This window comes from Bacteroides sp. MSK.18.37, assembly GCF_019129155.2.
GTDB lineage: Bacteria > Bacteroidota > Bacteroidia > Bacteroidales > Bacteroidaceae > Bacteroides > Bacteroides ovatus.
In genome coordinates this window covers 2,883,575-2,998,917 of the sequence record NZ_JAHOIB020000001.1, presented here as the reverse complement: position 1 = coordinate 2,998,917, position 115,343 = coordinate 2,883,575, and the positions used below count along the sequence as shown (strand labels likewise).

General features: G+C 41.3%; 63 protein-coding genes and 1 pseudogene (2 of these 64 running past the window's edge). 40 read left to right on the top strand and 24 right to left on the bottom strand.

The window, feature by feature from the left end:
- Nucleotides 1-2,836: the 5' portion of a TonB-dependent receptor gene (locus KSX81_RS12155; RefSeq protein ID WP_074556628.1), read on the bottom strand. It extends 545 nt beyond the left edge of the window; 2,836 of the gene's 3,381 nt are visible here — the first part of the coding sequence; it begins with the start codon at nucleotides 2,834-2,836; its stop codon lies beyond the left edge, outside the window.
- Between the two features lie 243 nt (nucleotides 2,837-3,079).
- Between KSX81_RS12155 and KSX81_RS12150 the strand changes: the two genes are divergently transcribed.
- The 10 genes from KSX81_RS12150 (at nucleotide 3,080) to lgt (ending at nucleotide 15,822) form a co-directional block, all read left to right on the top strand.
- Nucleotides 3,080-4,954, top strand: a complete 1,875-nt coding sequence (locus KSX81_RS12150; RefSeq protein WP_008646849.1) for a fimbrillin family protein — start codon at nucleotides 3,080-3,082, stop codon at nucleotides 4,952-4,954.
- A 22-nt stretch (nucleotides 4,955-4,976) separates the two neighbouring features.
- Complete coding sequence (locus tag KSX81_RS12145; protein ID WP_055235708.1) at nucleotides 4,977-5,849, top strand: fimbrillin family protein; 873 nt, start codon at nucleotides 4,977-4,979, stop codon at nucleotides 5,847-5,849.
- 107 nt (nucleotides 5,850-5,956) lie between these two features.
- Nucleotides 5,957-6,517 (top strand): RNA polymerase sigma-70 factor, encoded by a 561-nt coding sequence (locus KSX81_RS12140; RefSeq protein WP_008646851.1) that lies wholly within the window; start codon nucleotides 5,957-5,959, stop codon nucleotides 6,515-6,517.
- A 40-nt stretch (nucleotides 6,518-6,557) separates the two neighbouring features.
- The gene (locus tag KSX81_RS12135; protein WP_008646853.1) at nucleotides 6,558-7,583 is read left to right on the top strand and encodes a FecR family protein; all 1,026 of its coding nucleotides are present in this window, start codon (nucleotides 6,558-6,560) and stop codon (nucleotides 7,581-7,583) included.
- Between the two features lie 6 nt (nucleotides 7,584-7,589).
- Nucleotides 7,590-9,596, top strand: a complete 2,007-nt coding sequence (locus tag KSX81_RS12130; RefSeq protein WP_032852431.1) for a glycoside hydrolase family 97 protein — start codon at nucleotides 7,590-7,592, stop codon at nucleotides 9,594-9,596.
- Nucleotides 9,597-9,982: 386 nt separating this feature from the next.
- Nucleotides 9,983-11,389, top strand: coding sequence for an alpha/beta hydrolase family protein (locus tag KSX81_RS12125; RefSeq protein WP_074908678.1), 1,407 nt, complete (start codon nucleotides 9,983-9,985; stop codon nucleotides 11,387-11,389).
- A gap of 301 nt (nucleotides 11,390-11,690) precedes the next feature.
- A complete protein-coding gene (araJ, locus tag KSX81_RS12120) occupies nucleotides 11,691-12,833 on the top strand; it encodes an MFS transporter AraJ (RefSeq protein WP_008646862.1) in 1,143 nt (380 codons plus the stop codon).
- Between the two features lie 66 nt (nucleotides 12,834-12,899).
- On the top strand, nucleotides 12,900-14,003 hold the full coding sequence (ychF, locus tag KSX81_RS12115) for a redox-regulated ATPase YchF (RefSeq protein ID WP_004298673.1): 1,104 nt from the start codon (nucleotides 12,900-12,902) through the stop codon (nucleotides 14,001-14,003).
- A 47-nt stretch (nucleotides 14,004-14,050) separates the two neighbouring features.
- The gene (locus KSX81_RS12110; protein WP_217725725.1) at nucleotides 14,051-14,968 is read left to right on the top strand and encodes a ketopantoate reductase family protein; all 918 of its coding nucleotides are present in this window, start codon (nucleotides 14,051-14,053) and stop codon (nucleotides 14,966-14,968) included.
- Nucleotides 14,969-14,985: 17 nt separating this feature from the next.
- Nucleotides 14,986-15,822, top strand: a complete 837-nt coding sequence (gene lgt / locus KSX81_RS12105) for a prolipoprotein diacylglyceryl transferase (protein ID WP_217725724.1) — start codon at nucleotides 14,986-14,988, stop codon at nucleotides 15,820-15,822.
- Nucleotides 15,823-15,952: 130 nt separating this feature from the next.
- On the opposite strand, the gene mutS is transcribed toward lgt, so the two are convergent.
- Nucleotides 15,953-18,541: a DNA mismatch repair protein MutS gene (gene mutS / locus KSX81_RS12100; protein ID WP_044919156.1), complete on the bottom strand. Its 2,589-nt coding sequence runs from the start codon at nucleotides 18,539-18,541 to the stop codon at nucleotides 15,953-15,955.
- Nucleotides 18,542-19,857: 1,316 nt separating this feature from the next.
- On the opposite strand from mutS, the gene KSX81_RS12095 reads away from it, so the two are divergent.
- The 3 genes from KSX81_RS12095 (at nucleotide 19,858) to KSX81_RS12085 (ending at nucleotide 26,091) form a co-directional block, all read left to right on the top strand.
- Entirely contained in the window at nucleotides 19,858-23,169 is a 3,312-nt protein-coding gene (locus KSX81_RS12095; RefSeq protein ID WP_004322662.1) for a SusC/RagA family TonB-linked outer membrane protein, read from the top strand.
- A 12-nt stretch (nucleotides 23,170-23,181) separates the two neighbouring features.
- Nucleotides 23,182-24,567, top strand: coding sequence for a RagB/SusD family nutrient uptake outer membrane protein (locus KSX81_RS12090; RefSeq protein ID WP_217725723.1), 1,386 nt, complete (start codon nucleotides 23,182-23,184; stop codon nucleotides 24,565-24,567).
- A 246-nt stretch (nucleotides 24,568-24,813) separates the two neighbouring features.
- Nucleotides 24,814-26,091: a hypothetical protein gene (locus tag KSX81_RS12085; protein WP_004322659.1), complete on the top strand. Its 1,278-nt coding sequence runs from the start codon at nucleotides 24,814-24,816 to the stop codon at nucleotides 26,089-26,091.
- Nucleotides 26,092-26,163: 72 nt separating this feature from the next.
- Here the strand turns inward: KSX81_RS12085 and KSX81_RS12080 are convergent, their stop codons facing one another.
- The 4 genes from KSX81_RS12080 to KSX81_RS12065 form a co-directional block, all read right to left on the bottom strand.
- A complete protein-coding gene (locus KSX81_RS12080) occupies nucleotides 26,164-28,656 on the bottom strand; it encodes a zinc-dependent metalloprotease (RefSeq protein WP_149939139.1) in 2,493 nt (830 codons plus the stop codon).
- Nucleotides 28,653-31,235, bottom strand: coding sequence for a zinc-dependent metalloprotease (locus tag KSX81_RS12075; RefSeq protein WP_004322657.1), 2,583 nt, complete (start codon nucleotides 31,233-31,235; stop codon nucleotides 28,653-28,655). The genes KSX81_RS12080 and KSX81_RS12075 overlap by 4 nt, the downstream gene beginning before the upstream one ends.
- A 536-nt stretch (nucleotides 31,236-31,771) precedes the next feature.
- Nucleotides 31,772-32,647, bottom strand: coding sequence for a DMT family transporter (locus KSX81_RS12070; protein WP_004302799.1), 876 nt, complete (start codon nucleotides 32,645-32,647; stop codon nucleotides 31,772-31,774).
- A 191-nt stretch (nucleotides 32,648-32,838) separates the two neighbouring features.
- Entirely contained in the window at nucleotides 32,839-35,409 is a 2,571-nt protein-coding gene (locus tag KSX81_RS12065) for a family 78 glycoside hydrolase catalytic domain (protein ID WP_004322656.1), read from the bottom strand.
- A 735-nt stretch (nucleotides 35,410-36,144) separates the two neighbouring features.
- On the opposite strand from KSX81_RS12065, the gene leuS reads away from it, so the two are divergent.
- The 4 genes from leuS (at nucleotide 36,145) to KSX81_RS12045 (ending at nucleotide 41,519) form a co-directional block, all read left to right on the top strand.
- On the top strand, nucleotides 36,145-38,979 hold the full coding sequence (gene leuS, locus KSX81_RS12060) for a leucine--tRNA ligase (RefSeq protein WP_118418419.1): 2,835 nt from the start codon (nucleotides 36,145-36,147) through the stop codon (nucleotides 38,977-38,979).
- A gap of 116 nt (nucleotides 38,980-39,095) precedes the next feature.
- The gene (locus tag KSX81_RS12055) at nucleotides 39,096-40,013 is read left to right on the top strand and encodes a YitT family protein (RefSeq protein ID WP_004302802.1); all 918 of its coding nucleotides are present in this window, start codon (nucleotides 39,096-39,098) and stop codon (nucleotides 40,011-40,013) included.
- Nucleotides 40,014-40,063: 50 nt separating this feature from the next.
- On the top strand, nucleotides 40,064-40,645 hold the full coding sequence (locus tag KSX81_RS12050; protein ID WP_032851877.1) for a non-canonical purine NTP diphosphatase: 582 nt from the start codon (nucleotides 40,064-40,066) through the stop codon (nucleotides 40,643-40,645).
- A gap of 31 nt (nucleotides 40,646-40,676) precedes the next feature.
- Nucleotides 40,677-41,519 carry a flagellar motor protein MotB gene (locus KSX81_RS12045; protein WP_118418420.1) on the top strand — a complete coding sequence of 281 codons (843 nt, stop codon included), beginning with the start codon at nucleotides 40,677-40,679 and terminating at the stop codon, nucleotides 41,517-41,519.
- 96 nt (nucleotides 41,520-41,615) lie between these two features.
- Here KSX81_RS12045 and KSX81_RS12040 read toward each other — a convergent pair whose 3' ends face one another.
- The 6 genes from KSX81_RS12040 to KSX81_RS12015 form a co-directional block, all read right to left on the bottom strand.
- Complete coding sequence (locus KSX81_RS12040) at nucleotides 41,616-43,802, bottom strand: alpha-galactosidase (RefSeq protein WP_374937550.1); 2,187 nt, start codon at nucleotides 43,800-43,802, stop codon at nucleotides 41,616-41,618.
- Nucleotides 43,803-43,805: 3 nt separating this feature from the next.
- Complete coding sequence (locus KSX81_RS12035) at nucleotides 43,806-45,740, bottom strand: sialate O-acetylesterase (RefSeq protein ID WP_118418421.1); 1,935 nt, start codon at nucleotides 45,738-45,740, stop codon at nucleotides 43,806-43,808.
- Between the two features lie 29 nt (nucleotides 45,741-45,769).
- Nucleotides 45,770-47,782: an alpha-galactosidase gene (locus tag KSX81_RS12030; protein WP_181990053.1), complete on the bottom strand. Its 2,013-nt coding sequence runs from the start codon at nucleotides 47,780-47,782 to the stop codon at nucleotides 45,770-45,772.
- 144 nt (nucleotides 47,783-47,926) lie between these two features.
- Nucleotides 47,927-51,982, bottom strand: coding sequence for a hybrid sensor histidine kinase/response regulator transcription factor (locus KSX81_RS12025; protein ID WP_118418423.1), 4,056 nt, complete (start codon nucleotides 51,980-51,982; stop codon nucleotides 47,927-47,929).
- Between the two features lie 132 nt (nucleotides 51,983-52,114).
- Entirely contained in the window at nucleotides 52,115-53,776 is a 1,662-nt protein-coding gene (locus KSX81_RS12020; RefSeq protein ID WP_118418424.1) for a RagB/SusD family nutrient uptake outer membrane protein, read from the bottom strand.
- A 21-nt stretch (nucleotides 53,777-53,797) separates the two neighbouring features.
- Entirely contained in the window at nucleotides 53,798-56,800 is a 3,003-nt protein-coding gene (locus KSX81_RS12015; protein ID WP_118418492.1) for a SusC/RagA family TonB-linked outer membrane protein, read from the bottom strand.
- Nucleotides 56,801-57,100: 300 nt separating this feature from the next.
- Here KSX81_RS12015 and KSX81_RS12010 point away from each other — a divergent pair, with 300 nt between their 5' ends.
- On the top strand, nucleotides 57,101-59,500 hold the full coding sequence (locus tag KSX81_RS12010; protein WP_118418425.1) for a glycosyl hydrolase family 95 catalytic domain-containing protein: 2,400 nt from the start codon (nucleotides 57,101-57,103) through the stop codon (nucleotides 59,498-59,500).
- Between the two features lie 8 nt (nucleotides 59,501-59,508).
- Nucleotides 59,509-61,185, top strand: coding sequence for a right-handed parallel beta-helix repeat-containing protein (locus KSX81_RS12005; protein WP_118418426.1), 1,677 nt, complete (start codon nucleotides 59,509-59,511; stop codon nucleotides 61,183-61,185).
- Between the two features lie 138 nt (nucleotides 61,186-61,323).
- On the opposite strand, the gene nadA is transcribed toward KSX81_RS12005, so the two are convergent.
- Nucleotides 61,324-62,262 (bottom strand): quinolinate synthase NadA, encoded by a 939-nt coding sequence (gene nadA, locus KSX81_RS12000; protein WP_032845840.1) that lies wholly within the window; start codon nucleotides 62,260-62,262, stop codon nucleotides 61,324-61,326.
- Nucleotides 62,263-62,763: 501 nt separating this feature from the next.
- Between nadA and KSX81_RS11995 the strand changes: the two genes are divergently transcribed.
- A complete protein-coding gene (locus KSX81_RS11995; RefSeq protein WP_118418427.1) occupies nucleotides 62,764-63,291 on the top strand; it encodes an RNA methyltransferase in 528 nt (175 codons plus the stop codon).
- 360 nt (nucleotides 63,292-63,651) lie between these two features.
- On the opposite strand, the gene KSX81_RS11990 is transcribed toward KSX81_RS11995, so the two are convergent.
- Complete coding sequence (locus KSX81_RS11990; protein ID WP_004302817.1) at nucleotides 63,652-64,230, bottom strand: DUF4294 domain-containing protein; 579 nt, start codon at nucleotides 64,228-64,230, stop codon at nucleotides 63,652-63,654.
- Nucleotides 64,231-64,374: 144 nt separating this feature from the next.
- Between KSX81_RS11990 and KSX81_RS11985 the strand changes: the two genes are divergently transcribed.
- The 15 genes from KSX81_RS11985 (at nucleotide 64,375) to KSX81_RS11915 (ending at nucleotide 88,676) form a co-directional block, all read left to right on the top strand.
- Nucleotides 64,375-66,423, top strand: coding sequence for a helix-hairpin-helix domain-containing protein (locus KSX81_RS11985; RefSeq protein ID WP_118418428.1), 2,049 nt, complete (start codon nucleotides 64,375-64,377; stop codon nucleotides 66,421-66,423).
- Nucleotides 66,424-66,466: 43 nt separating this feature from the next.
- A complete protein-coding gene (locus KSX81_RS11980) occupies nucleotides 66,467-66,970 on the top strand; it encodes a sigma-70 family RNA polymerase sigma factor (RefSeq protein ID WP_004324147.1) in 504 nt (167 codons plus the stop codon).
- A gap of 37 nt (nucleotides 66,971-67,007) precedes the next feature.
- A complete protein-coding gene (locus tag KSX81_RS11975; protein ID WP_004324148.1) occupies nucleotides 67,008-68,183 on the top strand; it encodes a FecR family protein in 1,176 nt (391 codons plus the stop codon).
- A 132-nt stretch (nucleotides 68,184-68,315) separates the two neighbouring features.
- Complete coding sequence (locus KSX81_RS11970; RefSeq protein WP_118418429.1) at nucleotides 68,316-71,666, top strand: SusC/RagA family TonB-linked outer membrane protein; 3,351 nt, start codon at nucleotides 68,316-68,318, stop codon at nucleotides 71,664-71,666.
- A 16-nt stretch (nucleotides 71,667-71,682) separates the two neighbouring features.
- A complete protein-coding gene (locus KSX81_RS11965; RefSeq protein WP_217725722.1) occupies nucleotides 71,683-73,212 on the top strand; it encodes a RagB/SusD family nutrient uptake outer membrane protein in 1,530 nt (509 codons plus the stop codon).
- A gap of 9 nt (nucleotides 73,213-73,221) precedes the next feature.
- A complete protein-coding gene (locus KSX81_RS11960) occupies nucleotides 73,222-73,899 on the top strand; it encodes a DUF4843 domain-containing protein (RefSeq protein WP_118418431.1) in 678 nt (225 codons plus the stop codon).
- Nucleotides 73,900-73,915: 16 nt separating this feature from the next.
- Complete coding sequence (locus tag KSX81_RS11955; protein WP_217725721.1) at nucleotides 73,916-75,574, top strand: PKD-like family lipoprotein; 1,659 nt, start codon at nucleotides 73,916-73,918, stop codon at nucleotides 75,572-75,574.
- Between the two features lie 15 nt (nucleotides 75,575-75,589).
- Nucleotides 75,590-77,938, top strand: coding sequence for a zinc-dependent metalloprotease (locus tag KSX81_RS11950; protein ID WP_118418432.1), 2,349 nt, complete (start codon nucleotides 75,590-75,592; stop codon nucleotides 77,936-77,938).
- Nucleotides 77,939-77,964: 26 nt separating this feature from the next.
- Nucleotides 77,965-80,022, top strand: a complete 2,058-nt coding sequence (locus KSX81_RS11945; RefSeq protein WP_118418433.1) for a DUF5117 domain-containing protein — start codon at nucleotides 77,965-77,967, stop codon at nucleotides 80,020-80,022.
- Nucleotides 80,023-80,157: 135 nt separating this feature from the next.
- Nucleotides 80,158-80,931, top strand: a complete 774-nt coding sequence (locus KSX81_RS11940; protein WP_118418434.1) for a radical SAM protein — start codon at nucleotides 80,158-80,160, stop codon at nucleotides 80,929-80,931.
- A 336-nt stretch (nucleotides 80,932-81,267) separates the two neighbouring features.
- Nucleotides 81,268-82,563, top strand: a complete 1,296-nt coding sequence (locus tag KSX81_RS11935; protein WP_118418435.1) for a TolC family protein — start codon at nucleotides 81,268-81,270, stop codon at nucleotides 82,561-82,563.
- A gap of 21 nt (nucleotides 82,564-82,584) precedes the next feature.
- A complete protein-coding gene (locus KSX81_RS11930) occupies nucleotides 82,585-83,625 on the top strand; it encodes an efflux RND transporter periplasmic adaptor subunit (RefSeq protein ID WP_118418436.1) in 1,041 nt (346 codons plus the stop codon).
- On the top strand, nucleotides 83,622-86,678 hold the full coding sequence (locus tag KSX81_RS11925) for an efflux RND transporter permease subunit (protein ID WP_217725720.1): 3,057 nt from the start codon (nucleotides 83,622-83,624) through the stop codon (nucleotides 86,676-86,678). Before KSX81_RS11930 ends, KSX81_RS11925 begins: the two co-directional genes overlap by 4 nt.
- Nucleotides 86,679-86,816: 138 nt before the next feature.
- Nucleotides 86,817-87,905, top strand: a complete 1,089-nt coding sequence (locus tag KSX81_RS11920) for a sensor histidine kinase (protein ID WP_118418438.1) — start codon at nucleotides 86,817-86,819, stop codon at nucleotides 87,903-87,905.
- A gap of 3 nt (nucleotides 87,906-87,908) precedes the next feature.
- On the top strand, nucleotides 87,909-88,676 hold the full coding sequence (locus KSX81_RS11915; RefSeq protein WP_118418439.1) for a LytR/AlgR family response regulator transcription factor: 768 nt from the start codon (nucleotides 87,909-87,911) through the stop codon (nucleotides 88,674-88,676).
- 7 nt (nucleotides 88,677-88,683) lie between these two features.
- Here KSX81_RS11915 and KSX81_RS11910 read toward each other — a convergent pair whose 3' ends face one another.
- The 7 genes from KSX81_RS11910 to KSX81_RS11880 all read right to left on the bottom strand — a co-directional run bounded on the left by KSX81_RS11910 (nucleotide 88,684) and on the right by KSX81_RS11880 (nucleotide 102,126).
- Nucleotides 88,684-91,470, bottom strand: a complete 2,787-nt coding sequence (locus KSX81_RS11910) for a triple tyrosine motif-containing protein (RefSeq protein ID WP_118418440.1) — start codon at nucleotides 91,468-91,470, stop codon at nucleotides 88,684-88,686.
- A gap of 186 nt (nucleotides 91,471-91,656) precedes the next feature.
- Nucleotides 91,657-92,874, bottom strand: a complete 1,218-nt coding sequence (locus KSX81_RS11905; RefSeq protein ID WP_118418441.1) for a BACON domain-containing protein — start codon at nucleotides 92,872-92,874, stop codon at nucleotides 91,657-91,659.
- A gap of 104 nt (nucleotides 92,875-92,978) precedes the next feature.
- The gene (locus tag KSX81_RS11900) at nucleotides 92,979-94,673 is read right to left on the bottom strand and encodes a DUF5597 domain-containing protein (protein ID WP_181990054.1); all 1,695 of its coding nucleotides are present in this window, start codon (nucleotides 94,671-94,673) and stop codon (nucleotides 92,979-92,981) included.
- A 9-nt stretch (nucleotides 94,674-94,682) separates the two neighbouring features.
- A complete protein-coding gene (locus tag KSX81_RS11895; RefSeq protein ID WP_118418443.1) occupies nucleotides 94,683-96,311 on the bottom strand; it encodes a glucoamylase family protein in 1,629 nt (542 codons plus the stop codon).
- 25 nt (nucleotides 96,312-96,336) lie between these two features.
- On the bottom strand, nucleotides 96,337-97,818 hold the full coding sequence (locus tag KSX81_RS11890; RefSeq protein ID WP_118418444.1) for a RagB/SusD family nutrient uptake outer membrane protein: 1,482 nt from the start codon (nucleotides 97,816-97,818) through the stop codon (nucleotides 96,337-96,339).
- Between the two features lie 129 nt (nucleotides 97,819-97,947).
- Nucleotides 97,948-100,989 (bottom strand): SusC/RagA family TonB-linked outer membrane protein, encoded by a 3,042-nt coding sequence (locus KSX81_RS11885; protein WP_118418445.1) that lies wholly within the window; start codon nucleotides 100,987-100,989, stop codon nucleotides 97,948-97,950.
- Nucleotides 100,990-101,397: 408 nt separating this feature from the next.
- Entirely contained in the window at nucleotides 101,398-102,126 is a 729-nt protein-coding gene (locus KSX81_RS11880) for a TetR/AcrR family transcriptional regulator (protein WP_181990055.1), read from the bottom strand.
- Nucleotides 102,127-102,391: 265 nt separating this feature from the next.
- Here KSX81_RS11880 and KSX81_RS11875 point away from each other — a divergent pair, with 265 nt between their 5' ends.
- Nucleotides 102,392-102,586, top strand: a complete 195-nt coding sequence (locus tag KSX81_RS11875; RefSeq protein WP_118418447.1) for a hypothetical protein — start codon at nucleotides 102,392-102,394, stop codon at nucleotides 102,584-102,586.
- A gap of 36 nt (nucleotides 102,587-102,622) precedes the next feature.
- The gene (locus tag KSX81_RS11870) at nucleotides 102,623-103,258 is read left to right on the top strand and encodes a hypothetical protein (protein ID WP_118418448.1); all 636 of its coding nucleotides are present in this window, start codon (nucleotides 102,623-102,625) and stop codon (nucleotides 103,256-103,258) included.
- Between the two features lie 204 nt (nucleotides 103,259-103,462).
- On the opposite strand, the pseudogene KSX81_RS29110 reads toward KSX81_RS11870, so the two are convergent.
- Nucleotides 103,463-103,582 (bottom strand): annotated as a pseudogene (locus tag KSX81_RS29110) (helix-turn-helix domain-containing protein); the annotation flags it as partial.
- Nucleotides 103,583-103,758: 176 nt separating this feature from the next.
- Between KSX81_RS29110 and KSX81_RS11865 the strand changes: the two are divergent.
- The gene (locus KSX81_RS11865; protein WP_008641466.1) at nucleotides 103,759-105,036 is read left to right on the top strand and encodes an ATP-binding protein; all 1,278 of its coding nucleotides are present in this window, start codon (nucleotides 103,759-103,761) and stop codon (nucleotides 105,034-105,036) included.
- Here the strand turns inward: KSX81_RS11865 and KSX81_RS11860 are convergent.
- Together KSX81_RS11860 and KSX81_RS11855 are read right to left on the bottom strand one after the other, a co-directional pair.
- A complete protein-coding gene (locus KSX81_RS11860; RefSeq protein ID WP_149939134.1) occupies nucleotides 104,976-108,986 on the bottom strand; it encodes a hybrid sensor histidine kinase/response regulator transcription factor in 4,011 nt (1,336 codons plus the stop codon). The two genes, KSX81_RS11865 and KSX81_RS11860, sit on opposite strands and share 61 nt — an antisense overlap.
- Nucleotides 108,987-109,336: 350 nt before the next feature.
- Nucleotides 109,337-110,770: a sialate O-acetylesterase gene (locus KSX81_RS11855; protein WP_004298766.1), complete on the bottom strand. Its 1,434-nt coding sequence runs from the start codon at nucleotides 110,768-110,770 to the stop codon at nucleotides 109,337-109,339.
- Nucleotides 110,771-111,037: 267 nt separating this feature from the next.
- Between KSX81_RS11855 and KSX81_RS11850 the strand changes: the two genes are divergently transcribed.
- Nucleotides 111,038-114,310, top strand: coding sequence for a SusC/RagA family TonB-linked outer membrane protein (locus KSX81_RS11850; protein WP_149939132.1), 3,273 nt, complete (start codon nucleotides 111,038-111,040; stop codon nucleotides 114,308-114,310).
- Nucleotides 114,311-114,340: 30 nt separating this feature from the next.
- Nucleotides 114,341-115,343: the 5' portion of a RagB/SusD family nutrient uptake outer membrane protein gene (locus KSX81_RS11845; protein WP_004298770.1), read on the top strand. It continues 809 nt past the right edge of the window; the window shows 1,003 of its 1,812 coding nt (coding positions 1-1,003); the start codon lies at nucleotides 114,341-114,343; its stop codon lies beyond the right edge, outside the window.

The following is a 115,343-nucleotide window of genomic DNA, read 5'->3' as shown; positions in this document are numbered from 1 at the left end:
CCGGAGAGATCGGTGAATTATCGGTTGGATCGGCTTTCAGATACTTGATATCACCCGGTTTCACATTATTATTCATCACTGGAGTATTCGCAATTTCTTCCGATGTTTGGAAAATACCATCTGTACGATATCCGTACCATTCGTTGAAATAGCTACCCATTCTCTTTATTCGGTCTCCTAAAAATTGATTTCCCCCAAGGTAACCCATTTTAGAACGATAATCGCTTAGATTGGCAGATATTCCGTAATGAAAGTCATTGATATGATCATTCCAGCTCATTTCAATTTCAAAACCAGTTGTTTTCATCTTGCCGGTATTCTGTTGAGGGTTGTCATATCCTACATAATCCGGTATGTCTACATCCAAAATCATATCCTTAGTTATCTTGTAGTAATAGTCTGCAGTCAACCGCAAACGTCCGTCCAATAAGGCTACATCAAGTCCTAGCCCAAATGTTTTTGTTGTTTCCCATGATATATTGCGGATGGCGTATTGCCACTGTGCGGCAGTAAGATAGGAAGTAACATTATTACCTTCATAAAATAATTGGTCACTATAAGCCAGTAAAGGCAAATAAGGGTATTCTCCGACACGGTCATTACCCAACAAGCCATAAGACGCACGGAATTTCAGAAAAGACAGCGGTTTGATATGGAGATCCTTAAAGAATGGTTCTTCGCTGATGACCCACCCGCCGGATATGGAAGGAAAATATCCGATACGATGTTTCTTGTCGAAGCGGGAGGAACTGTCACTACGCAGGTTAGCCTGAAGCAAATACCGATTGTTATAATTATACATAATTCTACCGAAAGCAGATCGGTAAGCAGTGTGCTTGGCATTGCCATTATTGAACTGATAGTCACTTGAACCTCTGTCAAGATAGGGGTATTGTGTCAATTCAAAATGATCGCGGGAAGCCTTGAGGTCTTCCGTTTTATAGGTATTGTCTTCATACCCCAGAAGTAAAGTTAATGTGTGATTACCAAGCGTACAGTCATAATTGGCGAACAACTGTTTGGTAATGCTTTGCTTATTGCCTCTTGATTCACTTAGCTGTGTAGAACCATAGTCTGTAATGGCGCCAATCAGTTCATCCGGATTCTCTGCACTAAAGTATTCGATACGCTTTCTGAACTCCTTTGTACGTGAATCGTTATAAATGGGAGATAACACGGCTGATAATTTCAATCCCTTGACCGGAGTCAGATACAAAGCTATTTTCCCACTGACCTGATTGTAATACTCTTTTTTGTTACCGCCATAATGTAACTTTGCATAGGGATTATCTCCTGATTTTCCATCGGCTATACGTCCGTCGCTCCAAGTAGCGGCATAAACCTGAGGGAACAAGTTACTGGCATCCATAGGATCGTATGTTGGCTTGGTATAGCTGGACCTCTTTACACTGATATCAAATGCCGCAGAAATATATTTGTTGATTTTTATATCATTATTCATACGAACAGTGAAACGCTCATAATCACGGTTGTTGTACAAACCGTCAGCATAGTCATATCCGAAAGTGGCTTTGGTTCGTATATGTTCCGTTCCTCCTGCGATGCTGAAAGAGTGTGTCTGTTTGGTAGCTTTGTTCTTTAGCAAGACGTTTCTCCAATTCGTATTGGGATATTTGTCTGGATTTTCGCGGTTATACTCCATGTAATTATCTATCGTTGTAGCAGCGTATGTAGGATACTCGTCGCTTCCATTACCAGCATCGTTCCAACGTAGCTCATTAGTCATTTCCATGAAGCGTTGTACATCTACAAAATCCGGTCTGGCGGTAGGTTTGTCTATCCCGAATTCATAAGAATATTCCAAAGAGAGTTGGTTAGTCTTGGCTCGTTTGGTTGTTACAATAATAACGCCTGCTGCAGCTCTGGAGCCATAAATAGCAGCTGAAGCAGCATCTTTCAGTGCAGTGATACTTTCCACGTCGTTGGGATTGATATCATTAATGTTATCGGCAGGCACACCATCCACTATCACCAATGGGCTGCTTTCGCCAATCGTAGTGATACCACGAATGCGTATCGCACTTTGTGCTCCAGGAGCATTGTTGGTACGAGTAACAGTGACTCCCGACATGGCACCTTGCAGTGCTGTAGACAACTGTGCAACCTTTCGATCGGTGATCCTGCTACCCATGACAGAACTTACAGAACCGGTCAAGTCCTTTTTCTGTGCTGTGCCGTACCCGATAACGACCACCTCGTCTAATCCTTGGGCTGCCTCTATCAAAATGACATCAATAACATTCTTATAATCATCCACTTTAACTTCCGTCGTCTCATATCCGATGAACTGATAAGATAGAACACTTCCGGCCGAAACTGTTATCATATAGTTTCCGTCCATGTCGGAGATCACTCCAGTCTTTCCGTCTTTATCGGTTATGGTTGCTCCAGCCATGGGTTCACCGTGTTTATCAGTGATACGTCCTTTGACAGTCTTTCTACTAACGGTCTTTTTGACTTTTTTCAAAATAACATAGTTTCGGTCAAACTCATACGTAATGTTGCTATGGGCAAAGAGCTTATTTAAAGTTTCTTTCATCGAAGCTTTCTTTAATGAGAGAGTAACAGTCTTGCTTACGTCAACTTCATTCTTGTTGTACAAGAAGCTATATTGGCTTTGCTTTTCAACCATGTTCAATACTTCCGAAATGGATGTGTCTTTCACTTGTAATGTGATTGTTTGCTTCTCCTGTGCCAATGCCGGCAGAGAAAAGCAGAGCAACATGATAACTGGAAAACAAAAAGTCGCCCACCACTGCTGAGCAGTTTTCTTCAGTTTATTCCAGTTTTTGCTGTTTAATAATTCTTTTGACATGTTTCTTTAAAGATTTAATTGTTAGCAAATTCTAATAATAAGATTAGTTTATTTTATACAGTTTGCCAATGTATTTATAAGGCGATTCCAAATTGTAATCACACACGTTGATAATCATATTTTTTTTAAATCTAAAAAACAATATAAGAATGATGTGGAATTTTCTTTTTAAATCGCCCTTTAAACAAGAATAGTTTATTTTATGCCTTAAGAGCCTTTGCATATTACTTAAAAAAACAATGTATGAAAAAAATTTGCTATTATTGTATAGGAATTCTTTCCTTGTTTTCCTGTCAGCAGGAAACAGAACTCGCAGAGACCTCTCCTTCAGGCGGGGAGCAGATACAATTTGTTTTGGCTGTAGACAATGACAAAAACACACGTGTGACTACTGACGACAGCTTTAAGACCTTTTTTAATGAAGGAGATGCGGTTGGTGTCTTTGCGGTATCGCATTTACCGGGTAATTCAACAGCGCTTCAATCTCAAGGTAATTACATAGACAATCGAAAATTAACACTTAAAGACGGAGAATGGATAATGGAAGGAACTCCTGTCTATTTTCCGAAGAATGGAGAAGTTCTCGATTTTTATGCTTATTATCCTTACTCCAAAAACATTAATCCTACAGCAATCAACTATGATGCTTCCAAATCCATGTATGACTTGATGCTGGCAAAAACAGTAGACTTGGCCTCATCTTCCGGAACAGTGCAATTATTATTTAAACATCAACTGACGTTGGTGGACGTCAAGCTGACTTCGGGCGGTGGGAAAAATATAGAGATGAAAAATGTAATACCCGCCTGTACGTTTAATCTCGCTCAAATTGGTACACCTGATAAAATGAAGCTTGCAGATGAAGAGACATCTATGGGAAATATAGATTTCGATGAAGAACGGAAAAAGAATTTCAGAGCTTACATACCTTCTCAGCCTCTACAGGAACTGTCTTTTATTATAAAAGCCGGAAATTCGGAACATGAATATTCTCCCGCTAATAAACAGTTTGAACCTGGTAAAGCTTACAGTTATCAGATTGCTTCAAAACTTGTAGATTTGCCTTCATTGCCCAACTGCTATATGGTGAAGCCTGGTGGAGAAATTACTTTTCCCGTATTGAAAGCGTACGAAGTCTGGCGGCAGGAATCCTACTGCGGGAATCCGGATTTGTCCGGGACTTTGAGCGTATCATTGTTGTGGATGGACACAGAAGACCTTATTCCTGAGCAAGGTGTAATCTTAAGTAAAGACGGACAACAGGCAGATAAAAGTACGATTACTGTGAGAACATCTGCCGGCAAGCAAGGAAATGCTGTCATTGCAGTAAAAATCGGTAATGATACCCGTTGGGTATGGCATATTTGGGTAACAGATTACAATCCGGATGAACACACTTATGCCTATGACAACAATGGAGACGGGGTGACAGATTACTACTTTATGGACCGCAATTTAGGCGCCTTGACTGATGATGCAAACAATCCTAATTCCGTCGGTTGCTTTTATCAGGGAGGTAGAAATACCCCATTTCCCACTAGTTCTGTCACATTTCCCGGAGAAGGAGCATCCGTCGCGGATATCCAGTTGTTCGGACACAACGGAAATAAGCCGAAGATTAAAGTAGAAGCTATTTGGGGAGACGACCAAGGACAGTCTATTCGTCGTGTATTGAAAGATCCTCTGCTATTTATCTCTGCTAAAGGCGAGCCCTATAGTTGGGTGACTACTAATCCAAATGCCTCTAACGACCTTGCCGCTGACTTTTGGCCTAACAGTAAGACAAAGGAAAAGACTATTTATGACCCGTCGCCTGCGGGCTGGATGCTTCCCATCTACAAAAACGGGAAATCGCCTTGGGAGAATCTGCCGACTACGTATACTGAATATCTAGCTTCGGCAGGAACTGCATTCGGTAACTATCCTTTGGCAGGAAGATTAAAATTCGATGGCACTTTCCAATGGGCAACAAAGTCGGCAATGATTTATTGCGGAGAGTCTTCCTCCAATCTAAAGACTTATATGGTAATGCTTGCAAAAGACCAAAACAAAATAGATAATAATTATTATAGTCGTGCCAACGCTATGCCGGTACGCTGTGTGAAAATTGCAAAATAAACCGAATTAATTATATGGAATTATGAAAATAAAACAATTGATAATATTGTCATTTTGCCTGTGCGGCTTGGCAGCTTGTGAAGACATCTATAAAGGCGGTGAAAACCATCAGCAAACAGAAGTTGCCGTTTTGTTCAAGCCATCTATCACTTCTTATGACAAAGATGAAGTCGAAAAGTGGAAAGAAGGTGAAACGGTAGGTGTTTATATGATACGGAATAAAGCCGATTTTTCATTAGAGAATTCGATCAACCAAATTTTCAATAAAAAAATGCAAGTTCAGGCGGATGGCATGTTAAAGGTCTCCGGAGAAGAGCCTGCTTTTTTGTATCCGACAGATGCGACAAAGGTGGATTTTATTCTCTATGCACCATGGAATCCAAGTCTGGAAGAGAATGTACTACAACTTGACGTCCGGAATCAAGCAAAATCAGATTTTTGCGATTATCTTTACAGCAATAATGCTAAAAACAAGTATCGTACAACCACACCGGTAAAAGTGGTATTCAAACATGTTTTTGCGAAAATGATCTTTCATATTAGAAACGGTGAAGGTATTAGTGCGGAAGACCTGAAAGTGTTGAGACTGACTTGTTCTGATTTGCCGGCAATAGGGAAATTTTCTTTGGGAACTGCCGAAATGACAGAAATGGAAGCGGGAGATATCCCTGTTTCTGTTTCATCAGAAGGTTCTTATGGAGAATGTGTCTTACTTCCAAGTACGGGAAACGGGCTTCTACTATTTGATGTTGCCGGAAATCAGTATAGAAAAAAAATAGGGAACATGACATTTGAAATGGGAAAACAATATACCTTTGACATTGTGGTTTCTCTGCCCGGCATTGAAGTTAATTTAAAAGAGATTGAAGATTGGGATGTAGAAACTTTTTTATGATTAAAGAATATTTCTGAAAAACATTTTCGGGGGATAATACTTGTTAATAAATTATCCCCCAATGACCATGGCAATAAGGACAGTATATATAATACCTTAAATAACAAATGAAAGAAAAACATGTCATAGATGATTTTGAATTAGTCAATCGGATGCGGAAAAACGATCAACATGCCTTTTCCACTCTTTTTATTAAGTACCATTCTGACCTGTTGTTATACTGTGGGACCTTTATTGCAGACAGAAACGAATGCGAAGATATTATTCAAAGCATATTTTTGGAACTTTGGGAGAAAAGAACAGAATTGAGTATTGATACTTCTTTGAGAAGTTTTTTACTGAGAGCTGTACGGCATGACTGCTATGATGCAATCAAGCATCGTAGAATAGTTGAAAGTCATATAGCTTATGTACTTGAATGTTCTACTGCAACCAATTGGGATGTAGATCATTATGTAAGCTATTCTGAGCTAGAGACACAAATAAATACATTGTTGGAACAATTTGATAAAAAGTCTGTCGATGTGTTTCGTATGAGTCGTTTCCAATCTATTAAATATGATGATATCGCAAGAGAAATGAACGTATCAAGAAGAACCGTTGAGGTACGCGTTGGAAATGTATTGAAATACCTTAGAGATAACCTGAAAGACTTATGGCCTTTGTGACTTATTTTATTAATTATCTAACAATATAATAGATTAAATAATGGATCAACAAGAATACATAGATGAACTGATTATAAAGTGTTTGTCAGGCGAAGCGGGAGTTGATGAATCTAAAGAGTTGTCTCGTTGGATGGATGCGGACAAGGAGCATTTGGCTTATTTCCTGAAGATGAAGAATATCTGGGATATCTCTCATCCTGCTTTTGATATTGAAAGCATTCAACCTCAGTACCGGCTGGAACAACTCTTAGAGAAAATAAAAGGAAGGCAAAGAAGAAATCGGCTTGAAATTTTCGTCAGAACTTGGCAACGGATAGCTGCTTTCATAGCTGTTCCATTGCTTCTTTCGACTTTCTATTTGGGATATCTTCAGAAGAAAGAATCGACAAATCACGTCTGGCAAGAACTGAATGCCTTATATGGCACACGAACTAAAGCAGTGTTACCTGATGGTAGTGTAGTTTGGATGAACGGTGGTAGTACATTGCGTTATCCGCTTCCTTTCGAAGGTAAAAAGCGCGATGTCGAGTTGAAAGGTGAGGGCTATTTTCAAATAGCTCCTGATAAAAAACGTCCATTCATTGTACATACGCCTCGTCTTGATATTGAAGCTTTGGGAACGGAATTTAATGTCTATAGTTATGATAGTGACAGTTTGACGCAAGTTACATTGGTCACAGGCAGTGTATGTGTTTCGTCCAAAGAACGTCGAATTCTTATGAATCCGAATGAACGTATCGTTTACAATCACCGCAACAAAGATTATCAATTATATTTGGGTAATCCTGAAAAATGGTGTTCATGGAAGCAGGGAGAATTAGTTTTCCGCAATGAACCGTTGCAGGATATTTTTAAACGGTTAAGTCAAATGTATAACATCAGTTTCCAATTGGATGAAATGAGTAAAAATCTGATCTGTCATGCAACTTTTAAAGATGAATCATTGGATAGGATTTTGCACTTATTGGAAAAAACTATGTCAATAGAGTGTCAATATCTTAAGAATGGAAGTAGCGATCATACTGAAAAACAATATGTTAAAATCAGCTGTAAAAAAAGAAATTAATAAATTATGAAGAAATATTATCTGTTGTGCGTCATGACATTTACTGCGATAAGTTCAATTTTCGCTCAGAAACAATACACTCTTACATCTCCTGACGAAAATCTGCAGACAAATGTGTATGTAGGAGAAAAAATTGAGTACCAAATTCAAAATAAAGGAAAAATTTTATTGGAAAATTCTCCGATAGCACTGACACTCGTTAATGGAAACACATGGGGAGAACAACCCAAAGTCATTAAAGCGAATCATTATGAGAAAAAAGGCAATATTGTTTCTCCTTTTTACCGTGCAGATTCAATAACCGAAAACTATAAGTCGCTTGTGCTTCGCTTTAAAGGAGATTTCAGTATCGAGTTTAGAGCCTACAACGATGGAATAGCGTATCGCTTCATTAATCACTCCAAACAACCTTTCTGCATCAAAAATGAGACGGTAGAGTACCATTTTCCTGATAATTATCAAGTCACAGTTCCTTATGTTAGGGAAAATGAAGGAAATATAGAAGCACAATTCTTTAATTCATTTGAAAATGTGTATGAAACCACATCGCTTACAGGCTATAACCCTAAACGTCTGAGTTTTCTGCCACTATTGGTCGATACGGGCACCGGAGTAAAAATGTGCATTACTGAGACCAATCTGGAGAATTATCCGGGACTCTATATGAATATTTCCCAAATACATCCACATACAATGGTGGGAGTCTTTGCCCGTTATCCAAAGTACGTAAAGCAAGGTGGTCATAATAATCTGCAATTACTCGTTACGGAACGTGAACAGTATATAGCAGAGGTGAATGGAGCGCGAACCTTTCCTTGGCGAATTATTGCTATAGCTCAAAAGGATACAGATTTAGCTGCATCAGACTTGAGTTTCTTATTGGCAGAGCCGTCCCGTATTTCAGATATCTCATGGATAAAACCGGGAAAGGTGGCTTGGGAGTGGTGGAATGCGCTTAATTTGGCTGATGTAGAATTTCGTGCTTGGAAAAATACGGATACGTACAAATACTATATTGATTTTGCCGCATCAAAAAATATAGAATATATAATATTAGATGAAGGATGGGCCGAAAACGGTAAAGCGAATTTAATGTGCGTTGTTCCTGAAATTGATTTGAAAGCTTTAATAGATTATGCAGCTACAAAGAAAGTTGGCATTATACTCTGGGCGGGTTATTATGCTTTTCATCGGGATATGGAACAAGTGTGCAAGTACTATTCCAAGTTGGGAGTAAAGGGCTTTAAAGTGGACTTTATGGACCGGGATGACCAAAAAATGACAGCCTTTAATTATCAGGCAGCTCAAGTAACTGCCAAATACAAACTATTACTTGATTTACATGGGACACATAAACCTGCGGGGCTAAACCGAACCTACCCTAATGTACTGAATTTTGAAGGTGTACATGGATTGGAGCAGATGAAATGGAACGATATCAGTAAGGACCAGATGAAATATGATGTTACCATTCCTTTCATTCGCCAGTTAGCCGGTCCCATGGACTACACGCAGGGAGCTATGCTGAATGCAACCAAAAAAGATTTTTACCCTTGCTATTTCAAACCTATGAGTCAAGGAACCAGATGCCACCAGTTGGCTCTTTATATGATTTTAGACTCACCGTTGAACATGCTTTGCGATTCTCCTACTCATTACAACAAAGAAATAGAATGTACAGAATTTATCGCTTCCATTCCTACAGTATGGAATGAAACAAGAATTATTGACGGAGAAGTAGGTGAATGGATTATAACTGCCCGGCGTAATAATTCCATATGGTATGTAGGAGGAATCACAAACTGGACATCGCGTGATGTAAAATTAGATCTCTCTTTTTTACCGCAAGGAAAATATAAAATAGAAATCTTCAAAGATGGAATCAATGCAGACCGCAATGCAACGGACTATAAGAAAGATTTTTTTGTAACAGAGGATATTACAAAAATACATAAGCTTCATTTAGCACCAGGAGGTGGATTTGCGATGAAGATAGAGGGCTACTTACCTTAATTTGATATAGATAACTCAAGCAATTATAATTCCACTTTTTAATGACAATAGTTCGTTAAGTTTTGAATTAACAATAAAATATTAAGTCAAGTCGAACCGATTCATTATATTAAGGGTTCCTACATCCTGAAAAAAATGAATCTGAACGAACTTGACCAATATAGTGAGATAATCATCGGCTTGCTGAATAAATCGGCGGTAAAGATAAACAATAGTTCGTTAAATTTTAAATTAACATTTAACGAACTATTGTATACAGGAACAGCCAAATAAGATATTACCGGATTCTGACAAGATTAGGTAATGTCTTATTTTATAATGAGGAAAATTGTTACCTTTGTATATATCTTATATTTACAATTAAGATTAAACCTAATTTTTCGCTTATGAAAATAGTTAAGGCTACCTACATCGTTATATTCATTACCGGACTATTAGCCGGAGTGTTCTTCTCATCCTCTGTTTCCGCCCAAGATATTTCGGGAACCTGGCACGGAAAACTTTCCATTCCCACCGGTTCGCTGACTATTGTATTCCACATCAGTCAAACGGAACAAGGCGCTTATGTGACCACACTGGACAGTCCCGACCAAGGAGCCAACGGTATCAAGACACAGACTACTTCTTTCAATGATTCTACTTTAATTATCCAGATACCTGTGATTCATGCTTCGTACAAAGGAAAACTGAACAGTGATAACACAATCAACGGAACATTTACGCAAGGGATGCCCCTTCCGTTGAATTTGAAAAAGGGAGAAGCCAGCCGCCCCAAGCGTCCGCAGGAGCCTCAACCGCCTTTCCCTTACAGAAGTGAAGAAGTCACCGTGAGGAATGAACGCGATGGTATTAACCTTGCCGGAACATTGACTCTTCCCGAAAAAGGAACTAAATTTCCGGCAGTGGTAATGGTGACGGGAAGCGGTGCGCAGAACCGGGATGAGGAAATCATGGGACACAAACCTTTCTTTGTCATCGCCGATTATCTGACCCGGAACGGAATTGCTGTGCTTAGATGTGATGACAGGGGCACTGCTGCTTCACAAGGTACTCACGCAACAGCTACCAATGAGGATTTTGCCACAGATACGGAAGCAATGGTGAATTATCTGCGCAGCAGAAAAGAAATAAATGCAAAGAAAATCGGAATTATCGGACATAGCGCAGGCGGAATCATTGCATTCATCGTTGCCAAAAAGGACCCATCCATTGCATTTGTCGTTTCATTGGCAGGAGCCGGCGTGAGAGGCGACAGTCTGATGCTGAAGCAGGTAGAGTTAATCTCTAAATCCCAGGGAATGCCGGATGCCGTCTGGCAAGGGATGAAGCCTTCGATACGGAACAGATATGCCATACTGCAACAAACAGACAAAACTCCCGAAGAGTTGCAGAAAGAACTGTATGCAGACGTTACAAAAACAATGTCTCCCGAACAATTGAAAGACCTGAATACCATCCAGCAACTATCCGCGCAAATCAGTTCGATGACTTCTCCGTGGTATCTTCATTTTATAAGATATGACCCGGCCCAGGATTTGAAGAAACTAAAATGTCCGGTTCTGGCTCTGAACGGAGAAAAGGATATTCAAGTGGATGCCGCCATGAATCTTGCTGCCATCCAGGAAAGAATCACCGGAAATGGAAACAAAAATGTAACAGTCAAAGCCTATCCGAACTTAAATCATCTGTTTCAGACTTGCGAAAAAGGAACATTGGCTGAATACGGGCAGTTGGAAGAAACAATCAATCCGGAAGTCTTGAAAGATATCATTGAATGGATAAGGAAACAATAAGTCTGTTAATGATATTACTTAGCAAGTACACATTTCTCAATATCACATTCTTTTCTTGCTAATTCTTGCAAATTCTTCAAATATTTGCAAGAATTGGAAAGAAAGTAAATGGCTACAATTTACATATACTACATAAATCTCCCGTCATCAGCTTCCACCAACATTGTCTAATTTGATTTAAATCAAAATCTATCTCATCGAACTCACCCTGAAAGATTTTGTTTTACCTTTGCAGCCGAAATAAATAAGCGGCAAATAATAGTAAGGTAAAAAGGTAACAGGTATTAAGGTTAAGTTTTGTATGAAGAAGAGTCTTATTGCATTGGCGTTCGGCACACTAGGATTAGGTATTGCCGAATTTGTAATGATGGGAATTTTGCCCGATGTGGCAAAAGATTTAGGTATTAGTATTCCTACCGCAGGGCATTTCATTTCTGCTTATGCATTAGGCGTCTGTGTCGGTGCACCTGTATTAACATTGGCTCGCAAATATCCGCTAAAACATATTCTGTTAGTATTAGTTACCTTAATTATGATAGGTAATATCTGTGCGGCTATGGCTCCCAATTACTGGGTGTTGCTCGCTGCCCGTTTTATCTCCGGCTTGCCTCATGGTGCATACTTCGGAGTAGGCTCTATTGTTGCAGAGAAACTGGCCGACAAGGGTAAAGGTTCGGAAGCCGTCTCCATCATGATTGCAGGAATGACCATTGCCAACCTGTTTGGTGTACCTTTGGGCACTTCCCTAAGTACCATGCTTTCCTGGCGTGCCACTTTCTTGCTGGTCGGTATCTGGGGAATTGTTATCCTATATTATATCTGGCGATGGGTTCCGCATGTAGAAGGCTTAAAGGATACCGGCTTTAAAGGACAATTCCGCTTTCTTAGAACTCCGGCTCCGTGGCTGATTCTCGGTGCTACGGCACTAGGTAATGGCGGTGTATTCTGCTGGTATAGCTACATCAATCCGATGCTTACCAATGTGTCCGGCTTCTCCGCGGAAAGCATTACGCCTTTAATGATCCTTGCCGGCTTCGGTATGGTAGTGGGAAACCTGATTAGCGGACGTCTCTCCGACCGCTACACCCCCGGAAAAATAGGGACTGCCGCTCAAGCACTTATCTGTATTATGTTATTGCTCATTTTCTTCCTTTCTCCCTATAAATGGGCAGCAGCCCTGTTGATGTGCCTTTGTACGGCAGGACTGTTCGCTGTATCCAGTCCGGAGCAGATATTAATTATCCGCGTATCAAAAGGAGGAGAAATGCTGGGAGCAGCCTGCGTGCAGGTTGCATTCAATCTCGGAAATGCCATCGGTGCTTATGCAGGCGGACTGGCTGTTAGTGGTGGATACCGTTATCCGTCCCTGGCGGGTGTACCATTCGCCCTAATTGGATTTACTTTATTCCTGATTTTCTATAAGAAATATCAGGCAAAATATTAAAACTCTGCCAAAATGCCTATCTTTGCAGTCAGATTATCGATAACTAAATAAAAACGAAATAGATAAATGGCATTGCAATGTGGTATTGTAGGACTACCGAACGTGGGTAAGTCGACACTTTTCAACTGTTTGTCGAATGCGAAAGCACAGGCGGCAAATTTCCCTTTCTGTACAATTGAACCCAATGTAGGTGTAATCACTGTTCCTGACGAACGTCTGAACGCACTCGCTGAATTGGTGCACCCCCAACGAATTGTTCCTACAACTGTAGAAATCGTAGATATCGCCGGACTGGTGAAAGGCGCAAGCAAAGGTGAAGGACTAGGAAACAAGTTCCTTGCCAATATCCGTGAAACAGACGCAATTATCCACGTACTCCGTTGCTTCGATGACGACAATGTGACACACGTAGACGGAAGCGTAAATCCCGTCCGCGACAAAGAAATCATTGACTACGAACTTCAATTGAAAGACCTGGAAACCATCGAAAGCCGTATCCAGAAAGTACAGAAACAAGCACAGACGGGCGGAGACAAAGCTGCAAAGTTAGCTTACGATGTACTCGTTCAATATAAAGACGCACTGGAACAAGGAAAATCTGCACGTACAGTGACTTTTGAAACAAAAGACGAACAAAAGATTGCTCACGAACTGTTCTTATTGACCAGCAAGCCGGTAATGTATGTCTGCAATGTTGATGAAGCAAGCGCAGTAAACGGAAATAAATACGTAGATATGGTACGCGAAGCCGTAAAAGACGAGAATGCTCAAATCCTGATTGTCGCAGCCAAAACAGAAGCGGACATCGCCGAACTGGAAACGTACGAAGACCGTCAAATGTTCCTTGCCGAAGTAGGCTTGGAAGAATCGGGCGTAGCACGTCTTATCAAATCTGCTTATAAACTCCTGAATCTCGAAACATATTTCACTGCCGGTGTACAAGAAGTACGTGCCTGGACATACGAAAAAGGATGGAAAGCTCCTCAATGTGCCGGAGTGATCCACACCGATTTTGAAAAAGGCTTTATCCGTGCCGAAGTTATCAAATACGATGATTATATCAAATACGGCTCGGAAGCAGCTGTGAAAGAAGCCGGAAAACTGGGTGTAGAAGGAAAAGAATATGTGGTGCAGGATGGCGACATCATGCATTTCCGTTTCAACGTGTGATTATCGGTTACCACCGACGACTTATTAATTACTAATTCGCTAACAATATGAAATATCTCATTGCAGGAACGGGAGGTGTAGGCGGCAGTATCGCAGGATTCTTGTCGCTGGCAGGCAAAGATGTAACTTGTATTGCCCGTGGAGCTCACTTGCAGTCGATTCAAACGAACGGTTTGAAACTGAAATCGGATTTGAAGGGCGAACATACGCTCCGGATTCCGGCTACTACCGCTGAAGAATTCAATGGAAAAGCAGATGTGATATTTGTATGCGTGAAAGGTTATTCGGTCGATTCCATCGTAGGACTGATTAAAAGGGCAGCACACAAAGACACGGTTGTCATCCCTATTCTAAATGTGTACGGCACAGGACCACGCATACAAAAGTTGGTACCGGAAGTCACTGTCCTCGACGGCTGCATCTATATCGTAGGTTTCGTATCCGGCACAGGAGAAATCACCCAAATGGGAAAGATATTCCGGTTGGTATACGGCGCTCATTGCGGCACAGTTGTAAAACCCGGATTACTGGAAGCTATCCAACAAGACTTGCAGGAAGCAGGCATAAAGGTAGACCTCTCACCGGACATCAACCGGGATACGTTTATCAAATGGTCGTTTATCTCCGCAATGGCTGTGACGGGTGCTTACTACGACGTTCCGATGGGAGAAGTGCAGAAACCGGGAAAGATACGGGATACATTTATCGGACTTTCTACGGAAAGCGCTGCCTTAGGAAAGAAACTGGGCGTCGAATTTCCCGAAGACCCAGTCAGCTACAACCTAAAAGTGATTGACAAGCTCGACCCCGAAAGTACCGCTTCTATGCAAAAAGACCTGGCACGCGGACACGACTCGGAAATACAAGGATTGCTCTTCGACATGATTGCAGCAGCCGAAGAACAGGGAATAGATATACCGACCTACCGGATGGTTGCGGAGAAATTCAAAGAATCTAATCATTAACATTAATCCAATATAGAATGAATACCATGCTATTATCCATCAACTGGAACCCGAATCCCGAACTATTCAACCTGTTCGGCATTTCTATCCGTTATTACGGATTACTGTGGGCAGTAGGAATATTCTTTGCTTATGTGGTTGTTCACTACCAGTACCGGGATAAAAAGATAGAGGAAAAGAAGTTTGACCCTCTTTTCTTTTATTGTTTCTTTGGTATTCTGATTGGTGCCCGCCTAGGACACTGTCTGTTCTATGATCCGGGATACTACTTGTCTCATTTTTGGGAAATGATTCTTCCTATCAAATTCATGCCGGACGGAAACTGGAAATTTACCGGATATGAAGGACTTGCCAGCCACGGCGGTACATTAGGATTGATAATCGCCCTTTGGCTATATTGCCGCAAGACGAAACTCCATTATATGGACGTGCTGGATATGATTGCCGTAGCTACTCCAATCACCGCCTGCTTCATCCGCCTTGCCAACCTGATGAACTCCGAAATCATAGGCAAACCGTCTGATGTACCTTGGGCATTCGTTTTCGAGCGTGTAGATATGCAACCCCGTCATCCGGGACAGCTCTACGAAGCCATTGCTTATCTTATCCTGTTCTTCATCATGCTTTACTTATATAAGAATTACAGCAAGAAACTGCATCGCGGCTTCTTCTTCGGCCTTTGTCTGACTTATATCTTCACCTTCCGCTTTTTCATCGAATTCCTAAAAGAAAATCAGGAAGATTTTGAAAACAGCATGATGTTCAATATGGGGCAATGGCTAAGCGTTCCGTTTATCATAATAGGCGTCTATTTCATGTTCTTCTATGACAAGAAGAAAAATAAAATAGCCTAAATCAAAAAAAGAGGGATTAGCGGTTCAAACATCACTAATCCCTCTTTTTTATCAATAAAACAAATGCCATTTCCCTAATGTCAGGACAACAATCGAAAACATATCCTAAGACATTATATACATTTTCAGCTTATTTCCCCCTGACTATCTTCTTAATATCATTCAGTTTATTCAGCGCTTCAATAGGAGTAAGATTATTCACATCAAGATTCAATATCTCATCGCGAATCTGACAGAGAATCGGATCGTCCAACTGGAAGAAGCTTAACTGCATACCTCCACGATTCTCGCTCACTTCTGCCAGCGGTTTACCTGCTATGCCCTGTTGACGATTATCAGATTCAAGCTGTTTCAATATCTCATTTGCACGTTTCACAATGCTTTTCGGCATACCGGCCATCTTTGCCACATGAATACCGAAAGAGTGCTCACTACCGCCACGTTCCAGTTTACGAAGGAAGATTACCTTGTTATCCACTTCTTTCACCGATACATTATAGTTCTTGATACGCTTGAAGGATTTCTCCATCTCATTCAATTCATGATAATGCGTAGCAAATAATGTACGTGCTTTTGCTTTCGGATGTTCATGGATATACTCTACAATTGCCCAGGCAATGGAAATACCATCATAAGTAGAAGTACCACGACCCAATTCGTCAAATAATACCAGACTCCGGGAAGAAACATTATTCAGGATATCAGCCGCTTCATTCATCTCTACCATGAATGTAGATTCGCCAACTGATATATTATCACTCGCTCCAACACGGGTAAATATCTTATCTACCAAACCGATGTGTGCACTCTCCGCAGGAACAAACGAGCCGATTTGAGCCAATAACGTAATCAACGCCGTCTGACGCAAAAGTGCAGACTTACCGGCCATGTTCGGACCTGTAATAATAATAATCTGTTGCGTGTTGCTGTCCAACATTACATCATTGGCAATATACTTCTCGCCTATCGGAAGTTGCTTTTCAATCACCGGGTGACGTCCCTGGCGAATATCCAGCACGTCATTATCCTCAATAATCGGACGGATATAACGATTCTCACGGGCCACATTGGCAAATGACAACAAGCAGTCCAGACGTGCAATCTGATTCGCATTAATCTGTATCTGTGGAATAAATTCCATCAATGCCTGTACTAAGTCCGTATATAGCTGCGTTTCCAGAACCAGAATCTTATCTTCCGCTCCCAAAATCTTTTCTTCGTATTCTTTCAGTTCCTGCGTGATATAACGCTCTGCGTTGACCAACGTCTGTTTGCGAATCCATTCGGGTGGAACCTTATCCTTATGCACATTACGGACTTCGATATAATAACCGAATACGTTATTATAAGCTACTTTCAAACTCGGAATACCCGTCTCTTCGCTCTCCCGCTGCTGTATCTTTAGCAGATAGTCTTTTCCTGAATAGGAGATTTGCCGCAATTCATCCAAATCTGCGTTCACACCGTCCTGAATCACTCCACCTTTATTTATCAGTAAAGGAGGATCATTTTTAATCTCTTTGGCAATCCGGTCACGAATAGAAATACAAAGATTCAACTGTTCGCCAATGCGATTCAAGCTCGCATTATCAGCTTCCATACATGCCTGTTTTATCGGCTCAATTGCTTGCAAGGCAACCTTCAACTGAACGACTTCACGAGGCGACACACGCCCTACAGCCACTTTGGAAATAATACGCTCCAGGTCACCTATCAGATGCAACTGTTCTTCAATCAATTCCTTAAAATCTGGTTGGCGGAAGAAATATTCCACTACGTTCAAGCGTTCATTAATCGGCTTCTCATCCTTCAACGGAAAAACCATCCAACGTTTCAACAGACGCGCTCCCATCGGGCTGATCGTTCTGTCGATCACATTGATTAGACTACTGCCTCCATCATTCATATTGCCAATCAGCTCAAGGCTACGCACCGTGAACTTATCCAGACGGACGTATTTATCTTCTTCAATACGTGCCAATGAAGTGATGTGACCAATCTGCGTATGCTGCGTCATTGTCAGATACTGCAGGATAGCACCGGAAGCAATGATACCGTTTTTCAAGTGCTCCACTCCGAAACCTTTCAGATTCTTCGTTTCAAAGTGTTTCAGCAGTTTCTCACGGGCAGTCGTTTCTGTAAATACCCAGTCGTCCAGCTCGAATGTAAAGAACTTGTTACCGAAATTACCTTCAAACATCAGGCGTTTGCCACGTTCAAAAAGAATTTCCTTAGGGGCAAAGTTATTCAACAGTTTGTCTATATAATCAAAAGGTCCTTCTGCAGTAAGGAATTCACCGGTAGAAATATCGAGAAAAGCAACTCCACAGGAAGCCTTTCCGAAATGAACGGCAGCCAGGAAGTTATTCTCTTTATAGTTCAGAACATTATCATTGATAGAAACACCAGGAGTAACCAATTCGGTAATACCACGCTTCACCAGCTTCTTCGTCATTTTGGGGTCTTCGAGCTGGTCGCAGATAGCGACACGTTTTCCAGCGCGAACCAATTTCGGAAGGTAGGTATCAAGGGCATGATGAGGAAAACCTGCCATCTCGATAGTTTTTCCTTTCCCATTGGCACGTTTTGTCAGTGTGATCCCTAAAATTTCGGCTGCAACGATGGCATCCGTAGAATATGTTTCATAAAAGTCACCGCAACGAAACAGCATCACTGCATCCGGATGTTTTGCCTTCAAATCCAGAAACTGTTTCATCATCGGGGTGAGGACGATCTCTTCTTCGTTCACGGGTGTCTCCTTTTCTTTTTTATTGAGTGCATAATGTGATTATCCTTGCAAAGATAACGGTTTTTCGGCAGAGAATCAACGGTATGCTCCGATTCAATTTTCAAAATTAATGTTACATACCTTGAAATAAGGAGGACTGATTTCTTAACAAGTAGGGAAAAACTATTAAAACGTGTTATAAAACATGCTATTTTTCTTGGATAATTTGCTAATTTCCCAAGAGTCCGTATCTTTGCAATGTGTTTTTCATAGTATTAGATTTAAGGTTAACAAAGGTTGGAGCAAGGCGTTGCTCCTTTTTTTATGCCTATACGCTTCGTCCCTATTTGATATAAACCAGCAGAACTCTCTCTTTTCAATCATCAGATTATTTTGGCGCAATCTGAAATCCTAGAGATTCGGTTCAGAGCAACCCCACCTTTAAAAATAGATTCATTCCGGTGCTCTAATGAACTAAACTAAACAGTAGCTTTCAATAGCCAGTAAGAGATAACCTGTTTTAATACTGTATTTAGTTTCCTGGCTTTTATAAATAATAATTAGATCTGCACTTCAGTTTTCGTTCTACTTAAGTAGAACGATAGAACCACTTAAGTTGAACTATCGCTCCACTTAAGTGGAACGAAAACTCATTAGGGAACGAAGAAAATAATAGTTCCAAGAAGAATTACTAAAAACTGCATTGCGTTAGATTAGTCCTTGTAACTATGAATTTAGCTCAAAATTGCATGATTTGGAATCAATTGCCACTAATGATTTTATTAGTTATTTTTAGGCAACCGTTTACCTATTGATAGTTATTTCATTGCCTAAGGAGTTATCGTTTGACAGTTGTTGAACGAACGCTTGACATATGTTGAACTATCGCTTAACAATTGTCAAACGAAAACTCCTTAGGCAATTGAAAGAATAATATAAGCAAGAGAAAGAAATAAAAGCTGTATATTGACAAGTTATTGTCAGCGGTAGTATCTTGGGATCATTTCCGTATAAAAACGAACTGTTTGGAGTATAGTTGTTCTACCTCCAAACTCTCAAACTGAGCCATTCTTTTCTTACCTTCTACTACTTACCAAACCAAACTCCCCAATATATACTATAATGCAAAAAGCTAGCCGTAATATACCATAAATCAAATTTCTATACTTTTATAAAAATATAATAAACACCGGTTGATATCCGCTCAAACAAAAGCACACATTTTAAACACAAATATTATCATTTTTCTTGTTTATATCAGCTAATAATAATACATTTGCATTTATTCAAACCAAATTATTACAATTATGAATAAAATTCCCATTTTTTCATTGACACTACTTTTTGCTTTAATTTTACCATTATTTGCAAATGCACAGGTAACAGTAAAGGGTATTGTAACTGACGAAAGTGGGGTACCATTAGTTGGCGTCTCCGTCCGCTATAAGGAAGTCCCCCAAGTTGGTGTTACTACAGATATTGATGGTAAGTTTTCCATCAAGGAAGTAAATGAAGGGAAAACGCTTGTTTTTTCCTATATCGGTATGAAAAATGCAGAGCGTTTACTAAAAGGGACAACCTCTTTCATCAAAATACAGATGGAGGCAGAAACAAGTGAACTCGATCAGGTTGTTATCACTGGTTATACTCAAACTACATTTAAAAAGATGACAGGTTCAGTAGGCATCATTACTGCCGACCAGCTAAAAGATCAAGCCCAACCGACTGTCGATGCCTTAATGCAAGGTAAAATTGCGGGTGTAGCTGTATCAGCTGTAACCGGACAGCCCGGTAGTACACAAAAAATACGAATCAGAGGTACCAACACGATCACTGGAGACGGACAACCTTTATGGGTTATTGACGGAGTACCCGTACAAGAAAGTATAGCTGATATGCCAAGTAGTTCGGAAATTAAATCAGGACAGTTCGATGATATGTTTATGAATGGTATTGCAGGTATTAATCCAAGCGATATCGAGAGCATCACGATCCTAAAAGATGCTTCCGCTACAGCTATTTATGGATCTCGTGCAGCAGGAGGTGTTATTGTAGTAACCACTAAAAAAGGGAAACAAGGGAAAACAAGAATCAATTATTCCGGTAACGTTTCTGTCACACTATCGCCACAAAGGGATTATTCTTTAATGAATTCCCAAGAAAAAATTGCTTTTGAACAAGGATTATGGGATGAATTCTCTGCCCCTTACTTTGGAGAAGGTAAAACAGATTATCCAGTGGTAGGTATAGTTGGTATTGTACGTTCCGGTAAAGGACGTTTTAGCGGCTGGAATAAAGAACAACAAGACGCCTATCTCAACGAATTAAGTCAGAACAACACTAACTGGTACGACGAACTGTTCCGGAATGGAGTATCAACAACACACAACTTATCCATCAGTGGAGGAGGTGAGAAATACACCTATTATACATCATTAGCATACACACGCAATGCAGGTTTATTAAAAAACAATAATTACGACCGTTATAACATAACGGCTAACCTCACCATGACTCCCAACCAAAAAGTAAGATTAGATTTTGGTGCATCAATGTCTTATCAAGATTCCAAGTCGCCGGCATTAAGTACTTTCGACCCATTCCAATACGCATATTTTGCCAATCCATACGAAAAACCATATAATACAGACGGCAGTTATTGCACAGATGAAACCTACTATACATTAGGTAAATATAACTATGAAACTACGAGCAGAAAGAAAGTGCCCGACAGCGGTTTCAATATTATGCGAGAAATGAATGAAACCTCTTCACGTACTAAAAATATAAATACAACTGTACGTGCCGGCATTGATTATAGCATTATCAGCAAATTACGCTTTGTGGGACTCGCTTCATATACTTATTCCACCAACCGTCTGAAAGAAATATATGGCGATGGAACCAAAGCCGCATTAGATAACCGCATGTCAGTTGACTACTTGTCACAAAAAGAATATGCTTCAGTTTTACAACGTAATATAGATAATGACAGCTATATGATACGCGGACACTTTGCTTATGATGACCAATTCGGCAGCGACCATGCAATTTCCTTAATAGCAGGCGCCGAACTCCGCGGGAACAAGTCGAACGGACTTTTCAGTAAACGATATGGTTATGATTCTCTAACAGGAAACACAATTACCCCTTTACCTTCTACTCCCGAAGGAGTTAACTATGACAAGCTGAAAGAATATCTGACTGCTTTGGATGCTTCTTCCGGTGAAACTTGGAATGAGCAGAAGTTCGCTTCCTTCTATGCTTCCGCCGATTATTATTATAAAACAAAGTATATATTGAATGCTTCTTTCCGTACAGACGGCAGCTCCAACTTCGGTAGCGACCAACAATTCAATCCGAACTGGGCCGCAGGTGCTGCCTGGAACATCAGCGAAGAGAACTTTATGCAATCTATCAAACCAGTATTGAACAGATTGACTCTTCGGCTGGCAACCGGATTCACTGGTAATATCAGCCGTGCTGTAAGTCCGCAACTTATCATTAATCTCCTTGATGATTATCGCAATGTGGCAAATAATGTTTATCATATTGGAAGTATCAGTTCTCCTCCAAACCCCAATTTGCGCTGGGAAAAAACGAAAGATATGAAAGTTGCATTGGACTTTGGGCTTTTCAATGACCGCTTAACCGGTATTATTGAAGGATATTACCGTAAAACCACTGATATGGTAACTAGTGTACGGGTACTAACCACAACTGGATATTCAAAACAACAATATAATACGGCAAATGTAGAAAACAAAGGTATTGAAGCCACACTAAATGGAACTCCTGTAAAAACTAAAGACTTTACTTTATCCTTATCTGGCAATATTGCCTATAATATGAATAGGATAACTAGATATAAGGACCCACTAAATAAACTTTCTTATGCAGGATACTGGGAAGGATATCCAATGGAGGCTATCTATAGCGGCAGACTTACCGGTATTGACCCGGATACAGGTCTTTACTCTTTCCAATTACGCCCGGATGCAGAAATCAATACTGCAACTGATTTAAATAAATTTGACAACTATCAATTTTATCTGGGAACAGGGGAAGCCCCTATTACCGGTGGCTTCAACATTACCGCAGAATATAAAGGTGTCAGATTAAGTGTGAACGGAACCTATGCAACAGGATCTAAAGTACTTGAATATATTAAACCTCCCGTTTCTTATCAAAATACAGGTTATGGAACTCAAAGTGAATCAACACAGGTATTCGAGAATGACCTATTTACAAAACAACTGAATGTACCGAAAATTGCCGGTGACCGTTGGACACCCAACAATACTGACGGTACCTATCCGCGTGTATGGAACGTTTTCAAGGATTCGTATAACTTTGGTTATTATAACCCAATGGATCCAAATATTACACGCGGGGCATATCTCACCAATTTATCATATGTACGTATTAAAAGTATTATTGTAGGATACTCACTCCCGAAGAAATTATTAAATCAGACAGCACTTTCAAATGTGGATTTCTCAATGGCACTTAATAATTTCTTCACTTTTACGAGCTATAAAGGTATGGATCCGGAAACTCCCGGAGCAACGTATCCTGTCAGCAGATCTGTGATGTTTAGCGTAAATGTAGGATTCTAAAAAAGCATAACTATGAAAATAAAACAACTTATACTCACCTGTTGCAGTTTGCTATTCATACTTACCTCATGCAACAATTATCTGGATGTAAAACCCAAAGGAAAAATTATACCTAAAACAGCCGAGGAATATTCCACAATTCTTCATTATTGGCTGGACGAGATAGAAAAGGGTGCCAATGCTACAATTATACCTGAACCCGACTATACAAGTCTTTTGGAATTCTTTGCAGAAGATTTGGATGGAACATTAGCCAGTTCCCTTGTTAATACACAATTATATGTCGGTAGTCGTATCAATACAAATCAAAAACGTTATCCTGAACTGTATTCCGTTATCAAAGACTGCAATGTTATCATCAGCAATATGGAAGATACAGAATCAGAAATGGCAAAAAACATACTAGGAACAGCATGGAGTCTTCGTTCTATCTGCTATTATAATCTGCTACAAAGTTTTTGTGAGCCCTATCAACCGGAAACTGCTACTGAAACGTTAGGATTACCACTTGTAGATGAATTCGACATGGAAGCCAAACCTGAACGTTCGAACCAAAAAGAAACAGCAGAATTTATATTAAAAGGATTTCGCAATGCACTCTTATACAATGTAACCGATAAAGACTACCTCTTTACGGCTCAGGTAACCAAAGCTTTTATGGCACGTTTTTTCTTTTGGACACAAGACTGGGAAAATGCCATCATATACGCTAAAGAAGTGCTTGAACAATATCCTATGTTAGAAGATGAAGAATATGCGGATAATATAAATCAGAAACTTTCAAAAGGGAAAAATGTTATCATCGCCTCTTACACTAATGAAAATGATATAGGAAGCTTAAGTTATGTTGTTGCCCAAAGCAATGTTATTCAGCGTCCTGTATCTAAAGAGCTAGTACAATTATTCAATAGTAGCCCAAATGACATACGCAAAGCAAATTCATTCAACGCACAACGAATACCTATCAAAAAGGTTACAACTAAATTCCGCAGTGAAGAACTATGTCTCATTATTGCTGAATCATATGCGCACTTGAATAATACAACAGAAGCTCTAAAATATCTTAATCTCCTTCGTTCCAAAAGAATTACCCAAGATTATATAGCTTATACAATGGATAATCTACCTGAAGTAGCTAAACAAAACATCACTGTAGATGCCACTGGCGCTCCTCTCAGTAAGCTAATTTCCGCCATTCTTTGCGAACGTAGAATGGAACTCTTTCTCGAAGGTGATCGTTGGTTTGAGTTGAAACGCAATGGAAGACCAGAATTTTGGATTGCTGCAAATGGGAAAAAATATGTTACAGAAAAGTACCTTTACACATATCCTATTCCGAGGGCTGATGTAGAACTATTTCCAGACCTTCTCATACAAAATCCCGGGTATATAAATTAAGTATTAACTTTAATAAAACAAAAAATGAAATATACTATATATATTACAGCAATAATAGTTACAAACTGCATATTTATATGCTCGTCCTGTAGTGAACCAGAAGAACTAACTCCGAAAACAGCATCTGTAACAACAGACTATCTTGTTCCCACTGGAACAATCCTAACTGCCGAAGACCGTGCAGAAGTACAAGCACGATGGGATGAATATAACGAAGCAATTAACCAATAAAATCGATTGAGTAAAATGAAAACAATGCTTAGAAACATAAACATTCTGCTTATATTGGTAATGGCATTTCCCATAATAGCCATTTCATGCAGTGATGATGATTCTTCGGCTGCTAATCTTTCGTTCAGTCGATCCATTTATATTCTTCCTTCTTCGGGAAGTTTGGAAGTAGAACTTAGGGCATCTGTACCACCAGAAACAGACCTTATAGTTCCTGTCAATATTGAGGGGACCGCAGAACTGAATGAAGATTATGAGATTTCTGCTAAAGAATTCACGATAAAGGCAGGTGAAACAAGTGGAAAATTGATACTAATACCTAAAAACAATTTAACTAGTGGACGTGAAATCCGTCTCTCTATTAATCCGGTGAACGGTTATGTATTGGGAGATAAAAAGATAGCTATCATTCCTATAGAAACCAAGGAACGTATTATGTATTCATTTACGTCATCTTACTCTCGAGTATTAAGTACTGTTGAGATATGGGTAGAAGTTCAAGGTGAAATTAGTGGAAAAAGTTTTAAGGCTCTTTCTGATATTACATTTCCTTTGGAGATTGGTTCATCAAGTAGTGCGATAATAGGTACTGATTTCACTGCCCCAACTTCTATAACTATACCTAAAAATGGGCGACAAGCTCATTTCACAGTTGCAATTCAAGAGGATGCTGAAGACTATGCAGGTAAAACAGCTACTATCAATTTAAAAGCACCTAGTGAAGGCGACTCTGACCTTTATTATCCAGGATCTTTTATTTCCTATTCTTTAAAACTTGACCAAGTGAAATTTATAGATATGCTAGGAAAATGGAAACCTGTAGAGATCACAAATGAAATTAATTTTGAATTGTATGAAATTCCTGCTGAAGATATGGTAAACTTACCCGTAAAAAACAGTGAAAATGATTATCTGGAATTCATCCACACAGACGGAAATGACATAATCATACCGCATCTTACCGGAAGCTTAAAAAACTTCTTTTGTAATCCTAGTGGACATAAAGTCACTTTTGATCATATTGAAAAAGGTCTTCTTGATTGGGAAAAAGATGAAGAATATGATGCTCCATATTATATTATTTCCGGAGCAAACAAATTTTTCTCATCTCAAAAGTCTGAACCAGCCGATGTAATAATGGGAATTGATAAGCTAGATGATAACAATATCATCATTTACTTTCATGAGTATATTCCTACAGATTTCTTTGTCAGTACTTATAATGACTATGATGAAGAATTTGATGTAGATATGTTTGGCATCAATTATAAATTCACCCGCGTAGCTGAATAAGATAATATAAGTTCAAATAATAAAAGTCCCTCATCCATAATTCCTAAATGGATGAGAGACTTTTGTTCAATCTTACTTTCTCAACGCCTTCTCAATTATAAACAACCGATAATCATAATCCTCTCTTAACTTTTTCGTCGGTGCCATTGCCTTGGCTTTGACATATTCCTGTTTCAAATCCATCAGACATCCATACCAAAAATGAGCTCTTGCCGGAACAGACAGATATGAAATGCTTTCAATTGGCTCCATTCCCCAATGAGAATTAGTTTCTCCAATCGCAAAGCTAGAAGAACCGGATGATGAACCTTTTTCTTTCACCGGACTTACATCCGACCATGAAATAACAGCATTCACGAATTGTCCTTGCATAAAACGCTTAAAATCAGCAGAACTCTTACCCATCCTGGCTTCCTTGAATAAGAAACTTATCAGATCTGAAATAGCTTGCTGTTGCGTGTAAGGATCATTCGATTTACTTTCACTAAGCCAGATATTACTCAACTGCACTAATACCAAGTTTCCCAGGAATTTTTGAGAATAATCGGCAACACTCCCTGTTAAGGCACAATGATTCAGCAATTCCTTATCATCCATCCATGTCATCTTTTCAATCGCATCCAGCATCCATAAAAAAGATTGGCGTTGAACCTCTTTGGGCACTGATTGAAAAGAAGGATAAACATCTCCATAGTAACTATCATTCAAATAAATACCACCCACTTGTTGCAGTACATGCTTCATATATTCATTCACCTGCTTGATGATATGACCATATAAAACAGCACGCAGCTCATAGTCCACATCCTCCTTGTCCAACCACTGGTTGGCATTCTTTATTACTTTCGCTATATTCTCACAAGCTATTGTTGCCGAACGGATAGCATCATTCCCTAAATCCCTTTCCATTCCACGAGGGTCATAATACGCTTTCCTGTTTTGCGGCCCTTTAAACAACAATAACGGATTGTGGTTACGTTCAGATATCAACGATTGCAAACCGGGTAATTCCTCCTGCGGCGTATTCTTTTTCATAGGTTGATACAAATAACGAATTACCCAATCATCATATACCCCTAACACCGATTGCACCAGAGGCATTCCTTCACTATAACTATCATCAGAAAGCAAATAGTTCATGGGGAGCTTGTCCATAACGGAAGCAGATAGCCCATGCTGCTTAACAAACTCCTTCGACCGAAGCGAATCAACAGGATAAGCAATAGATCCTGCCATATTATCACTCAACCCCAAACAATGTCCCCAATGCCTCAACAATAAAGACGTTAACGCTTCCTCAACCAAGCCTTCATCGGGCAGCAACGTACGAGCCTTCTCATTAAAAGAAGATGTTTGCAGGAAATAATCCAACTGTATTTTCGATGCCAAGTTGTGCGGAATGTAAATATTGGCACTTATAATCTCTCCTGTCAACGGATCACTCCAACAGTTGTCTGTAATCTGGTTAGACGGTGAAATGATATAACGAATACAGGATTTAGTAATATTATTGGCATCAAACACCGTACCGTCTTTAGGATAAGGCTTCACTACCAACGCATTGGGAAAACCAATCTTCTGGAAAGACTTGTTCCATATATCAGCACTACGATATACACAGCGCTGCCAGCTTTCGGGCAACAGAGTATCTACATAAAAGACAATAGAGTTTTCCTCTGTCAAATTCCAACGATTCACCCAATACTGCACTTCACTTCCTTGCGCTTTATCCGAAAAGCTAACTTTGTCACTCCATAGAGTACCAACACGAGGATCTGCCAAACGGGGAAGATAATCTTCATCCTCCGGTAATAACATAAATGTACGCTTCACAACCGCACTGAAAGGAATATCGTCTGCTATCGGGAAAAGCCCGAACAACGACATGGAAAGACTATAACTCATATTGCATGAAATAGATACATTATCCGAGTAAGAGGCAATCCCGGATATCATCGACCGGTCTTGTTTAAAAGTAGCCTTCCTTTTCACCCAGCCATCCATTGTATTATATGCCTTCGGATCTATCGGATTCATGTATTCGTCATCTTTAAACACATAAGAAGTGACATCAATCACCAAAGCACTATCAGGAGAATAAGCCTTGATTGGAAACTGCTCCAGAACAATATCACTAAAGCTCTTTTTCAATGCATCGCCGATACGAGAGCCATCACCGGTAGTCGGACGATTGGCAACCCGATAAAGTCTGACCAACGAATCAGATTGGCAAAATCTCACCTGTAAAGAAGTGGCAGGGCGAAATCCCACGGACGATTCCTGTGGATTACTGACTTTATCAACCACCCCTCCCATCAACAGACGTTTACCTAAAACAGCCTTAGGTATTTCCATATATATCTTATTCTCAATCCAATAAAGATTCATTAATCCCTTGGACTCCATGCTATTGGATTTACCTTTCAATAGCTTTTCATAATCACTCTTCGATTTTACCTGCTCTGTTTTTTTCTTTTTCTTAGCTGCCCCTTCCAAAGGATAAGAAACGGACAGACCAAAGACCGACAAAAAAAGTAAAAGGATATATTTATTCTTCATAATCATCTGTTTAACGCATTATTCATTTGATGAAGCAATAATTGATAGTGAAGTCGAGTATCTTTATCGGCATGTTGCTTTTGATTATTCAATAAGTCGCGCACCCGCAAGAAATAACCATAACACATACTCTCCTGATTTCTGGGGACAAAGTACTCGGCCATTGGTTCTTCAAATCCGGCTACAGGATTAAACATACGTTCCAAGTCCGACACACAACATCCTTTGTGTCCTTCCCCTATCTTATGATGAAGCGTGGTTAACGATTCCCAAACATCCTCATCTGCCAATGATTTCGAATCTTTATTCCAATTAATCTTTGCCGTTGAAGCTAACTGTTTAATAAATAAATTCTGCAACTTCATTTGAGTAGAGGTTAGTTTACGCCCTTTCAAAGTAGGACTCCAGATGTATTCATAAATGTCATTCATACATTCGTCAACATCATATTTATCGCCTTCAGCTTTCAGTGCCGAAAATTCCACACGGGCAGGAGCCGCCATCAATAATTTCATCAGCACATTACGCAAAGCATCAGAAGGTTTACCAACCATAGGCAACTTATCCAATACATCGCTGTTATCTAACCAATCCATCGTTTCCAGCTGTTCCAGAAAATAACTCATTGCCTCTTTTTGCTTCTCCTTCGGTTCACTTTCCAGAGCTTCCACTTTATCACCGACCAGTTTTTCATGCAGATAAATGCCACCGATATTATGATAAACATGCAACATATAAGTCAAATACTGCATTATAATACCATCATAAATAGCAGATCGGTGTTTATAATCATTATCTTCCTTATCCAGCCATTGGTTCAGATTAGCCAAGATATACTTCAGGTTTTTCACACCATATTGAGTTGCTTTTACCGCATCATCTCCCAAATCTTCCGTTTGAGAACGAGGGTCAAGTATATCCGACTGTTGTTTTCCATACCGATATATAGGATCACCGGATAAATCCGTAATCCACTTTGAAGTAATCGCATACTCTTCTTCCTCTGTTTTAGCTTCCGGTACTGGTGTATAATTCCAACGGATCAAATAATCATCATACAGCCCAAAGCGGGGAGGCATCATACGAACCCCACGCTCCATATCACCGGGTTGTGCCACATAATTAAAACGTGCATAATCCATTATAGAAGTAGTAGTACCATGTTTCTGTGTAAACGAAGGAGAACGCAGAGAGTCGACCGGAATGACGGAAGAAGCACTCATATTGTGCATAAATCCGAGACAATGTCCTACTTCGTGTGAAACGACATAACGTAAAGCATCATCCATCACTTCCCTTGGAATAATTTTATGACGGACACGTTTGTCAGCTTGAGCAGTCTGAATAAAAATCCAGTTATTCAACAACTTTATAACATCATGATACAGATATACAGAAGCATTCAGTATTTCTCCACTGCGCGGATCTACCCAAGAGGGACCCATTGCATTTTCAATAGCAATCGGTGCATAACGAATACAAGAGTATTTCAAATTATCCGCATCAAATTCCGGATCATCTTTCGGAAATTCTTTAGCCTGGATAGCTTGTATAAAACCTATTTTTTCAAATGGCTCATTCCATTGGTTGACAGCTTCAAATATAGATGCTTTCCAACTATCAGGGAAACAACTATCTACATAAAAAACAATCGGCTTCACAGGTGTCACCTTTTTACCCTCTACATAACTTTTTAAATCAGAAGGCTCCAAACGCCAGCGATTTGCATAATAGATTGCCCGCATCGTCTGTTTGGTTGCCGAATATTCTTTTTTTATAGTCGGGAAAATACCAATCCGGCTATCCATCAATCGGGGACGGTAAGGAACAGAATCCAATAACAGGATAGAACGTGTCACCTTTGCAGTCAGAGGTTCGTCCTTAATGTCTTTTCCACTACCTCCGGTCAACGAATAAGTATAACTTAGGCAACTCCGGACAGATATATTGTCCTTAAAAGCCTTAAAACCATCAACAAACGACTTGCTACTTTGGAAAGAAGTGGAACGCTTACGTCCTCTCGACATATTTGCACTATATTTATCAAAAGGATCCATTAGCTTATTGTCACCCACAAAAAAACCGGTAACATCAAACACAACAGCCGTACTATCATTATTATAAGCAGAAATATCAAAAGCTTGCAATATGGCATCCATGTTACTTAATGCAATAGCCGTCTTCAATCGATTGTCATTATCACCACTCACATTATCTGTTTGAATAGCAGACAGACAGATTTTGTTATTCAGTTTTTCAAAACGAAAATGAATAGGTTCGGTAGGTTTTGATCCTATAATGGCATTTCTATTATCACTGATTTCTGTAACTGCAGAGCCCAACAACATATCACGTTTCAACAACGATAATGGAAGTTCAAAATAAACTTTTTCTTTCACTTTGTGTACAGTGATGAAACCTTCTGCTTTCGAATGATTAGATGAGAACAGTTTATCATAAGCAGTTTTTTCTTTCTCAACAGATTCTTTCTTTTTTGTCTTTTTACGTTTAAAAGAAATAGCATTTGCTGATACAGCTCCTCCCAACATAGAAAATACTAAAAGAGCCACCCAAATTCTTTTCATTTTGATAATAGTGTTAATTCATACTCTAGTAATAGAATACAAATCTAAGAATTATAAAGAATTATCTCCAATAAAATCTACTTTTTTCTGTCTTCAAATAAAGCGATTATGACTGCTTTTAGAACAGGATAAAAGATTATCAAGGCTTTCGCACTCCAAATGGTTAAAAGTATACCATATAAGATTGGCATTATTTGAATCTTATATGGGTCCTTGAACAATCCTAAAACGCATAAACTTATCCCACCTAAAAAAATCACTAAAAAGAACACTGCAGATATAAAAATGGGAAACGGACCGTCATATTCAGTAAAATCGGCTAATCCAAGCCATTTCTTCCATTTTCTCCACCGTTCTCTCCTCCTTTCTTCCAGTTCCCTTTCCTTCCTCATTCTCTCCGACTCTATCACACGCCGACGGAATTCCTCTTGGGGACGCTGTAAACTGAGATTGTATCTCCGCATCTTTTCACTAATGCGTTTCTTTTTCCTTTTTGTCACTCTTATATTTGTTATTTCTTGTGTGGTTTTACCTATTTATTTCTTTTCTGCCTGATAGACTCCAAATATAATGCAACCTGCTCCCAATAATGTAATCCACGTGATTTGTTCGTGAAGAATGATTACGGATGCCACCATTGTCACCAACGGATTGAGATAGATATAACTGGAAGCTCTAACAGTTCCCAACTGTTTTAAGACCACATTCCAGAGGACATAACATATCAAGGAAGCCAGAACAGCTAGAAACAAAAGATTGGATAATACAATCGGTTTTAAAAGTACATCAAGATTCGGTTGCAGCGGATGAAGAAGAAAGGCGGGAAGTATGGTCAATACTCCATAAAAAAATATCTTGCGAGTGATAAATACAGTGGGGTAACGCCCCGTCATTTTCTTTATCACTAAACTATAAAATGCCCACGACAGGGCAGCAAGTAAAGTAAGCAAATCCCCTACCGGAGATAATTTAAGTACAAAACTGCCGTTAAAGACCACCAGTCCCACTCCGATTAAAGCTAATATGGAACCATAAATCAAACCTTTGGTGGCTTTTTCACTCTTATAAAAGAGAAGGGAAAGAATGGTGGTAAGCAAAGGAGCTGTGCAAATGATGAAAGCTACATTGGATGCTTGCGTGATTCCTAAAGCTGTATTCTCGGTAAAGAAATAGAGTGAGCCACCAAAAAGACCTCCTGCCATCAACCAAAGTTCGTCTTTCCAATTACCCGCAAACAGACGTTTGGGAGAAATCACCCAAATACCCAGATAAGCAATGAGAAAACGATAAAGGAATATCTCCTGTGGGGTCAGTCCGTGATTAATCAGTACTTTGGTTGATATAAAGGTCAGTCCCCAAATAGCAACTACAAGTATCGCAATCAGATGGTAATATCCATGCTTCAATTCCATAGTGATGTTTTAATAGAATGCAAAGATACGAGGAATTGAGAATATATGTGCAAAAAACTTCCACATAGAGAAAAAAGATGAAAAATGCATAGACAGATATTTTGCCAAAACAAAAGAGAAGGCTGTATCCCGAAGAGGAATACAGCCTTACTATCAAATCCCTACATGAAAAACTATCGCAACTATATACTTTATTTGGTCACCTTGTAAGTTCCACTTCCATAATCTTTTGACTTCATCTCTCCGGGAAGGGTTACGGTAGCGGTAACACCCTTAGGAATGGTGAATTCCCAAATCCAAGTGTCACCCTCGTATTTCCATGCGCTCTTAATGAGTCCGGCGGCAGAACGGTATTCGGCAGTTACGTGTCCCAATCGCTTGTCTGGAATGGGCTTCATAATGATGTGCTTGAAGCCGGGAGTAGCAGGATCGGCTGCAATGCCGGCAACGGTTTCCCAAATCCATTCACATACGCATCCGTAGGCATAATGATTGAAGCTGTTCATGCCGCGTGGTCCCATTCCTTTGTCTATCATATAGCTGTTCCACCGTTCCCAAATGGTGGTGGCTCCATTGTCCACAGAGTATAGCCAGCTTGGGTTCTTACGTTGGAAGAGGAGTTCATAGGCAATGTCTTCCATGCCATTCTCCGTGAGGGTGGCCATGAGGATGGATGTGCCCAGGAATCCGGTCTGCAAACAAAGGTCGTGCTGTGCGAAGTTTTCGCGCAGGCGGTCTATCATCTTCGCTTTGGCTTCGCCTTCCACAAGCTGGTTCTTTAGGGCGAACAAGGCAGGAGTTTGCATGGTATTAAGGATGGCGGTTTTGAAGGTGCCGTCTTCGTTGAGGAAGTTCTCTTTGATGTATGCCTTTGCTGAATCAGCCATTTGCTGGTACTTGGTAGCATCGCGACCGGTGGCGGCAGCCATATCTCGCATCATGAAAGCATCTATCACCCAGTAGGAAGCGCTCAAATAGTTCCAATAGCTGACGGCATCAGGAAGCGGACCTTGGGGAGAGAAAGCCAGTCCGCTACAACTTTCCAGCGGTTCGTAGCTCAACCAGTCAGCCCATTGGTAGTTGCCGTTCTCGCCACAGAGGGTCTCATGGTTATACTTGGTGTCGTTGATGTGGTTCATAAACAGGTTCATGGCGTTCCAGTTCTCCTCAATAATTTGCGTGTCACCGAATTGCTTCCATACCGTCCAGGGCACGATGATTCCGGCATCGGCCCAACCCAAACGCATTTTCTCATCACCGTATTGTGCCAAGGGAGCCACTCCGGGGAATCCACCCAACCTGTTTTGGGTGTCGCGCATGTCACGCATCCACTTATGGAAAAACTTCATGGTGTTAGCAAAGAACGTACCGGTTTCTGCAAACACTTGTGTGTCTGCTGTCCAGCCCAGACGCTCGTCGCGCTGCGGACAGTCGGTAGGTATGGAGAGGTAGTTGGATAGCTGTCCCCAATAAGTGTTGGAGATGAGCTTGTTCACAAGGTCGTTGCCTGTGGTGATAGTGCCGGTTTCCAGTTCCTTTGTGATAGAAGTAACGGGGATGGACTTCAACGACTTGATAGAGACATTTCCGGTGGCAGTTATGGAGACGTAGCGGTAGCCGAAGAAGGTGCAATGAGGGTAGTAGGTCACATAATTATCTCCGGCAGCAAAGGTGTAATCCAGGCGGATACCAGTGTGGGGAATGCGCAGGTTTTCACGGTGGCAACTTCCTTCCGGACCGTCCATGCCACGAATCTTAGCACCGTTGCCGTCATTGAGCAACTCTGCGGGAAGGCAGGTCAACACTGTTCCCTCGGCAGCTTTGAATACGAAAGAGGGTACACCGGCACAGTTTTGCCCGAAGTCCACCACTAACGTCTCTCCCGGACTTACGGTCATCTCCTTGCCCGATGCGAACTCACGGGCGATAATCACCTTACCGAACTCGTTCTCTTTCGCTCCTTCTATATTCTTCCAAATATATGCTCTGATAGGAGCAAGAGCAAGATCTGTACGCAGATAGACTTCCGCTCCGTCCGAAGGCAGAATGTCGCCAGAAAATTCGGTGTTCTCTTCGGGTATGGAGAGTTTGTCCACACATTCGAAGCCCATCGGTTCGCGTGCATCGTACTCTTCTCCGTCAAAGATACCGGCATGTTTCACCGGACCGGCAATTCCGGCTTTCCAGTTTTCGAGATCGGTACCGTAGCGCTTCTTGGTTCCGTCAGAAAAAGTTAGTTCCAGTACACCACGGAAGGCACATTTCTTGCCTATCATGCCGTCATATCCTCCGGGAGTTATGATTTTGTCACCCCACCATCCCGGCGTCACCTGTACGGAAAGCATGTTCTCGGCGTTTGGCTTGGTACGGATGATGTCTGTAATATCATAGGTGAAAGAACGTTTGGTCTTGGCATAGTGTGTGAAGCCCGGTTTCAGAAATTCCCCGCCTACGGGTTTCCCATTCACATACAACTCGTAAACTCCCAGTCCAGCGGTCATCCACTTGGCAGAGACAATTTTCTGTTCGTTTTTCACGGTGGACACGAACCAACTCGCGCCATCGGCTGCGCGACCGTTGTTATGTCCTTTCACTACAGGGGCGTCTACTGCGGAAATCCATTGAGAGTCGTTCCAGGCTGATGCTTCCAATGCGTCAGTACGTTTTCCGACTTCGGTTGCGTTTATCAGTCCGCTATTCGAGAAAAGCGCGAGAATCATTATCGGGATAAGATTCGCAAAACAATGAAGATTCATTTTCATACTTATATGTATTTTTTAGTATTAAAAGATTAACTTGGAAATGCTGTTTTAGTTTTACAGGGCTTGCACAACAAAATTACAGAATTATATGATATGACAGACGATTTCTGCATTTTTTTTGACTCAATGCTGGTTTCTATTCAATCCGGAACTGACTCATAAGTCCGATCTGATTGAACAGACGACAGGAACTTTGTACATTGAATGATCGATTATCAAGCAAAACAATGATATATTGTAAAATAATATAATCAATACAATCATTCAGCCTATTGTACCTATTATTTACCAAATAAGAAAAGAAGATGCCAGTGATTCATTGCAATCATTCTTTCTTCTTTACACAAAAACCTCGAAATCGAATAAACTCTATTCAAGTTTTTAATAAATAACGAAGGGGTTTATTATAAACGGTATCCAAGTTTATTATAAACTCTTTTTTGACACTTTCAATACCTAAAATAGAATTATTGCAACAAAAATGGGCAAGAACCTTCACAGCTTCTTGCCCATTCGTTATCCTCGTTATGCAATTCGCATATTAACCTATTGAACTTTATGTAATAAAATTTATATATTTCATTATTATTTCTTTATTATTATTGACCTCAAATATACAAAATAAAAAGAAGAAAGTCAATAGGGAAAGCGTGGTTATCTGAAAATAAACACGTAAATTTGTGCCTCGAATTAGAAATAACAGTATAAATCACTATAAATAAAAACTTTATCACTATGGAGTACAATTTCAGAGAAATTGAAAAGAAGTGGCAGAAAAGGTGGGTAGAAGAGAAAACCTACCAAGTTACGGAAGATGATTCGAAGCAAAAATTTTATGTACTAAACATGTTTCCTTATCCATCAGGAGCCGGCCTACACGTAGGTCATCCGCTGGGATACATTGCTTCGGATATTTACGCCCGTTACAAACGACTGCAGGGCTTCAATGTACTCAACCCGATGGGATATGACGCTTACGGTCTGCCGGCAGAACAGTATGCCATCCAAACCGGACAGCATCCTGCCATCACTACCGTCAACAATATCAACCGCTATCGCGAGCAGTTGGACAAAATAGGTTTCTCTTTCGACTGGAACCGTGAAATCCGTACTTGCGACCCGGAATATTATCACTGGACGCAATGGGCCTTCCAAAAAATGTTCAACAGCTATTATTGTAACGATGAACAGCAAGCCCGTCCTATCGAAGAACTGGAAAAAGCCTTCGCCATCTACGGAAACAAAGGACTGAACGCCGCTTGCAGCGAAGAAATCAGTTTCACTGCCGAAGAGTGGAACGCCAAAAGCGAAAAAGAAAAGCAAGAAATCCTGATGAACTACCGCATCGCTTATCTGGGCGAAACGATGGTAAACTGGTGTGCCGAGTTAGGAACTGTACTGGCTAACGACGAGGTAGTAGACGGAGTCAGCGAACGTGGCGGTTTTCCTGTTATCCAGAAGAAAATGCGCCAATGGTGTTTGCGTGTATCTGCGTATGCACAACGCTTACTTGATGGATTGGACACGATCGAATGGACAGATTCTCTGAAAGAAACCCAAAGAAACTGGATCGGACGTTCGGAAGGTGCTGAAGTGCAATTCAAAGTAAAAGACAGTGATCTCGAATTCACAATTTTCACCACTCGTGCAGATACCATGTTCGGTGTTACCTTTATGGTATTAGCTCCGGAAAGTGAATTGGTGGCACAATTAACGACTCCTGAACAAAAAGCAGAAGTAGACGCTTACCTCGACCGTACCAAAAAACGTACGGAACGTGAACGCATCGCCGACCGTAGTGTTACCGGTGTATTCAGTGGTTCGTATGCTATCAATCCGTTCACAGGTGAAGCAGTGCCCGTATGGATCAGCGATTACGTACTGGCCGGATACGGAACAGGAGCTATTATGGCTGTACCTGCTCATGATAGCCGCGACTATGCATTTGCCAAACATTTCGGATTAGAAATCCGTCCGTTGGTAGAAGGTTGTGATGTAAGCGAAGAAAGTTTCGATGCAAAAGAAGGTATCGTGTGTAACTCTCCGCGTCCGGATGTCACTCCTTACTGTGATCTTTCTCTGAACGGACTGACTATCAAAGAAGCGATAGAAACAACCAAGAAATATGTAAAAGAGCACAATCTGGGTCGTGTGAAAGTGAACTACCGTCTGCGTGACGCTATTTTCTCTCGCCAACGTTACTGGGGTGAGCCGTTCCCTGTTTACTACAAAGACGGAATGCCCTATATGATTGACGAAGCCAGCCTGCCGCTGGAACTTCCGGAAGTCGCTAAATTCCTGCCTACCGAAACAGGTGAACCTCCATTGGGACACGCAACGAAATGGGCTTGGGATACAGTAAACAAATGTGTAGTAGAAAATGAGAAGATTGACCATGTAACTGTCTTCCCGCTGGAGCTAAACACCATGCCGGGATTCGCCGGTTCTTCGGCTTACTATCTCCGCTACATGGACCCACGCAATCATAAAGCACTGGTTGATCCGAAAATCGATCAGTACTGGAAGAATGTAGACCTTTACGTAGGTGGTACGGAACATGCTACCGGACACTTGATCTACTCTCGTTTCTGGAATAAATTCCTGCACGATGTAGGTGTATCTATCATGGAAGAACCGTTCCAAAAGTTAGTAAACCAGGGAATGATTCAAGGTCGCAGCAACTTTGTATACCGTATCAAAGATACCAATACTTTCGTTTCACTGAACCTGAAAGATCAATACGAAGTTACTCCTATCCATGTAGACGTAAATATCGTATCCAATGATGTTTTGGATTTGGAAGCATTCAAAGCATGGCGTCCTGAATATAAAACAGCCGAGTTTATCCTCGAAGACGGAAAATACGTTTGCGGATGGGCAGTTGAAAAGATGAGTAAATCAATGTTCAATGTAGTCAATCCGGACATGATTGTTGAGAAATACGGTGCAGATACACTTCGTATGTACGAAATGTTCCTCGGCCCGGTAGAACAGTCTAAACCGTGGGATACCAACGGAATCGACGGTGTACACCGTTTTATCCGCAAATTCTGGTCGCTGTTCTACAGCCGCACGGACGAATATCTGGTGACAGACGAACCTGCAACGAAAGAAGAATTGAAGAGCCTTCATAAATTGATTAAGAAGGTGACAGGTGATATTGAACAGTTCTCTTATAATACATCTATCAGCGCATTCATGATTTGCGTAAACGAACTCTTCAACCTTAAATGCAGCAAGAAAGAGATTCTGGAACAGCTCGTTATCACGCTCGCTCCTTTCGCTCCGCATGTCTGCGAAGAGTTGTGGGACGTATTGGGACACGAGACTTCCGTATGCGACGCCCAATGGCCTGCATACAATGAAGAATATCTGAAAGAAGATACCATCAACTATACCATCTCTTTCAACGGAAAGGCACGTTTCAATATGGAATTTGCCGCAGATGAAGCTTCGGACGCTATTCAGGCGGCGGTATTGGCCGACGAACGTTCGCAGAAGTGGATTGACGGCAAGACTCCAAAGAAAATCATTGTCGTTCCGAAGAAGATTGTAAACGTTGTAATTTAAAGTATTAAGTAATAAGCATTAAGTATTATCCGTAGCCGCTATCCCAATATATCCGCCAGGTTAATACTTAATACTTTATACCTAATACTTTATAAAATCCTATTACTTAAAATCCTATGCATAAACTATCAAAAGCAGAAGTAATGAGAGAAGTGAAAGATTATATCTACATCACTCTCGGATTGATAAGCTATTCTTTGGGATGGGCTGCATTCCTGTTACCTTATCAGATAACTACCGGAGGAACTACCGGTATCGGAGCTATTATCTATTATGCAACGGGATTTCCAATCCAATGGTCATACTTCATTATTAATGCAGTTCTGATGACCTTTGCCATCCGGGTATTAGGTCCAAGATTTAGTATAAAAACCACTTATGCTATTTTTACACTGACTTTTCTGCTTTGGTTATTCCAGTTGGTGGTGAACAATTATGTAGAAGCGCCGGATATGACGCCGGACGGTAAACCGTTGTTACTCGGTACAGGGCAGGATTTCATGGCCTGCATTATCGGTGCAGCCATGTGCGGTGTAGGTCTGGGTATCACTTTCAACTACAATGGAAGTACGGGTGGAACAGATATTATCGCCGCTATCGTCAATAAATACAAAGATGTATCACTCGGACGAATGATTATGATTTGTGATGTATTCATTATCAGTTCCTGTTACTTTATATTTCATGACTGGCGCCGGGTTATTTTCGGTTTTGTCACTCTGTTTATCATCGGCGTTGTGCTCGACTGGATTATCAACAGTGCCCGTCAATCGGTTCAATTCTTCATCTTCTCCAAGAAATATGATGAAATAGCCGACCGGATTATTAAAGATGCCGACCGGGGAGTAACAGTACTCGACGGTACGGGATGGTACAGTAAAAACAATGTGAAAGTATTGGTAGTACTTGCCAAGAAACGTCAGTCACTCGACATCTTCCGTTTGGTAAAACGCATTGATCCGAATGCTTTTATCTCTCAAAGTTCTGTTATCGGCGTGTATGGCGAAGGATTCGATAAGCTAAAAGTGAAATAATAACTGGCTGAAAAGTATTGAACAACCTTGTTAAAACAAAAAATAAGATGATGAAACGCAAACTTGTATTTGCTACCAATAACGCTCATAAACTGGAAGAAGTAGCCGCTATCTTAGGAGATCAAGTGGAATTACTAAGTCTCAATGATATCAGTTGCCAAACAGATATTCCCGAAACAGCTGAAACACTGGAAGGAAATGCGCTATTAAAATCTTCCTATATCTATAAAAACTATCATCTGGATTGTTTTGCCGATGATACAGGATTGGAAGTGGAAGCCTTGAACGGAGCTCCCGGAGTCTATTCCGCCCGCTATGCAGGAGGTGAAGGACATGACGCCCAGGCTAATATGCTCAAACTTCTTCACGAACTGGAAGGAAAGGAAAACCGTAAAGCGCAATTCCGCACCGCTATTTCGTTGATATTGGACGGAAAGGAGTATCTCTTTGAAGGAGTGATAAAAGGCGAAATTATCAAAGAAAAACGCGGTGATTCCGGATTTGGCTACGATCCTATATTTAAGCCTGAAGGCTACGACCGGACTTTTGCCGAATTGGGAAATGATATAAAAAACCAAATCAGCCATCGTGCACTGGCTGTACAGAAACTTTGTGAGTTTCTGCAAAGCTAATTATACATACCCACTTAAAATATAAAACACAATGAAGAAAATTACTTTATTTACTTTACTTACGTTACTGTTATGTACTTCATGTGTAACAAAAAAGAAGTTCATGCAGGCAGAAATGGCAGCTACTATAAGCAAAGATAGCTTGCAAGGATTATTGACCGACTGCCGCAATACAAACGCGCAAATGTCGGCACAAATCAAGAATCTTTTGCGTGATACCACCAAAATGGGAAACAGTATCCGTCAGTATCAAAGTATGCTGAACGTGAATATGACCGAACAGGAAAAGCTGAATGCCCTGTTGAGCCAGAAGAAAAACGAGCTTAACGAAAGAGAACGGACCATCAATGAGTTGCAGGATATGATTAAAGCGCAAAACGATAAAGTACAGAATCTTTTGAGCAATGTAAAAGATGCCTTACTTGGTTTCAGTACCGACGAGCTGACCGTTCGTGAGAAAGATGGAAAAGTATATGTAGCTATGTCCGATAAACTATTATTCCAATCAGGAAGTGCCCGCCTGGATAAACGCGGAGAGGAAGCTCTCGGCAAACTGGCGGAAGTACTAAACAAGCAGACGGACATTGATGTATTTATCGAAGGTCATACGGATAACAAACCGATCAATACTGTACAATTCAAAGATAACTGGGATTTAAGTGTGATCCGTGCCACTTCCGTAGTTCGTATCCTCATCAAGAATTACAATGTAAATCCTTTGCAGATTCAGCCTAGTGGTCGCGGTGAATATATGCCTGTGGATGATAATGAAACAGCCGAAGGCAGAAGTAAGAACCGCCGTACGGAGATTATCATGGCTCCGAAACTGGATAAGTTGTTCCAGATGCTTCAAAGTTCGGAAGAGTCTAAGTAAAAACATATATGGGCTGCTTATTAAAGCAGCCCATATATGTAAAAAGCAACAAAACAAATGTTGGAAGTCTGTTATAAATCAACGCATAATATTAATTTATTCAGCAGTGATTTCTACAATCCGGCTGTTCAGTTGTTGGGTAGTAAACACTTCCAGTCCCACATTCATCAGATACTCTCCTGAATATAGTTGATTGTTACCTTGAAACGAAGAATTGCTACCCGGCATCAAATTGATTTCTTTCACACGATACATTCTGTCAGCATCCAATCCCTGCAAACGTACCGGTAATAATTTTTCTGCATAACGCGGATGAATATCAAATGCATACAATACAGCTTTACTCTTATCTTTATTTGCATACATAGAAGAGGTATGGTTACTGCCATAAGGAGAAACCAAACGAAACAGATCGCCATCAAGGATAACAGGTTTCAAACGATTATAATTTTCTACCGCCTGATTGCAATAGATATGGTCATTCTCGTTCATATCATCCAGTTTGATGTCAAAGCCCAGTTTACACATCATAGCTACATCAGTACGGAACTTAATGCTGGTTCCCCGATTCCAAGTCGTAACATGTGCACACATCGTCTTACTAGGAAATATTTGTGAGAATCCCCATTGAATAAATAAACGTTCGATAGGGTCGGTATTGTCACTAGGCCAAAATTCCGTAAAATATTTCAATGCTTCAAAGTCAGAGCGTCCGCCACCACCGGCACAAAGCATCATCGGTAAATCCGGATATTTATTTTTCACACGCTCCAACACTTTATACAGCCCACGCACATATTCGATATACAGATGCGACTGTTTATCCTTCAGATAAGAAGAATAGATATTGGTGATAGGACTGTTACAATCCCACTTAAAGAAAGCAATGCCCGGATAGTTTGTCATCAATTTGTCTACCACACCGAATACATGATCCTGCACTGCCGGGTTACTCAAGTCAAGTACCAACTGATTTCTGAAATAATATTCATCCCGATTAGGCAGATGAATCACCCAGTCTTTATGCTTTTCATACAGTTCACTTTTCGGATTCACCATTTCAGGCTCTATCCATATTCCAAATTTAATGCCTTTCTTTTGCGCCTCCTCTACCAAACGTCCTACACCATTCGGCAGTTTATCCGCCGTTTCTTTCCAATCACCCAACCCTTGATGATCGCCGCTACGCGGATATTTATTACCAAACCATCCATCGTCGAGTAGAAACATATCCACTCCCAGTTTGACAGCCTCATCCATCAATCCAACCAACTTATTCTCATCAAAATCAAAATAAGTAGCTTCCCAATTATTGAGCAGTGTCATACGAGTCTGGTCACCCTTCTTAATCTGATACTTACGCGCCCAATCATGAAAGTTGCGGCTGGCCTCTCCCTTACCGTTCAAGCTATAAGTGAAATAAAAGTCCGGGGTGCGAAAGGTTTCTTTAGCAGGAAGGTTGTATTCCGAAGCGTACGGATTAATACCGGAAATGACACGAAGTTCATTCTTGTTATCCACTTCAAAGGTAAAACGGAAGTTACCTGTCCACCCCAAAGTACCGACTAATACCTCTCCTGAATTTTCCTCCGACGGAGCACCCAGAGACAACTGGAAAAATGGAGAAACAAACATATTGGCACGCGCACCCAACTTGGTATCAATCGTTTTTTTACCAAATGCCAGTTCACGCTCGGCTATGTTGACCTCATGTGCCCAGTCACCGGAAAACTCCGTGAGAAAATACTTATCACGGTTAAAGTGAAGCATAGAAGAAGCATATTTGCTCAATACAATAGGTTTCTTTTCCTGATGATTGATTTCAGTGAATGTCTTGATGATATTTTCCGCAGCATACGTTATATAGTGCAATTTCACAGTCACAGGATATTTGTCATCTTTTAAGGTAATCACCGTTTCTACACTTCCGTCATTTTGTCGGCTACTGCTATGTTCTACGTATTTCAACAATAAAGATGGATTTCCATCATTATGAAGCACTTGAATAGCCGGTTCGAAATAATCCTCTGCCCCATGTGTAATATAAACTTCGGTTCCCTGCGGCAAGTAGACAAAGTCCGATTCATGATTCAGTTTTTTACCCAGATAACGCTGGTATAGACGACCGTTGTCTCCCACCTGGAAAATCAGGCTTGTGCAATCTGTTTCAATCTTAATAATAGGTTTGTCAGCTGCCTTCAACATACAGGAGATGCCCAAAAGACAGAATAAAAAAAGAACTTTTACTTTCACGGTATATTTATTTAATGTTATTACAATCATTTCTTATTTATCAGTACGGAACGGAGCAACCGGAAGTCCAGCAGTTCCATAAAGGTTACACTCCGGATTATCCGCCCATCCGTAACGTGCCGCAATAGGTATTTCCACTTCCGGCGATTCAAGGATAACCTCTTTTCCCTGGATAGTGGCAGTTGCCTGATAGAACACCTGATCTGGTCCGGCAATAATGAATCCTTTGGGTTCGCCTGTCGCAGTCTTCACCTCACAATCGAAGCTAAGTATCAGTTTATTTCCCGAAATACGGTATTCCAGAAAAGCCGGTACATCATACGTGCCCCTCTGATAAGTATTTGCCAACGACAGGAGAGCCAGCCGTCTTCCCACTTCCTGTTTGTTTTTTGGGTGAATATCATGCGCTACACCAAGATCAATAGCCGATACCATACCCGTGCCTTCCATAGAAAGTGCATCAGACTGTGCTTCACGCAATGCAGCCCATTTCGAATCGGGTTGTATCTCCTGACTACGCAAGTAATTTGCCAACTGCACAAAATAGAAAGGCAACTCCTGTTTCCATTGTTTCCGCCAGTCGGCTATCAGCGACTGAAAAAGAAGGGAATACTGACGGGCACGGCCTACATTAGCTTCGCCCTGATACCATATAACACCCTTAACTGGAAAAATCGTAAAAGGATGAACCATTCCGTTATACAATACAGACAGATAACTGGAACCCTCCGGTGACATGGGCGCAGATGGTAATTCATCCAAAGTTAATCCGATGCGATGGTTCCAGATTCCGGCCAATGATATTTTCTGTCCACCCATTTCCGCATACAAAGTTTCCGTTTTTCCATGAATACCACCTTCTCCCCCGAAATCAGATACACGAACTGTGATAATTCCTTTACCGGGTTTAACTTCCCCAGCCGGAATCGTATACTTCCGGAGGGTGGCAAACCCCGATCCTCTAGCTATTTCCTTACCATTATAATAAGTAATATCTTCATCATCTATCATTCCCAGACTAAGAGTTACCTCCTTTCCTGCCCATTCGGCAGGAATATCTATCTCCTTTTGAAACCAGACAATACCGTCAAGCCCATCCAGTCCTTTTTCTTCCCAATAACCGGGTAACTCCATAGGCTTCCACTCTTTCCCAGTCTGCAAAGCCGAAATCCATTGCGGAGTCCCTTGAGTAAAACCAGCATCCCGGATAATAAATTGTTCACGCCAGTCCTTCATCTCCTGTTGATAAACAGCAGAAAGAGCTTCTTTATTAAAATCCAGTCTCTTCATTTTAGCTGTTTCTTCCTGGAAACCCATCACCTGTTGCAAGGTACCGAAGCTTGTCCACGCTTCGGCCGGAGTGCCGCCCCAGGTACAATCTATCACACCAACAGGTACATTTAATTCTTTCCACAATTGGCGGGCATAGAAATAAGCGACAGATGAAAACTCCGGAACAGAGGAAGGGCTACATTCCTGCCAACCCCCTCCGTTCATTTCTACGTTATCCTGCGGAGTTAAAGATACAGTCTTTTTTACCTGTAATAGACGAATAAACGGATAATTGGCTTCTGCCACCTCCCGCTCATAATTCATAACCTTGCCCCATCCAGCAACTGGCATTTCCATATTGGATTGTCCGGAACAAAACCAGACTTCTCCCACCATTATATTCCGCAAAGTCAGCATTTCGCCGTCTGAAAGCGTAATCTGGTAAGGACCTCCGGCAGCAGGAGTAGGTAACTGCAAAGTAAAATTTCCATCCACTCCCGCTTTAACTGTATATTTTCGGTTATCCCAACTCGTTTTTACTGTGACTTGCTTGCCGGCTTTTGCTTTTCCGGGCAATATCAACGTACTCTTTTGTTGTATCACCATATTATCGGTGAAAAACGATGGTAAAGTTACCTTAGCCTGTGTACAAATAGCTATGCACAGGGCCATAAGAGTAATTCTATATTTATTCATTTTTCGGTTAGTTTATTGATTATCGGCTATTAGTTGAATTCCAGCACTTTCACATCCTTGGCAGGTATAGTAACCTCTATCTTATTTTTGGCAGTAGTCCGGCTGCCACTCCATAATTCTTTCACCTGATAACTGCGTGTTTGCTCCAGCCCTATTCTATCCAACGAAAGTGTCACTGTCTGTTCCTGTTCCGAATAATTGAAAAGTGCGCAATGAAAAGTTCCATCTTTCTCCTTTCTTACAAAGATCTGTTCCGATTGAGCTCCATTCCCTTCTACCGGACGGAATACTTCACCTGTAGCAAGAGCATTGATGTCAGGATTCGTCAGATATTTCAACGCTTTGTCTTTTCCATCTTTTCCTCCGGCAGCACTGAAATCATCTCCACCAATATAGATACCTGTAATAACTCCGGAAGTGATACGCGCCCGATTTTCACCATCTGTAGCATCTCTCAACACAATATGGTCTGCATCATTGAATTGATAGATATACTTCTGCCACCATCCATAAGACAATGCATTCAGTGTGTATTCGGTATCCTTGATTTTATTCCATGCATCGCAGGCAATTCTACGCGACTGCGCATATTGTGCCGGAAATACCGGAGAAATAGAAAGATTGATATACATATCCCCAAAGTATTTATCCAGCAACTGCATCCCATAATTATATCCCTGGATACCCGTTGTCACTTCAGGAAGATACCATTTATCAGCCTCCATCGCTCCATGGGTCATAAAATCCATTTTCACATACTCGAATCCTGTTCGGTGAAACAAGCTAGACGTCTTTTTCATCATTGCCTCTACAGCAGGATGAGTAGGGTCAATGGCATAAGCACCGTCCAGTTCCTGTGGTTTTCCGTTAGCATAAAGGTAGATATCCTTGTATTTATATTCAGGAGCAGCATCCACCGTTCTTTCGGGGTCACGCGCCCAGTCGGTAAACGGAGTCCAGTAAATCCCTCCAATCTGGCCGTTCGATTTACATTTTGTAATGAATAACTTCAATTGTTCTTCATTCATACAGTCCCAACCGGAATCCAATCCGACATAAACCGTGTGATCCGGATTGACAAAATGATTATTTTGAAGATTTTGTTTGATAAAGTCCGAAACCTCCATCGCTTTTTCATAAGTCAGATTAAATTGCAAAGCTCCCCAGCTGTTCCAACCAAATGGAACCGCTTTTCCCCACTCTTTCGGAGGTGATATGATTGCATTAACTTTTGCATAAGTTTCCAGTCCGTCGCACCAGTTTTCAAAGAATCCCAGTAATATTTTGGGCGACTTGATCTTCTTGCCTTTCAATGCTCCGTGAGGTTTCACATCCCGCGTCAATTCATCAGCTACTCCACCGTAACAAGTCAAAGAGCCGATGTTTCTATGTTCTACTTTACCTAACATTACAGCCGTTTTCCAATTGTCATGCTCCACAGAACCTACAACAAGTCCGCTACGCCCTTCATTATTAAAAACAGCCGTTACCTCATAACTGGTCAATGTGTCGAAATTAAGTGCATGAGACTGGTATCTGATCCATTTATCATTATCAAAAGGCATAAATAAAGCACGATTGTCACCTGCCGGAAGTAATTCAGCCATGCGGTCTACATTCACAGGTGCCATCCGATTGGAAGCGACATTATTCTTTCCTTCTATACTAAACTCCGTCAATATATACTCTTTATCCGGATAAAGATAAAAGTACTGTGTCAACTTAGGCAAAGATTTATCTGTATGTTCAATCTTATAAAGAGTTCCTTTACCGAAAGCATCTGATATTTTTCGAATACTAACCTTATGGCGTGCATAGTCACGCGTAGTAACCGTCTGCTCTCCCCATAGGTAAGAAGCATATAGTCCTTCACAAATATTTTTTGACTTTTTATAAAGTGAAACTCCCCCTTTCTGATCATCGAAGCGGATTTGCCAGCCGCCCGTCGTCAGACCTTTATATCCGGCAGCATATCCGGATAAAGTGAATAACAGGAACATAGTTCCGAAAATGATTTTAAACTGTCGAAGTCTGTTTTTCATATGGCACAATGAATATGGTTTTAAATAGAATAAAAGTGTTCCCCAAAGATAGGCATTGCCGGAAGTATGGCTTGGCGTAAACAAGTCAAAAAATGAAAGATTTACGGCAATATGCTTCACAATCTCTCTGAATCCGCAAATTTTCTATTTATCCGCATCATTTATAGTATCCGTATTCCTTATATCCTGTGGAATGATTGTTTGTTTTCCACTTTGATACTGTTTCTCGAAATCTTTCGGAGTCATACCAAACTGTTTCAAGAATAACTTGCTGAAATAAGACGGAGAATTAATGCCCACCATATAACAGATATCTCCAATCCGGTATTTGCCTTCCTGAATATATTCCGCCGCTTTCTTCAGGCGAATCAGGCGAATGAAGTCGAGTGGGGAGAGATTAAATATCGTTTTGATTTTTCTCAACAAACTAGAGCGGCTCATACAGAGAATATCCGCCATTTTCTCTACTCCGAAATTATCATCGGTTATATTGTCTTCAATAATCCGGATCACTTTATTCATAAATTCCTCGTCCGCTTTGTTCATCTGCATATTGTCCACCGAGAAGAACGGACGTTTCGAGAATGCCTCTCTCTCCCGTCGACGGTTATTGAGTAATGATAATATCTGTTCTTTGAGATAACCGAACGAGAAAGGCTTCTCCACATAGGCTTCCGCCCCATACTTCAAGCCATTGATTTTACTGTCAATATCATTCTTGGCAGTCAGGAAGATAACAGGGATATGAGAAAGCTCAAGATCTGATTTGATTTCCTTACACAACTGATATCCATTCATCACCGGCATCATAATATCACTAATGATCAAATCGACATGACTGCTTCTCAATATTTCGATTGCTTCCGCACCATTCTTCGCAGTTTCTACCGTGAAACTTTCACGCAGTCTTTCTGAAATGAATGCCAACATACTTTCATTATCTTCTACCAACAACAGAGTGTATCCATGCATATCTGTTTCAACGGAAGTCTCTTCATCCAACTCCACAATATCTTTCTGTACGACTTTACTGTTTTGCAGGCTAATGCCTTCTTTGTTCAAAGGAACGGTCAGTACAAAAACATTATCCTTTTCGTAGGTAGTGTCAAGAGAAAGCGTCCCTTTATGTAAGGATGCCAATGAACGTGCCAATGATAATCCGATACCTACCCCATTCTTGGGCATTTCTCCTTTTTCCATTTGGTAGAAAGGTTCAAAAATATATTGGCTCACCTCCTCCGGAATCTTGTTTCCGTCGCTGATTACCCGAATGGTAAAATAAGATTCATCCTTTTCCAGTTCCACCTCTATGTGTCTTGTGGCATACTTCAAAGCATTGTTGAGCAGATTACTCACAATCTTAGTTATCGCTTCTTTATCTACGGCCGCCCATACCTCTTCTTCCAACAGTTTTAATATAAATTCTTTATTGTTCAAATTGAAAGTTACTTCAAAACGAGACACAATTCCTTTCAGAAGGGCTGTTATATCCACACTCTCAAATTTCATGGACAGTTTATTAGCACCTATCTTCTGGAAGTCGAGAAGTTGTCCGGTAAGTTCGAGCAACCGCTTCGTGTTCTCTACGATGACACTGATATATTTCTTCTTCTTTGCTTCTGGAATATCCTCTTCCTGAATAGCCTCAAGCGGACCGTTAATCAGTGTCAGGGGAGTACGCACTTCATGCGCTATCTCTGTGAAAAAATCTACTTTCGATTCATATAATTCTTTCTCTTTTTCTATCTCAAAAAGTTTCTGACGTTCTTCCATCTGACGCTCCTTACGCCGCTTGTACCATAAGAACCAACAGAATACAACTAAAATGACAGCCAGTGTATAAATAATATAAGCCCATACAGACAACCACCAGGGAGGCAGGATAACTATAGTCAACGAGCGGGTAGAAGGTTCGGACTTACTAGCATGATGAGTTGCTTTTACCTGAAAAGTATATTTTCCCGGCGGGAGTTTGGCATATGATATATTCTTGTTACTGGCAGCACGAATCCATTCTTTATCCAGCGGGAGCATACGATAATAGTATTGATTGGTTTCCGCTGTAGAATAGCTTAACATAGCAATGTCAAAACTGATATTCGACTGGTCATAAGGAAGTACTATTTCATTGGTATGTACAATGCACTGTTTCAAAGGCGAATTCGGAGTATGCACAGTGATTTCATTATTATAAATGCTGAATTTAGAGATATAAACCGGAGGTAATGAACTATCTTGATCGGAAGAGTCAGGATCGAAAGCAATCAGTCCATCCACTCCTCCAAAATAGAATTTGCCATCACTTGCTTTCAGTGCCGAACGGTAATTGAACTGATTACCCAGTAGTCCGTCTTTATTCGTAAATACACTCATATCTCCGCTTTCCGGATTGAACCGTACCAGTCCTTTATTAGTTCCAAACCATAAATTAGAATGTTCATCCTCTAAAATATCATAACATACATCGTCTGGTAATCCCTCATTGATACCGAAAGATGTAAAGTTATCCTGTGCCTCATTGTAACGACAGATACCGCCACGATCAGTGGAAAACCATATATTTCCTTTCCTGTCTTGCATAATGGAACTAACGGAATTGGAACTTAGTGTATTCTTTTTTCCTGCTTCATATACATAATTCTGAAAAATTCCCGACTCGGGTTTACACTTCCATACACCATTCCCCATAGATGCCACCCAAATGGTACCATCCTTTGCTTCCATGATACAAAAGGCCCAATTATAACCAATAGCATCCACCCTATGATATTCCCTTTCATTCGGTTCAGCCATATAAAGTCCCCATCCGGTTCCTATCCATTTGCGTCCTTTGCTATCTATCATAAAATCATATACACTACCCTCATCAATACCCAACTCCTCTTCAGACAAACACCGGATTCGTTCATCAGGCAAACTAGTTTCATTCATTCCCTGCTTGAATAATCCACTGTAAATACGATTGTTATAATGTCTGACACACAAGGTTATAAGATGACCAGGTACATTATCATATACTTGGTGCACTTTGCCGGAGTGGGGATTCAGCACATTGATTCCATTATCTTCCGTGCCAATCCAAATACAGCCGTTATCATCTTCCGCCAATCCGCGGATACGCTTGGTATTCAAGGAATATCCGTCACTTCCGGGGACGTATTTATCAAACGAAAGACGATGATTCGGCAAATAATTGACCCCACCGAACATTGTTCCGATCCAAATACCTCCTTGAGTATCCTTATAAATTGAATAAATGATATTATCCGACAGGCTGAACGAGCGCATCAAGTCTTCTTTGAGATGCAGCATACTGTTCTTTTTCTCATTAATGATAAATAATCCGTGGTGAGAACCTACCCAAAGCTCATCTCCAAAGCAGACTACATCACGCAAGAATGTTTTTCGTTCACCGGGAAAAGGGATAGTCGTGAGTACATTGGTACGTGTATCATATTTAAACAGTTCTCCTTCATGGATAGCAAGTACAATGGCGTCATCCTGAAAACATATACTCATAATATTTTTATTAGCCAATGATTTCCCGTTACGATCTGTAAGATACTGTTCAAAAGAATCTTTATCCTGATTATATTTAAATAATCCTACTCCGGAAGTACCTACCCAAACTTCTCCATCTTGGTTGACAGCAATACATTCAGGACTTTCATTTTTAAAATTACTTTTATCTGTAATTGGATAATGGCTCACCTTATCTGTGCCGCTAAATCGAAACAATCCCTGATCGGGAATAAGTACCCATACATTTCCCACAGAATCTGCGAGTATTTCCGCCACCCAATTACCAGGTGTGACTTTATCCGGTGACTCGGGCTTCAGACGGGTAAAAATATCCATTGTGGGATCATATATGTAAATTCCCCGGTCAGTTCCCACCCAAAGTCTACGTTCCTTGTCTTCGTAAAGGGCACTGATATTATGATTCCCGATTCCTGCTTTCAGGTCGTCACAGTTAAATTGAAGAATAGATGTACCATCATAACGGTTCAATCCGTTCTTAGTACCAAACCACATAAATCCATAGCTATCTTGTAATATTACCTTAACATTACTCGCCGACAATCCATTTTCACCATTAATATGGGTAAAGTAAAATTGAGAATATGCCTGTGCTCTGACAAATGTTGTGGAAAGTATCAAACTACACACTACCGACAATATGAGTATAGGTCTTTTCATAGCATAAATAATATTATTCGTTTTGGCACAAATATACAGGATTTTTTTATCCTGCTTATCATCCTATAACAAAAAACCGCCAAGCACATTGATATGCTTGGCGGAAATTTATATCCTGAAACAAAACTAATGTTACCAGCCTGTGGGCTGACTTATATTAGGATTAGAAGTATCTTCCTTCTGCGGAATCGGCCATGAATCGAATTTCGGGAATGTACAGCGACGTTCCTCTAATTTTATAAATGCTTGGGTATCGGGATTCCATGCACCATAAATCGGACCATTCATCACATCATTACCAATTCCCCAACGTCGGATATCGTCATAACGCTTACCTTCAAAACAAAGTTCCACACGACGTTCGCGACGATATAGCTCACGCACCTTTTCTTCCGAGTTATAAACAGTTTCATCCATTCGAGGCATTCCTCCACGAACGCGGATAGCATCAATGTATTCTTTCACTTTCGGATCGTTCCAGTGTCCTGTTTCAATGAGACATTCAACGTAATCCAACAATACTTCCGCATAACGATAAATAACAAAGTCAAGGCTACCATTACCATTATTTCCACGATCATCTTCAGTCATAAACTTTTTCATCATATAACCACTGCGTATACCGTCATTTCTGCCGATATAATCACCACAATCAGGATTGAAAGGATTGAATGTATAATTAGAAAAACCAGTGTTATCCCCCGGTGTAAAAATACTCACATTCATACGCGGATCCCTCGCTCCATGGTATGGATCCTTTTCATAAGCTTCTCTTTCAGAAACAGATAAAGATTGAATGGTCCGTCCATCCGCCGTTTCATAAGTATCGACAAAAGATTTCAAAACACTCATTACACCTTGTCCGCCGAAACTACCCGACATACAACGGAAGAATACACCACTTGAACCTCCTCCTTTAAACAAAATACGCTCTTTATTCTGCTTTCCTGTATAAGTAAACAAATCACGATAATTCTTACCCGGATGGTTATCGGAAGCGGTAGAATAATATAGTTCAAATTCGTCGCTCTTTATCAGTTCCCAAGCAGCCGCTTTAGCAATATCATATCGTTTGAACTGGAGATTGACATCCATCTTCAAAGTCAGGGCGATAGACCGGGACATACGGTCACGTCTTCCTTCATCCCAGATAAATGGAAGAGCGTCCGAATTAATCACTTCATCCAGTTCAGCATTGATCTTATTCAAACATTCGTCAACCGGAGTACGTGCCATATATATTTCAGTCGGTAATAAAGCCTTGTCTACATACGGAATACCATCATTTCTTCCATACCAGTTCAATAAACGGATATGATACCATGCTCTCCATACTTTCGCTTCCGCTTTCATGCGGTTACGCTCAGACTCATTTGTGAAATATGCCTTATCAATATGATCAAGCAAACGACAGCAGTTACGGATTTTCCGGTAACATTGATTCCAGGTATAGAACTGATATTCCCATGGACCCGGGTTATTATTGTCGTCAGGAGGCACTAAAGAACCGTTTCCCAACTGTTGGATACGCACATCAAAGTTACCAGTAAAATAAACATTATCCGTTGCTCCATCCTGAAAAATCATACCGATTTCATCTCCACCCCAGTCACCTTTCACCCACAATTTACAAGTACCAAGCGCCGATTCACATTCCTGTTGTGTCTGCCAGAAATCATCATCCGTCGAAGCATTCGGTTTATCTCTCGTCAAGAAGTCTTCACAACTACTGAATATGCCTATAAGTCCGGCAAGGAACAACCCTTTAAAAATTATTTTATTATATCGTTTCATAATATGTCTATATTTTAATGATTAGAAGTTCAAACTAAGACCTACAGAATAAGTTTTCACCAATGGATAAGAACCCATCTGACCACGATTCTCAGGATCAACCATACTTTCTTTGGCAAAAGTAAACGGATTCTGGGCATTCAAATATACGCGGATACTTGAGATACCTATTTTCTTCAATGACATCTGGTCGAATGTATATCCCACCTGAATGTATTTCACACGACAATAGCCTGCGTCAAAATGCCAGTAATCGGATGCATGATGATTATTACCATAATCAGGCGATGGTGTCAATCTCGGATAACGTGCGCCCGGATTCTCCGGCGTCCAATAATCTAATTGTGCTTTCATAGGTGTTAAACCGTCTCCTGTCAAATTCAACCCGTTGGAAAAAGGTGCATTATAATAAGCATCTACACCTGTCACTCCCTGAAATAAAACTTCAAAACTCCATTTCTTATAATCAAAAGAAATATTTGCAAAATAGTTTAAGTCAGGCTGGTCATTTCCACGTATTACACGGTCATCAGTAGTAATCCTATTATCAGGTTTTCCATCCGGCCCTGATACATCCAAATACTTGATGTCACCCGGTTGCTGTCCATCAAAAACAACTACACCTTCTTTGGGTATCCATTTACCTGAAGCATCTTTCGTAAAGTCACTTTCCTGTAACAAACCATCAGTAGGATAAACATAATAACTATTTAATGCATAACCTATTTGATTAATTGTAGATCCATTATCATAAGGTGCTCCAAACAAATCTATTATTTTATTTTTGTTTTGAGACAGACCACCATGGATGCTAAAACCGAAATTTTTAAATTGCTTGTCATAATTTACACTAAATTCCCAACCCCTGTTGCGTACTTTCCCTGAATTGATGGCACTTGCCCAAATACCGCCGATAGAAGAAATTGGAGGGGTAATTAGCATACCAGAAGTCGTCTTTTCATACCAATCGAAAGTAAGACTTAAATCCTTGAATAAACGAAGGTCTGCACCGACATTCAGCATTTTTACCTTTTCCCAAGTAATTTCAGGGTTACCATATTCCTTTTCTTCACCATTACTCATATCAATAAAAGTCTGATACTTATATAATCCGATATTTTCATTTCCAAGCAAACCATATGAACCTCTTAACTTCAACTCATTGATTTCGTTCTTCAAAGACTTCATAAATTTTTCTTCATGTACATTCCAACCTACGGCAATCGAAGGAAATACACCGAACTTTTCACCGTCCCCAAAACGTGAAGATCCGTCGCGACGTACAGTACCTTCAATAAGATAGCGGCGATCATACGTATAGTTAGCTTTAGCAAACATAGAAACCATTGAATAACTGTCCCAACTATTCTGGTGAGTCAACTCCTGATTATAACCTCCAATGAGAAACAGACGATGATCGCCTTTATCATACGTATATTCAGCAGTACCACCCAGATAATAATAAGTATCATGATCTCTATAATCAGAAAAATCTGCTCCCCAAGTATGCAATAAAGCATCTGTATCATAATCAAAGAAATTATATGATTCTCGTTTGCTCTTACCTCCACGACTACTGATACGATAAGAATACTGACCTTTCAGTACCAAATTTGGCAATACTTCCCAACGAGGTGAAATATTCACACTGATATTATCTTCATAATCTTCACGTATTCCCGCACGATCAATATAAGCTGCCGGATTGGTCATATTAGGTCTGTTACCATAATAAGTAAAATTACTACCTTCCTTTTTCGGATAACGAGTTACAGTATTAGGCGGCGTCTTATACATCCATTCAAACAATGATTTATCAGCACCGTCTGTTTTCGGTTGCTTCCGGTTGGTACGGTAAGCATTGAAGTCCATGTTTACAGACAGGTTATCCCGCAAACTGACAGTTGTATTGGCACGGATATTCAATCGATCAGAGCTTGTATGTTCCGTTAATCCTTCATTCTGCATATAATTTACGCTCAAGGCAAAACGCGCCAAGCTACCACCACCCGAAACAGATACAGAGTGGTTTTGAACATACCCAGTACCAAACAGGAAATCCGCCCAGTCCGTATCAGGATATTTATAAGGATCAGTACCAGCCATTGTATTTTTAATTATTTCTTCGCTATACAATTCATCACCGCCTATATTTTTTTGAGCAACATTAGCCATTGTCATATATTCAGCTGCATTCACGAAATCAGGAAGATAAGTTGCTTTCTGAACACCAAAGTAACCGTCATAAGAAACATTAATCTTCCCTACCGTACCTCGTTTAGTTTTTACTACAATCACACCATTGGCTGCACGTGCACCATAAATAGCGGCAGCAGCGGCATCTTTCAGAATAGTCACACTTTCAATTGTATTCGGATCCAGTTGGTTCATATCCATCGGAATACCGTCAACCAATACCAACGGATCATTATTAGTATGTAAAGAGGAAATACCACGAATTTTAATGGAAGCTCCATCTCCACCTGGCATACCGGAACCCTGCGTAACAGTCAGACCTGTGACACCTCCCTGCAAAGATTGCGAAATAGAAGTGACAGGTTTGGATTTCAGATTCTTTGTGATATCTAATGTAGAAACAGAAGAAATTGAATTCAACTTTTTCTCTTCCGAATATCCGGTAACTACCACTTCATCCAATGCTTCAGAATCTTCGGATAAAGAGACACTCAAGTTACTGATAGCACGGGATACTACATATTCATAAGGTCGGAACCCAAGATAAGTGAACACAATAACATCTCCTTTTTGAGCTTTAATGGAGAAATATCCGTTCGTGTCACTTATAGTACCAATCGTAGTAGTACCTTTAATAAGAACATTAACACCTGCAATAGGAAGAGGCTGTACCGAGTTTTCAAGTATTTGTCCCTGGATAGTCCAGTTTCGCTCCTTCGTGTCATTAGCAACAGCAAATGTTGGTTCCAAAGCTAAAGACTTTGTTGGAGTTCCCAACAATAAACAGGCAAATAATAAAGAGATTACCGCCTTCGAGCTTCTTTTCATGTAGTTTGAATTTATAGGTAAAACAAAATTGTATTTAATGAATCTCATGTTTTTTATTAGATCTAATATTTATCTTTAAACGCAATGCAAATATACCCGATATATAATAAGTAATTGAGTTATAAACGCTGCAAAAAATAGAATATTTGCTTCAAACACCACCGAGAACTCTTGTAGGGCGCATTCTTATCATTTTATGAATCATTTGTATAGAGTGGAAAAATCACGATGGACTAATTTTGTCCTATAATAAAAAAGTAACTCCTATTCATATATTAATCATTTAATTATATTTGAGCCATGAAAATTAAAACCATTAGTTTTTCTCTAGCCATTATGATGATATCCCTTTCCGGATGTACGAATCTGGAAGCAAAGGATAAAGTTGAACTATGGTACGAACAACCCGCAAAAGAATGGATGAGTTCTGTACCAATAGGCAACGGACGTATCGGAGCAATGGTATTCGGAGGTATCGAAGAAGAAACCATCGCATTGAATGAATCAAGCATGTGGTCAGGACAATATGACGAGAATCAGGAAATTCCTTTCGGAAAAGAAAGAATGAATGAATTAAGAAAACTCTTTTTCGAAGGAAAAATACAAGAAGGAAATCAAATTGCTGGAGAATTTCTACATGGTAATGGACATTCTTTTGGTACACACCTTCCTATCGGTGACTTGAAACTCACTTTCAGTTATCCGGAAAATACAGTCAGTAACTACCGTCGTTCTCTCGACTTAGGTACAGCTATCAGTACAACCAATTATACAATAGGTGACGTTAATTACGTGCGCGAATGTTTTGCAACCAATCCGGACGACGTACTTGTATTACGAATGTCCGCCAGTAAAAAGAAAGCCATTAATGCAAAACTATCATTAAGTATGCTGCGGGAATCTGAAATTTCAACCGATGGTAATCAATTGATTTTTGAAGGAACAGTTAATTTTCCCAAGCAAGGTCCCGGTGGTGTCAGCTTTCAAGGTCGTATTGCAATATCCGCGCCTAATGGAACACTACAAGCTGAAGATTCTTCCATATCAGTGAATGATGCTGATATGCTGACTATTGTAATAGATGTACGCACGAATTATAAGAACGACGCTTATAAATCTCTTTGCAAAGAAACTGTTGTAAAAGCAGAAAAGAAGACTTATGAAAAACTGAAGAAAACTCACCTCAACGATTATACTCCTCTGTTCGACCGTGTTTCCCTACAACTGGGAACAGGAGAATATGCCGGTCTGCCAACTGACAAAAGATGGGAACAAGTAAAAAAAGGCGGATATGATCCCGGCCTTGATGTATTGCTTTTCCAATACGGACGCTATTTATTACTAGCCTCATCGCGAGAAAATTCACCTCTTCCAGCCGCCCTGCAAGGTTTCTTTAATGATAATTTAGCATGTAACATGGGGTGGACAAATGATTATCACCTGGACATCAATACACAACAAAACTACTGGATTGCAAACGTAGGCAACCTGGCAGAGTGCCATCTTCCCCTTTTCAAATATATCGAAGATTTATCTGTTCATGGAGCGAAAACTGCTCAAAAGATATATGGATGCAAAGGATGGACAGCTCACACCACAGCCAATATATGGGGATACACAGCTCCTTCGGGAAGCATCCTGTGGGGATTATTTCCCACAGCAAGCAGTTGGATTGCCTCGCATCTCTGGACTCAATACGAATACACACGTGACAAAGATTATCTAGCGAAAACCGCCTACCCTCTGTTAAAAGGAAATGCGGAATTCCTTCTCGATTATATGGTTGAAGATCCCAATACAGGTTATATGGTAACAGGACCAAGCATTTCACCGGAAAATTCTTTCCTTTACGAAGGTAATAATTTATGTGCATCAATGATGCCCACCTGTGACCGTGTATTAGCTTATGAAATATTCAATGCTTGTATTCAATCAGCTCAAATCCTGAACATTGATAAGGAGTTCAGTGATAGTTTACAACAAGCCATCAAGAAATTCCCTCCCATCCGTCTGCGTGCTAACGGAGGTATACGAGAATGGTTGGAAGATTATGACGAAGCACACCCTAATCATCGCCATACTTCACATTTACTGGCTTTTTATCCTTACGAACAGATTACCCTTGACAAAACTCCGGAACTCGCCGCAGGTGCACGCAAAACAATCGAAGACCGTCTGGCTGCGGAAGGTTGGGAAGACACGGAATGGAGTCGCGCCAATATGATTTGTTTCTATGCCCGACTGAAAGATACCAAACAAGCTTATCAAAGTGTCCTTACTCTTGAGAGTATATTCACACGTGAGAACCTGTTGAGCATTTCTCCTGCCGGTATTGCAGGAGCACCCTATGATATTTTTATTCTTGACGGAAATACAGCCGGAGCGGCCGGAATAGCAGAAATGCTGGTACAAGGACACGAAGGATATATTGAATTCCTGCCCTGTCTGCCCGAACAATGGAGCGTAGGAACTTATAAAGGCCTGTGTGTGAAAGGAGGAGCGGAAGTTTCAGCAGCCTGGAATCAGTCGTTGATTAACGAAGCAACTTTAAAAGCTACTGCTGACAATACATTTACAGTAAAAGTTCCACAAGGGAAAAATTACACTATCATGCTGAATAATAAACGAATCAACCCAGTGATAAACAACGGACTGATTACCGTATCCATGAAAGCTAAAGATATATTAAAATTTAAATAAGTAAACTTATGTACAGAATCATTATTTTCTTCCTTTTCCAAGTAAGTGTATTCAGCATATTATCGGCACAAGAAACTATTTATGTGAAAACGCAACCCGGTGATGCAACTCCACGCCTACAAAATGCCATAGAACAAGCACGTCATTTCAAAGGGAAGAAAGTAGTGATTCAACTTGAACAAGGAAACTATGATCTATACCGCAACAGTAGTTCCAAGCAAGTTTATTTTATATCCAACACTGCCTCTAAAGAAGAAAATCCCGATCCTACCAAACACATTGGCCTTTGGATAAAGGATATGAAAAACTTAATTATTGATGGTGGTGGTGCACATCTGATTACACACGGAGAAATGACTTCTTTTGTTATAGACAAAAGCGAAAATATAACACTCCGCAATTTTACTTTGAAAGCTGCCGATCCTTCGGTTACGGAAATGAAAGTTATTGATACAACAGCTTATACAGCAACTTTCAGAGTTCACCCCAAAGACCGGTATGAAATTGCAGATAAACAGATAAAATGGATAGGAACAGAATGGAGTTTTACCGGTGGCATTGCCCAAACTTTTAATCTACATACCAATATAACAAACCGTTGTAATCTGCCTACCGACCATGTCGTTTCTCTTACCGACATCGGAAATCATCAGATACACGCAACATACGACAAGAAAGTAACTTTATATCCGGGAGAAATATTTCAGATGCGGGATGCCATCCGAGATGAAGCATGTGGATTTATTCATTTGAGCAAAAACATTACACTCGAATATTTAAACCTGCATTTTCTAGGAAACTTTGGAATTGTCGGCCAATATTCCGAAAATCTGACTTACAAATATTTAAATTGTGAACCGGAGTATGGCAGTGGTCGTACCTGTGCCGGTTTTGCTGACTTTGTGCAAATGTCTGGATGCAAAGGAAAAATCCGTATCATCAACTCTCGTTTTGAAGGAGCACAAGATGATCCGATCAATGTACACGGAACTCATCTGAAAGTTATTGCTTACGAACCGGGAAATAAAATAGTAGTTCGTTTCATGCATCCTCAATCTTACGGATTTGAAGCTTTCTTTCCTGGAGATGAAGTTGAATTTACAGAAATACATTCATTACAATGTCTGCATAAAGCATCAGTACTCAAAGTGGAGAGAGTAAACGACTACGATTGTAAACTTACACTGAATGGTTCCGTTCCTTCTATCCTACCACAACAGGAAGTAGTAATAGAAAATATCACTTGGACACCGGAAGTAGAAATCCGCAATAACTATTTTGCCCGGACACCGACAAGAGGAATACTTGTTACGACACGCCGGAAAGTTATAATCGAAAATAACGTATTTTATCGTACACCAATGAGTGCTATTGCTGTCTCAAATGATGCTCGCAGTTGGTATGAGTCAGGCCCCGTACATGACCTTACCATCCGAAACAACCATTTCATAGAATGTGGAAGTCCGGTTATCAATATTGCTCCCGAAAATAACCGTCCGAACGGAACTGTTCATAAAGGGATCCGTATCGAAAATAATCGTTTTACACTGAAAGATAAACAGGCAATCTATGCCCGTTGGACAGATAATATCCGAATTTCAGGAAATTATTTTGATGGAATTTTACCTGTCTCCAAAAAAGAATCTGTTTTATTGGAACATTGTACAAATGTAGATTCTGAATGAATTTTACCTTTTATTTTCCTCAAGGATTATTGTCATAACAATTACTTCCTTATTGTTATGACAATAATAAAGTGAAACAAAAAATAAGGCTGTTTTTTTAATTTGGAACAGCCTTATTCATCACATATCCTTTATATTCTATAATCCCAACTTAGCTGAAATCTCCAGCATCCGTTGAATCGGCTTCACTGCCTTCTTTGCCACCTCCGGATCTACTGTAATCTCCGGTGACTCATTCTTCAGACACTCATAGAGCTTCTCTAACGTATTCAACCGCATGAAGCTACACTCGTTACATCCGCACGTACTATCGTTCGGTGGAGCAGGGATAAACGTCGTCTGCGGACACTTCTTCTGCATCTCATGCAAGATACCCGATTCGGTAGCCACAATATAGGTGTTTTCCGGATGATTCACTGCATACTTCAACAATGCTGCCGTAGACCCTACCACATCCGCCAGTTTCAAAACCGTACTCTTACATTCGGGATGTGCCAGCACCAATGCTTCGGGATGCTGCGTCTTCAATTCCACAATCTTTTCAACAGAGAACTGTTCATGCACATGACAGGCACCGTCCCAAAGCAACATATTCCGGTTCGTAACTGAGTTGATATAATTCCCCAGATTCCGGTCCGGACCAAAGATTATTTTCTCATCTTTGGGGAAGCTTTCCACGATCTGCTTCGCATTGGTGGAAGTCACTACCACATCCGTTACTGCTTTCACCGCAGCTGTCGTATTGACGTAAGAAATAACGGTGTATCCCGGGTGCTCTTTGACAAACTGTGCAAACTGATCCGCCGGACAACTGTCCGCCAACGAACAACCTGCCGCCATGTCGGGCACCAGCACTTTCTTGTCCGGACAAAGCACCTTTGCCGTTTCCCCCATAAAGTGAACGCCACACATCACAATAATGTCCGCTTCCGTTTTGGCTGCCCATTGAGCCAATGCCAAACTGTCGCCAACATAATCGGCGATGTCTTGTATTTCCCCCTTCTGGTAGTAGTGTCCCAGAATGATTGCATTCTTTTCTTTCTTTAGCTCGTTAATAGCCTTTATGAGTTCATTCATAATAATATTCTTATTTCTTTCCTTTTAAAAAAAATCCTTTGTTGGTGATAATAGCCTGTTAATAATGTTAGCAAATAAATACGATTTTTCTTGCCGGATAAGTTATTAGTCCATACTTCTGTTTTATGAGTTGGTTATGAACTGATGTAAAGGACAAGATATTCTATTCTACTTGCTTTATTATCAATGAAAGCATCGTTAAATGCCGTCAAATAGGAGTTTGCTATTAACTCCCTGTTGATAAAGTGCAAAGTTAAAAACTTTATGGATATAAACAGGCAGATAAGTGCTGAAAAATATGTTTATGTCTGTGTAGAAAGTTTTGGGTTAATTTTTTGGAATGTTCATAACGAAGGCCTCTTATACCTTCTTTTGAATAATGCAAGAATTATTTTTCAAAATCTTTGCCGATAGTTTTGACAGGTTTTAAACCGTTATCAACATCTTGTTAACTGAAAAGAATTACCTTTGTGGACAAGAACATAATAAAAGAAAAGACGTATGCGTAAACTGAAAATAACAGAACTGAACCGTATCAGTGCCGAAGAGTTTAAACAAGTTGCAAAACTGCCTCTGGTAGTAGTGCTGGACGATATTCGTAGTTTGCACAATATAGGTTCTGTGTTCCGTACTTCGGATGCTTTCCGTATTGAATGTATCTATCTGTGTGGTATAACAGCTACCCCGCCACACCCTGAAATGCATAAGACTGCATTGGGTGCGGAGTTCACTGTCGATTGGAAGTATGTTAATAACGCTGTTGATGCTGTTGATAACCTCAAAAACGAAGGGTATATCGTTTATTCTGTAGAACAGGCGGAAGGAAGCATCATGCTTGATGAACTTCAGCTGGATAAAACCAAGAAGTACGCTATCGTAATGGGAAACGAAGTGAAAGGGGTACAGCAGGAGGTTATTAACCATTCGGATGGCTGTATAGAGATTCCTCAATACGGAACGAAACACTCTTTGAATGTTTCCGTAACTACCGGTATTGTGATTTGGGATTTGTTCAAAAAGTTACGTTAATAGCTATAATACAGGATTGGTTAATAAGTTGTTTATAACGAGTTAATAGCTTAGTTAATTCATTTATAATCAATAACTATGTATTGTTTATAACTATATGGAACCATGTTGATTCTATGGATGTTGGGAAGTTATTATTATAGTTGTTGATAGTTTGTTTTCAGGCTGTTAATACTTGAGTTGTCAGGTATTAACAGCCTATATGATACGTATTAATAGCTGGGAACTCAAGTATTAACTTCTGAGAAACCGGAAATTAATACCTTACAGGAAGCTTATTAATTCTTGAAATGATAACTAGTATGGTTGAGTAGTGATCAATTAGTTTATAAAGTTGATAAACTTATAAGCCGATTGATTTTAGATCTGCCCGTTCTCCACCATCAACACTACACGTTCCGTTAGTTTGTCTTCACCTTGCGGATCATATTCTTTTTTTAAACTGGCTCCGAACAATGCAGCAAAAGTCTGATAGAATCCCGCTTTGAAAGGTCCCATAAATGCTTTCACCAGTTCATAGCTGGTAGAATTGCTTTGGCGGTCTATTAGTTTAATCAACAGTTTCCCTTGTGCAAAAGAGAGTTTTTTCATTCGGGGAGTATATTGCTCTTTCAATCCTTTTTCAACCCGTTTGATATGTTTTTGACGGGCTTTCTCATTGGGTAATGTCTGAAGATATTCGTAAGTTTCGATGATGGCTTGGTTAATTTCTCTGGAGATAGGATATACCTTTTTCACATTGCGGATCAGGCGATAATATTCCTGGCGTTCTTTTTCATTCTTGAATTTCAACGGACGGAAAATATACACAGTTCTTAACTGGACACATGGAATGGTATCTCCATTGTAGATACACATCGGAACCAAATATCCATTGATGCTTTGTTTTTCTTGAGCTTGCAGGCGCAACGAACAACAAACAATAGCAAACAGCGTCATTACTACTATGTTAAGCCTCCTTTTCACGATACAAAAATAGAATTAAAATTTTATTATTCAGACATTTCTCTTCGATGTTAACCTATTTAAAGTATCTTTGCGGCCTTATCTGTTAAAAAGCAGGAAGAATAAACCATTTTATTGATGAAAACTATTCAACTTTTACGGTTGATAAGTATTATAAACAGCCTGTTAATAATTCCTGCTTGTAGTGCTCAAAACCCTTCTGAAAGTCTTTTAGAAGATGTTCTTGAAGATTTATCTGTTAATAACGATATTAATAACTCTGTTAATACTCTTAATTGGGAAAATGAATTGGAAGAACTTTCCAATCGTATGCAAGAACCAGTTAATTTGAATGTTGCTACCCGTGAACAACTCGAACAGTTTCCTTTCCTTAGTGATATTCAGATTGAACATCTGTTGGCCTACATCTATATACATGGACAGATGAAAACCATCTATGAACTTCAACTGGTAGAAGAGATGGATAAGCAAACAATCCAATATTTACTGCCTTTCGTCTGTATAAAAGCTATTAACAATGAATCTGCTTTCCGGTGGAAAAGCCTGTTGAAAAACGCAGCGAAGTATGGAAAGAATGAACTGTTAACCCGCTTTGATATACCATTTTATAAACGAAAAGGTTATGAACATACCTATTTAGGACCTTCTGTTTATAACTCTGTGAAATACAGTTTTCGGTATAGTGACCGGCTCTATGCAGGAGTCGTTGCTGAAAAAGATGCCGGAGAACCTTTTGGAGCTTTACACAATCGCTACGGCTATGATTATTATTCCTTTTATCTGTTATTAAAAGATTGTGGACGATTAAAAGCATTAGCTGTTGGTAACTATCGGCTTAGTTTCGGACAAGGTCTGGTGATTAGTACTGATTATTTGATGGGAAAAACAGTTTACGCTTCTTCTTTCAATAACCGTAATAGCGGGATAAAGAAACATTCTTCTGCTGACGAATACAACTATTTTCGAGGAGTAGCTGCCACTGTTTCTTTGACAAAAGATTGGGATATTTCTGGTTTCTATTCACACCGTTCTCTGGATGGAGTAATCACTGATGGAACAATCACTTCTATCTACAAAACCGGGCTGCATCGAAGTCAAAAGGAAGCGGATAAAAAGAACCTGTTCACCATGCAATTAACAGGTGGACACGTGAGTTATCAACACAACCGTATCCGATTGGGTATCACCGGTATTTACTACCTTTTCAACCGACCATACGAACCGGAATTAACAGGTTATTCCAAATACAATCTTCATGGAAATAACTTCTATAATCTGGGAATAGATTATGCTTACCGATGGCATCGTTTTTCTTTTCAGGGAGAGACGGCAATCGGAAAACAAGGTTGGGCTTCTTTGAATCGTTTGCAATATTCACCGGTTCAAAACACTCAAATCATGTTGATACATCGGTTTTATTCTTATAACTATTGGGCTATGTTTGCCCATTCATTCGGTGAAGGAAGTACGACACAAAATGAACAGGGATATTATATCGGCTTGGAAACTTCTCCTTTTGCTTATTGGAAGTTTTTCGCCTCATTCGATTTATTTTCCTTTCCGTGGAAAAAATACAGAGTGAATAAACCCTCCCGCGGAACAGATGCTCTGTTCCAAACCACTTTTACTCCATACAGCAATTTATCCATGTATCTAAGGTATCGTTATAAACAAAAAGAGCGTGACTGGACAGGTAGTAAAGGAACACTAACACTTCCTATTTTTCACCATCAACTTCGCTATCGTTTGAACTATTCTTTGGGAGATGTGTTAAGCAGTCGTACAACTTTAGATTATAATCATTTTCATTCTCAGGACAGAGCTGCTAATAAAGGATATCAGGTTACACAAATGATATCCTCCCAACTGCCTTGGGCCAGGCTGTTTGCTGACGTTCAGGGCAGTTACTTTTTTACAGACGATTATGACTCGCGTGTATATGCTTCGGAAAGCGGATTGCTTTATACGTTTTATACTCCGTCTTTTCAAGGTCGTGGATTCCGGTGTAGTATCCGTTTGAGATATGAACTGAACAGACACTTTCTATTGATAACCAAGTTTGGAGAAACCATTTATTTAGACCGGAATGAGATTGGTTCCGGCAATGATTTAATCTATGGAAATAAAAAAGCAGATGTACAAATGCAACTACGTATTAAGTTTTAATGTATATTTGTCTGCCAGAAATAACAGAAGAATACGATATTAAATGGATGACAGGGCTACTTTTGACAAAATGTTTAATGAATGGTATGCACAGTTTGTATATTTTGCATACTATTTCATAAATGATGCTGAAGTATGCAGGGATATCGTAAGTGATGCTTTTGAGTATTTGTGGCGTAATTATGAAAAGATAGAAGAAGCAACGGCGAAAACTTATCTTTATACAATCATCCGTACACGTTGCATAGATTACCTTCGCAAGCAAAATATTCATGAAGAATATGTAGAGTTTACTGCGCAATTGACTGATAAAATGATAGAAGGCGATTCGCAAAATTCTGATTCTCGTGTTTTGCGTATTCGTGAAGCTATGAAGAAGTTGACTCCTTATAATTATCATATTTTGGAAGCATGCTATATTCATAATAAGAAATATAAGGAAGTGGCCGAAGAATTAAATGTAAGTGTCGCGGCCGTTCATAAGAATATAGTGAAGGCTTTACGCATTCTTCGCGAAGAATTAGGCCAAAAGGGTAACCGGAATTGACTTTAAAACGTAAATATATATATTGAATACACTATTTATGGATGAAAAGAATATAAATATAAGCAAGTCGGAAGAAGAACTCCTGGAAATTATGGAGAATCGTTCGCATATAACTGCTGGTCAATTGCATAATTTGGAAGAAGATGAGGAATGTTTGCAAGCATGTTCTGATTTGGCAGAAATTGTGATAGAGATGCAGAAAGAGCAAAATTTACTGGCAATTGATGTCCGGAAAGAACTGGCAGATTTTCGTAATAAACATTCTAAGAATGATCGAAGAAAAAATACACGCATACTGTGGGCTAGTGTCACAGGTGTAGCGGCGGCTGTTGCCATCATTTTAGTTTTGCGTGCAATGATGATTTCCTCACAACCGGAAATTATTAAAGTGTTTCAAGCCAATCATATTGCCCAGGAAGTCACTTTACAAGTGAATGATGAGAAAGAAATAAAGCCATTGAAAGAAGTGGTAGAATCTCTTTCGTCTTACTCTACTGCGCAGTTGTCTTCTAAGGAAATAGATTATAGTCGTGCTCTCCTTCAGACAGAAACCAAGGAAGTAGGAAAACAGAAAGTACAGATACATAGATTAAGTATTCCTAGAGGAGAGACATTTAAAGTTGTTTTATCCGAGGGGACTGAAGTATTTTTGAATTCAGACAGTCGTTTGGCTTATCCTACGGTTTTCAAAGGAAAAGAACGAGTCGTCTCTTTGGAAGGTGAAGCCTATTTTAAAGTTGCTAAAGATGCAGCACATCCTTTTATCGTGAAAAGTGGAAATCTGCAGATTCGTGTATTGGGAACGGAATTTAATGTACGTAGCTACTCTCCTACTGATGTCCGTGTTACGCTCATTACAGGAAAAGTGGCTGTGAGCGATACTTGTGGAGTCCATAGTGTTGAAATGGTGCCAGGACAAAGCGTACAACTTTCTTCTGACGGAACATTTGCCGTGAATGAGGTGGATATTGAATCATTTTTGTATTGGAAGGAAGGATTTTTCTATTTTGACGATGTTGCTCTGGTTGACATGATGAAAGAAATAGGACGTTGGTATAATATAGATATTGAGTTCCGCAATAGCAAAATCATGGATCTTCGTATGCATTTCTTTGCAAATCGTCATCAGGACATCTTTCACTTGATTGAATTATTGAATCGAATGGAGAGAATACATGCTTATTTTGAAGCAGGAAAACTAATTATCGAATAAAAAGCAAGCAAAAAGATATAAATCTGAATAGAAAAATATATTTCTGAAAAAAAACTATTTTAAGGGTAACCATTCTTTTTTAAACTTCGTATACAATTAAAAGAATGAAATATTATTTAACTATTCAGGCTTATGAAAAGAAATCAGGCACAGAAGTTCATTGTTTTATTCTTGCTTTTCCTTTTTGCCTATTCATGGCGTGTAGAAGCACAGACAGGTAAAGAAAAGCAAATAACAATGGAGTTTAAAAATGAAGGGTTACCCTCTATTTTTAAACGTTTTGAAAAAGTATCGGGGTATAAAGTTCTTTTTATCTATGATGAAATTAGCTCTTATACTTCTACCGGAAAAGTAGAAAAAGCTACAGTTGATGAAGCGTTGAAGGTGATTATTGGAAAAAATCCGTTGAAATATCACATTGACGGACAATTCATCAATATCACACAAAAGGATTCTAAAAAGTTTTTCTCACAAGTAAAAGGAAAAGTGCTTTCCGAAGAAGACGGGCTTCCGGTGGTTGGTGCCACTATTATAGTGGAAGATCCTAGTAATATCCGTACTATCACAGACAATAATGGTAATTTTCAGCTTTCTGATGTTCCGAAAGATAGCCGTGTCAGAATATCGTATGTAGGTTTGGAAACCCAGTTTTTGCATCCTTCATCTTATATGTCGGTAGTGATGAAATCTGATACAAGGGCGCTGGATGAAGTAGTGGTGACAGGTATGTTTAACAGAAAGAAAGAAGGATTTACCGGTTCAGCTGTTACTATCAAAGGTGAGGATCTGAAGAAATATAGTACGAACAATGTGGCTAAAGCGATAGCCGCTGTCGCTCCCGGACTTCGTATTGTGGATAATATCAATATGGGATCTAATCCGAATGGTTTGCCTGATATGCGTATGCGTGGTAGTGCAAATATGGATATGGGCACACAATCTGTAGATTTTAATTCTACCAGTAATGATGTGCTGGCAGTTCAGGGCGAGTATGAGACGTATGCCAACCAACCGTTGCTTATCATGGACGGATTTGAAATCAGTATACAGACACTTGCCGATATGGATCCCGATCGTGTTGCTTCTATCGTTTTGTTGAAAGATGCGGCAGCTACGGCTATCTACGGTTCACGTGCGGCAAATGGAGTAATTGTTATCGAAAGCAAGACGCCCAAACCGGGACGGATCTGGGTGACATACGGTGGGGAACTTCGTATTGAAGCTCCGGATATGACCGGATATAACTTGATGAATGCAAGAGAGAAGATAGATGCAGAGTTAAAAAGCGGACTTTATACATACGGTGGCGAGACTGTTGAAAAATGGCAGCTCTATCAGTCTAAATTGCGTGAAGTATTGGCGGGAGTAAATACGTACTGGTTGGACAAACCTTTGCAAACAGCTTTCCAACAACGGCATACCGTTACATTGGAAGGTGGTGATGAAGCCTTGCGTTATCGGATGTATGTAGGATACAATAGTTCTCCGGGTGTGATGAAAGACAGTAAGCGTGATGTATTGACCGGATCGCTTGATTTTCAGTATCGTCTGAAAAAAGTGTTATTAAAGAATAGCATTACGTTGGATAATTCGGTAGCTAATGAGTCTCCGTGGGGAAGTTTCAGTGAATATACCCGCTTGAATCCTTATTTGCGTCCGTATGGAGAGAACGGGGAGATACAGAAACGGCTTGATAATTTTGAAGGAGTAGGCGGTGAATCGAGTTATCTGAATCCGATGTACAATACGACATTCAACAGCAAAGATCAGAGTAAGAACTTCACAGTACGTGAACTTTTCAGGGTAGAATATAATCCTACTAATGATTTACGTTTTGAAGGAGCTTTCAATTTGTCTAAAAGTGTAGGACATCGTGATATTTTCCGTCCTGCACAACATACGCTTTTTGATAATGTGACCGATCCTACCTTAAGAGGTGATTACCGCAGAAGCCAGAGTGAAGCTGTCAGCTGGGGAATCGATTTGACAGGAAGCTGGAACAAGCAATTGAAAGACCATTATCTGACTGCTAATGCACGCATGAGTGTATTGGAGAATAATTCGGAGACTTATGGAAACTATGTGACCGGTTTCCCGAATGATAATATGGATAACTTGTTGTTTGGTAAGAAATATAACGAGAAAGTGACGGGTGATGAGAGGACAACACGCTCTATCGGTTGGGTGGCTGCCGGAGGTTATTCTTATAAATATAAGTATTCGTTCGACTTTAATATACGTTTGGACGGTTCTTCACAGTTTGGAAAAAATAACCGTTGGGCTCCTTTCTGGTCAACAGGATTACGCTGGGATTTGAAAAAAGAGAACTTCATGAAAGATGTATCTTTTATTTCCGATTTCATTTTGAGGGGTACATACGGTACGACCGGTTCGCAAGGTTTTGATCCTTATCAGGCACATGGTTATTATACATACTCTAATTTGCTGCTTCCTTATTACTCATCGGATGCAACAGGTTCGGAAATCCTGGCTATGCATAATGAGAGTTTAAAATGGCAGACAACGAAAAGCACTAACCTTGCTTTGGAACTCGGTTTCTTAGACCAGCGTCTTACCGCCCGTGTGGAGTATTACCGGAAAATAACAGATAATATGGTTACTTCGGTAAGTCTTGCCCCTTCTCTTGGCTTCAGCAGTTATCCTGAAAACCTGGGAAAGATAGAGAATAAGGGTTGGGAAATCTCGCTCTCGGCTATTCCTTATAAGAATACTGCCAAGCAGGCTTATTGGACCATTACGGTGAATGGTTCTCGCAATACAGACAAACTGTTGGAGATATCGGAAGCAATGAAACATAGGAATGACCTGAATGCATCAAATCTGAAAGATACACCATTGCCACGTTATGAAGAAGGCGAATCTCTTTCCCGTATTTGGGTAGTACGTTCATTAGGTATTGATCCCGCTTCCGGAGATGAAATATTATTAAAGCGTAACGGAGAAATGACCAGTGCCGTTAACTGGAGTGCGAATGATGTAGTACCTATCGGCAATACGGAACCTACATGGCAAGGATATATTAATTCTTCCTTTACATATAAAGGTTGGGGAGCAGATGTCAGTTTCAGATACCAGTTTGGCGGTCAGGTATATAATCAGACTTTGCTTGACAAGGTGGAAAATGCCAATCTGAAATATAATGTAGATCGGCGGGTAAGTCAGTTGCGTTGGGCTAAACCGGGTGACAAGGCACAATTCCGTACTCTTACCCCCAGTGGTTGGGAAACGAAAGCTACTTCTCGGTTTATCATGGATGAAAATATATTCCAGGGAAGTTCGTTGTCTGTCTACTATCGCATGGATCGTACTAATACAAAATTTATCAGCCATTGGGGATTGAGCTCCGCCAAAGTGACGTTTAATATGGAAGACTTTTTCTATTGGTCTACAGTGAAACGCGAAAGAGGTCTGTACTATCCCTATTCCCGTCAGTTTACTTTTGCTTTGAATGTTGCTTTCTAATTAAAAACATATTTGTATGAAACAGATAATATATATACTATTAGCAACAACCATGCTGGGACTTATGTCTTGCAGCGACTGGTTGGATGTATCTCCGAAGACTTCTATTCCTACCGACAAGCAATTTGAGTCGGAATCCGGATTTAAGGATGCGCTTACAGGTATTTATTTGAAGTTGGGAACCCAGACATTGTATGCCGGAGACTTGACTTATGCTTATTTGGATGAACTGGCAGGATTATATTCTGATTATCCGGGATATAATACAAATGTCGTTTTCGACCAGAGTATTGTATTTGATTATGAGAACATGTTTTTGAGTAAGAAGAATGGGATTTACTCAACGATGTATAATATCATAGCCAATATTAATAACTTCCTGGAGTATGTAGACAAAAATAAAGATGTCCTAGTTACCGAACGCTATTATGAAACCATGAAGGGAGAAGCACTTGGGCTTCGCGCTTTTCTTCATTTTGATTTGTTGCGTATGTTCGGTCCTGTTTATAAGGAACATCCTGCATCCAAAGCTATACCCTACCGTACTACTTTTGATAAAGATGCTACTCCTGTTTTACCAGCCAGCGAAGTGGTAGACGCTATTCTCAAAGATTTGAATGACGCAGAAAAATTACTGAAAGAGAACGATCCTCTTGATTTCTTTACCGGCCGGACGGATGAAGATTTTACAGAGAAAAATCATTTTCTTGTCAATCGTGAATTTCGTATGAATCTATATGCGGTTAAAGCTATGCTGGCCCGTGTATATTGTTACAAAGGTGATGCGGAAAGCAAAGGATTGGCCACGGAGTATGCTAAACAAGTAATTGCCGCTTCTAAGTATTTTACATTGTACAAGTCGCAGACTGCTTCTAATTACAACTCCATACGCTATGCAGAGCAAATATTTGGAATAACAGTGAATGAATTCTCCAACTTGCTTATTGGCAACTATATGGATATGGAGAATACCAATACTCAGCAACGTTTCTATCTGGATGGAGATAAATTCAAATTCTTCTATGAAACAGCCGACGCAGGGAATACCGACTGGAGAAAAAATACGGAAATGTTTGAAGTTGTTAATAGTGGGGCAAGTCGTGATATAAATGTCTTTTGTAGAAAATATAATCAGAAGCCTCTGAATATCGGATACGTTTATTCCGGTGCTAATGCAGTTCCTTTGATACGCTTGCCCGAAATGTATTATATTGTAGCGGAATGTGCGTCTTCTGCATCAGAAAGTGCTGATGCATTGAATACCGTACGTTTTGCACGTGGTATCTCTTACAGTGACGAGATTATAACTACCGGATATGATGATCTTGATGTAGCTTCAAAAGAAAATAAGAATCAGACTAAACGTATCAATGAAATTATGAAAGAATATAGGAAAGAATACTTTGCGGAAGGTCAACTTTTCTATTTCTTGAAAGCGCATAATTATAGTACTTATTACGGTTGTGGGATTGAAACGATGACTGAAGCCCATTATCAAATGACATTACCGGATGATGAGTATATTTTTGGAAACAACTCTAAATGATGAAGTATTATGAAACGTATTATATATTTTGTTTTAGTTATTCTTGTTTGCGGCATTTATGTGGGATGCAGTGAAAACGAGATAGACTTATATGACCAGACACCACGTATCAATTTCTATGTCAACACACATGTCCGTACTTTGGTTGATACGGATTATGTGAAAAAAGAACCTTATGCTATAGACAGTTTTACGGTAAGGATACAAGGAGATCTTTTGAAAGAGAATCGTGATTTTTGTGTGAAAGTAACTCCGAATCGTGACTATCAGAATTCGATAGATGTACTATTGGAGAGCAAGTATACATATACTGAACTTGATACGGTTTGCCAGGTATTTTACTATAAGATTAATCGTCCGAAAGTAGAGTCCGGTAGAAATGTGTATGGTTGTTACTTGGAATTTGATTTGGACAACCCTCTTCATCAGTTTGACAAAGGATTGGTAGAAAAGAATCAGGAAGTGTTAAATGTCAGGTGGGAACTGAAGCCGGATGAGTGGGAAGATTGGGTATTTGGCAGTTATAGTGATAATAAATATATGTTTATTATGAATGTATGCCAACGCGTGTGGGATGATCTGGAAGATGAGGATGTTGACAAGGTCAAACAAGCTTACAAAGAATACATTGAAGCAGGAAATCCTCCTATTCCAGGCGAAGACGGTGATGAAATTGATTATGAATAAGACTAAAAGAAATGTTATGAGAAAATATATCATCTATATAGCAAGTTTTGTCGGATCGGCTTTATTGCAAACAGGCTGTTACGATGACAAGGGAGATTACGATTATCATGATGTAAATACAATGGAAATTGTAATACCTGAAACCAAGTTACGTATGCCAAAGGAAGAAGCGGTGGAAGTTTCTATCATGCCACAGATTTCTCAGACATTGGAACAGAATGAGGAAGAGCTTCTATTTCAGTGGAAACGTCTTAATCCGGATGCTAGGTTGGGTTCGGACCGATTGGCTGATTATACGGATTACTCTGTAGGAAAAGAATGTAAGATAACAGTTGAACCCAATGAATCTAACAATATAGGTTTGATGTTGGTTGTTTCGGATAAGAGGAATGGAACTGCATGGTATCAGCAAGGGCAGGTGACAATTATCAAGCCGTTTAACCCTTGTTGGTTTGTCCTTCAGGAGAAAGAAAATAAAGGAGTGCTTGGGGCTATTGAAGGAACATCGGAAGGGTATTATGTATATCCGGATGTGTTCCGTTCGGAAACCGGAACAATGTTTCCTTTAGATGGGAAACCATTGGCAGTGACTGCCCGGCGTGAATATGGAGGGGATCGGACGTCTATATCTATTATGCCTCCTTTTTTTGGATTGAAGATTGTTCCTATTTTGACACTGGTGACAGATAAGGATGCAGCTTTGTTTACTCCAAGTACATTAGAAATGATGTATCAATCGGATAAAATATTATTTGAGCCGGTTCAACAAGGCAAAGCAATAAAGATTGATGCTTATAAAATGGATAAAAACGGTGAATTATTTGTGAATGACGGAAAGTCCTATTTCGCCTATATGGATGGTTTATGCGTACCTTATACCATTCAGAATGAAGCTGGTGATTATCTTTCTGTCGCTACTTATGGTTCTTTTGGAACAGAATTGGTCTTTTTTGATTCTTCTACACATTCATTCCTGAATGGTTGGGCTTTATCAGGGTTCGGTGATTATATGAATTCATATTATATTACCAAGCCTATTCGTTCAGGTTCTTCAAAGTGGAATGATCAACGTTCGATAGAAGCATCCACTATTAACCCTGATGATGAAGAAGGAAGTGCCTTCAATCCAAATAATATTGACCCTTCTTTACAAGTGAAAGCAATAGTTACAGGAGGAAATAGTGGTAATTATGCTTATGCCATTGCTTCTTCTCAGAGCGGGAAAGATTTGACGGTATTTAAATTTAGTGCTGATTGGGAGAATGAGGATCCTACTTGTGCAGGTTTATATACTGTTTCTTTACCGTCGGAAATAGATGTAGAAACTGCCAAGTTTGCTGCTTCTTATGCTTATACGGCAGATCTTCTGTTTGTAGCTTCCGGTAATAAGTTATATCGGATAGACTTGAATCGTGGTCTGGTGACAGAACTTTATCAATATGAAGCGGATCCGTCAGCGCAAATTACATGTTTGAAGTTTAAAGATGCTGAAAATGAAGAAGAACTCGGCATGTCTCTCGGATTAGGTATCAATACAGCTGATAAAGGTGTAGTTGTAGAATTGCAACTGACAGTGGCAGGTGATGTGGCCCGCGAAGAAAACAGTATTTGTGTTTACGAAGATCCCGAGCAACCCATTGGGAAGATTGTTGATATTAGCTATAATTATGAATAGTATAAATCGCTCTTTATGCTAAAAGGAATTATCAGTGCAGTATTTCTTGCTGTTGCCTGTACTTTTTTGTACGGGCAACAGCCAAGTATTACTACTTTTCTAAAAGAAGGAGCACCAGTGGAAGTTATTCCTGGTATGTTTACTACTTATCGAAGTGATAAACATATATATTGGGAAATCCCGGATTCATTGATTGGACGTGAATTTGCCGTAACAACTACTATTCTGACTGCTCCCGCCCGTCCGGACCGGGATATGGAAAAGACATTCGGATATTCGGGTGATATGATAGGTCCGGTATTCTTCAGTTTCAGGAAACAGGGTGATGAATTGTGGATGATAGATCCACAACATGAAAGGATCATAGAAGATCCTGAAGGAGTATATGCGAAGATTGCTGCCCAACGTGGGAATAACAGACTTTATAAGAGATTGCCGGTCAAAGCAAAGACTCAAGGAAGTAGTTTGATAGAAATTGGCGAAGTATTAAAAGATTTTCCTTTGTTTAATCTTGATATTGTATCTTTTGATTTATCAATAGGTACGCGTTTAAGAGAGAAAGATTGCATCAAGGAAATCAAGGGATATGATAATCGCTTGTTGGTTTACGTATCACGGGCTTATCGAAGTTCATCGATAGGAATACCCGGTAGACCGGTTTCGGCTCCTTATGTCGGTGATTGGGATACGGGTGTTTGCATTAAGCTATTATCAAAAAATCCATTGGAAGCAGTTCCTGCAAATAACGGAGCCTACTTCTCTATCGGCAAGGAGTGTTTTCAGGGCGATCAGCCCGCTGTCCGGAAAGCTGTTGTCAAACGGTGGCGTTTGGAGATAAAGCCGGAAGATAAGGAGAAATACATAAAAGGTGAATTGGTGGAGCCAATACAGCCTATTATCTTTTATATAGATCGTAATACGCCGGAAAAGTATATCGGTTGCATCATTGAGGCAGTACGTGACTGGCGTCCTGCTTTCGAGCAAGCCGGATTTAAGAATGCCATTGATGCACGATTGGCTCCCACTGCCGAAGAAGATCCGGATTTTAGTATTTATGACAGTACTTATCCGTTTATTTCATGGAAGATATCAGGACGAAATAATGCTTATGGCCCGTCTCCTTGCGAATCGCGGTCGGGTGAGATTATTGCTTGCCACATCGGTATTTTCAGTAGCGTGTTGAATTTGGAACAGAAATGGTATTTCGCCCAATGTGGAGCCAATGATCCGCAGGCATGGAACATAGAATTGCCGGACTCTTTGCTATTTGAACAGATAAAACAAGTCTTGACACATGAAGTCGGTCATACGTTGGGATTGGAACATAATTTTCTAGGTAGCTCTCATTATTCCATCGATCAATTACGTGATAATGATTTTTTAAGTCAACATAGTATAGGTAGTTCTATTATGGACTATGTACGGTTTAATTATGCTTTGCGTCCTCAAGATAAGGTCGATTTGGAAAACAGACGGATACGTGTCGGTGAATATGATAAGTGGGCTATTGAATGGGGTTACCGCATATTTCCGGGTAAGGATGCTTCTGAAAGAGAAAAGAACAGGAATCGATGGAATCAGGAAAAACAGAAAGATCCTTCATTGCATTTCTTAGGTGGGATGGATGTACGGGCACAGGCGGAAGACTTAGGTAACGACCATGTTATTGTCAATACACAAGGAATAGAGAACTTGAAATATTTGTGTGAACATCCGGATGTCTGGAATGTAACGGATAAAACGTCTTTATATGTATTACAGGGGCGTTATGAAGCCGTATTAAATCATTATAAACAGTGGGTGCAGCATGTTTTGTCGCATTTGGGTGGAAAACGTCTTGCTGAAGCCGATAATAAGAATATTTATATACCGGAAAAGGCTGATTACAATAAGAAAGTGATGAACTTTATACAGACTTATGTATTACAGCCTCCTGTATGGATGTTTAATACAACGTTTACCAATAAATTAGAAATAGATACCAGTCAGGAATTCGATCGTTTTTATGAGGAGCTTATGTCGGAAATAATCCGTTCTCTTCGGAAGGTAGAAAAAGCGGAGGATGCTTGCGAGGGGATGTTATCTGTAAATGAGTTTCTGGAAAGTATGCATGAAGGATTATTCGTCGAATGGGCTAATAAGGGTCTTGTAAGTGAAGCGAAGCATAAGGTACAGATACTTTATGTAAATAAACTCTGTGATTTACTGAATCGGTCGGGAAAGACAACCTCGTCGAAATTATTAGTTTCTGTCAGGCAAGCTTTGAATAGAATTAAGAAAGAGGGGCTTGAATATAGTCATAGGGTATCAGAACCGGTTGCTAGAAAGCGTGCTATGTTTCTTGTAGATAGTATTATATTTTAAGGATGAAAAGCAAAATAAAAAGACTCATGAATAAGAGAAAATATGTGATTTTTATATTGCTGTGTATGACTACATGGCTTCAGGCACAAGATTCCGTCAAGACGTTTGATGAATTCTTTGTCACCGGAATGAAAAAAATAGAGGGAGTATTTCCTGTATATGTAGCGGAGAAAGAGGTTTATCTGGAAATACCCGGTGAATATATCGGGCGGGAGATTGAAGTGCGAGGACAGATAGATAGAGGCTTCGATTTACTGAATCGTCCTGTTACCGGTTTGGGGGTAGTACGCATCATGTCTCCTGATAAAGCTACGATTTGTTTCCAAAAACCGTTTTATACAGAACGTATTCTGGATGAAAAGAGTGTATATCAGCAGTCATTTTCATTGTCGAATATACAACCTGCCGGCGATAGCTATCCGGTAGTGGCTTATTCGAAAGAACAAGGAGCCATTATCAGGATCACAGAATATCTGGTAAACGGCAATGACTGGTTCAGTTATAATCATACTTTTATCCGTTCGTTGGTTCCGGAACTGTCGGAGTTAACAAAAATACATCCTTTTGAAGAAGGGGTGTCCTTTACGGTCAGGCGTTATCACGGGGTTGAGGCGGAAAGATATATGTTTTCCAGCTCTGCCATTATATTACCTGAAGGTAGCATACCTTTGGAGGTTACTTGTGTAGTACGTTTGCTCCCTCAAAAGAAAGATCAGATCCGCCTGGCAGATCACAGGATACCCTATCAGACATTGACTTTTAAAGATTATTCCCAAGATCCTTATTGTATGGTAGAAGATTCATTAATTCTTCGTTGGGATATGTCGAAACCGCTTACTTTTTATGTAGATACGCTTTTTCCGAAGGAATATTTTCAAGCTGTGAAAGAAGGAATATTGGTATGGAATACTGCATTCCGCAAGGCAGGTATCCGGGATGCTTTACAAGTGAAGTATGCAGACAGCAAAATTATTCCGGCCGAACAGCGTGCTTTCGTTTCTTATGATTTGATGATGCCGGGGATAAAGAGTGACTTTACCTGTCATCCTCGTACCGGAGAAATGCTGTCATGTCGGGTGAATATCGGACATGGATTTCAAAAAGGAAAATTGGATGACTATTTGTTGAGTTGTGGTGCTTCGGATCCACGTATAATAGCCGACCGTTATTCTAAGGAGGTGGAAAAAGAGTTGTTGCAAAATGAAATAACAGGGGAAATCGGGCATCTGTTAGGTTTACGTGGAAATCTGTCAAAAAGCTCGTGCGGAACGACTGTAAAAGTAGCGGACGATGCTTGCCGGGCTATTTATTTTGGTTATAATCGTCTCAAAGGAAGTAGGAATTGCTATGATGAACGGGAGCAACTCCGCCGATGGATAGATAAAAACCTGCCGGATGGGACTTTTTCTCTTCCGTCATCCGATTATGCAGCAAAAATGTCAAATCTGCAGATTGTACTAAATCAATTGGACAAGATTGTGTATAAAGGAGGAAAAAGGGACAAGGGCAGTTCACTCATTGATATATACAGGAAGGCTATTCGTCTGTATGGAAGTTATCTGATGGAAATAGCTGAAACAGTGGGAAGTTCCCAACCGGCAGACGCACAACATCAAGCAATGCTTGAACTGGACAACTATTTATTTCATCCTGCAGAAAAGATGGAATGTACGTATGTAAAAGAGAATTTACTGGAAGCAAGAAATAACATTCTATATCCGGAATTGGTAAAGATGTTCAAGCACTTACTAAGTATAGAAACCATATCGGCTCTTAGATTGCAAGCATTACATAGTAATCAAAAAGGATATAGTGATGACGATTTCTTCCGGGATTTGTATAAAGGGCTGTTTAATGATTTTGATCCGTCGGTTGCTGTAAGCTATGAACAAATGGATATCCAGTTGATATGTCTGGACGCATGGTTGGATATCATACAGGAAAATGCAAAACATAATAGTATAACGAAGCGTTTAAAGGACGAATTGCATAGTCTGTACAACAGATTGGAGAAGCTTAGCACGATACATTCCCAGGCAGAGGTGCGTGATATGTACACTTTACTTATGGGAAGAATAAAGTGATATCTCTGTTATTTCCTGCATATTGTTCAAGAAGATAATTTGTTTGGGATGATGAAAAAATGGTCGTACAGATAGGATAACCTATAAGTTTTGGGTTATCTTTGCTATGATTTATGAATAAATAATTAGAATAAGATGACTATTATTTTTCCTTCACCCATCTTCGGCCCTATTCATTCCCGCCGTTTGGGCGTTTCTTTGGGAATCAATTTATTGCCGGATGACGGTAAGGTTTGTTCGTTCGACTGCATTTACTGTGAGTGTGGCTTCAATGCCGAACATCGTACGAAAAAACTTCTTCCTACCCGTGAAGAAGTCCGCATGGCTCTCGAAGAGAAACTGAAAGACATGCAGGCAAACGGTCCCGCTCCCGATGTATTGACCTTTGCCGGAAATGGTGAACCGACTGCGCATCCCCACTTCCCGGAAATCATAGAAGATACTCTTGCGCTTCGCGACAGGTATTTCCCAAAAGCGAAAGTAAGTGTATTGAGTAACTCTACATTTATCGACCGTCCTGTCGTATTCGAAGCACTGAACAAGATAGATAATAATATCCTGAAACTGGATACGGTGGATGAAGAATACATTCATCTGTTGGATCGTCCTAACGGAAAATACTCTGTTAAGAAGATCATCGAAAAAATGAAAGAGTTTAAAGGAAACTGCATCGTACAAACGATGTTCCTGAAAGGAAGTTATCAGGGAAAAGATGTAGATAATACATCTGATAAGTATGTGCTCCCCTGGATAGAAGCAGTGAAAGAAATCGCTCCCCGTCAAGTGATGATTTATACGATTGACCGGGAAACTCCCGACCACGATTTACAGAAAGCTACGCATGAAGAGTTAAATCATATTGTAACTTTATTGGAGAAAGAAGGCATTTCGGCAACAGCCTCTTATTAAAAATTACTTTTTAAGGATGTGTTTTTAATAAAATCACCATCGTAAATGAAGTGCACCCCAAAAGTTAGACACAGAACTTTTGGGGTGCACTTCATTTTTAATTTATAAGGACTTTGAGACACTCTCAAGCAAAAACTCAGATAATTGGATTCAAATTCTTTGGTTTCTGAATGATTATAGCATGACATTCTTATGAAACGAAGGCTTACTTATTCAACAATTCATTTCGATAATTTGCAACTCATTCTGTAAATAAGACTGTTTATCTCATAGGTTATATACGTCAGTAACTATCTCGGTAATTTTGCATCAGAATAAACTAATTTATTATTTCTGATGAGAACAGTTTTAATCTTGCTATTTGTACTTATCCCATTGGTAGGGAAAGCACAGGAATACTCTCTGGAGCAATATCTGGAGAAAGTGGAACGGGAGAATATGAGTATTAAGAAAGCTCAAAATGACACGAAGCAAAGTGGGGAGGACGTGAAAATGGCTCGTTCGGAATATCTGCCAAGTATTAGAGCCAATCTGGGCTACCGGCGTGATTTTAATGGAAGTTATATGTATGTCAATGGTGGTGACCAGGAAGGAACAGAAGGTTTACCTAATAAATTTCCTGTGAATTTCAAAAATACACTAAACGGTGCGCTTACTTTGGAGCAATCTATTTATAATGCTCCTGCTCTTGCTAATCAGAAAATAGCCAAATTGGCAAATGCTTACATGAAGTTATCACAGTTGGACCAAACCAATGAGGTGATGAAGCAAGGCACTCTTCTTTTTTATCAAACGCTCTATATAAAAGAATCTCTTATTGTTTTTGAAGAGAATAGTGCTTTGGCATGGAACCAGTTTCAACAAGTCCGCGAGATGTTTGCCAATGGACTTACCAGCGAATTTGCTATGAAACAGTCCGAACTCTATTACCAGCAGACATTGCCCGATATTGAAAATACCCGTAAAACACTTGGGAATCTGCTGCGGGAACTTCGCCTGCTTGCCAGTATGAAGGAAGAAGAACCGTTTGAGATAAAAGGCGAAATTGCTTTGGCAGATGATACTCTTAAAATGGTTAATGAAGAAATCTTTCCCGTTGGAACTCTAAAAATGGAACAGAGTATCAAACGAATGGATTTGGCAAAACAGGAAATCGCCTTGTCTAAAGCGGCATTTCTTCCCAAACTTACTTTCAACCTGGGTTATACATTGGATGCTTTTGATGATAAATTCCGGTTCAAAGACAGAAACGGAGTCGGTTATGGAACCATTAACTTAAGTATCCCGATTTTCTCCGGTGGATTTAATCTGTCCAAAGTACGCAAATCACGCCTTGCTTACGAAAAGAGCAAAATGGAATATATTGACCTTGGCAACCAATTGGAGAAAGATTACCTGAATTTACTGACAGATAAAAACGTAGCCTTTACCCAAATTCGCACTCACCGGAAAATGGTAGAACTGGCGGACAAGGAAATACAGGCTTCGGAAGAGAAACTTCGTCTGGGGTTGATTACCAACCTCGAACTCCGAGAGACTCGCATTTCCTATATCCAGGCAAAACTACAGCTTCTTAACGCCACTCTGGACTATCGGGCGGCAGTTGTGAATATTAAGAACTTACTGAAATAATCATTAAAAACAGACGATAACATGAGAAAGATTAAAATGATGGTGGGAATGGTAATTCCCTTACTGGGATTGGCTTCCTGTGGCGGAAACCCGACATCACAGACTCCTGTGGAGAACTTAAAAGATGCGGCAATTATTGTTAACACTGCCCGAATAGCGTATGACGATAGCAGTGAGGAAAAACTCTATCATGCGGATTTAGCGTATGCACGTTCCTTTAAGTTCGCACCGCAGGCAGACGGCATTGCTACCAAAGTGATGATTCGCCCCGGACAAAAGGTATCTGAAGGGCAGGCACTTATTGCTTATCCGATACAGAACTATCAGCTCCAAGTGGAACAACAACATACTATTTACAAAGATATGCTGAGTAAACTTGAGAAACAGAAAGTGCTTCTAGCCAAAGGATTCGTAGCCCGACAGGCAGTGGAAGACCTTGAACTGGAAGTGAAGAACAAAGCCAAAGAAATACATATACTGGAAGAACAATACGTGGTGAAAGCTCCGTTCGCGGGCACTATCACAGATGTGTCTATCAAAGAAGGAGACCACGTTGTATCTGGTACACAACTTTTTATTCTGTCTGAAACGGACAAACTTGCCGCAGAATACTTTGCTTCCATGGAAGAGGCTTTTCAAATAAAGGAAGGAGACAGTGTGACGCTTGAATTAGGTTCGTCACTACCCGAATTGCAAGGTAGAGTGACACAGAAAAGTACTATCATGGACGATACCCGTAAGGCTTTTCGAATCAAAGCAGAATTTAGTAATCAGCAAGCCATAGCTGCCGGAGGAATTACCGCCAACATCCGAATGAAATTGGCGGGAAGCGGTAATTCCATTCGCATACCTCTCACAGCTATCGCTTCTGTAGGAGGGAAGGATCTTATTTATAAAGCCGCACATGGACGAGCTGTTGCCACTCCGGTACGTATTGTCCGCATTGTAGGCCAACAGGCGATTATAGAAGGTAATGTAAAGCCGGAAGACGAATATGTTACCGTGGGAGTAGAAAAAATATCAGATAAATCGGCTATTAAAACAATGAATTCCGACTTATGAAACTAACGAAATTTGCAATAGAACGTCCCGTTACCACTACAATGCTCTTCATCGCATTGGCATTCTTCGGAATAATGGCTTATATGAATGTAGGTGTCAATATGATGCCGAAAGTAAACAGCCCTTCCATTATGGTGACAACCGTTCTTCCCGGAGCAACACCCGAAGAACTGGAAAAGAATGTGACTGAGAAAATAGAGAAAGAGGTCTCCGGATTGAGTAACTTGAAACGGGTGATTTCCTATTCGATGGAGAATGTATCTACCGTACAGGCCGAGTTCCGATCAAGCAAGAATGAGAACGAAGCGATGAACGAAGTGAAAGAGAAAGTAGAGTTGGCTATGGCGGAGATGCCTCAAAGCATAGAACGTCCGTTGATACAGAAAACAAATATTGCCGATGCTCCTGTACTCTCTATCGTAATGAGTGGTAACAGGTCCGGCAAAGAGCTATATGACCTTGCCGACAATAAATTGCGGAATCTCTTTACCCGCATCAACGGTGTCACCAAAGTGAATATTATTGGCGGCGAGAAGCGTGAAATCAAGATACTCGCAGATATGCGGCGTGCTGCCGAATTGGGCTTAGATCTCACTCAGGCGGGAGAAGCCATTCGGGCTGCCAATACGAAACTGCCCGGCGGCACCTACGACTATGACGGAATGAACTTCTCTATCGAAACCGGGCAGGAAGTATCTTCTCCGCAAGCTATCAACCAGCTAATGATTCCACATCAGGGCTATCCATTGTCCGTGCGGGAGTTTGCCGTGGTGAGCGACAGCATCAAGCGTCCCACCAACAAATCGACTTTCCATGATTTAAAGAACGACAAGTATTACAGCAGTGTTGTTACACTCAACATCCTCAAAGAACCCAATGCCAATGAAGTGAAGTTGGCAAGAGCCATCAAGGAGAAACTGCCCGAGTTTGAGAAAGAACTGCCCGAAGGAGTGACACTAAGTATCCCGTTCGATAACTCGGCTTATACGGAAAGTGCTGTAGACGATGCTTTGGTGAACGTCATTCTCGGTATTATTCTCACGGGAGCTATCCTGTATCTCTTCATCGGCGACCACCGTACGGTGATTATCGTCAGTATTTCCATACCGATATCCCTCATAGCCAGTTTCATCGTATTGAAACAGTTGAACGCCACGTTGAACATGATGACACTCATGAGCTTTGCCGTTTCCATCGGTGCCCTGATATCAAACTCCATTGTGGTGATTGAAAACATTGTTCGTCTGAAAAAAGGAGGAATACCCATCAAGCAGGCGGCCATAGAAGGAACCTCCGAAGTAACAATGGCGGTGATCGCGTCAACGGGAACCAACTTGGTGGTTTTCCTGCCAATGGCAATGATGTCTTCTATGATAGGTGTGTACTTTGTAGAATATGCGCTGACTATTTCCGTAGCCACTGTCTTCTCTCTGCTTGTGTCGTTCACCTTGACACCCATGCTTGCCAGTGTTCTGTTAAAGAAGGATTTGAAAGCCACTAAGTTCAACCAATTCCTCGACCGTTTCTTCGATCGCCTCTCCGAGCGTTACGGGCGTTCGCTGGAAAAGCTGTTGGCTAAGAACCGCCGGGGTGTCATACTCTTTGTCTCTATGATGGGAGTCTTCATTGCTTCGTTTGGATTGCTGAACTTCATTGATTTCAATTTCATGCCCAAAGAAGATATGAATCGTGTATTTGTGGAGGTCGATCTTCCGGCAGGTTCCTCTTTGGAGACTTCGGGTGAGTATGCCAAGAAACTGGAGAAGCTGATTATGCAGCATCCAGAAGTAACTGCCATTCAAACAGTGATTGGTGAGAAAGGTATCATGCCCAAAGGTCCGAATTTGCTCAAAATCATAACACACCTTTCGCCGGCTGCTGAGCGGGAGAGAAGCAACGTACAATTAGCTGAAATACTGAAGACACAGCCCGACAGCATCCCGGCGGTCAAAGCATTGGTATCTGCCAACGGTATCGAAGGCGGTCTGCCGATTTCCTTCCTGTTGCAGTCGGAAAATGTGGAAGATCTGAAAGCAACGAGTGCCAAGGTAGAAGCTGCTTTACTTGATATGGAAGGAGTCTCCGGCTACGAGGCGAACAGCCGTAACGGGAATCGACTGGTTCGTGTCATCCCACGACAGGAAATCGTTTCGAAACTGAATCTTAGTGTATTTGATGTGGCAACTGCCATCAATAGCGCCATAACCGGCATTAAAGTCGGTGTATATAAAGAGAATGGAAAAGAATATGACATCCGTATCAGCTATAATGAACAGGACATTAGTGATATAGCCCGCATCAAGAACATTCCTGTACTGGTGGACGGAGAACATTACACAGTAGAGCGGTTGGCAGATATTTCATACGATATCTCGCAGGCTCAAATCTATCACGTGAATAAGCTCCCGACGGTGGAATTTGGTATCATGCCCAAAGACAATGTTTCGGATATGGAGATGCAAGGTAAAGTTACTCAGTTGATGGATAATCTTCAGGCACCCAAATCCGTGACCGTGAAATGGGCGGGTATGGCAGACGATATGGATGAGTCGTTGCAAGAACTTTCGTTCACGTTAATTCTGTCTATTATATTGCTATACATGCTAATGGCGTCGCTGCTGGAAAACTTCTGGCATCCGTTTCTGTTGCTCACCACATTGCCGATGGCTATGATTGGGGTACTGGCGCTTGTTTTCCTGAGCGGATCGTCCATGAATATGCTTTCGCTGATTGCCGTTATCACTTTGTTGGGGCTGGCGGTGAACGATAGTATTCTGATATACGATTATAATCGGCAATTGCTTGACCGGGGAGAATCGTTACATCAGGCAACCATTCAGTCGGCAAAGACAAAATTGAAAACGGTGATCATGACCAGTGTGGCTATCGCTATCGGCACACTACCTAATGCACTTGAATTCGGCGGAGGGGCAGGTGCGGCTTTCCGTACCCCGATGGCGTTGGTAACCATCGGAGGTATCGTCACCTCTACTATTTTGACGCTGTATGTGGTTCCTTCATTGTTTTATATGGTGAAGAAGCGTAAACAATAGTTTCATTCAGCCAGTCTGTTTTTGTCAGAAGCAATTCATTTGTAAAAAATAGCAGTTTATTGCCGAACCGATGTATGGTTGTAAATCCTTTCGTATCTTTGTATTATAGGAAAATAAGAAGATGTAAAAACAGTGTATATGAACCATTTTAAAGATAACCTTATGCAGCAAAAAAGCTATATGAACTGGCAGGTGGCTTTCTGCCTTGCAGTCTTTATCACATTGATGTGTGTATTGCCGTTATTTTCTCCCTTGTATCTCAAAATGATGGGTGGAGAGACATTTGGCTTCGTAGACACTGTTCCTAAATATGTATCTTTGTTTTATAGTTCAGGAAACTATTTTATACTTACATTTTTACTCTTCATTTTTAGCTTCCAAATATTGAAGGGGATATATACAACCGCAAGGCGAAATGGGTATCTTATTGTGGGAGTGTTTTTAATTACACTGTTATTTAGCTTCTTACAGTTGTTATTGTATGCTTGTCTGTTCATTCCGGAGAATGTTTGGTCTTTTTCTTCGAACATATTCGGAGCAATTATTTTAAATAATTTGTCGCTGGCTTTAATTACAGTATCCGTCTCGTATATCATTTACTTATCCGAGCGGCGTCAGCACTTGGCTCTTCAATACGAATCTCTTAGAGTGGAAAATATGCAGATACGTTATCAAGCACTTAAGAACCAGGTTGATCCACACTTCTTATTTAATACAATGAGTATCCTTGATTCGCTGGTGGATGAAGACAAGCAGAAAACTCATGAATATATCCAGCGCTTTTCGTCTGTCTATCGTTACATTCTGCAAACCAAGGAAACAGTGACTTTGGATGAAGAACTCCGTTTTGTAGATGATTATTTCGGACTGCTTCAAGTCCGCTATGGCGAGTGCCTTCAGTTAAAAACAGAGATCAATTTTGCATTCAGAAACTATTCTGTTGTTCCGCTCAGTTTACAAATACTGATAGAGAATGCTGTAAAGCACAATATCGTCTCCCGACAGTATCCACTTTGCATCACGATTGAGACTACCATCGATCGCGAATTAATAGTCAGCAATAATTATCAGCCTAAACCGATGTCAAGTGCTGGAGCTGGCATTGGTTTGGCAAACTTATCCGAACGATATATGTTGAAATGGCAGAAGAACATTACTATCGAACAGACAGATAAGCTATTCAGAGTGACTTTACCTTTAGTATTCGAAGCTCCTAAAACTGTATAGACCATGAGAGTAATTATCATAGAAGACGAACAACTGACTGCTAAAAAGCTGGTTGGCTTGTTAAATGAACTAATGCCTGACGCTGTTGTCATGGGTGTATTGCAATCCGTCAGTGAAAGTATTGAATGGTTCAATAATAATCTGATGCCGGACTTGGTTTTTATGGATATACACTTGGCAGATAATCTTTCTTTTTCGATATTCGACAGTGTGAAAATAACATGTCCCATCATTTTTACTACTGCCTATGATGAGTATGCTTTGAAAGCGTTTGAGGTAAATAGTATTGATTATTTGCTTAAACCGGTCAGTCGCGCTTCTTTGCAACGGGCACTGGACAAGTTGAAACGTTTTTCCGGCTTTTATCAACCACAAGAGAACGCTGATTTAATTAAAAAAGTGGCCGATACGATCCTACGGGGAACTACTTCTTATAAGACATCTCTGTTAGTATCTGTCCGTGATAAACTGATCCCTGTTAAAGTCAGTAATATTGCATATATTTATTTGGAAGATAAAAATGCTATTGCTGTGCAATATGATGGCACCAAAAGTCGCATTGGTGGTTTGCTCGATGATTTAATGAAACAGCTCGATCCTGCCATGTTTTATAGGGCAAATCGGCAGTTTATTGTATCCAAGGCAGCTGTGACTGACATAACGACCTGGTTTGGTAATCGCGTGGTGGTTAATCTTTGTGTCTCTGTTCCGGAACGCATCATTGTGAGTAGAACCAATGTACAGGAACTCAAGAAATGGCTGACAGAATAAATACTCTCTAAATGGAAAGTATATAAGACGTCAGACTGCTATCCTGATCGAGATTGAGTTTCCGTTTGAGCCTGTATTTCTTCAACTCCACAGACCGGAGCGCAATCCCCATAATAATGGAAATCTCTTTGGTAGATAAGTTGGCACGTATCAGACAGCAGAATTTCAGTTCCGAAGGCGACAAGTCCGGATATACTTTTTGCATGCGTAGCATAAATTCATAGTGCACTTCTACGAAGTAGTTTTCAAAGGATAATAGCTTATCTTTTTCCGTAGCGCCCTGCTGAATAATTTTCATTAACCGGAGGTAGAGCTTGTTGGGATACCGCTCGCCCAGTTCATTCTTTTGTGTTTCCACTTCTGTAGAAATAGCGTCCAGTAATTCCTGTTTTTGGGTTAAGAAACGCATCCGGTTTTTAAGTTCGCTTTCCTGGTTCCTTACTTTCTCCTGCAATTGTTCGTAGGCTTGATGTTGTAGTTCTTCTGCATGTTTTCTCTGTTCCTCTTCGTATTGTTTGAGTAATCTCTTTCGTTTTCGTTCGCTGAAGAGAGTCACCACTCCGACGGTGATTATCACCAGGAACAACACATATAGCGAAATCATCCATGTCCGTTTGTAGAGAGGCGGAGATACGAGTATCGGGACTATCAATGTATTTTGATTGCTATCCTTTATTTCGAGTTGATAGGTGCCGGACGGCAGGTTGGTGAAGTGGATAGTGCCCGACGTTTGCCACGGACTCCATTCATTCGTTACTCCGGGAAGGCGGTAAGAGATAGAAGTGACATGAGTCCCCAGTCCGGTAGTGACTTGAATAGTGATATTGGTAGCGGTATTAGGCAATTCTATTTCCTGCTGATGGAAATCTGCATAAAAAGTATTGTTATCATAATCGTTGAAACAGAAAGTCTCTATCTGTAACGGGCGTGGATTGGAGACATGGCGGTTTACCATTTTGCTGTTGATAACGACAGTTCCTTCACAGGTAGAAACAAACGTGATTGAATCATTAATTGATTTCAGATTATAATGTTTGTCGTAAAGCATAAGTTCATTATCAACAAACGGCCAGTGCATTATTAATTCGGCAGATAAATCCGCAATGTGATAGAGGAATAACTCTTCATCCGTAGCTACCCAGATATCGTTCTTATAGGCTGGTTTTATAGATTGCAACTTGTTCAGATAGAGAATTTCTCTACTTATTTGTTCTTGTTTTCTAAAACTCTTCCCGGTAATATCGAACATGTATATTCCTTTAGGCGTCGCAAACAGAATCTTATCTTCCACTTTTACCAGACTGATTCTGTTATAATTGGCGTATCCGTCTATTTCGGAGAAGTTCTCGAAATCCGTTATCTCATTCAGGTCTTTGTTGATGCGCAGTCGGAAGATTCCTTTTTCCGGATGGATAGCCCATACCGTATGAAGATTTTCCGGCATGATGTTGGCATAATCTTCCGTATTTATAAGTAAAGACTTATATTTCCAGGTGTTGTCTTTATATTCGAGCAGGGCAATTCCGGAATAAGAACGTAAGAAGATGTATTCATCGCCACGGTCGGCTATATATTCAAACTGTCTGACGCCGTTTATGTTGTAGAACGGTTCGAAATTGGTTTGTCCGGCTTTCATTTTAAACAGTTGGGTGGTAGTGCCGCACAACAATTCATTTTTCAGGTTGCAGAACTGAAGAGGGTACATCGAAGTCTGCATCTTCCTGCCGTCTTCTTCATAAAGATAAATACCTTGGTTGGAGCCGATATAAGTCTTTCCGTCGAAAGATGCCGCATCGAAGAAAGTGCCTATGTCAGTATTTGTTTTCCATAGATAAGTGGCCGGTTCGAGGATAACCGATGATATCCCGTTGTCAAGCGAGAGCCAAAGGAAGTTCTCGGCAGCGAAACACAAACCATGAATATTGAGGTCTTGCAGTTGCGAAGAATGATAATGCGTCTGTTGCCCGCTTTTCAGGTTAATCAGGAACAAGCCGTCGCCTATGGTTCCGACAGCAAGTAGTTCGTCTTTCCAAATACTTCCGCAGTCTATCCGGACGGGGATATGATTGGCATTTTCCAACTGGAGTAGCGGGACTATGGTATTACCTTTCAGTGTATATATCTTCCCGCTGGCTTGCCCTATGATATATTCATCATCGGCAATCCGAAACATGAATTTAGTTTCTCCATTCATGAAGATTGTATCCTCGCAGAAGTTTTCCAGCTTATTACTGCGAATTTGCATGAGAGCACCACCGCACTTCTGCGTAAATAGCTTGTCACCTGCCGGATAGAGAGAAACACAACAGTCGTTTTTCACCAGATAACCCATATCCTTGCTGTCATACCAGATAATATTGCCGAAGGAATGGAAATATACTTTGCCTTCCGTTTCGGCTATACTCCAAAAAGTCTCTCCTTTGATTCCAAGCTTATTTACCAGCGGTAGAAGAGACGTATAGTTGATTTTTCCGTTTACATCATATTGCCAGTAGCCGATGTTGTTGTCGCCTGCTGTGTAAATCCGGTCACCGATGCAGCGAACTGTGCGTACGGTACTGCGTTCACCCGGTTCGAGAAGAGTCCAGTCGTTGCCGTTGTATCTTAATAGTCCGTTGTTATTGCTGCTGTAAAGAATCTGTCCGGGAGAAACCGTAATGCCCCAGTTCTGAATCCCGCCTTTGTAGTTTTTATAGTTATAGTTGGTGATTTGCACAGGTGTCTGTGCTGTGCCCGGCGAGAGACAGGCAAAAGATAGTAGGGTGTATAGCCAGAAAATCCAATTGTATCTCATCAGTATTATATTAGCAAGGAATGTACTTACTACAAAGATAAAGAGAAAAATCGAAGATGCAATAATCGGATTTAATTTGGCGGCTGTCGGTGTGGGTACCGATTATTATGTGGGCAAGGGATTGCCACTGAATGATATATATGCCGGACTATAAAGAACCAGCCCGGCATATATGCTAATACACAACTACATTGTTACCTGAAAAGTTTTATAGGTGCTGCTTGTACCATTCCAAAGCCCGTCTGTTCCTGCATAGGCATAAGTTCCTTCGTCTATTCTGAAACGGAAAGTATAATAATATGTTCCTGCAGTCGAGATTTCGGGAGTTTTGCCTTGATAATAGTGATTGTTTCCCCATTGCCCGTTCCAATGGCAAGATTGCCATGTCCAATCGGTTCCCGACGGGTCAGAGTTTGTTGTGGAGTAACCGATTTCACAAGTCACATGTTTGTTGGCAGTGCCTGTTCCCAAGTCGGTTAATCCTTCGATGAATACCTGTGCGCCCGTTTCAAACTGTTCTCCTTGTTGGATAGGATTCTTGGCTGTCCAGTCACCAAGTATTGCCCAATTGATGGATAGTTGGCTGTAATCTTCGATGCTTGCGTATTCTTCTTGTTCTTCCTCTTCTTCTTCTTCTTTCACTTCAAACTTTCCGTTGACGTTTACTTCTCCATCCCATAATCCGCCTGTTCCTGCATATTTGTAAGGTCCCGAACCATTACGGAAACGGAATGTATAAAAGTAAGTGCCGGCAGTGAGGTTTTGAATACGCCCCTGATAATAGAAGTTGTTGCCCCAGTCGCCATTAAACGGACAGGAAGTCCATATCCAATCTTCTCCGGACGGGTCAGTATCGGTAAACGAATAACCGATATCGCAGGTAATCTCTTCTCCTGTTTCGCTGTCGACAGAATTGGTGATGCCGTCGGCAAACACACATGAACCGGCTTCAAAATTGTCTCCCTCATTGAGTACGTTAGAGGCACACCATTGCAGATTGGCCCATGTGATAGGAAACTCTTCATCCGGTCTTTCTCCTTCATCCTGAATACTTTGCTTAACGGTCAGGGTAATAACCTCTTCATCTTGCAGGAAAAAGGTGACATGTCCTTCGCGGGGCTGACCTGTTGCATTGTCGGAGACAGTGACAGCTACATTCGCTATAAAACTCTCATTTACTCCGGGATAGTTGTCCGGGCTTATGGTGATCCAGTATTCGGAAGCAACGGCACTCCAGCGACGGGTGGCGTCTACTTTGACGGCGAGGGTACTTTTATATCCGGTGAATGACAATTCATTCTTGTTGATAGTCAGAGATGCCGGAGCTATCTCTTCGGAATCTTTGCAACTCCAGATGAATAGAGTCGTGCAAAGAGAGATAAATATACAATATATGTGTTTCATACTGTTTAATTATTGGTTATTAGTTTTATACTTATTCATAGATGAATAGGCCTGATCTATTTTATATCTGATTTCTACCCTATTCATATATGAATAAGCTGGTTTTACCGTAAATAGGTTGTCACGCGATATATGCCCGGACTCCAGACTGCCTGATAGGAAGTAGGTGAGTAAACAAATATCTCGTCGCTGTGGTCGGCATTGTAGTTGTTACTCTTTTCCGATGTAAACGTACGACGTCCTTTGGCAATCAGTACAGCGTTGTGGTAAGTCTCGTCACCGTTGAGCAAACGGGTGGCTTTCCACTCACCGTCTGTATCGTAACCGCCTTCCCATACTTGCTTGATATAACCCGTTTTCTTTTTGTCGGTAGAAGTGAAATAAACTTTGAAATTGATTCCGGCAACAACAAATTCATTCTTTCCGGTCCGGATAATCAATCCGTAAGCATCTTCGGCATCGTATTTAATACATAGTTGATAATCGCCCATCGTTACTGTACGTTCCGATTCACCCGGCATTTTCATTACGCCAATCATGCGGTTGCTGCCTTGGTGTTCGGAAATGAGCGGCATCAATTCATTCAGCACTTTATAAGACTGGGCAAAGACGAAATTATCCGCCCCATCTTCGATACCGAAAGGTGAATAACAAAGTGCGCTGTGTTCGCCGAATGACCAAAAAGCATTGGCCGGTTTCATCACTGCTTCGGGAATCAATAACGGATTATCCGCCCGGTGATAGTCTGCTACAATATTCTTAAAGTCGGACAGGTAAATATCCGGAGCAAGCACATCGATATGCGGTGCGGCTGCTTTCCAGATATCCATTACACGGGATACCGGTCCGCCGTTGGGATAAACTCCCGGCATGTCATCGGGCTTTTGCACCAGCCAACAGTTGCAGAAGGTGGGTAGCGGATAAATTTCTTTCGCACCGGCAGAGATAAAATCGATGTAAGTGGCATACTGCCAAGTGGTGTAGAAACTCTTGCTCCAGGCATTATCTCCGAATACCGTTTTCCATGTGCCGGAAGTCTTGGCCCCGTTCTCCTCCCATGCGGAAAGCAGCTCTTTACGCAGGTTCTTGCGGTTCTTCTTCATATACTGAATAAGTGCCTGCGGAATCTCCTGCTCGTATGCCGCAAGTGAGGCTTTCGAGTAGTCCATATCCTGAAAGATACCCACTTCGTTTTCCGGTTGCAGGGCGATGACTGTTCCCGTTGCCTGATCCACCTTTTTGATGTGTTCCACCAATGTTTTGAATGCTTTGGCGTCCGCTTTCATGGCGTTTTCGCAGAAAGGGGAAAGCGTTTCGATTTCTTTGCCTTCCACGTTCTTCACGCGGAAAAAACGCTTGGTATCCTCTTTCACCCAAGTAGGCGCATAGCTCGATTCTCCGTTCTTCCAACTTCCGAACCACAGGATAGACAGTTTGAATCCATTCTTTCGGGCTCCATCTATCATATTGTTTATCAATGTATAATCAAATATACCCTCCTGCGGTTCAAACTGTTCCCAAGCGATGGGGGCGAGCACCGTGTTCAGGTTCAGTGTTTTTAAGGGAGTCCACAGACTGTTCAAATATTCGGTGGTTGAGGCCGAAGAGTTGTGCAGTTCGCCTGCCAGCATGATGAAAGGTTTTCCGTTCACTATCAGTTGCCAGCTTCCGTGTTCGTTTTTTACGAGTTTGGAGGGAACTTCGGTATTCGTTGAAGTATACATGGGGGGACGGGCATTCATCATTGATGTTCCCATTAGTAAAATCAGGCACACTATAGTAGTCAATAATTTCTTCATCGTTGTTTTTTATCTTAAAGTTACAGGAATAGAATAAGACTGGTTTGCACCGTCGGTCACTGTGAGCGTGTATTTCTTTCCTCTTAGGATGGAGTTGTCGAAGAAAGAAATGATATTAGTGCCTGCTGACAGCTCGATATTGGTGCGGTAAATCTCTTCGTTTTTCATATTAGTCAGTATGAGCAGTCCGTTGCCCGAAGCCTTCGTATAGAAATCTATTTCATACTTTTCACGGTCGGGGTGACGCATCATGTCATACACGTGGGTTGCGGTGTTGACTGTTGCCAGATAAAATCCCGGGGTATATTCGGGAGTCGTTTTGATTTCTGCCAGTTGGAGGCCTTTCTGTACATACTCGTTTTTCATCAGCAGTTTCCAGATAAGTCCCGTGCGGTAGTTTTCCATCATGATAGCCATCGGTGCGTGCTCCATGGCCAGGTATTCCGTTCCTACGGATTTGTCGGAAGGGCAGTAGGATATGTTAAGTCCGTAGGTGCCGTTCAGTTTCGGGTAGTTTCTTATCAGGTTCATCAATACTTGTGTAGAATAGAACGGGGTATATGGAAAAGCGCTGATTGCTGCCGTAGGTGCAATGATACCGTCGTCTTTGAATGGTTCGCGCGATTTGTATTCGGGGTTTTTGCCACAACCTCCACAGGCGGTTAGTCCCCAGTCGGATTCCGAATATTTATATTCTTCCGGAGCTTCGTATATGCAGTAATGGCGGTTGACCATTGTATGGCTTACGTTCTGTGTCCAATAGTAGGTATATTTGTCTTCCATGGCTCTGGGGTCCAGTCCGAGGAAAGAATATTGGGACAGGAAAAGTGCGTTGCCATATTCAGTGCCCAATGGCATCAGGTAACCATACGTTTTTCTGCCGGGCGTGGCAAAGTTGCGGCCTTGCCAGCAATTCTTGTAGATATCTGTCGATACTTTATGGTTGTCCGGTGCGGCCATCGCCAATATGTATACCAACAGAGTTTCGTTCCAGCCTATCAAAGGCAGTTCGTAGGTATTGGTATCTTTGTGCCATATCCAGTATAAGCGGCCGTTGTTTACGAAATGGTTCCATTCGATGGTTTCCCAAAAATAGTGTGTCGTTTCGCGGATTTCCTTTTCGGCTTCGCTGTTACCGGTGAAATATTCGCAGGCAGTCAATAAGCCGCCCATCATGAAAGCTGTTTCCACAATTTCTCCGGCCTCATTCTGGTTTCCGAAGGGGAGAGTTTTGCCGTCGGGTCTGTACCAATGTGCCCAGGCTCCGGCAAAGCGGTCGGCTGTTTTCAGGAAGCGGACTATCTTTACGATATGGTTGGCAGCATCTTCACGGCTGATCCAGCCGCGCTCCACTCCTATCACAAGATTCATGATCCCCATTCCTGTGGCACCTGTGGTAAGGGTTGTTTTACTTGTAGATCCGTTGTAAGCCATTCCGGTTGCCTGATTGGCACCTTCATAGAAATAACTGATAACCTTCTGCTGCTGGTCGTTCATGGCAGCTTTCACGGTAAGCGGCGAATAGGTGTTGTCGTTGTTCACGGTAGATTCGCCCAATGTCGATTCATCTTCCACGCAGTTGCACAATATGAGTGCCGAGAACAGGGCAGCGGTTATATTTAATATCATCTTTGACATATTTATAGTTGTTATTTGATTTCGATTAATACTTAGGATTTTGTTGCAACTTACCGTTTGATTTGTCGATTTCCGTTTGCGGGAGAGGGAATACCTCGTGTTTGCCGACAACGAAGTTGGCTACCTTGTCTTCGGCAATTCCCCAGCGTACCAGGTCGAAATAACGTTCAAATTCCAGCGCCAGTTCGATGCGGCGTTCGTGACGGATTTTCTCTCTTAGTTCGTCTTTGTCGGTAGTCTTTATTTCGGGCAATACCGACTGACCGTTACGGGCGCGGGCTCTAACCATTTCCAGCTTTCTCTTTGCCTCATCGAGGTCATTGGTTTCGCAGGCTGCTTCGGCGTGCATCAGTACGATGTCGGCATAACGGATGATGCGAAGATTGCTCCAGTAACCGTAACACCAGTCGGCACGTCCGTAGAGTGAGCGTTCGCTTTTCCGGCAATAGGCTTTCCTGTTGAAGTACTGGTAGTTGCTTGCCACCACTTCTTCGCCATCCACCTTTTCACCGTGTTCCAGTACGGTAGCACCGAAACGTGGGTCGTTACTTTCGTAATCGTTCATCAAATTCTCACTGGGTGCATTATGTCCCCAGCCTAAGTTCGGGAATCCGCGGACACCGTTCATCAGGCACCATTGGTTGTTTTCGCCGATGATAGAGATGTTTTGGTCCGGCTTGTAGTCGGCGTTGATTTCCCAGACAGATTCAGGACCGAATTCGTTCTCTTCCCAAAACATTTCCGCGTAAGGAGTAGAGAGGTCATTATCTTCGGAACTGATGATTTGTCCCGTGTAGGTCAGACAGTTGTTGTAATCCTTTTCATAGAGGTAAGTTTTGGCGATGATGGCACGGGCGGCGTTTTGGGTGGCACGTCCGATGTTTCCCGAGCTGACTGCTTCTTTGCGGGTAGGCAGGTCGTTTATCACTCCGATCAGTTCGGGCAGATACTTGTTGCGGATAACCGTTGCACTAAGCTGGTCGGCCATTGCTTCGTCCTTTCCCATTACTCTGTCTACGTAGGGAACCGCACCGAATGCCTGTGTCAGGCGGAAGTATGCTGCCGCACGGATAAAATAGGCTTCGGCTTTGTACTGTCTGGTTTCTGCTGTTTCTCCGTTGGCTTCTTCTAGGTCTTTCAACATCTGCAGAGCTTCGTTGGCTTTGGTGATGGCGGTGAATTGAAGTGAGTAATAGGTGTTAAACATACTGTTGGCCGGTGTGAATGACATGGTAGGAAACTGGCTGAAGTCTACACCGCCGTCGCCCGAAGGTCCTCCGGGGTGACTGTTGTCCGTTGTATGGCATTGCATGGCTGTTACAGGCCAGGTCTGTTGGGCAAATACGTTGTATCCGTCCATTAGCGTGGCGAGGACGAGAAGCTCCTGTGCGGTACCCATATCATAATTGCCTTCGTGATATTTACCTTTCGGCGCATTGTCGAGGAAGGTGTCGCTGCAAGAGGTACAGGCGAACAATATTGCTATTATATAAGTAATTCGTTTCATAATTCGTTGATATTTCTAATGACTTAATTTTTAATTCAACAGTTGATTGAGTGAGCCACTTACTCAACTGATATTTCTTTTTAGTTCAACAGCGGATGGGATGAATCATTTCGCTCAACCGATGTTGGCTTAGAAATTAATGGATAAACCTACGGTATACACCGATGGTAATGGATAAGTATCTCCCTGGTCCATACCTCCTTGCAGAGCACTTCCTCCTATTTCGGGTGTGTATCCAGTGTTATGTTTGAAAGTCAGCAGATTTTGTCCGCTTACGTAGACACGCAAACCGGATATTCCCAATTTGCTGATGGCCGATGATGGCAGTGTATATCCCAGTTGCACATTGCGCAGACGAAGATAGGAACCATTTTCCAGCAGATTGGTCGAAGAAAGGTAGTTGTGCCCACGTGATTTATCTAAAATCGGTTCTTTGTTGGACGTTCCTTCGCCGTGCCATCTTTGCAGACTTTTCTCATAAAAGTTGGTTGTCGTCCACGATACGGTTTTCTTTAAATCCAAAATCTTATTGCCGCTTACACCATTGAAGTCCACATTCAAATCAAAATTCTTATAGCCCAGCATAAAGCCGAATCCATAGGTAAAAGTTGGCATCGGACTGCCGAGGTAAGTACGGTCGGCATCCGTGATCTTTTCGTCACCGTTTAAATCCTTGTAGCGGATATCTCCCGGTTTCGCTGTCCATGTCATCGGGTAATAATTGTCGACCTCTTCTTGCGTTTGGAAGATTCCATCCTGTACGTAGCCGTAATAAGAGCCGATGGGATGACCTACGGAAGTACGGTGATAATCTCCTGAAATAATGTCCGAATTGTTATCGCCAAGTTTGGTCACTTTATTCTTTAAGGTAGCGCCGTTTACATTGATGCCATAGTCCACATCCCCTATCCGGTCTTTCCATGAAAGGCTGAATTCGAACCCTTTGTTGTTGATAGAGCCGGCGTTGGTAATGGCATAACCTGCGCCTATCGAAGAAGAAGGTGATACATAAGCCAATAGGTCATCGGTCGTTTTGCTATAATAACCGAGTTCCATGCCCAAGCGGTTGTTGAAAAGCTGCGCCGAGATACCTACATCAATACCTGTCATGACTTCCCAATGGATGTTTTTATCGATATCATAGCTAAGAGTAGGAATAAACTGCGTCACTCCGTTGATGATGACTTGTTTCCCTTTCGGGTTGATGGTCGGGTAGTAGAGATAGTTTCCTATCTTGTCATTTCCCAGTTTACCCCAGCTGACTCTTAACTTGGCAAAGTCCACCACTTTTTTCAGCGGCTCCATGAAGGCTTCTTCACTGATTACCCAGCCCAATCCCACAGACGGGAAGTATCCCCAACGATGAGACGGTGAAAACTTGGAAGAACCGTCGGCACGGAAAGTAGCGGTGAGTAAATAACGATCTTTGTATGCATAGTTCACACGTGCAAGGTAAGAGATAAAAGACTCCTCGTTCCACCAGTCGCCTGCGGAAACACGGTTGACGGACCCCATGCTAAGCATCCAAAGGTCATTAGGTACTATATTCATACCATTAGCCAGACTGTCTACTTTGGCGTTGAAGCCTTCACTAATGGCTTTGCGTGCCGTATATCCCACTGTTGCGTCGATGCGATGATTGGTTATCATCTTTTTATAACTCAAAAGGAAGTCTGCCTGAAAGGTGCGAGCCTCATCACTTTTGCGATAGAAATTGGTAATATCGTTCTTATGTGCCGAATGGCTGGTAGAGTTATTCACGTCATAGCGCGGTGTATACTGTTCGCCCCGATAGAGTCCGATATCCATATATCCGGTTGCTTTCAACGTAAAATCCTTCAGAAAGTTCCACTCACCATAAATGTTACCGATGATGCGGTAATCACGATACTTCTCCGTATCCTTGTAAAGCTCCATTTGAGCTACCGGATTGTTTACGTTGGATTGTATATCGGCAGACGGATGATAGAGCGAACCCAGGTTTTCCGGGTCGTAATCTTCTTCCGGAGCGTATGGTACATAAGTAGGGAGCGCCATGACCGCATTTTGGATTTTGGCAGAAGCAGGTTTGCTATCCATCTGCGAGAGGTTGATATTTCCTCCTGCTTTCAGATTCTTGGTAATATCATAATCCTGTGAGAAACGTACGTTGAAACGTTGGTAAGTATTATATTTCAGTACACCGTCCTGCTTGTAATAGCCGACAGATAATAGAGACTTGCTGTTTTTCCCGGATTTGGATACTGTCAGGTTATGATTGGTAATCATCGCTCTTTCTCTTAATACTTTGCTTTGCCAGTCAGTGCCCGTACCCAGCATGTCGGGGACCCATGAAGCAGCGTTTGGGTCCTGGTTCTGCAACATCTCATTGTAGAGCATGGTGAAATCCGTTGCGTTAGTCAGCTTTACCCGGTCGCGTTTCCAAACGGTTTGTGCACCGAAATAGCCGTCGTAGGTAACCGATGTCTTATCTCCTTCGGCACGTTTCGTTGTGATGATAATTACTCCGTTCGCTCCCTGCACTCCGAAGATAGCAAGAGAGGAAGGGTCTTTCAGAATTTCCATACTGGCAATGTCGCTGTTACTCAAGAACTTGATGTCCGACATCAACATACCGTCCACTACATACAAAGGATTACTGCTGGCATTCAACGTACCGATACCGCGAATTTTAATATCCGGTTCCGCACCTGCCGATCCGGAATTGGTTACCATCAGTCCCGGTATTTTCCCTTGCAGGGAAGACATTACATTATTAGTAGGCGCATTTTTAAGTTCCTCACCGGATACAGAGACAATCACTCCGGTTAAATCCCTTTTGCGGGCCGTACCGTAACCGGTCACTACTACTTGTTCCAATTGGTAATTATCATTCTTCAAGCGGACGATGATTTCGCTTGAACGGTTTTGGTTAGTGATAGGAATAATTTCCGTTTTCATACCGATAAAACTAACGACGAGTTTATCTCCGGCTTTTACGCCCGTGAGAGAGAAAGAACCACTCATATCCGTTTGAGCTCCGTTGGTCGTTCCTTCAATCAATACTGCGGCTCCCATTAATCCCATTCCGGTTTCTTCTTCGAAAACCGTCCCTCGGATATTGAAATCCTGCGCCTGTACCAGGCAGGTACAAGATAAAAGGAATAGATACAATACTACATGTTTTATCATTCTCATAAGATTTTAAAGTTAATGAATCTGCTATCGTCAACAAAAATAGATTCAGATAACGGGAGTTCCTAAAATTCTTCCCCTACAAAGCTTTCAATAGTTTCATCTGCTGTTTGATAGCGGCACATCAAATATACATCATATTTCGAATTTGAAATATAATGGTTTGTATATTAACAATTTACATTCTGCGGTAATCTACAAATCCGTCATATACTTTTTAGCGGTAACGATTAATCAACATGTTCTTTATGAATATTTTTCTACCATATTTATCGTTCAAGTTATAGTATATTTTTATTTATCCATAAGGTAGTATAATGGAAGTTGCACATGTGTAAGCAGATACTGCTTTGGAAGGAAAGTTTTGGAGAAAGAAAGATCAAAATGTGGCAGATAATTTCAAGGTTACAGTTGCTCGATGATAGTAGCGGGAAGATCGGTACACTCGGCGATGACGGCGGTGTCTATTCCTTTCTGTTTGAGTTTACGTGCTATCTCTATCGTGCGGTCATGTTCTTCGAGGGACTGGAATACAACATGAGACAGGTAATCCAGTGCTTTGTACAGGCGTTCCCGGCTCTCTTTCTTCTGATAGTCCACCCCTACGAATGTGGAACGTTTGCGGCGCAGAATCAGACAATACGTTCCGGCTACGAGTAGTCCGGCTATCGTGTCGATAGGAATGTCTGTATTGGCAAACATCCGGTTGTATTCTTCTATGGCAGCCTTGTAATACATCTCACGGCTACGAGCCATGCGGCGGGTGATTTCGTTATCGGCGGACAGCTCCCATGTGAGCAAACGCTGCATATCCGGATTGTCATAAAGGTGTCCGGCTAATGCCTGTAGGGTATTCTTTAGAATATCTTTACCGGCTTGGTCTGTGGGGTGCTGGCTGTTGAACAGGTCGTGCAGCCAATAATCACAAGTATAAGCGTACTTGTCAAGCAGCTTTTCCATTGTTTCGTAATTACGGTTCAATACGATTGGCTGAACATCGGCATATTGGCAAATATCGGCAAAGTTGATATTGGATAATCCTTTCGTGTCCGCCAACTGACGGATAGCATCGAATACTTTGGCTTCTATTTCGGCACGTGTACGACGTGGACGTTTGGGCTTGTTTTCTTCCATTTTTCGGTTCATATTTCCTTCTGGCAAACAAAGGTATGAAAAAATATGCAAAGTGCTTATATCATGTTAGAAAACACAATTTTAGGGAATGGCAGAAAAAAATGATCTGTTCTTTTGTTTGTAATACGGTAAAATTGTATTTTTATGGCTTATAAAAATACAATATATTATCTAAATTAAATACTATATTGATATACAGATTGTTATATTATTATTTTATAAATATATATAGTACTTGATTTGTACACACAAAATAAAGATACACATGCAAACAAAGAACCTGTTCGGAATCTTTTTGCTATCCTTTTGGGCGTTCAGCTTTATGGAATGTAGTAAAGACGATAAAATAGAAGATGAGATGGAAGCTATTAAAATGTATATTTCTGCTGAAACAAGCACCACTTATCACCCCGTGGGGCAACGCAGTCTGTGGAAACTCCATTCCCCTATAAAGAATTGATATTCAAAAAATAAATCAACTTAAAAACTTTCAAGTATGACAACCAAAAGAACATTTCAATCATTAGTAGCCATCTTTTCGCTGGCATTAATTCTTGTATCCTGTGGATTAGCAAAGAGCACCGCTCCCCGGCCCACTGATACGGTAGGCACCAATCCCGATGAACTAGAAGCAAAGTTGGCAGAGATTATGGAGAATGCAGGCGGAACACTGGAAACGGCGGAGTTTGCCAGCATTAATTCCAGTTGTAGCCATTCAGGCAAAACGAGTTATTCTGTTGATCTGGAAATTGTAAAACCGCAGAATAAAAATAGATTAGCCGAGGCTAAGTGGTATAGTTCAGAATCGTCTCCTAACGATTTTAGTGTAACGGATATCGTACTGTCGGATTCGGAAAACAATGTGATTAAGGAGTATGACCAGTTCAAAGACATACTTTTTACTTATGCCGACATCGAACAGTATATCAACCATTCATCTACTTGCTTTAAAGAAGCACTGGAAGCATCCGGATATGGTGCGGACGGTTACGTTGAACGCATCACCATTTCCCGGGAGCAATACAATAACAATAAACTAAAAGCAAGCATTAAGGTAACACACAAGAGCGATAGAACGTTAAAAAAATACTATCAGATCCAGGAAGACGGAATGCACATTGTTAAGAAATAATGCAAAGGTAAAATCGAAACACTTTTCTAAAGAAAAGTGTCCTTACCACACATTGAACTGCACCCCAAAAGTTAGATACAAAACTTTAGGAGTGCAGTTTTTTTGTGCGACATTCATTTGAAGAAAAACTCAATATTGTGAGCAAAGTTAAGAGCGGTCAGCCCATTAATACCTCTTTGGCTGTTCGGTTTCTTATATGAAAGGCTAGCTTCCTTTCTTCACATAATCTTTCGGCAATATCCCGAACTGCTTTTGAAAGCAACGGGCAAAGTACGAAGGATTATTGAATCCTACAATGAAACAAACCTCATTGATTCGGTATTTACGCCAAGTGTTATCTGCAAAACGTTCTTTATAAAGAACACTCCTTTCAGATTAAAGGGCTTGTTTACCTAACTATGTTTCGGTAAAATGATTATTTACAGGAAACATAATTAGGTAAACAAAATAAAGTTCTTATATTTGCATGAATTGAAGGTTATTAAAAAACTGATTTTGGTATGGAAAAGACCCTGATACGCCAGAATGCCCAATGGAATGGCAAAATGTTTGATCACTTGTGTCCGAGAGACATCATGGACAATCTTTTGAAAAAGAAAACGATGCGTCATGTTCAGATACTGACCGGTGTACGTCGTTGTGGCAAATCTACTGTCTTCAAACTATTAATTAATGACCTGTTGCAATCAGGAGTGAGCGGTAAGTCGATTCTTGTACTTAATTTGGATGATCCGCAGTTCATTCCATTTTGGGATGATTCCTCCAAATTATTCGGCGTGATTGAAAATGCAGAACGTCTGACGGGAGAGAAAGTGAAATACCTGTTTTTGGATGAAGTACAACATTTATGTGATTGGGAGATATTCATAAAGAGTGCTTATGACACTGAGATATTTGAAAAGATATATATTACGGGGTCTAACTCGCAATTGTTACAGAACCGTTTTTCCGCCTTGTTGTCCGGTCGTTATTTCGAGAATGAAGTGCGTCCGTTTTCTGTTCGGGAAGTTTTTCGTTCGCAAGGAATAACGACTTTGCTTGATTGTTATACCCAAACACCGAAAGTTCTGCGTATCATGGACAATGTCCTTTCTACAGGTTGTTTTCCTGAAATCGTATTGGGTGATGCTGATGAGGACATCAAACAGGAATTATTAAAAAGCTATTTCGAATCCATTGTGCAGAAGGATTGCATCGTTTATAGTGGCATACGTGACACCCATTTGTTCTTTCGTCTGGTCAGTTACTTGATGCAGAATATGGGGAGCCGTTTTTCTATACCGGCTGTGGGTAAGGCACTGAAAAGCAATGAAAATACAGTTGCGTCCTATCTCAACTTTTTGTGTGACAGTTATATTTGCGTCGATGTACGTAACTTTTCTTATTCTTTGAAAGAGACTTCCCGTTCCCAGCATAAGTGTTATTTCATTGACAATGGCTTGGTTTCAGCCAATGTCTTTCGTTATTCTCCGCAAAGTGGTAGTGCCTTGGAGAATCTTGTTTATAATGAGCTGAGAAATAAAGGGTATATGAATATTTCATTCGACAATAGTAAGACGGAATGTGATTTTTTGGCATATAAAAACGGGAAAGCTTATGGCTTTCAGGTTTGCTATGAACTGAATGACATGAACCTGAAACGTGAACTGTACGGATTCGAACTGGAAAATGTGATGCTCGAAAAGAAGACCCTGCTTACTTACAACCAGAAGGAAACTTATGGGGATATTGAAGTTGTTCCCTTTTGGGAATGGGTTATGTCACCACCTTTCACATAATCTTTCGGCAATATCCCGAACTGCTTTTGAAAGCAACGGGCAAAGTACGAAGGATTATTGAATCCTACAATGAAACAAACCTCATTGATCCGGTATTCTCCTTCACGCAGCAGTTCTCCGGCTGTTTTGAGCCGTATCAACCGGATATAATCATTGGGCGGCATTCCGGTCAGCCCTTTCAATTTGCGCTGTAAGTTGGAACGGCTGATAGCCATCTCCTCTGCCATCTTATCGATGGTAAATTCTTCATTGGTGAAATTGCGGGTAATGATTTCATTGATTGTGTTCAGCCATTTCACGTCTGTTTTGTTCATTAATGTCTGGTCGTATGACATATTCGGAACAGTTGTAAAGTGGTTGAACAGCATGCGCCGGTTTTCCAGCAGATTATTGATGGTGGCTTTCATGTGACTTAGCGAGAAAGGCTTTTCTATATAAGCGTCCGCGCCATAGTCAAGACCCGCAATTTTTGAATCGATGCTGTCGAGTGCCGAAAGCAGGATAAACGGGATATGGCAAAGCATATTGTCGGAACGGATGGATTTTAATAATTCGAATCCGTCCATATGAGGCATGACGATGTCACTGATAATAAGATCTACTGTCGTTGTCTCCAGACATTCCAAGGCTTCCTTGCCATTGGCGGCTGTATGGATGGTGTAGCTATTTCCCAGATTCTTAGCCAGAAACTCCAGCATGTCCGTCGTGTCTTCCACTACTAAAAGAGAGTAACCGGCGGGTTCGCCTTCTTCCTCCAAAGCGGGAACCTTGTCGGGCATGGAAGTAATGGAGGGGCTGACAGAGATGCTTTTCTCCAAATACGGAATTTCCACACAGACTTCGCATCCTTCCGTATAGCCGGGATTGATATAAACCTTTCCCTTATGCTTCTCCACCAACAATTTGACGAGACTCAATCCGATGCCTACTCCCGATCCGTTATTTCCTGTATTTCCCACCTGATAAAACGGTTCGAAAACTTTGCTGCATTCCTCTTGCGGAATACCCGGACCGTCGTCACGCACACACAGGGAGAGCGTGCGCCCTTCAGAAGACAGATGTTCGTCCATAATTACCATAATGCGGGTACGGGCATATTTCATGGCATTTGTCAACAGGTTGCTGACAATTTTAGTCAGCGCCTCTTGGTCTACATTATATTGCAGGTGCTCTTTCGGCAGAGAGACGCTGAAAGATATTCCGGTCAGGGAGATGGCACGGAAACGGTCAATGATGTCCTCTATCATCCGGTTGATGTCCACCTCATTGAATGAAAGCGTATAACCTTCCTTGTCCACTTTTCGGAAGTCGAGCAATTGTTTGATAAGCTCCATCAGCCGGTTGGTATTCTTTTGTATCACAGACAGGTTGCTTTCCACTTCACTGTTCCATTCATGTGTTTCCAAAATCGCTTCCAGCGGAGCTTTGATAAGACTAACCGGAGTCTTGATTTCATGTGCCACTTGGGTGAAGAATGTAATTTTCGACTGGAACAATTCCTGATTCTTGATTTGTTCCATCTCTTTCATCTTTCTTGCTTTCACAGCCTGCTGTTTACGCAAATAAAGCTGTATCAGGAAATATGCGAGGCCACACGCTATTAGTAAATAGAAAATCTTGGCATAAATGGTCTTCCAGGGTGGAGGAAGAATTTCAATATGCAGGCAACAGTCGTCATTGCTCCAATATTCATCGTTGTTACTGGCTTTCACACGGAAAGTATATTCACCCGGAGGCAGGTTGAGAAAAGATACGTTATGTTTATCCGTATATATCCATTCTTTGTGAATACCGTCCAGTTTGTAGGCATATAAATTCTTGCTGGGAGCCACATAACTAAGACTTTCGAATGCGATGTCGAACGATACCACCTGATAAGGAATCGTTACTTGTCCGCTAAGAGCAGGTATACGCTTGCTAAGGCTTACTTTGTCGTCGGGGCTGTGCATATATACCGCCGAGATAGACGCCGTAGGTCTTACCTTATTAATCGATAATTTGAACGGATAGAAACAATTAAACCCGTTCACCCCACCGAAATAGAATTTCCCGTCACTGGCTTGCAGGGAAGAGCGGAAATTGAATTGGTTGCTTTGCAATCCATCCTCGATGGTATAGAGTTGTGCCCGTTTGTTCTGCGGCTCATACCGGATCAGTCCCCTGTTGGAAGAAAGCCAATAGTTACCCGATTGGTCGTCCAGTATGCCATAGATGATATTGTTCGGCAGATTCTCTTTGGTAGAGAAGTTTTCAAAACGGTCCTCCTGATAGTGATAACGGCAGATACCACCGCCTTCGGTACAGAACCATAGATGCTGTTTATGATCAATATACACACGGATTACCCAGTTGCTGCAAGGAGAATCAGGATTTGCCGGGTCGTTGCGATAGTTGTGCAATTTGCCGGTTTGGCGGTTGTAACGCCAGATACCGTCCCTTTTGCTTGCCAGCCATAGGTCTCCGTATGGGTCTTCAACCATGTCGTAGATAAAGATATGGCTTAAAGGTTCCAATGTCCGGAAAGAATCACTTTCCGGGTCATACTGACAGAATCCGGAGAGCGTTCCCAAATAAATGCTGCCATCTTTCGTTTGATAGATGGAGTAGATATGATCGTTAGGAATTGAATGTGGGTTTGCGCGGTTATGGCGATAGTTTTTCATTTTTCCCGTTTGAATATCCAGGATATATAATCCACGGGAGAAACTGCCAATCCACAATTTTCCTTCATTGTACAACAGTGCATGGATATTGTGATAACCGATATTAGGGTTACTGTTTCTCAACAGATGTTTTTTAAACTTCTTCGTGCGGGGATCAAAGAGATTCAGTCCCCCGTCTTCGGTAGCAATCCAGATGTTACCGTCGGGATCTTCGCAGAATTGGCTGATTACATTTCCCGAAAGAGAATTTTCCGTACCATTGGGATAATACCACTCGATATCCTTATGCTTGGGAGACAGGTAACTCACTCCACTGAAATAAGTCCCGATCCAGATTCCCCCTTCCCTATCCTGATAACAGGCATAGATACTTTCTTTATTTTGTCCGTCGTCGGTAGGCAGACATTCTCCTGTCGTGGTGTTGAATGTATAAAGTCCGTCGTCGGAGCCGAGATAGAAAGAGTTGGCCGTCCGTTGAAACAAGGTGCGGATGCGCGGAATGGTAAGCGTGTCCCCTTCTCCGAAGTAATAGCGGAATTGCCCTGTCTCTTTATTGAAACGTGCCAGTCCCCCGTACCATGTACCCGCCCATAATACTCCCTGCGAACTTTCCATCAAAGAGATAATCTCGTTGCAGGCAGGACGTCCGAAAGAAGTGCCCTCGGATATATACCCTGTGAAGTTGTCCGTGCGTTGGTTGTATTTCGCCAGCCCATTCCGGGTACCTATCCAGATAGTCCCGAACGAGTCGTTGTAAATCACCCACACGTGATTGTCCGGCAATGAATGGGGATCGGAAAGAGAATGTAGATAGTGCCTCAACGTACCTTTTTTCTCGTTGTAGACAAACAGTCCGTTGGTTGTTCCGATCCATAACTGCCCGTCATTGTCGTATGCCATTCCGAAGACACTGTTGACTGTCACTCCGTCTTCCGTCTGTGTATCGAATACGGAGAATTTCTCCTCCCGCGAATCGAATAAATACAGTTTTTCCGTACTGGCCACCCAAATCTGATTGTTATCCTGATGGCGGCAGATCGTTACTATATTCATATAACTGTTTCCACCGTTTTCTGACGAATGTCCGTAGTTGGTGAACTCGATACCGTTGAAACGATTCAATCCGTCCTGTGTTGCAAACCACATATATCCGATGCTATCCTGAAGGATGCTTCGGACACAATTGCCCGATAACCCCGATCTAACGTCATATTTCTTGTAGATATTGGCGAAGACCAGAGAAACGGATGCAAGCAGTATACCTATGAATAAGATGAATCGTTTCATAATTTCCTTTCTTTGTTATTAGGTTCGGTTTAATTCAATTCAATTCTGTCCAGCTTAATTCTGTTCCGTTCTGTTTTTCAGCTTAATTCTGTTCCGTTCTGTTTTTCAGTTTAATTTTGTTCCGTTCAGTTTAGTTCTATTCATTCCGGTTTACTACCGTTTAGTTTTCGTTGGCAGTTATCCGCTCCACAAGCTATGAGAGCCTGTTTTATGGGGGATATATTTCTTGTTTACAAGAGCTATATGTGCTGCGTATTGGATCTATATACCCAACACGCAGCACATATATACCCAACAGATTGGATCTATAGCTCCTGTAAACAGGGTAATTACCCCCTTTGTAGAAGCCTTTATTTCACGTCGTCCCACGTATCTGTGCGGAACGGGAAAGCACTCAATCCGAAAGTATTCCGCAGCGTGATATTTCCCACATAATTACGGAAAGCATAGCGCACGGCAACCGGTTGGGTTACCTCTTCACTCCACACTTCTACTGTGTTGGTACGTCCTACAATCTTTGCTTTCGCCGGATAGAACTTCTTGTCCGCTCCCGCAATCTCGAATCCTTCCAGTTCGGAAAAAGTAGGAAACAACCCCTCAGGTGCATTATCAAATGTCACTATAGCCTTTTTGTCCGCATAGTCCACTTTGGTCATCGTCGGACCGTTGGATGGCAACCGGCGGATACCGTATGTTTTAGTCAATGCAAGTGTAGCTAACCGAAGCCCTACTACATCCTTCTGTGGCGGATGGATGCAGAATTCATCACCGATATCCGTAGTGGGGACCATGCCCGAATTAGGAATCGTTTTCAGTGCTTCCATCTGTGCTTCACGCAATAAAGCAGCCCCCGTATTGCTGCTGTTTTCATATTTGTAAGGAGCAATCTGCACATAATAGAAAGGCATATCGGGAGCCTCCCATACATTTCTCCATAGCTGCACCATGGCAGTCATCATCGGAGCATAGAATTGATAGTTGGATATGTTCGATTCTCCCTGATACCAGAGGAAACCCTTTGCCGTGAAGTTCTTAACAGGCCATAACATCGAATTGTACAGACATTCCAGACGTTGGTGCACTCCTCTTTTAGGATTTTTGGCAGCTTCAATATTCATACCTTCAACGGTTTTCAATGTCGGTTCATCCATCCATGCCTCGATCGCCGAACCTCCCCAACTGTTGATAACCAGCCCTACCGGGAGATGGAGACTTTCAGTCAGTTGGCGGGCAAAGAAATAGGCGGCGGCACTGCAATCAATGGTCGTTTCGGGTGACGATACTTCCCATTTTCTTTTCTCGAAATCCGTGCGGCGCTCTGTATCATTGGTTCTCGGTACGGTAATAAAACGGATACGGTCACGATAATTTCCCGAGTTCAGTAACGTTTCAAGCGAGTTGTCAATGGGTTGCGCTGCATTTCCCATCATGCGCATTTCCATGTTCGACTGTCCGGAGCAGATCCACACCTCCCCTATCAGTATATCCGAGAGAGTGACCGGAGTGCCGTCACTGATAGTAATAGAATAAGGTGTATAACCCCCTTCGGGAGTGTCTACTTTTACCAGCCAGGCCCCGTCTTTATCCGTAGATGCCTGATAAGTCCGGTTGTTCCACGAAGTGGTGACGGTTACTTTTTTGCCGTCCGCCCACCCCCATAACTTAACGGAGCTGTTCTGTTGAAGTACCATGTGATCTCCCATCATTGCAGGGAGTTTTACTTTGCCTTGTGCAATCGGCAGGAATAAAAGTGATAAAATAAGAAGTAGAAAATGTTTTTTCATACTGTTTTTATTAGATATTCGACGAATAATTATATAGGTATCAGGCAAAAATACAACCTATTTTTAAATATGGAATAAAACTAGCTAGTCATTTTCTGATAAAAGCTGGTCGAAATCTTAAAAGCTTGTTTTTCCTTTCCATTCTCCGCCGAATTATCTTAATTAGTGGCATCAATCGCCTAAACAGTATTATTAGATTGGCTAAATATCCCATTTCTTTGCACTGTGAGTATTTAACAACCTAATTGTTTCATTAAATCTAATCAAATGAAAAAGAAGCATTATTTATTATTTTTATTGGCTTCGCTCTTTTTACTGACAGATGTGGTGTGGGCACAAACATCTGCCACAGTAAGTGGAGTAGTGATCGATGAGAATGGAGAAACCCTGCCGGGTGTTTCCGTCGTCGAAGTAGGTACAACAAACGGTGTCCTGACAGACCTGAACGGACACTACACCTTAAAAACAACTTCTGCCAAACCTTCCGTTTCTTTCAGTTACATTGGTTATCAGACCACCACGCTTCTCCTGAACGGGCGTACGAAACTTGATGTACAGATGAAAGTGGAAACGAAAGTGCTGGATGAAGTAGTGGTAGTGGGCTACGGTGTACAGAAGAAAGTGAACCTGACCGGTTCTGTGACTTCCATCAACTTTGCCGACCAGACGGAAGGACGACCCATCATGAGTGTTTCTTCCGTCCTTTCGGGACTTGCCGCCGGTATGAACGTCACGCAGGCTTCGGGACAACCCGGTTCGGACGGTGCCACCATCCGCGTCCGCGGTAACGGTACGTTCAATACCAACTCCCCATTGGTCCTGGTGGACGGTATCGAATGGAGCATGGACAATGTGAACCCCAACGACATCGAAAGCATCTCCGTACTGAAAGACGCTGCCTCCACAGCTATTTATGGTACGCGAGCCGCCAACGGAGTCATCCTTATCACCACCAAAAGCGGGAAAGGCAAACCGCAAATCTCCTATTCTTATTCGGGAGTCGTGCAGATGCCCTACAATAACCTCTCTTTCGTAAGCGACTATGCCCGTTATATGGGACTGGTGAACGAGGCTTGCGACAATGTGAATACCAAAGGTATCTTCTCGCAGGAAAGCATCGACCGCTGGAGGGCTGCTTCTGCCGATCCGAACGGGTTGAACGAGTACGGAGTACCCAATTACGTAGCTTATCCCAACACCGATTGGTTCGACGAAGTATTCGACACCGGATATTCGCAAGAGCACAATCTGTCTGTCTCCGGCAGTTCGGAGAAAGTGAAATACATGCTTTCTTTGGGCTATCTTGACAATCAGGGAGTCATGAACCGCTGGAACCTCGACTCAAGTACGCAGAAAATCAATTTCCGTACCAACCTGGAAGCCAAGATAGTGAAATGGATGACCGTCGGCACCCGTCTCTACGGACAAAAGCAAGATTACGGGATGGCTAATATCAGCAACGGATTCAAGTATCTCTATCAGACCACTCCGGGTGTATACCCCGGCGAACCTAACTACTGGGGACGTGCCGCACTGGCCAGCGAAGAATCTTCCAATGCCAATAATATCTTCGGTCAGATGGCAGGAGCCACCGGTTTCAATACCGTCTGGCGTCTCAACGCATCAGTCTACGGAATTATCACTCCCTATAAAGGGCTCAACATTGAAGGTACATTCAACTATTCGCCGACATTCACCGACAAGTCTTCTTATAGCCGCCAAAATGGTTATTGGGACTACGTCACCGACCAGCGTGTCAGCGAAAGCGCGTTGGAGAACGCTTCCATCACCAATACGAGCGCACGCACCTGGCGTCAGAGTGCCGAAATACTGGTACGCTACAATACAACCATCAAGAAAGACCACGACCTGGGCGCACTGCTCGGATATTCCGCACAGGAATATTACAGCAAGAGCTTTGCTGTTTCCCGTAAAGGCGCTACGGACTGGACGCTGAACGAACTAAGCACTTATGAGACGCTCGTCAGCTCTTCCAGCTCATCGCCTGCCAAATGGGGATTGCTCTCTTATTTCGGCCGTGTCAACTACGGATATAAAGGACGTTATCTCTTCGAAGCCAACCTTCGTGCCGACGCCTCCTCCCGTTTCGGTGTGAACCAGCGTTGGGGATATTTCCCCTCGTTTTCCGGCGGATGGCGTATCTCGGAAGAATCATTCATGCAGGGCGCATCGGACTATCTCTCTAACCTGAAACTCCGTGTTTCCTGGGGAAAGACAGGTAACAACTCTACGGGCAACTACGACTGGCAGGCAAACTACGCCACAGGCAATGTCGTTATCGACGGTGAAGGAACCAAAGGACTGGTACGCAAGAAACTAAGCAACGACAAGCTGCACTGGGAAAGTACCGCCACCACCGACATCGGACTTGATTTCGGCTTCTTCAACCACCGCCTGACGGGTGAGATAGACTATTATAATAAGTATACTTCGGACATTCTCTACCATCCCGAACTCTATCTTTCGATGGGTGTTGTAGGCTCTGCTCCCGAGAATTTGGGTGAAGTGCGCAACCGTGGTGTTGAATTTACCCTCAACTGGAACGACCGTATCGGAAAAGATTTCGAATACCGAGTGGGTATGAACTTCTCTTTCAACGCCAACAAAGTGATGAAGTTCAAAGGCGAACTCCAGAAATACTGGACGTATGATGCACAGGGAAACAAAGTGAGCTATGTCAACAACTTCAGTGATGTGTCTGAATCTGGTTTCGGAGGCTACATCTGCGAAGGCCGCCAACTGGGAGAAACCTATATGTATAAGGTGTACAGAGGTTCCGGCGAAGGCTATACCGGAGGTGCGGTGGATATCCATGCGGGACCGAAGGACGGAATGATACGTACGAAAGAAGATATGGTATGGGTGCAGGCCATGATTGACTCCGGTTATTCGTTCGGAGGAATGAAGACGGTTGCCAAAGACCAGCTTTGGTATGGTGACATACTCTATGCCGACAGCAACGGTGATATGAACTACGGTGATACGAACGACCGGGATTTCTCCGGACACACCAGTGTCCCGAAATTCAATCTGGGCTTCAACTGTGCCTTCTCTTACAAGAACATTGATTTCTCCATGTTATGGTCGGGAGCTTTCGGGCATTACCTCAACTGGAATACGGATTACTACAACTCGACACTGGTCAGCCACGGATATGGCATTATCGAGCATATCGCCGATAACCATTACTTCTTCGATCCTTCCAACCCGGACGATCCGCGCACCAACCAGTGGGGCAAATATCCCCGCCTGACATACGGTACTACCTATAATAACAGAATCCAGAGCGACTGGAACGAATATAAGGGCGACTACTTCAAGTTGAAGAATATCCAAATCGGCTATACGTTGCCGCAACGGATTTCCAGCAAGTTCTTTGTTAATAAACTCCGTGCTTTCGTGTCGATGGACAATATCCTGACGATTACCAGTTATCCGGGACTCGATCCGGAAATAGGAACTGCCATCGGTTATCCGTTGATGCGTCAGATCTCTTTTGGCGGACAGATTACCTTTTAATGATGTAGAACTAAAAAAACAGAATCTGATATGAAAAAGATATTAATGATTTTAACGATGGCGCTGGCGGCTACCTCCTGCATGGATATTCTCGATGTGGCTCCGGAAGACCAGATTGCAAGTGAAAACATGTGGACCACGGAGGAGCTTGCCGACAAGGGAATGGCAGGACTCTACTTCCCGTTCTATGCCACCCAACTCTCCTCTACCCAGCTTCGCCGTGCCGACGGACTGAACCGTCAGGGAATCGAAGCTATGAGCTTTGCAACCGATTATTATTCCAATAACTATCCGGTGGAACTGCTTTCGCTGGCTACCAAGCCTGCCAATGACTTTCAGGTGTGGTATGAATGGAAGTTCTGTTACACCATCATCCATGCGTGTAACGATGCGATTGCCAATCTGCATAAAGCAGATATGAGCGCTAATAAACTGGCGCGTTACCAATGCGAAGCCCGTTTCCTCCGTGCCTGGGCGTACAATCGTCTGAATATGCTTTATCAGGGCGTCCCCGTTTATCTGGAACCCATCAATAACGAAGACTGTACCCGTGGTCAATCTTCGGTAGATGAGGTATGGCAAGTCATTCTGGATGATTTGACGTATTGCATCAACAATCCCGACTTCCCCAATAACACGCTGAATGAAAACTACGGTCGTCCCTCTAAAGGAGCCGCTTATGCCCTGCGTGGTATGGTATATATGTGGAAGAAGCAATACAAGGAAGCAGGCAACGATTTCAAAGAAGTGGAAGCGTGCGGTTATGGCTTGTGGACAGGCGAATATGCCGACTTCTTCAAATATGAAAACGAAAAGGATAAAGAAATGATCTTCTCGCTCCAGTTCAGCGAAGAAACCGGTTATTGTGATAACATTCAGCAAATGACCGGTGCCCGCGATACGTATGATGGCTGGACGGAAATAAAACCTTCCGCAGACTTTGTGGACTACTATAAGAACGCGGACGGATCGGACTTCAAATGGTCGGAAGTAGACGGCTTGGAAGATTGGGACTTACTGACTCCGCAACAAC

Bases quoted from the DNA above. Each gene is read 5' to 3' on its own strand.
- KSX81_RS12150 (WP_008646849.1), top strand. From the start codon at position 3,080: ATGAAAAAAATTTGCTATTATTGTATAGGAATTCTTTCCTTGTTTTCC.
- KSX81_RS12145 (WP_055235708.1), top strand. From the start codon at position 4,977: ATGAAAATAAAACAATTGATAATATTGTCATTTTGCCTGTGCGGCTTG.
- KSX81_RS12140 (WP_008646851.1), top strand. From the start codon at position 5,957: ATGAAAGAAAAACATGTCATAGATGATTTTGAATTAGTCAATCGGATG.
- KSX81_RS12135 (WP_008646853.1), top strand. From the start codon at position 6,558: ATGGATCAACAAGAATACATAGATGAACTGATTATAAAGTGTTTGTCA.
- KSX81_RS12130 (WP_032852431.1), top strand. From the start codon at position 7,590: ATGAAGAAATATTATCTGTTGTGCGTCATGACATTTACTGCGATAAGT.
- KSX81_RS12125 (WP_074908678.1), top strand. From the start codon at position 9,983: ATGAAAATAGTTAAGGCTACCTACATCGTTATATTCATTACCGGACTA.
- araJ (WP_008646862.1), top strand. From the start codon at position 11,691: ATGAAGAAGAGTCTTATTGCATTGGCGTTCGGCACACTAGGATTAGGT.
- ychF (WP_004298673.1), top strand. From the start codon at position 12,900: ATGGCATTGCAATGTGGTATTGTAGGACTACCGAACGTGGGTAAGTCG.
- KSX81_RS12110 (WP_217725725.1), top strand. From the start codon at position 14,051: ATGAAATATCTCATTGCAGGAACGGGAGGTGTAGGCGGCAGTATCGCA.
- lgt (WP_217725724.1), top strand. From the start codon at position 14,986: ATGAATACCATGCTATTATCCATCAACTGGAACCCGAATCCCGAACTA.
- mutS (WP_044919156.1), bottom strand. From the start codon at position 18,541: ATGATGAAACAGTTTCTGGATTTGAAGGCAAAACATCCGGATGCAGTG.
- KSX81_RS12095 (WP_004322662.1), top strand. From the start codon at position 19,858: ATGAATAAAATTCCCATTTTTTCATTGACACTACTTTTTGCTTTAATT.
- KSX81_RS12090 (WP_217725723.1), top strand. From the start codon at position 23,182: ATGAAAATAAAACAACTTATACTCACCTGTTGCAGTTTGCTATTCATA.
- KSX81_RS12085 (WP_004322659.1), top strand. From the start codon at position 24,814: ATGAAAACAATGCTTAGAAACATAAACATTCTGCTTATATTGGTAATG.
- KSX81_RS12080 (WP_149939139.1), bottom strand. From the start codon at position 28,656: ATGATTATGAAGAATAAATATATCCTTTTACTTTTTTTGTCGGTCTTT.
- KSX81_RS12075 (WP_004322657.1), bottom strand. From the start codon at position 31,235: ATGAAAAGAATTTGGGTGGCTCTTTTAGTATTTTCTATGTTGGGAGGA.
- KSX81_RS12070 (WP_004302799.1), bottom strand. From the start codon at position 32,647: ATGGAATTGAAGCATGGATATTACCATCTGATTGCGATACTTGTAGTT.
- KSX81_RS12065 (WP_004322656.1), bottom strand. From the start codon at position 35,409: ATGAAAATGAATCTTCATTGTTTTGCGAATCTTATCCCGATAATGATT.
- leuS (WP_118418419.1), top strand. From the start codon at position 36,145: ATGGAGTACAATTTCAGAGAAATTGAAAAGAAGTGGCAGAAAAGGTGG.
- KSX81_RS12055 (WP_004302802.1), top strand. From the start codon at position 39,096: ATGCATAAACTATCAAAAGCAGAAGTAATGAGAGAAGTGAAAGATTAT.
- KSX81_RS12050 (WP_032851877.1), top strand. From the start codon at position 40,064: ATGAAACGCAAACTTGTATTTGCTACCAATAACGCTCATAAACTGGAA.
- KSX81_RS12045 (WP_118418420.1), top strand. From the start codon at position 40,677: ATGAAGAAAATTACTTTATTTACTTTACTTACGTTACTGTTATGTACT.
- KSX81_RS12040 (WP_374937550.1), bottom strand. From the start codon at position 43,802: ATGATTGTAATAACATTAAATAAATATACCGTGAAAGTAAAAGTTCTT.
- KSX81_RS12035 (WP_118418421.1), bottom strand. From the start codon at position 45,740: ATGAATAAATATAGAATTACTCTTATGGCCCTGTGCATAGCTATTTGT.
- KSX81_RS12030 (WP_181990053.1), bottom strand. From the start codon at position 47,782: ATGAAAAACAGACTTCGACAGTTTAAAATCATTTTCGGAACTATGTTC.
- KSX81_RS12025 (WP_118418423.1), bottom strand. From the start codon at position 51,982: ATGAAAAGACCTATACTCATATTGTCGGTAGTGTGTAGTTTGATACTT.
- KSX81_RS12020 (WP_118418424.1), bottom strand. From the start codon at position 53,776: ATGAAACGATATAATAAAATAATTTTTAAAGGGTTGTTCCTTGCCGGA.
- KSX81_RS12015 (WP_118418492.1), bottom strand. From the start codon at position 56,800: ATGAAAAGAAGCTCGAAGGCGGTAATCTCTTTATTATTTGCCTGTTTA.
- KSX81_RS12010 (WP_118418425.1), top strand. From the start codon at position 57,101: ATGAAAATTAAAACCATTAGTTTTTCTCTAGCCATTATGATGATATCC.
- KSX81_RS12005 (WP_118418426.1), top strand. From the start codon at position 59,509: ATGTACAGAATCATTATTTTCTTCCTTTTCCAAGTAAGTGTATTCAGC.
- nadA (WP_032845840.1), bottom strand. From the start codon at position 62,262: ATGAATGAACTCATAAAGGCTATTAACGAGCTAAAGAAAGAAAAGAAT.
- KSX81_RS11995 (WP_118418427.1), top strand. From the start codon at position 62,764: ATGCGTAAACTGAAAATAACAGAACTGAACCGTATCAGTGCCGAAGAG.
- KSX81_RS11990 (WP_004302817.1), bottom strand. From the start codon at position 64,230: ATGACGCTGTTTGCTATTGTTTGTTGTTCGTTGCGCCTGCAAGCTCAA.
- KSX81_RS11985 (WP_118418428.1), top strand. From the start codon at position 64,375: ATGAAAACTATTCAACTTTTACGGTTGATAAGTATTATAAACAGCCTG.
- KSX81_RS11980 (WP_004324147.1), top strand. From the start codon at position 66,467: ATGGATGACAGGGCTACTTTTGACAAAATGTTTAATGAATGGTATGCA.
- KSX81_RS11975 (WP_004324148.1), top strand. From the start codon at position 67,008: ATGGATGAAAAGAATATAAATATAAGCAAGTCGGAAGAAGAACTCCTG.
- KSX81_RS11970 (WP_118418429.1), top strand. From the start codon at position 68,316: ATGAAAAGAAATCAGGCACAGAAGTTCATTGTTTTATTCTTGCTTTTC.
- KSX81_RS11965 (WP_217725722.1), top strand. From the start codon at position 71,683: ATGAAACAGATAATATATATACTATTAGCAACAACCATGCTGGGACTT.
- KSX81_RS11960 (WP_118418431.1), top strand. From the start codon at position 73,222: ATGAAACGTATTATATATTTTGTTTTAGTTATTCTTGTTTGCGGCATT.
- KSX81_RS11955 (WP_217725721.1), top strand. From the start codon at position 73,916: ATGAGAAAATATATCATCTATATAGCAAGTTTTGTCGGATCGGCTTTA.
- KSX81_RS11950 (WP_118418432.1), top strand. From the start codon at position 75,590: ATGCTAAAAGGAATTATCAGTGCAGTATTTCTTGCTGTTGCCTGTACT.
- KSX81_RS11945 (WP_118418433.1), top strand. From the start codon at position 77,965: ATGAATAAGAGAAAATATGTGATTTTTATATTGCTGTGTATGACTACA.
- KSX81_RS11940 (WP_118418434.1), top strand. From the start codon at position 80,158: ATGACTATTATTTTTCCTTCACCCATCTTCGGCCCTATTCATTCCCGC.
- KSX81_RS11935 (WP_118418435.1), top strand. From the start codon at position 81,268: ATGAGAACAGTTTTAATCTTGCTATTTGTACTTATCCCATTGGTAGGG.
- KSX81_RS11930 (WP_118418436.1), top strand. From the start codon at position 82,585: ATGAGAAAGATTAAAATGATGGTGGGAATGGTAATTCCCTTACTGGGA.
- KSX81_RS11925 (WP_217725720.1), top strand. From the start codon at position 83,622: ATGAAACTAACGAAATTTGCAATAGAACGTCCCGTTACCACTACAATG.
- KSX81_RS11920 (WP_118418438.1), top strand. From the start codon at position 86,817: ATGAACCATTTTAAAGATAACCTTATGCAGCAAAAAAGCTATATGAAC.
- KSX81_RS11915 (WP_118418439.1), top strand. From the start codon at position 87,909: ATGAGAGTAATTATCATAGAAGACGAACAACTGACTGCTAAAAAGCTG.
- KSX81_RS11910 (WP_118418440.1), bottom strand. From the start codon at position 91,470: ATGAGATACAATTGGATTTTCTGGCTATACACCCTACTATCTTTTGCC.
- KSX81_RS11905 (WP_118418441.1), bottom strand. From the start codon at position 92,874: ATGAAACACATATATTGTATATTTATCTCTCTTTGCACGACTCTATTC.
- KSX81_RS11900 (WP_181990054.1), bottom strand. From the start codon at position 94,673: ATGAAGAAATTATTGACTACTATAGTGTGCCTGATTTTACTAATGGGA.
- KSX81_RS11895 (WP_118418443.1), bottom strand. From the start codon at position 96,311: ATGTCAAAGATGATATTAAATATAACCGCTGCCCTGTTCTCGGCACTC.
- KSX81_RS11890 (WP_118418444.1), bottom strand. From the start codon at position 97,818: ATGAAACGAATTACTTATATAATAGCAATATTGTTCGCCTGTACCTCT.
- KSX81_RS11885 (WP_118418445.1), bottom strand. From the start codon at position 100,989: ATGATAAAACATGTAGTATTGTATCTATTCCTTTTATCTTGTACCTGC.
- KSX81_RS11880 (WP_181990055.1), bottom strand. From the start codon at position 102,126: ATGGAAGAAAACAAGCCCAAACGTCCACGTCGTACACGTGCCGAAATA.
- KSX81_RS11875 (WP_118418447.1), top strand. From the start codon at position 102,392: ATGCAAACAAAGAACCTGTTCGGAATCTTTTTGCTATCCTTTTGGGCG.
- KSX81_RS11870 (WP_118418448.1), top strand. From the start codon at position 102,623: ATGACAACCAAAAGAACATTTCAATCATTAGTAGCCATCTTTTCGCTG.
- KSX81_RS11865 (WP_008641466.1), top strand. From the start codon at position 103,759: ATGGAAAAGACCCTGATACGCCAGAATGCCCAATGGAATGGCAAAATG.
- KSX81_RS11860 (WP_149939134.1), bottom strand. From the start codon at position 108,986: ATGAAACGATTCATCTTATTCATAGGTATACTGCTTGCATCCGTTTCT.
- KSX81_RS11855 (WP_004298766.1), bottom strand. From the start codon at position 110,770: ATGAAAAAACATTTTCTACTTCTTATTTTATCACTTTTATTCCTGCCG.
- KSX81_RS11850 (WP_149939132.1), top strand. From the start codon at position 111,038: ATGAAAAAGAAGCATTATTTATTATTTTTATTGGCTTCGCTCTTTTTA.